The 83,454-nt window shown below is 47.3% G+C and carries 64 protein-coding genes and 2 tRNA genes; 33 read left to right on the forward strand and 33 right to left on the reverse strand.

Annotation, left to right across the window (positions count from 1 at the left end):
- A partial coding sequence (locus RDN79_RS10560; protein WP_308573218.1) for a hypothetical protein occupies positions 1–244 on the forward strand: 244 nt, incomplete at its 5' end.
- Positions 245–358: 114 nt separating this feature from the next.
- Here RDN79_RS10560 and RDN79_RS10565 read toward each other — a convergent pair.
- The 4 genes from RDN79_RS10565 to RDN79_RS10580 are packed head-to-tail and all read right to left on the reverse strand — an operon-like array spanning position 359 to position 3,357.
- On the reverse strand, positions 359–1,042 hold the full coding sequence (locus RDN79_RS10565; RefSeq protein ID WP_298546935.1) for an RluA family pseudouridine synthase: 684 nt from the start codon (positions 1,040–1,042) through the stop codon (positions 359–361).
- Between the two features lie 3 nt (positions 1,043–1,045).
- Complete coding sequence (gene fabG / locus RDN79_RS10570) at positions 1,046–1,792, reverse strand: 3-oxoacyl-[acyl-carrier-protein] reductase (protein WP_298546937.1); 747 nt, start codon at positions 1,790–1,792, stop codon at positions 1,046–1,048.
- A gap of 18 nt (positions 1,793–1,810) precedes the next feature.
- Positions 1,811–2,755 (reverse strand): 3-oxoacyl-ACP synthase III family protein, encoded by a 945-nt coding sequence (locus RDN79_RS10575; RefSeq protein WP_298546940.1) that lies wholly within the window; start codon positions 2,753–2,755, stop codon positions 1,811–1,813.
- 14 nt (positions 2,756–2,769) lie between these two features.
- Positions 2,770–3,357 (reverse strand): TetR/AcrR family transcriptional regulator, encoded by a 588-nt coding sequence (locus RDN79_RS10580; protein ID WP_308573220.1) that lies wholly within the window; start codon positions 3,355–3,357, stop codon positions 2,770–2,772.
- A 271-nt stretch (positions 3,358–3,628) separates the two neighbouring features.
- On the opposite strand from RDN79_RS10580, the gene RDN79_RS10585 reads away from it, so the two are divergent.
- The 4 genes from RDN79_RS10585 to RDN79_RS10600 all read left to right on the forward strand — a co-directional run bounded on the left by RDN79_RS10585 (position 3,629) and on the right by RDN79_RS10600 (position 5,310).
- Positions 3,629–3,700, forward strand: a tRNA-Met gene (locus RDN79_RS10585).
- Between the two features lie 165 nt (positions 3,701–3,865).
- Positions 3,866–4,771, forward strand: coding sequence for a J domain-containing protein (locus tag RDN79_RS10590; protein ID WP_298546944.1), 906 nt, complete (start codon positions 3,866–3,868; stop codon positions 4,769–4,771).
- A 14-nt stretch (positions 4,772–4,785) separates the two neighbouring features.
- The gene (locus RDN79_RS10595) at positions 4,786–5,103 is read left to right on the forward strand and encodes a chaperone modulator CbpM (RefSeq protein ID WP_298546946.1); all 318 of its coding nucleotides are present in this window, start codon (positions 4,786–4,788) and stop codon (positions 5,101–5,103) included.
- Between the two features lie 135 nt (positions 5,104–5,238).
- Positions 5,239–5,310, forward strand: a tRNA-Met gene (locus tag RDN79_RS10600).
- Between the two features lie 111 nt (positions 5,311–5,421).
- Here the strand turns inward: RDN79_RS10600 and RDN79_RS10605 are convergent.
- Both RDN79_RS10605 and RDN79_RS10610 read right to left on the reverse strand, forming a co-directional pair.
- Entirely contained in the window at positions 5,422–5,835 is a 414-nt protein-coding gene (locus RDN79_RS10605; protein WP_008150565.1) for a PaaI family thioesterase, read from the reverse strand.
- Positions 5,836–5,909: 74 nt separating this feature from the next.
- The gene (locus tag RDN79_RS10610) at positions 5,910–7,778 is read right to left on the reverse strand and encodes an endonuclease/exonuclease/phosphatase family protein (protein WP_374044509.1); all 1,869 of its coding nucleotides are present in this window, start codon (positions 7,776–7,778) and stop codon (positions 5,910–5,912) included.
- A 484-nt stretch (positions 7,779–8,262) separates the two neighbouring features.
- On the opposite strand from RDN79_RS10610, the gene RDN79_RS10615 reads away from it, so the two are divergent.
- Positions 8,263–8,436, forward strand: coding sequence for a hypothetical protein (locus RDN79_RS10615; protein ID WP_298546950.1), 174 nt, complete (start codon positions 8,263–8,265; stop codon positions 8,434–8,436).
- 19 nt (positions 8,437–8,455) lie between these two features.
- On the opposite strand, the gene RDN79_RS10620 is transcribed toward RDN79_RS10615, so the two are convergent.
- A complete protein-coding gene (locus RDN79_RS10620) occupies positions 8,456–9,502 on the reverse strand; it encodes a low specificity L-threonine aldolase (RefSeq protein ID WP_298546952.1) in 1,047 nt (348 codons plus the stop codon).
- A 99-nt stretch (positions 9,503–9,601) separates the two neighbouring features.
- The gene (locus RDN79_RS10625) at positions 9,602–10,111 is read right to left on the reverse strand and encodes an RNA polymerase sigma factor (RefSeq protein ID WP_298546954.1); all 510 of its coding nucleotides are present in this window, start codon (positions 10,109–10,111) and stop codon (positions 9,602–9,604) included.
- Positions 10,112–10,373: 262 nt separating this feature from the next.
- On the opposite strand from RDN79_RS10625, the gene RDN79_RS10630 reads away from it, so the two are divergent.
- On the forward strand, positions 10,374–11,756 hold the full coding sequence (locus tag RDN79_RS10630; RefSeq protein ID WP_298546956.1) for a nodulation protein NfeD: 1,383 nt from the start codon (positions 10,374–10,376) through the stop codon (positions 11,754–11,756).
- Positions 11,757–11,782: 26 nt separating this feature from the next.
- Here the strand turns inward: RDN79_RS10630 and RDN79_RS10635 are convergent, their stop codons facing one another.
- Positions 11,783–12,421, reverse strand: coding sequence for a helix-turn-helix domain-containing protein (locus RDN79_RS10635; protein WP_298546958.1), 639 nt, complete (start codon positions 12,419–12,421; stop codon positions 11,783–11,785).
- A 70-nt stretch (positions 12,422–12,491) separates the two neighbouring features.
- Here RDN79_RS10635 and RDN79_RS10640 point away from each other — a divergent pair, with 70 nt between their 5' ends.
- Positions 12,492–14,765, forward strand: coding sequence for a cation:proton antiporter (locus RDN79_RS10640; protein WP_298546960.1), 2,274 nt, complete (start codon positions 12,492–12,494; stop codon positions 14,763–14,765).
- A gap of 41 nt (positions 14,766–14,806) precedes the next feature.
- Complete coding sequence (gene kdsB / locus RDN79_RS10645) at positions 14,807–15,571, forward strand: 3-deoxy-manno-octulosonate cytidylyltransferase (protein ID WP_298546962.1); 765 nt, start codon at positions 14,807–14,809, stop codon at positions 15,569–15,571.
- Here the strand turns inward: kdsB and RDN79_RS10650 are convergent.
- From RDN79_RS10650 to RDN79_RS10660, 3 genes are all read right to left on the reverse strand, one after another.
- Entirely contained in the window at positions 15,546–16,373 is an 828-nt protein-coding gene (locus tag RDN79_RS10650; protein ID WP_298546964.1) for a DUF6057 family protein, read from the reverse strand. The two genes, kdsB and RDN79_RS10650, sit on opposite strands and share 26 nt — an antisense overlap.
- Before the next feature lie 266 nt (positions 16,374–16,639).
- Positions 16,640–18,547, reverse strand: coding sequence for a membrane protein insertase YidC (gene yidC / locus RDN79_RS10655; protein WP_298546966.1), 1,908 nt, complete (start codon positions 18,545–18,547; stop codon positions 16,640–16,642).
- A gap of 9 nt (positions 18,548–18,556) precedes the next feature.
- Positions 18,557–20,164 (reverse strand): CTP synthase, encoded by a 1,608-nt coding sequence (locus RDN79_RS10660; RefSeq protein WP_298546968.1) that lies wholly within the window; start codon positions 20,162–20,164, stop codon positions 18,557–18,559.
- A 348-nt stretch (positions 20,165–20,512) separates the two neighbouring features.
- Here RDN79_RS10660 and RDN79_RS10665 point away from each other — a divergent pair, with 348 nt between their 5' ends.
- Positions 20,513–21,031, forward strand: coding sequence for an HdeD family acid-resistance protein (locus tag RDN79_RS10665; protein WP_298546970.1), 519 nt, complete (start codon positions 20,513–20,515; stop codon positions 21,029–21,031).
- 23 nt (positions 21,032–21,054) lie between these two features.
- Here the strand turns inward: RDN79_RS10665 and RDN79_RS10670 are convergent, their stop codons facing one another.
- On the reverse strand, positions 21,055–21,963 hold the full coding sequence (locus tag RDN79_RS10670; protein ID WP_298546972.1) for an AraC family transcriptional regulator: 909 nt from the start codon (positions 21,961–21,963) through the stop codon (positions 21,055–21,057).
- A 220-nt stretch (positions 21,964–22,183) separates the two neighbouring features.
- Between RDN79_RS10670 and RDN79_RS10675 the strand changes: the two genes are divergently transcribed.
- The 12 genes from RDN79_RS10675 to RDN79_RS10730 all read left to right on the forward strand — a co-directional run bounded on the left by RDN79_RS10675 (position 22,184) and on the right by RDN79_RS10730 (position 34,246).
- Positions 22,184–22,795, forward strand: a complete 612-nt coding sequence (locus RDN79_RS10675; protein WP_298546974.1) for a TetR/AcrR family transcriptional regulator — start codon at positions 22,184–22,186, stop codon at positions 22,793–22,795.
- A gap of 67 nt (positions 22,796–22,862) precedes the next feature.
- On the forward strand, positions 22,863–24,218 hold the full coding sequence (locus RDN79_RS10680) for a TolC family protein (protein WP_374044510.1): 1,356 nt from the start codon (positions 22,863–22,865) through the stop codon (positions 24,216–24,218).
- 37 nt (positions 24,219–24,255) lie between these two features.
- Positions 24,256–25,281, forward strand: coding sequence for an efflux RND transporter periplasmic adaptor subunit (locus RDN79_RS10685; protein ID WP_298546978.1), 1,026 nt, complete (start codon positions 24,256–24,258; stop codon positions 25,279–25,281).
- Positions 25,282–25,293: 12 nt separating this feature from the next.
- On the forward strand, positions 25,294–28,422 hold the full coding sequence (locus RDN79_RS10690; RefSeq protein WP_298546980.1) for an efflux RND transporter permease subunit: 3,129 nt from the start codon (positions 25,294–25,296) through the stop codon (positions 28,420–28,422).
- 23 nt (positions 28,423–28,445) lie between these two features.
- The gene (locus RDN79_RS10695) at positions 28,446–28,739 is read left to right on the forward strand and encodes a PG0541 family transporter-associated protein (protein WP_298546982.1); all 294 of its coding nucleotides are present in this window, start codon (positions 28,446–28,448) and stop codon (positions 28,737–28,739) included.
- A gap of 7 nt (positions 28,740–28,746) precedes the next feature.
- Positions 28,747–29,448, forward strand: a complete 702-nt coding sequence (locus RDN79_RS10700) for a response regulator transcription factor (protein ID WP_298546984.1) — start codon at positions 28,747–28,749, stop codon at positions 29,446–29,448.
- Complete coding sequence (locus RDN79_RS10705; RefSeq protein ID WP_298546986.1) at positions 29,438–30,199, forward strand: DUF1295 domain-containing protein; 762 nt, start codon at positions 29,438–29,440, stop codon at positions 30,197–30,199. The genes RDN79_RS10700 and RDN79_RS10705 overlap by 11 nt, the downstream gene beginning before the upstream one ends.
- A 19-nt stretch (positions 30,200–30,218) precedes the next feature.
- On the forward strand, positions 30,219–31,445 hold the full coding sequence (locus RDN79_RS10710) for an NADH:flavin oxidoreductase (RefSeq protein WP_298546988.1): 1,227 nt from the start codon (positions 30,219–30,221) through the stop codon (positions 31,443–31,445).
- Positions 31,445–32,296, forward strand: a complete 852-nt coding sequence (locus RDN79_RS10715) for an SDR family oxidoreductase (protein WP_298546989.1) — start codon at positions 31,445–31,447, stop codon at positions 32,294–32,296. Before RDN79_RS10710 ends, RDN79_RS10715 begins: the two co-directional genes overlap by 1 nt.
- Before the next feature lie 215 nt (positions 32,297–32,511).
- Positions 32,512–33,096 (forward strand): 50S ribosomal protein L25/general stress protein Ctc, encoded by a 585-nt coding sequence (locus tag RDN79_RS10720; RefSeq protein ID WP_298546991.1) that lies wholly within the window; start codon positions 32,512–32,514, stop codon positions 33,094–33,096.
- An 85-nt stretch (positions 33,097–33,181) separates the two neighbouring features.
- Positions 33,182–33,745: an aminoacyl-tRNA hydrolase gene (gene pth / locus RDN79_RS10725; protein WP_298546993.1), complete on the forward strand. Its 564-nt coding sequence runs from the start codon at positions 33,182–33,184 to the stop codon at positions 33,743–33,745.
- A gap of 66 nt (positions 33,746–33,811) precedes the next feature.
- On the forward strand, positions 33,812–34,246 hold the full coding sequence (locus tag RDN79_RS10730) for an RNA-binding S4 domain-containing protein (protein WP_298546995.1): 435 nt from the start codon (positions 33,812–33,814) through the stop codon (positions 34,244–34,246).
- Between the two features lie 163 nt (positions 34,247–34,409).
- On the opposite strand, the gene RDN79_RS10735 is transcribed toward RDN79_RS10730, so the two are convergent.
- The 7 genes from RDN79_RS10735 to RDN79_RS10765 form a co-directional block, all read right to left on the reverse strand.
- Positions 34,410–35,024 (reverse strand): hypothetical protein, encoded by a 615-nt coding sequence (locus tag RDN79_RS10735; RefSeq protein WP_298546998.1) that lies wholly within the window; start codon positions 35,022–35,024, stop codon positions 34,410–34,412.
- Positions 35,025–35,027: 3 nt separating this feature from the next.
- Positions 35,028–36,011: a TlpA disulfide reductase family protein gene (locus RDN79_RS10740; RefSeq protein ID WP_298547000.1), complete on the reverse strand. Its 984-nt coding sequence runs from the start codon at positions 36,009–36,011 to the stop codon at positions 35,028–35,030.
- Positions 36,012–36,030: 19 nt separating this feature from the next.
- On the reverse strand, positions 36,031–36,804 hold the full coding sequence (locus RDN79_RS10745; RefSeq protein WP_298547002.1) for an EFR1 family ferrodoxin: 774 nt from the start codon (positions 36,802–36,804) through the stop codon (positions 36,031–36,033).
- Between the two features lie 93 nt (positions 36,805–36,897).
- Positions 36,898–38,154, reverse strand: a complete 1,257-nt coding sequence (locus RDN79_RS10750; RefSeq protein ID WP_298547004.1) for a TolC family protein — start codon at positions 38,152–38,154, stop codon at positions 36,898–36,900.
- A 29-nt stretch (positions 38,155–38,183) separates the two neighbouring features.
- Positions 38,184–41,309 carry an efflux RND transporter permease subunit gene (locus RDN79_RS10755; RefSeq protein ID WP_298547006.1) on the reverse strand — a complete coding sequence of 1,042 codons (3,126 nt, stop codon included), beginning with the start codon at positions 41,307–41,309 and terminating at the stop codon, positions 38,184–38,186.
- A 5-nt stretch (positions 41,310–41,314) separates the two neighbouring features.
- A complete protein-coding gene (locus tag RDN79_RS10760) occupies positions 41,315–42,424 on the reverse strand; it encodes an efflux RND transporter periplasmic adaptor subunit (protein ID WP_298547007.1) in 1,110 nt (369 codons plus the stop codon).
- Positions 42,425–42,689: 265 nt separating this feature from the next.
- Complete coding sequence (locus tag RDN79_RS10765) at positions 42,690–43,040, reverse strand: hypothetical protein (RefSeq protein WP_298547009.1); 351 nt, start codon at positions 43,038–43,040, stop codon at positions 42,690–42,692.
- Between the two features lie 145 nt (positions 43,041–43,185).
- On the opposite strand from RDN79_RS10765, the gene RDN79_RS10770 reads away from it, so the two are divergent.
- The 4 genes from RDN79_RS10770 (at position 43,186) to RDN79_RS10785 (ending at position 49,727) form a co-directional block, all read left to right on the forward strand.
- Positions 43,186–44,730, forward strand: coding sequence for a M28 family metallopeptidase (locus tag RDN79_RS10770; RefSeq protein WP_298547011.1), 1,545 nt, complete (start codon positions 43,186–43,188; stop codon positions 44,728–44,730).
- Positions 44,731–44,811: 81 nt separating this feature from the next.
- On the forward strand, positions 44,812–46,425 hold the full coding sequence (locus RDN79_RS10775) for an ABC-F family ATP-binding cassette domain-containing protein (RefSeq protein ID WP_298547013.1): 1,614 nt from the start codon (positions 44,812–44,814) through the stop codon (positions 46,423–46,425).
- A 74-nt stretch (positions 46,426–46,499) separates the two neighbouring features.
- The gene (locus tag RDN79_RS10780; protein ID WP_298547015.1) at positions 46,500–48,359 is read left to right on the forward strand and encodes an LTA synthase family protein; all 1,860 of its coding nucleotides are present in this window, start codon (positions 46,500–46,502) and stop codon (positions 48,357–48,359) included.
- Between the two features lie 120 nt (positions 48,360–48,479).
- Positions 48,480–49,727: a DUF3843 family protein gene (locus RDN79_RS10785; RefSeq protein WP_298547017.1), complete on the forward strand. Its 1,248-nt coding sequence runs from the start codon at positions 48,480–48,482 to the stop codon at positions 49,725–49,727.
- Between the two features lie 42 nt (positions 49,728–49,769).
- On the opposite strand, the gene RDN79_RS10790 is transcribed toward RDN79_RS10785, so the two are convergent.
- Together RDN79_RS10790 and RDN79_RS10795 are read right to left on the reverse strand one after the other, a co-directional pair.
- Positions 49,770–50,810: a Gfo/Idh/MocA family protein gene (locus RDN79_RS10790; RefSeq protein WP_298547018.1), complete on the reverse strand. Its 1,041-nt coding sequence runs from the start codon at positions 50,808–50,810 to the stop codon at positions 49,770–49,772.
- 6 nt (positions 50,811–50,816) lie between these two features.
- Positions 50,817–51,530 (reverse strand): 2-phosphosulfolactate phosphatase, encoded by a 714-nt coding sequence (locus tag RDN79_RS10795; RefSeq protein ID WP_298547020.1) that lies wholly within the window; start codon positions 51,528–51,530, stop codon positions 50,817–50,819.
- Between the two features lie 105 nt (positions 51,531–51,635).
- On the opposite strand from RDN79_RS10795, the gene RDN79_RS10800 reads away from it, so the two are divergent.
- A complete protein-coding gene (locus tag RDN79_RS10800; protein ID WP_298547022.1) occupies positions 51,636–52,229 on the forward strand; it encodes a DUF4251 domain-containing protein in 594 nt (197 codons plus the stop codon).
- A gap of 83 nt (positions 52,230–52,312) precedes the next feature.
- Here RDN79_RS10800 and RDN79_RS10805 read toward each other — a convergent pair whose 3' ends face one another.
- From RDN79_RS10805 to RDN79_RS10840, 8 genes are all read right to left on the reverse strand, one after another.
- Positions 52,313–54,298, reverse strand: coding sequence for a glucosamine-6-phosphate deaminase (locus RDN79_RS10805; protein WP_298547024.1), 1,986 nt, complete (start codon positions 54,296–54,298; stop codon positions 52,313–52,315).
- 236 nt (positions 54,299–54,534) lie between these two features.
- Positions 54,535–55,695 (reverse strand): N-acetylglucosamine-6-phosphate deacetylase, encoded by a 1,161-nt coding sequence (nagA, locus tag RDN79_RS10810; RefSeq protein WP_298547026.1) that lies wholly within the window; start codon positions 55,693–55,695, stop codon positions 54,535–54,537.
- 3 nt (positions 55,696–55,698) lie between these two features.
- The gene (gene nagA / locus RDN79_RS10815) at positions 55,699–56,865 is read right to left on the reverse strand and encodes an N-acetylglucosamine-6-phosphate deacetylase (RefSeq protein ID WP_186928131.1); all 1,167 of its coding nucleotides are present in this window, start codon (positions 56,863–56,865) and stop codon (positions 55,699–55,701) included.
- A 281-nt stretch (positions 56,866–57,146) separates the two neighbouring features.
- Positions 57,147–59,090, reverse strand: coding sequence for an ABC-F family ATP-binding cassette domain-containing protein (locus RDN79_RS10820; RefSeq protein ID WP_298547028.1), 1,944 nt, complete (start codon positions 59,088–59,090; stop codon positions 57,147–57,149).
- A gap of 58 nt (positions 59,091–59,148) precedes the next feature.
- Positions 59,149–60,189, reverse strand: a complete 1,041-nt coding sequence (locus tag RDN79_RS10825; RefSeq protein WP_298547030.1) for a hypothetical protein — start codon at positions 60,187–60,189, stop codon at positions 59,149–59,151.
- Between the two features lie 33 nt (positions 60,190–60,222).
- Positions 60,223–63,135 carry a glycoside hydrolase family 2 TIM barrel-domain containing protein gene (locus RDN79_RS10830; RefSeq protein WP_298547032.1) on the reverse strand — a complete coding sequence of 971 codons (2,913 nt, stop codon included), beginning with the start codon at positions 63,133–63,135 and terminating at the stop codon, positions 60,223–60,225.
- Positions 63,136–63,230: 95 nt separating this feature from the next.
- On the reverse strand, positions 63,231–64,835 hold the full coding sequence (locus tag RDN79_RS10835) for a RagB/SusD family nutrient uptake outer membrane protein (RefSeq protein ID WP_298547034.1): 1,605 nt from the start codon (positions 64,833–64,835) through the stop codon (positions 63,231–63,233).
- A 39-nt stretch (positions 64,836–64,874) separates the two neighbouring features.
- A complete protein-coding gene (locus tag RDN79_RS10840) occupies positions 64,875–67,991 on the reverse strand; it encodes a TonB-dependent receptor (RefSeq protein ID WP_298547036.1) in 3,117 nt (1,038 codons plus the stop codon).
- Positions 67,992–68,839: 848 nt separating this feature from the next.
- Here RDN79_RS10840 and RDN79_RS10845 point away from each other — a divergent pair.
- The 6 genes from RDN79_RS10845 to RDN79_RS10870 all read left to right on the forward strand — a co-directional run bounded on the left by RDN79_RS10845 (position 68,840) and on the right by RDN79_RS10870 (position 80,528).
- Positions 68,840–71,902, forward strand: a complete 3,063-nt coding sequence (locus tag RDN79_RS10845) for a TonB-dependent receptor (RefSeq protein ID WP_298547038.1) — start codon at positions 68,840–68,842, stop codon at positions 71,900–71,902.
- 23 nt (positions 71,903–71,925) lie between these two features.
- Positions 71,926–73,581, forward strand: a complete 1,656-nt coding sequence (locus tag RDN79_RS10850) for a RagB/SusD family nutrient uptake outer membrane protein (protein ID WP_298547040.1) — start codon at positions 71,926–71,928, stop codon at positions 73,579–73,581.
- A gap of 61 nt (positions 73,582–73,642) precedes the next feature.
- The gene (locus tag RDN79_RS10855) at positions 73,643–75,022 is read left to right on the forward strand and encodes a DUF6057 family protein (RefSeq protein ID WP_298547042.1); all 1,380 of its coding nucleotides are present in this window, start codon (positions 73,643–73,645) and stop codon (positions 75,020–75,022) included.
- A gap of 6 nt (positions 75,023–75,028) precedes the next feature.
- The gene (locus tag RDN79_RS10860) at positions 75,029–76,483 is read left to right on the forward strand and encodes a cytochrome C biosynthesis protein (RefSeq protein WP_298547044.1); all 1,455 of its coding nucleotides are present in this window, start codon (positions 75,029–75,031) and stop codon (positions 76,481–76,483) included.
- 19 nt (positions 76,484–76,502) lie between these two features.
- Positions 76,503–77,057, forward strand: a complete 555-nt coding sequence (locus RDN79_RS10865; RefSeq protein ID WP_298547046.1) for a DUF3332 domain-containing protein — start codon at positions 76,503–76,505, stop codon at positions 77,055–77,057.
- Positions 77,058–77,150: 93 nt separating this feature from the next.
- On the forward strand, positions 77,151–80,528 hold the full coding sequence (locus tag RDN79_RS10870; RefSeq protein ID WP_298547048.1) for a glycoside hydrolase family 2 TIM barrel-domain containing protein: 3,378 nt from the start codon (positions 77,151–77,153) through the stop codon (positions 80,526–80,528).
- Positions 80,529–81,087: 559 nt separating this feature from the next.
- Here RDN79_RS10870 and rny read toward each other — a convergent pair.
- The 3 genes from rny to RDN79_RS10885 form a co-directional block, all read right to left on the reverse strand.
- Entirely contained in the window at positions 81,088–82,623 is a 1,536-nt protein-coding gene (gene rny / locus RDN79_RS10875; protein ID WP_298547050.1) for a ribonuclease Y, read from the reverse strand.
- Between the two features lie 108 nt (positions 82,624–82,731).
- Positions 82,732–83,022, reverse strand: a complete 291-nt coding sequence (locus RDN79_RS10880) for a cell division protein ZapA (RefSeq protein WP_298547052.1) — start codon at positions 83,020–83,022, stop codon at positions 82,732–82,734.
- Between the two features lie 5 nt (positions 83,023–83,027).
- Positions 83,028–83,321, reverse strand: coding sequence for a hypothetical protein (locus RDN79_RS10885; RefSeq protein WP_298547054.1), 294 nt, complete (start codon positions 83,319–83,321; stop codon positions 83,028–83,030).
- Between the last annotated feature and the right edge of the window lie 133 nt (positions 83,322–83,454).

The following is an 83,454-nucleotide window of genomic DNA, read 5'->3' on the forward strand; positions in this document are numbered from 1 at the left end:
CCGGAGCGTCTGCTGTTTGAGCGAAGCGAGTTTCAGACGCGACAGCGAACGAAGGGAACGGAGTAGCGAGGCAGGTTCGGCCTTGATCTTTTGGTTACTTTTGGATCAAGCCAAAAGTAACAGACAAATAGTCCGTGAAACGTCTTTTATTTTATCCGAAAACAGAACGGAAGAACGCCAAAAACAAATACAACATAATAGTTATCAACAAATTACCGCAATAGCATCCAAATATGTCTCCTAAAAAGAGGCCCCGGCAGTTTCGGCAGATTCGGCAGTTTTCCTACTTTTGTGCCCAACAAAAGCAAACAGGTGAAAGTTGTTTGCCCCTTAACTTTCATCTTTCATCTTTTAATTTTCACTTTTCAATTTTCAACTCCATAAGCGCTTTCCAAAGGGAATCGGCAGGCACGGGAGCGACAATGCTGACCGGTTGTTTCGATACGGGATGGATAAATTCGGCACTGCGGGAATGCAGGCTGATGCCGCCGTCCGGATTGGAACGGGGAAAACCGTATTTCAAGTCGCCTTTGATAGGACATCCCATCTTGGCAAGCTGGCAACGGATTTGATGATGGCGGCCTGTTTTCAGGTCTATAGCCAACAGATAATAGTTGTCCGAGCGGGCAATCACCTTATAATGCAGGATCGCTTTCTTGGCATTCGGCCGTTCCGTGTCGTAAGCATAACTCTTGTTCTGCTTCTCGTTGCGGACCAGCCAGTTCACCAGCTCTCCCTCTTCTGCCGGCGGACAGTTCTTCACGATCGCCCAATAGGTCTTCTTCACCTCGCCGACCCGGAACATCTCGTTGAGGCGGGCGAGCGCCTTGCTCGTTTTGGCAAACAACACGACACCGCTGACCGGGCGGTCCAGACGATGCGTAACGCCGACAAAGACATTTCCGGGTTTACAATACTTCTCTTTCAGCCATGCCTTCAGCATGTCCGAAAGAGGAGTATCACCGGTTTTATCTCCTTGTACAATCTCACGGCAAGTCTTGTTCACCGCAATGATATGATTGTCTTCGTAGATAACTTCCATATATTACATGTTCATGCCGCCATCCACCTGGATCACCTGGCCGGATACATAAGAAGACATGTCGGAAGCCAGGAAAGTAGCGATGTTGGCCACATCTTCAGGCGTACCGCCACGGCGCAGAGGGATCTTCTTTGCCCATTCGGCCTTCACTTCTTCCGGCAGTCCGGCGGTCATATCGGTAATGATGAAGCCCGGAGCGATTGCGTTGGCGCGGATGCCGCGTGAACCCAGTTCCTGCGCGATAGACTTGGCCAGGCCGATCATACCGGCCTTGGATGCCGAATAGTTGCTCTGGCCGGCATTGCCGTGCACACCTACGACGGAAGCCATATTGATGATGCTGCCCGAACGCTGTTTCATCATCACCGGAGTACAAGCGTGGATGAAGTTGAAAGCCGATTTCAGGTTGACGCCGATGACAGCATCCCACTGGCCTTCGCTCATACGCATCATCAGACCGTCTTTCGTGATACCTGCATTGTTCACGAGGATATCCACACGACCGAAATCCTTTACGATTTCAGCTACGACATTGTGCGTTTCTTCGAAATTGGCAGCGTTGGAAGCATAACCTTTTGCTTGAACGCCCAATGCTTCGATTTCCTTCTGGGTAGCCAGACCGTTTTCGTCGATCACCAAGTCCGTGAATGCGATGTTTGCACCTTCTGAGGCGAACTTCAATGCGATCGCCTTGCCAATACCACGTGCGGCACCGGTAACGATTGCCACTTTTCCTTCTAATAATTTCATATCAATTCCTTTTTAAATTCAACACTTGATCAAGCAAGCACCCGTAGAATAGCCACCGCCGAACACGGTAATGGCAACCAGGTCGCCGTTCTTGAAACTATGATCATTCTGGGCGTACACCAGCGCAGAGCTTACCGAACCGGTATTTCCCAATTCTTCAATATTGTGCAGGAACTTCTCTTCCGGCAGGTTGAGTTGCCTGGCGATGTTGGACATGATGCGCATATTGGCCTGGTGGCCGATGAAATACGTCAGGTTGTCCAGCGTATAGCCATTCTTTTCCAGCAGATAGAGCACGTTCTTCGGCATGTAGGTGCATGCCTGGATAAACACGTCACGGCCTTCCGGCATCATGATGCCGCCGTCGTACGGACGAAGATGCACCGCACCCGGAGCCTTGCCTAAATAACCGAGTCCTTGTGTATATACTTCGACGATTTCCGGATCTTTTTCCGAAACGCGCTCCTTCGAGATGAAGAAGGCCGTTGCCGCATCGCCCCAGAGGTGGCCGGCTTTCGGGTCCGTCTCGTTATAGTAGGCCGAGTTCTTGTCGGCAGACAGAACCAGGGCTTTTGTCGCTTTTCCCATGGCAAAATATCCTTCCACGACTTCCAGCGCATTCAGGAATGAGGAGCAGGCGGAAGAAAGATAGAGCGCTTTTGCATTTTCGATATTGAATTCATGCTGGGCAAGATGAGCCGCAGTCGCCACCGTATCGTACGGAGAGTAAGAAGCGGAAATAATCAGATCCACATCCGTAATATCATACGGCAATTTAGGTAGGGCGTTACGGACAGCTTCCATACTCATCGTATTGATATTTTCCTCGGCTTTTGCCTTAGACCGGGAACGAATCCCCGTGCGCTGTTCAATCCACTCGCTGGTTAGCCCGTTTAACTCTAAAAAATGTTGGTTATCGACCCGTTCTTCAGGTACATAAAACCCTGTTGCATTAATAAACATTCCTCAGTATTGTGTTACTTTATCTTTATACCATTGAATATCAAATTCATTACATTATCTCTCCGTTTAATCCGCTGGCTGATATTATCCCCCATGATTCCACGTATATACGGAACTTCCAACCCCTTCAGGGCATGATGAAGAACGACCGCCGTGATCTCGGTATCGGGCATCGCGAAGATGCCTTCCTTTACTCCGGCTTCCAGAATTCCTTGTATCAATTCCGTCTCGCGGATATCGAAGTTCTTCCTGATCTTCTCCACCCGCCAGATATCGCGAAAGAAGTTCGCACGCAACGTCCCATTACGAAAAACCAACGATTTAATTGCATCCAGTCTGGCATACAGGAATGTGATCAACTTCTCATCTGCAGGCAAGTCTTTCGCGGCTACATCCTGCAGCATCTTGTACAGCTGGTCCAACTCGGATTCGACGACTGCCAGATAAATCTCGTTCTTGCTTTTAAAGTACGTGTAAAGCGTACGCCTCCCTTTCTTGGATGCCTGTGCAATATCGTTCATTGTCGTATTATCCACCCCCATGCGGGCAAACAATTGTCTGGCCACATCCACCAACATCTCACGTGTTTTAGAAACTGTCATCGGCATTTGTATTGCACATTTTGATTAAAACTGTGCGCAAAAGTACCGGAAAAAATAATAACTACCAAAAACATACTTACATTTTATCCAAACGGACCTTTATAATAGAGATATGAACCAATCGTTATCCTAAAAGAGCGGAGCTTATTCCCGGAAAGCCATACCGAATATTTCTTTTAGCCGAAAGACAAAGAAAACCGTCGAAAAATTTGTTTTATCGGAAAGAAGCAGTATCTTTGCACTCGCAATCACAAAATGATCGCAGCCATATCGCGGAGTGGAGCAGTGGTAGCTCGTTGGGCTCATAACCCAAAGGTCGTAAGTTCGAGTCTTGCCTCCGCAACTCAGTAAGCCTTCGGTTCATCAGGACCGGAGACTTTTCTTTTTCACTTCCCCTAAAATTTATTAGTTCTATTTAAACCCGGCATGAACTCTCCGGCACATTTGTTGTTATTTTATATATGTATTAAAATCAGAAGAAGAAGTAGACTTAATAACATATATAAATATGGCCTATATAGATTATTACAAAATTTTGGGAGTAGACAAAAGCGCTTCGCAGGACGACGTCAAAAAGGCGTACAAGAAGCTTGCGCGGAAATACCATCCCGACTTGAACCCGAATGATCCGGACGCCCACCGCAGGTTTCAGGAAATAAATGAAGCCAACGAGGTGCTCAGCGACCCGGAGAAACGGAAGAAATATGACCAGTATGGAGAAAACTGGAAACACGCCGACGAATTCGAAGCCCAGCGACAACAATATCGCCAATACCAGAACGGACAAGGCGGAGGAACCTACTGGAGCACCTCCGGCGACGGCAGCGAATTTTCCGACTTCTTCGAACAGATGTTCGGAGGCATGGGCGGCAGAGGCGGACGCGGCGGCAGAAGCAGCCACGGTTTCCGCGGACAGGACTACACGACAGAGTTGCAGGTCTCTTTGGCAGACGCCGCCAAGACACACAAGCAGATCATCACCGTAAACGGCAAGAACCTGCGTATCACTATCCCGGCCGGCATCGCCGACGGACAAACCATCAAACTGAGAGGCCAGGGCGGACCGGGCGTGAACGGCGGGCCGGCGGGCGACCTGTACATCACCTTCCATATCCCGGAAGACAGCCGGTTCAAACGGGTGGGCGACGATTTGTACGTCACCGCTCCTTTAAACCTGTACACGGCCATCCTCGGCGGGGAACAGATTGTCGAGACAATGGACAGCAAAGTCAAGCTCAAGATCAAACCGGGAACCCAAAACAACACGAAGGTGCGGTTAAAAGGAAAAGGATTCCCCGTTTATAAGGAAGAAGGGAAGTTCGGAGACATGATAGTGACCTACTCTATCGACATCCCGACCAACCTGACGGACAAACAAAAAGAATTGTTCCGCGAAATACAAAGTCTTAATTAAAAAACGAGATTGTTATGCAAACAGATTTAATCATAGTCAGTGAATACTGCCGGATATGCCATATCGAACCTTCGTTTCTTTACCTGCTGCAAAAAGGCGGCCTGATAGAGATAGATACGGTAGAAGGGGAAAGCTACCTGCCTGCCTCCCAGTTGTATGACGTAGAACGATATACGCGTATGTATTACGACCTGTCCATCAACGTAGAGGGGATCGATGCCATCCATCATCTGCTGGGACGGGTGAAATCTCTGCAACAGGAGGTGCAACGGTTGAGAAATAAACTGAGGTTATACGAAACAGAAAATCATGATTCGATAGAAGATTTATAAACTGTCAAAATGCTGTTTCTTAAGGCCCGGGAAGCGGGGTACAAGAATATTTCGCAAACTATTTGTAAATATATTTGGATTGTAAGAATATTTTTGTACCTTTGCACTCGCAATCAGGAATGATCGTAACTATATCGCGGAGTGGAGCAGTGGTAGCTCGTTGGGCTCATAACCCAAAGGTCGTAAGTTCGAGTCTTGCCTCCGCAACCGGTAAAAGAGAATCAAGTAATTGGTTCTCTTTTTTTTATTCACCTTTGCCGCCCAATAAAAAAGGGATAGATCACCTGTTATGCAAAGCCGGCTCCCCGGCAACCGGCTTTATATCTGGGGATGGACGACGCAGAAGGTACCCGATGATTTGCTGACAAGCTTGTCATCGCAATAAATCTCGCATTCGCAAAAATGGAGATGGCTTCCCGGCTTCACGACATAGCCTTTAGCGATCAATTCCTTTCCCCATGCCGCCCGCAAGAAGGATATTTTAAGCTCGGCGGTCAGTACGTCGCGGTCCAAAGGCAGCATCGTGTAGGCGGCAAAACCGGCAATCGTGTCGGCAAGGGCCGCCAGGACGCCTCCGTGAATAACGCCGCTATACTGCCGCTGTTCATCATGCAAGGGCATGCGGGCTTCCACCCTTCCCTCTTCCACCACCGTAAAGTCAATACCCAAGTGATTGACATACGGGTTTGTATTCACACGGCTTATCAGCCGTTCCTTTACTTCCTGATCCATATTATCGATTCTTTAAAACAGCAAATGTTGCAAATAGACGAACAGGGCCTCCTTAAAAAGAGGACGTCCGTCTATTATAAATTCAATTCTTTTAATGTTTTCCCTTCCGCATTCAGCACACGAAGAGTCATCTCCTTTCCCTTCTTCTGCAAAACCATCACAGTAGCGCCATCCATCCGATAGCCGCCACCCACTACGACAGGATAATTGTTGCCGTCAGAACCTTCGGGGATATAAGCGAAACGATGAGTGTGGGCATTGATGCTGACGGCGAACGGCGCTTTCTCAAGGATCGTCCCCCACTCGTCGCGGCAAGGATTATACGAATCATAGCCCTCTCCTTTCCCAAAGATGGGAACATGATGGATCAATACCCGCTTGGAGGCTTTCCTGAAGGCTTTGGACGCCAGTTCTTCCCTAAGGAAACCGGCCTGTGCCTTACGCAGATCCGAAAAATCGTTCAACCCGTAATAGACCCAATGTGTATCCGGTTTGTCTTCACCGCAATCCAGCATGACGATACGCGTATCCCCCCAGTTGAAGGCGCCGTAAGTCTTATCGCCCACATAGTCGAAAAGACGGCGCAGGCCGATCGAATATGCGTTGCGTATCTCATGGTTTCCACGGATATAGAATACAGGCACCCGGTCGGCTCCAACCGTTTCGTTCAGTTCGCCAAGGAAGCGAGTCGCCTCGTCATGGTTGGCCGGATCGTCGATGCAGTCGCCATTGAAAACGACAAAATCATATTTCAAATCCTTCACCTGCTTATACAGCGCCTGCAAAGTCTCGGAATGTTTATGCAGGTCGTTGAATATAATGGCCGTAAAATCGGTATCCGTCGCAGCAGGCAAGGTGAAAGTATGGAAATCGGAAACGGCCGTTTCGCCGAATATTTTCTTATAAGCCTGATAAAGCATGATTTCCCGGGAACACACCCGGTAATAATAGGTTTTTCCCGGTTCCAAGCCTTCCAGTCTGATTTTATTTTGCAGATCGTTGCAGATCACTTGCCCGTCCACGATCGTACGGGCTTTTTGCAGGTGCTCCTTATCGGTCCCGTATTCCACATAGCTGTAAGCCGGGACGGTGGTCTGCCACATGACCGTAATTCCGTTTCCTACGGGATTTTGCAGATAGGGTTCCGTACGGAATATTTTGGCCGCGGGCTGGTTGAAGATAATATCCGTAAGCACCGGGCGATGGTCGGAAGCGGCCGGCTCGTCCCATACACGGGATGAGATACGGGTGAAGGCAGCCGTGTCTTTTGCATAGGCGGCGATGTAATCAATCGTTTCTCTGGGGGTATCAGCCGGGAAAGTCGGCTTTTTCATATCCGTCAGGATCACAAAATCCTTCTGCAACTGCCGGATAAACTCCGAATCGGGATGCGCATTCATATCGCCGGCAATAAAGAAAGGTTTGTTTGCCGAAGCCGCCACCTGCCTGATGACGGGCAGGGAAAGCATCCGGTCTTCCTCCGTCAACGAAAGATGCGTACAGCAGTAAATATACTTTTCAAATTCCACGACAAGCAACGCACGTGCCTCCTCCCTTCCCGGCAAGGGAAGGTAACGATAGCCGAGAGGCTTCTCCTTGCTCAACATGCCGATACCGTATTTTCCGCCGTCGTAATCGATTGCCGGGGCATACATATGATGCATCAGGGTAAGTCCGGCTATTTCCCGCAAAACGTCTTTTCCTCCGCTACGGCCTGTCACGCTGTCGATCTCCTGCACGGCCACGACATCGGGACAAACTTTAAGAATCACTTCCGCCGTGCGCCGGAAATCGGACACATCGTCCATCCCTCTCCCGTTACGGATGTTATAACTCATAATACGCAACGTATTATTCTCGCGTTCGCTTCTCTCCTTCGAGTAGACTTTCCCCAGTGGCAACAACAACATCAATGCCGTCACCAGCCAAACCGCCTGTTTCATTTTATCGCCGGATTATAGATTAGGGCACAAATGTAACAACTTTCGATGAGTCCGTCAAGATAAAACCTTGTCGGGCATCCCAACTCCGATATTTTATTTTATGATCGTTCCGAGAGGCAACAAGTGGACCGCAAATCGTATTATGAATGTAAAACCATTCCCTTCACATTATTAAATTTGACAATAACCCCCAATTGTGGTATTTTTCTATTTCATCTGAAATTCCAGTTCATTTAAAACTTACGTTTTGTTCGGATAAGGCGTATTCCGGCTGGAAAGAGAGTTCACGAGGCCGGCACCTCATCCCGATACCGGATTCGTTTTGTCGGTCCGGCCGCAAACAATAGAACAATATGCTAATCCCCAACTCCCGGAGAATCGAATATTTGCAAACCGGGACAAGCCTACATCCTCTTACGTCAAAAGTTTTTTCCTGCCTTTCCGCCATGAGGTGCGCAGAACTTTTCCATGACGACCGTCTTCGTTGCCGGGAGTTGCCGGGACCATAGGCAATGACGACCGTCTTCATGGCGGCGAAGTCAATTTTCACGGCCATGAAGACGGTCGTCATCGCGGAAAGCCGGCAAAGAAACGAAAAAAGAACCGTTCTGCCCTCAAAATGCAAGCAACCGGACCGTTCCTGCATCAGGCTCCCTAAATGCCAAATAAACCGTTTTTTACAATAAGGAGGAGGAAGGGGTTTCTTTAAATACGAAATCCAACGTCCGTATCATATCGTCAATATCCTCATCCGTCGTGTCCCACGAAGTGACAAAACGCGCTTCGTTGGCTTCTTCATTCCACATATAAAAGAAATATTTTTCTTGCAGCTTCTTTAGCGGTTCCGTGGGGATGGTAAAGAAAAGCTGGTTGGATTCTATCTTCTGGGTAAACCGTATCTGCGGATATTTTTTCAAGGCTTCCGCCAGGCGATAAGCGCTATTGTTTGCTTTCCGCGCGTTTTCCAACCACAGGTCATTTTCCAGATAAGGGATAAACTGGCAGGAAAGATAACGCAGCTTGGAAGCCAATTGAGCAGATTGCTTTCTGAAATACTGCAAATTCCCGGTTATCTCCGGACGGAAAGAGACGACAGCCTCTCCCATCATCATCCCGTTCTTGGTTCCCCCGAAACTGAGGATATCCACCCCGGCATCGACGGTCACCTCCCGCATCGAACAATTCAGATACGCACAGGCATTCGCCAGGCGTGCCCCGTCCATATGCAAATACATATCATACGAATGCAACAGGTCGGCAATCGCCTTGACCTCTTCGATCGTATAAATCGTCCCCAACTCGGAAACTTGTGAAATATAAACAGCTTTCGGCTGCGAATGATGGCAGACGCCGAAATTATGCAGACGGGGCTTGATCAATTCCGGTGTCAGTTTTCCGTCCGGAGTCGGAATCGTCACGACCGCGCAGCCGGTCATACGGGCAGGAGCGCCGCACTCGTCCACATTGATATGAGCTGTTTCAGCACACAAAATACTATTGAACGGACGTGTCACGGCCTGCAAAGCCACAGAGTTCGCCCCTGTTCCGTTAAAAACAAAAAAAGGCGATGCCATTTCGCCAAACACTTCTTTTATTTTCGCAGTAGCCGCTACGGTCCAGGGATCGTCGCCATATCCTACTGCATGGTTATCATTCGCCTTTATCACGGCATCCATTACCAAAGGATGTACGCCCGAATTGTTATCACTTGCAAAACTTCTCATTCCCATTTAAAATTTTGCGCCAAAAGTAATAAAAATAAACGGGAGCACCTCTCGGATGCCCCCGTTTATTTTTTTTACATATTTATTTTAAACTTCACCTTAACTTCGATGAAAATCTTTCAAGACTTTTTGCAATTCCTGACGGGCGAAGAAGATACGACTCTTAACCGTACCCAAAGGAACGCATAGTCTTTCGGCTATCTCATTGTACTTATAGCCACTCAAAAACATGGAGAACGGAACTTTTAGCTCATCGTTCAGGCTGTTTATCGCTTTTGTAATTTCTTTAATTTGATAAGCGCCATCCGGGGAATCAAAACCTGAGTCATTCACAACATCTAAATTATATAAGTCCACCCCCTGATCGACGACGGTCTGGGTACGAACGATTTTATGGTAATTATTTATGAAAATATTGCGCATTACGGTCAAGACCCATCCTTTGAAATTGATATTGTCTACAAACTTTTCCTGATTGTCTAAAACCTTCAGCGTTGTATCCTGCATCAAATCCTGGGCGTCATCACGATTAGCAGTGAGCATTAATGCAAAATTCATCATATTTTCTTGCATACTCAATAATTTTTTTTGAAATTGCAACGCGTTCATATTGCTTACTTTTTTATAAGGTTTAATACCGGTTTAGTATTATCCTTCAGCATTGAAGGACATTACAAATGTAGAAATAATATTTTAATTACAATGCGGTTTGATGATTATTAATATTAAAAATCGTAACTTAATACATTTATAACAAACAGCCCTGTAAATGAGCAGGATTTACAAGTTATGAAACAACAAAAATGCAAAATTCACAACATGTATATTACAAATTCGTATGACATGTAAAAGAGATGGAGAATAGTATAAAATGAAGAAAAAATTAGGACTTTTTTTAGCTGTCATATTGGTCCAGATAGCCCCTTTCATATCGGCGGCAGATGCTTCGCACCCGTTAGTCTATAAAATCGATATAAAAAAAGAGATCAGCAACACCACACGCCTGTATCTTAGCAACGGTTTAGCGGAAGCCAACGCTTTGGGTGCAGATGCCGTCCTGATCCACATGAACACATACGGCGGGCAGGTGGATGCGGCCGACTCGATGCGTACGGCTGTTTTATACAGCCCCATCCCTGTCTATGTCTTCATCGACAACAATGCAGCTTCGGCCGGAGCGCTCATTTCGATCGCATGCAAGAAAATTTATATGCGGAAAGGCGCCAACATCGGGGCAGCCACCGTCGTGAACCAAACAGGGGAGGCAATGCCGGACAAATACCAGTCTTATATGCGCTCCATGATGCGTTCGACGGCCGAGGCGCACGGACAGGATACTATTATACAGAAAAACGACACTCTATACAAATGGAAACGGGATCCGCTGATCGCCGAAGCGATGGTAGACGAACGGGTTGTCATTCCGAACCTGATAGACACCGGAAAAGTCCTTACTTTTACAGCGCAAGAAGCTCAAAAGTGGGGGTATTGCGACGGCATAGCGGAAAATGCAGATGAAGTAATCACACAATATTTAGGATATAAAGAATACGAAATGAAAAGTTATACCCCCAGTTGGCAGGATGACTTAAAAGGATTTTTGATGAACCCTATTTTTCAGTCTATCCTGATCATTATTATCATCGGAGGGATTTACTTTGAAATGCAAACACCGGGACTGGGCTTCCCCTCTGCGGCGGCACTACTGGCGGCCATCCTCTACTTTGCGCCGCTCTATATAGACGGGCTGGCGGCAAACTGGGAAATTCTGACCTTCATCATCGGCATTCTATTGCTCGCAGTGGAAATCTTTATCATTCCCGGATTCGGAGTTGCCGGAATAAGCGGTATCGTATTGGTGATCGGCGGCCTGGTCATGGGCTTGCTGAATAATGATCATTTCGATTTCGAAGGGGTCAGCGGAAAAGAGATCGGTGAAGCGACATTGACGGTCCTGGTCGGATTAGTGGCCGGCTTCGGCCTGATGATCTGGCTGTCCAATAAGATAGGACACCGGGGAATGTTCCGGAAAGTCGCGCTGAATACGGATTTGAAAGATGCGATATCCTCCCCTGACTTATCTTCGCTGGTCGGGAAAGAGGGAATAGCCGCTACCGTATTGCGTCCTTCCGGAAAAGTATCGGTCGACGGAGAATATTATGACGGGGTTTCCGAATCCGGCTTTATAGAGAAAGGATGCAAGGTCAAGGTTGTCCGCTTCGAGAATGCGCAGGTGTATGTAGAAAACCTCTGACACGCGGCCGACCGCAAAGGCCGGCCCTACGCAGGGACGCGCCGATACAAGATATGCTTGTCGATCACGACATATTGCAGGGCGTTCATGGCCAGGAGATCGCTCAGGATATTCTTTGCGGTGTAATAATTGATCCGCCCGATACGGCAAAACTGGCTGATATTGATATGGGGACGATTATCCAGATACGCAAACAAACGTTCTACGGGTTTACTTATCTTCAATAAAGTCCCGTCCGGTTTATGCTTTTTCTGCCAGGCGAGCACCAGTACTTCGTTTGCCAATATATTTTCATCGGCGACCCTTATATAGGCTTTAAACTTATCATCCTTATCGGGAGCAGTGTGCGGTTTATCCGGACTCGGGGCGATGTAGACCTCCAGAACCGTCTTGCCGTTCACCTCCCAACGTGTCGCTTCAAAAGGGACTTCCGGGCGGGTGTACATCCTGGAAGCTGCCTCAATCATATAATATTCTTCTTCGCTTCTGACACCGGAGATATTCCCGTTATCTTTCACACCGATCAAAAGGCGTCCGCCGTCAGTATTGGCGAAAGCACTCAGCGTACGCGCGATCTTCTTGCTGTCGCTCACTTCGAACTTAAAATCGAGTTGTTGGTGTTCCCCCTGCTCTATCAACGCTTCTATCGGATGTATCTTCTTCATTTTGGCAATTTTTTAGAACGGCAAAATTAAAATAAATACATAACTTTGCCAACGGAAAAACAACGAAAGCATGTCTCAAATACCATCTCTTATATCGGATCTTGCTGTCATACTGATTTCAGCGGGATTGGTTACCTTGCTTTTCAAAAGGTTAAAGCAACCGGTCGTACTCGGATATATCGTAGCCGGAATCCTGGCCGGTCCGTCTATCACACTAATACCGACTGTCACGGATGTAGAAAGCATCCGTATCTGGGCGGATATAGGCGTGATCTTCCTTCTGTTCGCTTTAGGGCTCGACTTTAGTTTCAAAAAGCTGATGAAAGTCGGCGGGACAGCTGTGATCGGGGCTATTACCATCGTGATCGGCATGATGACCCTCGGCTATACAGCCGGATTGTCTTTAGGTTGGGGACATATGAACAGCCTGTTCCTCGGAGGAATGCTTTCCATGTCGTCTACAACGATTATTTTCAAAGCGTTCGATGACATGGGACTTCGCAACCAGCGATTTGCCGGAGTGGTCTTCGGAATCCTTGTGGTCGAAGACCTGTTTGCCGTTTTACTGATGGTTTTGCTGTCGACATTGGCAGTCAGCAAACACGTGGAGGGAATGGAACTGCTCAACAGCGTGGTCAAACTGGGAATCTTTTTGCTGTTCTGCTTCGTCATAGGCATCTATCTGATCCCCTCTTTTCTGAAAAAAGCCAGGACTTTCCTGAATGACGAGACTTTGTTGATCGTCAGCCTGGGACTATGTCTGGGGATGGTTATCATTGCCACAAAAGCCGGTTTTTCTTCCGCTTTGGGAGCTTTCGTCATGGGATCTATCCTGGCTGAAACCATTGATGCGGAACATATAGAACATATCATCAAACCTGTAAAAGACCTTTTCGGAGCCATATTCTTCGTCTCTGTCGGGATGTTAATCGATCCGGCATTGCTGTGGGAATACAAAATTCCGATCCTGATCCTTACATTGGTCGTAATGGTCGGACAAATATTATTTGCCGGCTTCGGGGTATTGCTTTCCGGTCAGCCGGTCAAGATAGCCATACAATCCGGTTTCTCTCTCGCTCAAATAGGCGAATTCGCCTTTATTATCGCATCGCTGGGGCTGACATTAGGGGTAACCGACAATTTTCTCTATCCTATCGTCGTGGCGGTCTCGGTCGTTACGACTTTCTTTACGCCTTACATGATTCGCATGGCAGAGCCAGCATGCCGGGTTGCCGACCGGGTGATACCGAAGTCATGGATGAAATTTCTCGAACGCTATTCTTCCGGTTCCAATACCATACGCCAGAAAAGCGCCTGGAATAAGTTGTTGAAGGCACTGGTTCGTATAGTCGGCACCTATACGGCCGTTACCCTTGTCCTGATCTTTATCTGGCTTCAGTTCGTGGCTCCTTTTATAATGAAGGAACTCCCCGGCATACGGGGGGCAGGCATCTCACTCGTTTTGATCCTGCTATTAATAGCTCCCATGTTGCGTGCGATCATGATGAAGAAGAACCATTCGGCCGAATTCCAACAACTATGGCTGGACAACAAGTACAATCGGGGTCCATTGGTTTCACTGATCATTTTACGTATTATATTATGTATCGGGCTGGTCATGTTGCCCGTCGCCCGTTTACTGAACGCCGCAGTCGGTATCGTCTTGGCGATTGCTGCAACCGTCATAGTTATTGTCATTTTATCCAAACAGCTGAAAAGACAATCGATCCTGATGGAACGGCACTTTTTCAGCAACCTGTCCGCACGCGAATTGGAAAACGAACGGAAAGCTCCGATCAACCAGCGGTTTGCCAACCACCTGTTGGAACGCGACCTCCACTTAGCTGATTTCGAAGTGAAACAAAACTCTCCCAGCATGGGAAAGACCTTGAAGGAACTCAACTTCCGTCAGAAGTGCAATGTCAACATCGTGACAATTATCCGGGGAGAACGGCGGATTAATATTCCCGGAGGAGAGGAACGCCTCTATCCATTTGACAAATTGGTCGTAGTCGGTGCGGATGATGATCTCGAACATTTCCGCCAATATCTGGTCGAACGATATAAAAAGGCCCAAAACAATAAGGAGCAGACAGTGCATGAAGTCAATATGGAGCAATTCATCATTGCCGAAGGTTCGCACCTGATCGGACGTACAATCCTGGAATCCGGCATACGGGACAAGTCTGCCTGCTTGGTCATCGGCATCGAACGAGGCGCTTCTTCCATCAAAAACCCCTCTCCTTCAACCGTTTTCGAAGAGGGAGATATTGTATGGATTGTCGGAGAGCATGAAAAGGTACTCCGGTTGAGCGAAGGAAAAACGGTGGCAATCGATAACTGACAATACACAATTTCATAAATCATAAATTATAATTCAAAAACATGAAGTTTATAGGAATAATCCCCGCGCGTTATGCCTCTACCCGCTTCCCAGGGAAGCCACTTGCCGATATGGCAGGCAAACCGATGATCCAACGGGTTTACGAGCAAGTCCAAAATGTGCTTGATGCCGTCTGCGTAGCTACGGACGACAGCCGTATAGAAGCGGCAGTCCGGGCTTTCGGCGGCAATGTCGTCATGACCTCCGACCAACACAAAAGCGGTACGGACCGTTGCTATGAAGCATATTGTAAAATAGGAGACGGATATGACGTGGTTGTCAACATACAAGGTGACGAACCTTTCATCCAACCGGAACAGATCGAAATACTAAAAGCATGTTTCATCGATGGCAACACCCAAATCGCCACCTTGGTAAAACCATTTCGACCGGATGACGATTTCGAAACGACCTTATTCAACCCCAATTCACCGAAAGTTGTCTTGAACAAGAATAACGAAGCCCTGTATTTCAGCCGCTCGATCATCCCATACATGAGAGGCAGGAAATATACCGAATGGTTGCCGAACCATACCTATTATAAGCATATCGGACTATATGCTTACCGTGCCGACACACTAAAAGAGATCACCCGTTTACCTCAGTCTCCTCTGGAGCTGGCTGAAAGCCTGGAACAACTGCGCTGGCTGGAAAACGGCTACAAGATTAAAGTCGGAATTACCCGGCAGGAAACAATCGGCATCGACACGCCGGAGGATATGGAAAAAGCATTGGCTTTCCTTAGAAATCAGCAATCAGGAAAATAAAAGATCCCAACAATGCCGACAATATACCAACCATAACAATAACAGATAAGGCGCTAATCGGCATATCCCGGAACTTTTTTATCTGCAAAAACAGAAGACTGAAGCAAAACAGAAGAGGCGGAAAAAAAGAGGGCATACCGTGATGCGGATATAAATAAGCCTGCTCTTGTGTCAGCGAATAAAAATGTCCCAGCCAAATCGGCATAAAAATGCCTGTCACTAAGAGCAGACTCCAATACAGCCAGCGCTTGGGCTCTTTCCCTGTCTCATAAAAAAGGACTAACAGCACAAAGAAATTAAGCCGGTTACCCGCAAGAAAATAGATCACAGGCAATGCCAACAATCCCGCCAATATGCTCAACCATTTATTATTGATGTAAGTATATCCTAAAAAGAGGAGAAGAGAAACGACCGTTGCCAAAATAGAAGGCAACAGATAAGTCGGATAGCAATAACCGCCCCATTCCAACATAATCGGAAGAAAAGCATACAACGATGCCATCTCGCCAACATCAAAACGTTTCAAGACCAAAGTCAGAAACCACCATTCCAAAATTAAAATCAAAGTGATCAAGAATGGAGCGCCGGATGATCCGCCAAAAGACATCAGCACATTTCCACTATAACAAACCAACCATGCCGGTTTAGCCAGATAAGAGGCAAAAGCCCCCAACATGAATAGACCATCAGTCTGTTCTTTCAGAAAAAAAGCAACCGGACATACAAATTTGAAAAAAGCAAAGCAGGTCACGCCGAATACAACGACAGCAATACTTTGCAAAAGAACTTCTTTCTTTGCCATACGTGAATAATTTATACCCTATAACAATCTAAACACTTCACAATGAAATGATCTATATATAAGTTCTCATCATCTATTGATTCGTCAACTCGCCGCTTACTTTAGATAAGCGCAAATGTACAAACATTCTGTAATAAATAATCCCGTAAATCTGTTTTTTTAAATCCAAGACGGCTAAAATCAAAATTTGCACAAAAAAACAGGCAAGGAAGTAAAACTTGTTCCTTGCCTGTTATATTTATGCCGAACTTCTTCGAAAAGCAATATTATCTGTTCTTTCTCTGTTGTTTCTGCTTTTCCAATTGAGCTTGTTGGGCTTTCTGGGCTTCTTCCAGCCGCTTCATAAAGCCTGACTTCTTCATCGGCTTCTTTTTATTTTCTTCCAACTTGGCCAACAGTTTATCTTCGTTAATCGTATAACGGAAGATGACAGTCTGCAAGATCGTGATCAAAGTGGAGATGAAGTAATAGTAAGTCAGACCGGATGCATACTGGTTAAAGAAAACCAACATCATCAGCGGCATCATATACATCATCGCCTTCATGCCCGGCATCTGCTGCTGCCCGGTGTTGGTCTGCTCCATATTGAACTTCGTGTATATGATGTTCGTTACGGTCATCAACAGACAGAACAAACTGATATGGTTGCCGAAGTACGGTGTAATAATAGGAATATATGTATTCCAACTTACAATCGCATCATAAGTAGACAAATCGTGTGCCCAAAGGAAACTCTGGTGACGCAATTCGATTGCCGACGGGAAGAACATGAACAAGGCGACCAAGATCGGCATCTGCAACAACATCGGAACACATCCCGACATCGGGCTCGCTCCGGCACGGCTATACAGTTCCATTGTAGCACGCTGACGCTCTACAGCCTTATCCTGTCCCGGATATTTAGCATTGAGCTCTTCCACCTGCGGACGCAATACACGCATCTTGGCCGATGACATATAAGACTTGTACGTCAACGGGAACAGGATCAATTTAACGATAACCGTCAGCAGGAAGATCAACAAACCGTAGCTATGGATAAACTGCCCAAGGAAGTTAAACAACGGAATGACGAAATACTGGTTCACCCAACGGAAAATACCCCATCCCAGCGGCACGATCTTTTCCAGATCCAGTTGGTCGGCCTTTTCCACATTATCGTCAAATGACTTCAACAGTGAAAACTGGTTCGGACCGAAATAAAAACGCAGATCGGTCGACTCGTTTCCTTTCAAATCAAAAGGAACGGAGGTCGTTGTTTTATATTCCTTCAGGAAAGGGCCGCCTTCGGGCAACATCTTCGAATCGATAGTCGTCGACTCGAATCCTTCGTTTCCGGCGATCAGGATAGAAGAAAAATACATATCTTTATAAGCGACCCATTTCAACCGGTTAGACAATTGCTTACTATCGTTCTTGGTTTCGCTCAGGTATTCCACGTCGTCAGCCATAAATTTATAATACACCGTTGCATAACGGTCTTCAAACTTACGCCCTTTTTCCTGCTGGGTTATTTTTTGCTGCCACAACAGGTCCAATGCGGTCGTACCCGGCGACAGTACACCATTCAAACCGGTTCCCTTAATAGAGAACTGCAACATATAATCGTCAGGTTTCAAGGAATACATAAAATCCAGATGGCTGCCTTCGCCTGTATTCAGGCGCATGGTGATACTGTTCGGGTCATTCCCTTTTACAGGAGTAAAATACAAATCGCCGGTATTTACCACACGATTATCAGCCGTTACCAAAGTAAAATCGAACTTCGAATCCTTCTCATCAAAAAGCACCAGAGGTTCGCCTTTATAATTATCGTACTTTTTCAGGCGGACATATCCGATACGTCCTCCCTTATTATCCAAACGGACTTCAATCAGCTCGTTTTCCAAAACAGTGGAACCATCCTCTCCTACCATTGCATCAGCAAAAACGCCAAACGTGTTTTGTAAACGGGCAAGCCGTACGGAATCGGGCAAGCCGGCCAGTTCTTCGTCCGCTTTAGCTTCCTTATTCAATTCTTTCTGCTGTTCCAGCTGCTTTGCATATTCTATCTGGGCGATCGAATCCTGCATCCGGCGCTGTGCTTCCATCTGCTCCGGCGTAGGTTTGTTCAACCACGTAAATACAATTAAGACAACTCCAATAAGCAGGAAACCTATTATCGTGTTTTTATCCATCTATAATTCTTATTTTTTATTTTCAACTGCAGCTTTCACAAAGCTAACGAAAAGTGGGTTAGGGTTAACCACCGTACTGTTATATTCCGGATGGAACTGAACCCCCACAAACCATTTCAAAGCTGGGATCTCAACGACTTCAACCAAGTTCGATTCCGGATTTTCGCCGACGCACATCATACCGGCGGCTTCAAACTTATCGCGATATTCACTGTTGAATTCAAAACGATGACGATGGCGTTCCTGGATATGTGTCTGTCCGTATGCTTCATAAGCCTTGGAGCCTTTCTTCAACACACAGTCGTATGCACCCAGGCGCATAGAGCCACCCATATTGGTCACGTTTTTCTGCTCTTCCATCAGGTCGATCACCTTATACGGAGTATTGGGTTCCATTTCGGTCGAGTTCGCTTCCGTCAGCCCCATTACGTCGCGGGCAAATTCGATCACCATGCACTGCATGCCCAAACAGATCCCCAGGCAAGGAACATCGTTTTCACGAGCATACTTCAATGCGGCAAACTTTCCTTCAATACCACGTTGCCCGAATCCCGGAGCAATCAAGATTCCGTCCATATCCTTCAATAATTCGGCTGCATTGCCGTCATTCAGTTTTTCGGAATGGAACAAATGCAAATCGAGCTTACGATCATTATAAATAGCTGCCTGCAACAGAGATTCGTCGATCGACTTATAAGCGTCCTGCAGCTCAACATATTTACCGACCAAGCCGATCTTTACAGTTTCGGTAGCGTCTACCTTACGTTGTAAGAACTGATGCCAAGGCTTCATTTCCGGTGTCGGTCCGACTTCCAGTCCGACTTTACGCAGGATCACTTCGTCCATTTTCTGACGCTGCAATACCAACGGTACTTCGTAGATCGTCGGAACATCGATCGACTGTATAACCGCATCCTGTGCAACATTACAGAAAAGAGCGACTTTACTTAATATATTGGCACTTAACTCATGTTCGGTGCGCAACACCAGGACATCCGGCTGGATACCCAACTCTTGCAGCTGTTTTACGGAATGCTGTGTCGGTTTGGTTTTGTATTCTTTTGCAGCCGCGATATAAGGCACATAGGTAAGATGTACGCATATACAATTCTTTCCCAGTTCCCATTTCAGCTGACGTACGCTTTCGATAAACGGAAGAGATTCGATATCGCCTACCGTACCGCCGATCTCAGTAATCACGAAATCAAATTTGTATTTATTTCCCAGCAATTTCACATTGCGCTTGATCTCGTCCGTGATATGAGGCACCACCTGGACAGTCTTTCCCAGGTAATCCCCTTTACGTTCTTTGCTGATAACGCTCTGATAGATGCGTCCTGTAGTGATGTTATTTGCGCGGGTTGTCTGAACATTCAGGAAACGTTCGTAGTGTCCGAGGTCCAAATCCGCTTCATGTCCGTCTACGGTAACATAGCATTCCCCATGTTCATACGGGTTCAACGTACCCGGATCGATATTAATATAGGGGTCAAATTTCTGAATGGTAACCTTGTAACCTCTTGCCTGAAGTAGTTTACCCAATGATGCGGCAATAATTCCCTTACCTAAAGAAGAGACCACGCCGCCCGTAACGAAGATGTACTTTGTATCTGCCACGATAGTAATATTTTAATTATCTTTTAATTGCACACTCGCATTTCAAAATTGCAAAGTTACATATTTTCATCCATATGGCAAGGGGTAAGAATATATTTGACGGAGCGACCGCATCAAAAGATTGTTTATACGCCTAATGTTTCTTATCGCCTCGGCTACAATTCTGTAATCGTCGGTGATTTTATAATCAGTGCCGTCGATTACAGAATAGTAGGGCAACCGAAATAGAATAACAGGGAAAGAAAATAGGTTAAGAGAGGCATTGCGTCCTTTTTTCTTTCTTTTTCAATAGAAAATAGCGTATCTTCGTTGTTACATAAGAAATGACATTCTAAATTAGAAGAAAGCATGAAAGGTTTAAATGGTTCAGTCCTACGTTGCATATTCGCAATCGTGCTGGGACTTGTATTGGTTCTTTGGCCGGAAGCGGCTGTAACTTATCTGGTGATAACGATCGGGATCTGTTTCATCATACCCGGATTATTCTCGCTCTTGAATTACTTCACCCGCGAGAAAGTGGAAGGCGAGCCGAGTCCGATGTTTCCGATCGACGGGGCGGGCAGCATCCTGTTCGGGGCATGGCTGGTGATCATGCCGCAATTTTTCGTCAGTATATTAATGTATATTTTAGGGGCTTTGCTGGTTCTTGCCGGAGCACAACAATTGATATCACTGGTTTCCGCCCGCAAATGGCGCACAGTTCCATACGGATTTTACATCCTGCCGTCCCTCATCCTGATAACAGGGGTCATGATCCTTGCCTACCCGTTCGGAGCGGCAGCCAACACATTCGTGATTTTCGGAGTCGCTTGCCTGGTCTACGGCATATCCGAATTGATCAACTGGTATAAGTTCAGTAAAAGATAAGAGAAACCGGAGTACCGCCCGTTTCAGGACTTACGGTACTCCATCGGGGAAATCCCCATGTGTTTCTTAAAAAATTTCCCGAAAGTCGACTGGTCGGAAAAGTGAAGTATATCCGCCACCTGCTGAACAGTTGCCTGCGGGGCTTTCAAGAGGATTTTCGCCTCGACGATCAAAGCATCGTCTATCCACTTATTTGCGGACTTGCCCGTCAGTTCCTTCAAGATCAACGACAGATATTGCGGCGTGATAAATAACTTTTCGGCATAAAAAGTAACCACATGCTGCTCCTTGCAATGTTCAAACAACAATTGCAGGAACTGTTCGAACAGTTCTTCCTTACGGGAAAGGGTCGGCCGGATCAAACGGTCTTTCTTGCCCAACAATATATTTCCCAGTTCCAACAGAAAGCCTATAAAGGCATTCTGCACCAGTTCCTTCTGATAAAAATGAGTGCGCTCCCTCATTTTCTCCCGTATGACCTGCATACAACCGGCCAGTTTTACCGCTTCTTCCGGTTCCAGTTCCGTACAAGGATTCTTGCGGACCTCCATATAGTTCGCAATCGCCTGAGTCCTGTTACCTCCACCCGGATTACAATCGTTCAGAAACTCCTTGGCCGCAATCAGCAAGCGGCCTTTAAAATCTTTACTGATCTTGTCAAGCTGGAGCGCATGCGTAGGCATGATCGTTATAAAACTATTCGGCTTGACAGTGTAAGAAACATAATCCAGATGAATTTCAAGCGTTCCTTCGAAAGTCAACACCATTAAAAGCGCATTCAACCGCATCGGAGCAAAACGTTCGGGCGAGTCGGGATCTCCGATATCCATACTACCGTCCAGATCTGCAATCGAAAAAATATCCTGAAAACTATCACGGAAAATAATGCTTTTATTCAGCTCCGCCAATTCTATTAAAGGAAGTTTTTCCATCTTTACCTATTTACTAATCGTGTACTTGCAAAGGTAAACATTTTTTCAATAAACAGAAAGATGTTTCATTTTTTACCAATGAATAACGGTTTTTTAGGAATAAGAGAACCTTCACTTATTCGTTTTCGACTAATTCCGTAACAGAATAAACCTTTTTAGTTTTCCAAATTAGACAGACCTTTGCAACGTCAGATGGTATAAAAAGTAATCATTAAAATCGATGATCATAAAAGAACAAACAATGTTAACGGCATTCGACTTATTTTCTGAACACGGGATTAAGAACGTCAGTATGGATGATATCGCTCATAACGCGAGTATATCCAAACGGACCCTTTACGAGCTTTTTGAGGATAAGGAAACGCTGCTGACAGAATGTATCAACCTGAGTTACAACCAAATGAAGCTATCCATGAAGCGACTTGAATCCGAGCCGATAACAGCACTCGAAGTCGCGTTGCTTTTCTATGAAGAGCTCATGAAAAGGCCTCGTTGGTTTAACCCGAAATTCTATGATGATCTGAAACGCTATCCGAAAGCATTACAGAAAATGGAAGAAGAGAAATCCCGTTTTCTGAAAAAATGCATAAAACTACTGTCCCGAGGAGCAAAAGAAGGTGTTTTTCAACCGAATATCAACTTCGAGATTGTAGCTTTGCTGGCCAAAGAGCAGGCGAAGATGGTCCGTCCGCCCAAAGCCCTCTCCAAGCATTCCGTGGCTGAAGTGTTCAATACGATTCTTTACACTTTCCTTCGAGGAATCTCTACAGAAAAAGGTATTGCCATTTTAGACCGGTATTTATTGAAATATATACAGAAGCAATTAGATTGAACGAACGATTTTATTAAAAAATCAAATTTACTTATTTTAAATGAGACAAATCTTAATTACAAAAAAGATGATGTGGGTAGTGATGATGTTACTGCCCTCCCTGGCCTTCTCCTCCGCTAAAGCCCAGGACACGCTGATCCTCGACATCGGGAAAGCCCTGGAGATTGCGCTGAGCGAAAACCCCACTGTAAAAGTGGCCAATAAGGAAATCCAGAAGAAAAAATATGCACAGAAAGGTTCCTATGCCGCTCTATTTCCCCAAGTAAGTTTTGCAGCCGACTACAACCGGACCTTGAAAAAACAGGTGATGTATATGGACGGTTTCGACATGGGGAGCTCCGAAATACCCGGTATGGAAGACATGCCGAGTATGGATGAAGGGATCGAAGTGGGGCGTGATAATAACTGGAGCCTCGGCTTCAACGCCTCGATGCCGATTGTCAATGCCGCTCTTTGGAAAAGCCTGAGTATCTCGGCTGTAGATGTGGAATTGGCTATCGAGCAGGCGCGTTCCTCTAAAATCGCGATGGTCAACCAAGTGAAGAAAGGGTATTACGGCGTGCTTCTTGCCAACGATTCATATCGCGTATTCAAGGAAAGCTATGACAACGCAATGGAAAATTACTTGGATATCAAGCGAAAGTTCGAACAGGGAACCGTTGCCGAATACGACCTGATACGCGCCGATGTTACCGTCAAGAACAGCGAACCCAATATGTTGCAAGCCGAAAACGCATTGGTCCTTGCCAAATGGCAACTGAAAGCATTGTTGGGCATGGATCTGGACCTAAATATCGAATGTAAAGGACAATTGACCGATTTTGAAAAGGATCTTTTCGGCGATTTCCTTTCGACAGACACGACGCTGGCCGACAATACAGACCTGAAACAGATGGATTTACAGGCAAAGCAGTTGGAAAAGACTCTGACCATGCAAAAATTCGATTATTTGCCGACACTGTCGCTTACCGGTTTGTATCAATGGACAGCCATGAACAACAACTTCAAGTTCAAGGACTATATGTGGAATCCCTACTCGATGGTCGGCGTCTCGCTTTCCATCCCCATCTTCTCCGGCGGCAGTAAGTTCTATAAGATCAAACAGACAAGAAATTCGATCGAACAGTTGAGCCTGCAAAGAGAGGATACGCAACGGAACCTACAACTGGCGATCAAGCAATATATAGATAACATGAATACCTGCGTCAAACGGTTCGACGCTTCACAGAAAGGAGTGGAACAAGCCGAACGGGGGTATATGATCTCACAGAAACGCTATGATACAGGTGCCGGGACTCTGCTCGAAATGAACGATTCGGAATTGGCGCTGACACAAGCCAAACTGAATTTCAACCAAGCGATTTACGATTATATGGTAGCGAAGGCCGACCTGGAAAAGGTGTTAGGCCAGCAAGAGTTTTAAAGAACAGAAAATAGACATAGAATAAAAATATCACAAAATGGAAACAAATAGAAAACAACACTTCATATCACTCCTCATTTTACCTTTATTGCTGTCCTGTTCGTCAGAAAAGAAAGATCCGGCACAAACGGAGACCGCCAGCAATAAAGCCATTGTGAGAGTAGAAACCGTTTCAGCACAAGACGTAGAGCAGATCAGTGAATTTACAGCGACGGTCGAAGCTAACATTTCCAACAACATCGCCCCGCAAACCCCGGTGCGCATAGAGAAGTTGTTCGCGGAAGTCGGCGATCACGTAAAAGCGGGCCAACTCCTGGTCAAGATGGATGAGACAAACCTCAAACAGACCAAAATACAATTGGACAACCAGGAACTGGAGTTCAAACGCATCGATGAACTGTACAAAGTAGGCGGCGCCTCCAAATCAGCCTGGGATGCACAGAAAACGCAGTTGGACGTAAGCCGTGCGGCCTACAAGAACTTACAGGAAAACACACAGTTGCTGAGTCCGATCACCGGCATCGTAACCGCCCGCAATTATGATAGCGGAGATATGTATAGCGGAGGCTCGCCGATCTTCACCGTAGAGCAGGTCCGTCCGGTCAAACTGCTGGTAAACGTATCCGAAAGCCTCTTCACGAAAGTGAAAAAGGGAAAAGATGTCGACATCCGGTTGGATGTGTACGGAGACGAAGTATTCAAAGGGAAAGTCAGCTTGGTTTACCCGACCATCGACCCGAATACACGCACATTCCCCGTCGAGATCAAAATCGACAATAGCGACGAACGCGTCCGCCCCGGAATGTTTGCCCGCGTGACGATCGGTTTCGGCACGCAAAACCATGTGGTGGCTCCGGACCTCGCGATCGTAAAACAGTCCGGTGCAGGCGATCGATATATATATGTATATAAAGACGGTAAAGTTTCCTACGAAAAAGTAGAACTGGGACGTCGTATGGGAAACAAATATGAAGTCATTTCGGGTGTGAACAATGGCGACCAGGTCGTAGTATCCGGTCAAAGCCGCCTGAACAACGGAATGGAAGTAGAAATCGAAAAGTAAGAGACAAACACTATGAGTTTATATGCAACAGCAGTAAAAAAGCCGGTTACGACAGCCCTTGTCTTTGTGGCGATCGTGATCTTCGGTCTTTTTTCATTAACAAGATTATCTGTGGACTTGCTGCCGGAGATCGAGACAAACACGATCATGGTTATGACCTCCTATGCCGGCGCCAGCGCTGCGGATATCGAAATGAACGTCTCCAAACCATTGGAGAACGTGCTGAACAGTGTCAGCGACCTAAAGCACATCACGTCACAATCGCGTGAAAACATCTCGATCATCACACTCGAATTCGACTATGGCACGGATATCGACGTGGCGACCAATGACGTGCGCGACAAACTGGACGTTGCCGAGCCGATGCTGCCGGATGATGTGGACAATCCCATTATCTTCAAATTCGGAACGAACGATATTCCGATCATCATCCTGTCGGTTACGGCGGAAGAGAGCACGAACGCCTTGTACAAGATTTTGGACGATAAGGTATCGAACCCGCTTGCACGTATCAGCGGTGTGGGAGCGGTTTCTATTTCCGGCACGCCGACACGCGAAATACAGGTCTATTGCGATCCGTACAAACTGGAAGCATACGGCGTTTCGATCGAAGGAATATCCGCTATCATCGCACAGGAGAACCGGAACACTCCGGGCGGCAGCGTGGATATCGGTTCCAATGCCTATGCGCTCCGCGTACAAGGTGAATTTACGGATGCGCACCAGATGGACAATCTTGTGATCGGTCATAAGGACAATAAGACTATCTACCTGCGTGATGTCGCCCGTATCGAAGACAGCATCGAGGAACGCGCCCAGGAGACTTACAATAACGGCAAGAAAGGCGGGATGATCGTTATCCAGAAGCAATCGGGAGCCAACTCGGTGAATATCGCCAAGAAAGTTCACCAGAAACTGCCGGAAATCCAGGAAAGCCTTCCTTCGGATGTCAAGTTAGGAGTAATCCTGGATACCTCCACCAATATTCTGAATACGATCGACAGCCTGAAAGAGACCATCTTCATCACCTTCATTATCGTTATGCTGGTAGTGTTCGTGTTCCTCGGACGATGGAGAGCGACGTTTATCATTATCCTGACCATTCCGATCTCGTTGATAGCCTCGTTCGCTTACTTGCTTGCATCCGGTAACACACTGAATATTATCTCGCTGAGTTCACTCTCCATTGCTATCGGTATGGTTGTGGATGATGCGATCGTGGTGTTGGAAAACATTACGACCCATATCGAAAGAGGCAGTGCGCCGAAACAGGCAGCCGTGCATGCGACAAACGAAGTGGCTATTTCCGTAATCGCCTCGACCCTGACCATGCTGGCCGTGTTCCTGCCTCTGACAATGGTAACGGGTATGGCAGGCATTCTGTTCAAACAGTTGGGGTGGATCGTCAGTATCATCATGATCGTTTCGACGGTCGGGGCTTTGACACTGACTCCGATGTTGAGTTCGCAACTACTCAAGCAGAATCCTAAAAAAGGCCGCTTGTACACCTTGTTCTTCACACCGATCGAAAAGGCATTGGATGCGCTGGACCGTGGCTATTCCCGTTTCCTCTACTGGGCGGTACGTCACCGGAAAACGGTCATATTCGGAGCTACTCTGATCTTTGCGGGAAGTATGTTATTGGTTCCGACCATCAAGACAGAATTCTTCCCGACCCAGGATAATGCGCAGATCAGCGTCCACATCGAATTGCCGGTCGGAACCCGCCAGGATATCACCCGTAAACTGGCATTGGAAATCGACGAACTTTTCCGGCAGAAATATCCGGAAATAAAGACCAGCAACTTCACCGAAGGACAGGCCGACTCTGATAATACTTGGGCTCAATTGAGTAATAACGGGACACATATTATCGACTATTACATCAATATGCTGAGCGTCGGCGATCGTGAACGCGGCATGGTTGAAATCTGCGAAGAGATGCGTAAGGACCTGGCTAAATATCCGGAGATCAAGACCTTCAAGGTTATCGAAGGCGGGCAGGAAGAAGGCATGGGCGGACAGAATGCGGTCGACATCGAGATCTATGGCTTCGACTTCGGCCGGACCGATGCCGTAGCCGCCGAACTGGCCGAAAGGATGCGTAAGGTGAAAGGTTGTTCACAGGTCAACATCAGCCGCGAGGACTACATACCCGAATACCAGGTTGATTTCGACCGGGAAAAGCTGGCGATCAACGGATTGAATATCACAACGGCTGCTATGGCTTTGCGCAACCGCATCAACGGCTCTACCGCTTCCAAATATCGTGAAGACGGTGACGAGTATGATATAAAAGTACGCTACGCTCCCGAATTCCGCCAGTCGGTTGAAGATATCGAAAATATCCTGGTCTATAACAGTGCCGGTCAAGGCATCCGTATCCGCGACCTGGGTAAAGTAGTAGAACGGATGACACCTCCGACCATTGAACGTAAAGACCGCGAACGTGTCATTACCGTATCGGCGGTAGTCGGAAAAGGAGCCGCCATGAGCGATATCGTAACAGCCGCCCGGAACCAGCTGAAGGAAATGGATATACCTTCGGATGTCAGCTGGCAGTTAGGAGGAACGTACGAAGACCAGATGGACACCTTCTTCGACCTGACAATCCTGATGATCCTGATCATCATTTTGGTATTTATCGTAATGGCCGCTCAGTTCGAATCGCTGACAGACCCGTTCGTAATCATGTTCTCCATCCCCTTCGCCTTCACCGGTATAATCCTGGGGCTGGCAGTGACGCAGACTCCATTGGGCGTCATGGCGCTGATCGGTCTGATTATGTTGATGGGTATCGTTGTCAAAAACGGTATCGTGCTGATCGACTACACGATCCTCTGCCGGGAAAGAGGAATGGGAATCCTGACCGCAGTAGTGACTGCCGGAAAATCCCGTCTCCGCCCGGTATTGATGACCACCCTGACCACCGTATTGGGTATGATCCCGATGGCAGTCGGAACAGGCGAAGGCTCTGAAATGTGGCGTTCGATGGGTATGACGGTAGCATGGGGACTTTCGGTATCAACGTTGATCACCCTGGTAATCGTACCGGTCGTTTACAGTGTGTTTGCCGGAAACGGAGTCCGGCGCAGACGCCGTAAGATGGCAAGAAATAGCATATCTTCTAAAAAAGAATAAATAATAATTAGGAATAAGTTAATATGAAAGCTATATTTGTATCATTTAATCAAGCATATTACGAAATGATCCTGAATGCGATGGACCGGAACAACATCCGGGGCTTCACATACTGGGATGAAGTACAGGGACGTGGAAGCAAGACCGGCGAGCCGCATTATGGGAGTCACGCCTGGCCGACACTGAACTCGGCAATCCTGGCAATGGTCGATGACGATAAAGTCGACCATTTCCTGGAGATACTTCATCAGATGGATCAGAAGACGGAAGCGCAAGGATTACGCGCTTTTGTCTGGAACATCGAAAAAACAATTTAATAACATAATGAACGATCTTTTTAACATTCTCATTTTCAGCAAAGACTATAATCATGGAGCGATCATCCAGGACTATATAAAAGCTATCGGATACAGTTCACAAGTATTCGACAAGGAAGAGGAGGCATATAAAAGTTTCCTTTCCAACAATTTCACATTCTGTATTATCGACCACGATATGGACGCGAAAGAAACACGGACATTGGCAGCCATGATCAAAAGTTCAGAGAACATCATTCCTGTCATTTTCCTATGTGAACATCCGACGAGAGAAGAGATAGCATTGCTGTTTTCATTCCATGCGGACGATGTGATACGCATACCTCTTGACACTGACATCTTACAGGCCCGGATCAAGGCGATACAAAGCCGTTACCAGCCTCTAAACAAGAAAGAGGTCAGGACCTATTTTTTCGGGAAATTCAAATTCGACGTGCACAAACAGCTCTTGTCCATAGAAGACAAAACGACCAAGCTGACGACCAAAGAAGCCGATTTGCTTACGTTGTTGTGCCAACATGCAAACGAAATTGTAGACAGGATGTACACCCTGAAAGTCATATGGAGAAGCGATAACTACTTCAGTGCCCGAAGCATGGATGTTTATATCACCAAATTGCGCAAATTATTGCGAGATGATCCTACCATCAGAATCATAAACATTCACGGGAAAGGTTATAAATTATCAACACGCGAAGATGACAATTGAACATTTCACCTTATTTCTAATCGTAATGGCAGCGATCGCCGCCATTGTCTTCATAGCCCTTTACTTCGTTGAAGCCGGTTATGGTATGTTGTTCGATAAAAAATGGGGATTTCCGATACCGAACAAGATCGCTTGGGTTTGTATGGAAGCGCCGGTTTTTATCGTCATGTTTTTGTTATGGAACGGATCGGAACGACAGTTCGAGACAGTACCGCTCCTGATATTCCTGTTCTTCGAACTGCATTATTTCCAACGGTCTTTTATTTTTCCTTTGCTGATAAAAGGCAAAAGTAAAATGCCGGCAGGCATCATGCTTATGGGAATCACCTTCAATCTCCTGAACGGTTATATGCAGGGAGAATGGATTTTCCACCTGGCGCCGCAGGATATGTACACGGAAAGCTGGTTGTACAGCCCTCAATTTATCATCGGGACGATCTTGTTTTTCTCCGGTATGGCAATCAATATCCAGTCGGACCATATTGTACGCCATCTGAGAAAGCCTGGCGACACGAACCATTATCTGCCTCAAAAAGGCCTGTTCAAATATGTGACATCGGCCAACTACTTCGGGGAGATCGTGGAATGGTGCGGGTTTGCAATCCTGACCTGGAGTGCAAGCGGGGCTGTTTTCGCGTGGTGGACATTTGCAAACCTCGTACCTCGCGCAAACACCATCTACCATAAATACAAAGCGATGTTTGGCAACGAGCTGGGAAACCGGAAACGGGTGATCCCTTTTATATATTGAATGACTAACTCATATAGATATGGAAAAAGAATCTGTACTGTTCACTCCCGGTAAAATCGGGCCGTTGACCCTGAGAAACCGGACGATACGGGCGGCTGCATTTGAAAGCATGTGCCCCGGAAACGCCCCTTCCGACATGTTGTACGACTACCATAAATCGGTGGCCGCCGGCGGGATCGGCATGACAACTCTGGCCTATGCGGCTGTTACGCAAAGCGGACTTTCCTTCGAACGTCAGCTCTGGATGCGCCCGGAGATCATCCCCGGAATAAAACGCATCACCGACGCCATCCACAAAGAAGGGGCGGCCGCCTCCGTACAACTCGGACATTGCGGAAACATGTCCCATAAAAACATCTGCGGATGCAGGCCCATCTCCGCATCCGGCGGTTTCAATATCTATTCCCCCACCCTTGTCAGGGGAATGAGACCTTCCGAAATCACGGCTATGGCAAAAGCATTCGGGCAAGCGGTTCATCTGGCTCGCGAAGCCGGAATGGATGCAGTGGAAATACATGCCGGCCACGGTTATCTGATCAGCCAGTTCCTTTCTCCCTATACCAACCACAGGAAAGACGAATATGGCGGCAGCTTGCAAAACCGGATGCGCTTTATGAAAATGTGCATGGACGAAGTGATGAAAGCAGCCGGACAGGATATGGCAGTGCTGGTAAAGATGAATATGCGCGACGGCTTCAAAGGAGGAATGGAGCTGGATGAGACGCTCGAAGTGGCCCGTACCCTGCAGGACGAATGCGGAGCACATGCCTTGATACTTAGCGGTGGCTTCGTCAGCCGCGCCCCGATGTACGTGATGCGGGGTTCCATGCCGATTCATACGATGACGCATTATATGCCTTTCGGCTGGTTACCGCTCGGAGTCAAAATGGCCGGACGGTTCATGATCCCGTCCGAACCGTTCAAAGAGGCTTACTTCCTGGAAGATGCCCTGAAGTTCAGGGCGGCGTTGAAAATGCCGCTTGTCTATGTCGGCGGTCTGATTTCACGCGAGAAGATAGACGAGGTCTTGAACGACGGTTTCGAATTCGTGAGCATGGCACGCGCCTTGCTGAACGACCCGTCATTCGTAAACAAGATGAAGGAAGACGATCATGCCCGTTGCGACTGCGGACATAGCAACTATTGCATCGCCCGCATGTATTCCATCGAAATGGCATGCCACAAACATATTCAGGACTTGCCCAAAAGCATTGTCAAAGAAATAGAGAAATTAGAATATAAGTAATGGAAAAAGGATTAGCCATCATAACCGGTGCCGACGGAGGCATGGGACAAGTAATCACGGCAGCCCTCGCAAAAGAGGGCTATCCGGTGATTATGGCTTGCCTCGATCCGGAAAAAGCCGCCCCCATATGCGCCCGGATCCGGCAAGAGACCGGAAACACGCAGATTGAAGTCCGGAAAATCAATCTCGCCTCCCTCTCATCCGTCAACAATTTCACCGGCCAATTACTAAAAGAAGGACGTCCCGTCAGCCGCCTGATGAACAATGCCGGCATCCTGACGACTCCGGTACGCAAAACCGAAGACGGGTTGGAGACAATCGTAAGCGTCAATTATGTGGCTCCCTACATGCTCACCCGCCAGTTATTGCCCTTGATGCAACCGGGATGCCGCATTGTAAACACAGTGTCCTGCACGTATGCTATCGGCCGGATCCAACCGGACTTCTTTGAAAAAGGGAAGAACGGACGCTTTTTCCGCATCCCGGTCTATAGCAATACCAAACTGGCGCTGTTATTGTTCACCCAAGAGTTTGCCGAACGGCTGCAAGACAAGGACATCACCATAAATGCCTCGGACCCGGGAATCGTCAGTACGAACATGATCACGATGCAAGCTTGGTTCGACCCGCTAACCGACATCCTGTTCCGCCCCTTTATCAAAACACCGGCCCAAGGCGCGGCGACTGCCATCCACCTGGCTCTTTCGGATGAGGCAAAAGATAGAAACGGTTGTTGCTATGCCAATTGCAAAAAGAGGAATGTGTCGGAACGCATCCGACATCATGCACAGCAAAAACAACTTTGGGACGATACGGAAACCTTGCTCCGACAAAAAGGAATCCGGTTCTGAACCGGCATGCACTTTTAGTTCCATGCCGATGAAACATCTGTTCCATGCCGAGAGAATTATAGTTTCATGCCTATGGAACTAAAAATTCATGCAGACAAGATTTTGCAGATATAAATATAAATCGTACCTTTGCACCGCTTTTAACCCCCGTACGTGTGATGGGAAATTAGAAAGCATAAATATCTAATTTTGAGTAACACAAAAATTAAAACAAAATGAAGACATTTCAATTAGAAGGAAAGTCAAGAGAAGTAGCCGCTACTTCTGCAGACCAGAAGAGAGCATTGAAGGCTATGCGTAAAAACAACGAAATTCCTGCTGTACTGTACGGCGGTGAAAAAGTATCTCATTTCACTATCACGAAAGACAGTGTCCGTAACTTGGTTTACAGCCCTGAAATCTTTGTCGTAGAACTGGCTATCGACGGCAAGAAGACAATGGCTATCGTTAAAGATATCCAGTTCCAGCCTGTAACCGACGCTATCTTGCACATGGACTTCCTGGAAGTATCAGAAAACAAACCGGTAGTAATGGAAGTTCCGGTTGTTCTGGAAGGTCATGCTGAAGGTGTCAAAGCCGGTGGTAAACTGAACTTACAGATGAGAAAGCTGAAAGTAAAAGCCCTTTACACAGCAATTCCTGAGAAATTACATATCAATGTCGACCACCTGGGATTAGGCAAGACTATGCAGGTTGGCGCATTGCACTTCGAAGGCCTTGAACTGATGAACGCTAAGAACGCTGTCGTTTGCGCCGTTCAGTTGACTCGTGCCGCTCGTGGTGCTCAGGCTAAGGCATAATAAGATTATTATTCCTAAATAATGTAAGGGGAGGATATTCAGCAGAGTATTCTTCCCTTTGTCATATACTAAAAACTACATAACAATGAAATATCTGATAACAGGACTTGGAAACATCGGCTCCGAATATTTAGGGACGCGCCATAACATCGGATTCCGCGTTGTAAACGCATTGGCTGAAGATGCCGGAGTTTCTTTCACGGAAGAACGTTATGGTGCAATCGCCCGGATGCGTGTCAAGAACTGTGAGCTGATCGTACTGAAGCCTAACACGTTCATGAACCTGAGCGGCAATGCCGTCCGCTACTGGTTGCAGAAAGAAAACATTCCGGTAGAGAATCTGTTAGTTATAGTGGACGACCTGGCACTTCCGTTCGGTACACTCCGCCTGAAGCCGAAAGGCAGCGATGCCGGACACAACGGATTGAAAAACATCCAACAGTTGTTAGGCACACAAGAATACAGCCGCCTCCGTTTCGGTATCGGCAGCGATTTCCCGCGCGGAGGGCAAATCAACTATGTGCTCGGCAAGTTTCCGCCGGAAGAACTCCAGGAAATGCCGGAAAAGATGAAACGGGCAGTAGAAATCATCAAAAGTTTCTGCCTGGCCGGCATACAGAACACAATGAACTTATACAACAATAAATAGTTAACAAGCGGCAGCCGGCTGTTCCATGCCACAGTCACCAAGCAGTCCCTGCCAACCCATAATAAGATGAACGAAGTCCGTATAGACAAATGGATGTGGGCTACCCGCATATTCAAAACACGTACGATAGCCGCTGAAGCCTGCAAGAAAGGCAGGATCATGATAAACGGCGTTACGATAAAGCCTTCCCGTATGATCAAAGTCGGGGAAGTGATCCAGGTACGCAAACCGCCTATCACCTTTTCCTTTAAGGTACTGGATTTGACAGAGCGACGTATGGGAGCCAAGCTGGTCCCTGGCTATCTGGAAAACGTAACGACACCCGACCAATACGAAATCCTGGAAATGAACCGCATATCCGGATTCGTAGACCGGGCACGCGGAATGGGCCGTCCGACTAAGAAAGACCGTCGAGAGTTGGAACAGTTCACCGATCCCGGTTTATCAGACGACGGTTTCGATTTCGAATTTGACTTCGAAGACCCGGACGACGAGGAATAATAGAGCCTAAAGGATAAAAAAATAACCTTTAGGCTATCCAACTACAGGATATAGGGTAGCGGCAAAAAAGCTATAGCTTTTACTGAAATAGGTAGGCATCTTTTTGACAAAGGATACCTACCTATTTTAAGAAAGATGCCTGTTTCTTTTTGATGAAATCCGGCTACTTCAGCAAAGGCTTCAATTCCTTCTCAAATATATCTTTGCTGACAATACGATAATGAGGCGAATAGGAATCTTCAAACACTTTGCTGTGATGCCCGACAAACTCTCCCCTATCCAACCGCTCTTCTATCTCTTTGCGGTCAGCCTCATATCCGGGCAAAGCCAAATCCATTAGACGAATGATCGCCTCGATCCGAAGCCACTCTTTTTTCCATTCGTCAACCGTAACAGGCCGGATGCCGTTTACACTGCGGACAAAAGCATCGAAAAAAGTGGCATACGGAATCTGTCCGTTCTTGATAACCGATAGATTTACCCGTAGGAAATTGCCTTCCCAACCGGTCGGCTCGGCAACATCGCCGGTACATTCCGTATAGGAAGCAAGTTCATGACGCAGATAATTACCGGCTGATGTTGTATCGCCGATGATATGCCCCGGACCGAATTTATCCTGAAAGAAATTCTTATAGAGATCCTTCAATGTCGATTTGGGGTACTTCTGCATCTGCCGGGAAACGGCAACATGCACGGCTTTTTCAAAGTCCTTCTTTTCTGTCGCTGAAAGGCAGAGACAGAAAAGAAAGAATAAAGTCAGAAAACCATATCTCCGCATCGTTTATTTTATTACTTCTTCCAATGTCTTGTGCAAATCCTCACCCGTTATATTCTTGGCAATAATCACCCCGTCCGGTCCCAACAGGACATTGGCCGGAATACCACGAACACCGTAAAGAGCCGGTATTTCCGAATCCCAATACTTCAGGTCGGAAAGATGCGTCCAGGCCAGATTGTCGTCGGCAATCGCTTTCAGCCATTTGCTTTTATTATTGTCCAGGGAAATCCCTACAATCGTAAAGTTTTTATCCTTATAGTCATTGAAAGCCTTCACCACATTCGGATTCTCGCGGCGGCAGGGAGGACACCAGGAAGCCCAGAAGTCCAGCAACACATATTTGCCTCTGAAATCCGAAAGCGACACAGATACACCTGCCGTATCAGGCAACGAAAATTCAGGAGCCACCTTACCTATCTGCACATTCTCCAATTGCTTGATAATTCCGTCCAAATCTTTCACATAGGGGCAATCAGCCAGTTCGGGGGAAATCTTGGCACGGGTCGCTTTCAGTTCATCCAGCGGCAACTGGTAAGTGAAGTAACGATACAGATAAAAAGCGGCGGCAGGCGAAGCCGGGTGCTTGGTGATCAGGCTGTCAATGTCATACCCTTCTTCGAAGACCTTTCCGGCATTCTCCTGAAAGATCGTATTGACAGGAGAGTTCCGGACCGTAATCGTCTCGCCGTCATTACTTATCCGCACATCCATATTTGTATTTTCGACAAAGAACTGAACCGGATAATTCATGTCTTCTGTTGCCAGACCAAACAATAAAGGCTGATCCACTTCTCCTTTAAAAGTAAACTTCCCATCTTTTACCTCTGCCGTATCGACATCAAAAAACATCTTATTCCGGAAGGACTTGAGATAAACCTTCCCATCCGTCCTGCCGGTCACTTCTCCATTTATCACATAACCTTTCGGTGCTTCCTGGCAACTTGCCAACGTCAGGGCCACTAAGGCTGTCACTACTAATCGTTTCATTTTCTATCTGTTTTGTTTATTATTTAATCTCAGGGTGATGATATCGCCCTTTTTTCAGCGTTCCCTTTCCATATTCGATCGCACGGACCGGACAGCGGTGAATGCAAGCGACACACTGCACACAGGTATCCGTCCAAACAGGCTTCCCTGCCTGCATGCTGATCGTTCCGGTCGGACAAATCCGTTCACATAACCCACAGGAAATACAAGCATCCGTCACCCGGAAAGAATTACTTCCGATGGCCAGATGTGTAAAAAGAGGATAAATCCAGTAGCTTTTCAAACCGGGCATACTTCCTGTCTGATACAAAGTGTCCTGCCGATGCTCCCGGATCGCTTCGATAATCCCGGCCACACGCGCCGGAGCATCCTGCAATTTCCGTTCCTCCACCTCTTTGCTGTCTACATTGAAACCAGGCAACAAGATATAATTGTTCGGCATGATGACAGAGTATGCAGCCGTAAGCGATATCGCTCTTTTTCCCAATGCTTTCCCGATCAGCCGGTCCGTATGCCCGCATTCATCTCCACAGGTAGAAACGGAATAGACCGGCTGTCCGTCGTATCCGTTTAAAGCCAGACGGGAGATAAAACGGGTCACAGGCACCGCCGGTCCCCAGGAATGCACGGGATAGACGAACAAAATCTTTTCATCCGGTCCAACCTGATAAACCAAGTCTTCCTCTTCCTTACGCAGTTCATCCGCAATTGAAATCAACGGTTCTCCAAACGCCTCACTCAGAGCCTTTGCCACCCAAAGAGAGTTTCCTGTTCCGGTAAAGTAAAATATCATATTCTTATTTCTGTTTGAAGTACAAAAATAGGTATAATTCAAGAATATATCTTACCTTTACCTTATTAAGAAACCTAAATAACAACGTTACGACTACAATTCCACATCCCAGATTCCGGCGCTCTTTTCCAATTCCACTAAAGCCGTGCTGTAATTAAACAAAGTTTCGATGTACCGGGCTTGCACTTCATCATAAGTTCGTTGTGCGTCGAGAACTTCCAACAAAGAGACTTCCCCCCGGTTATAGCTGTAAATCTTGCCATCTATCACTTCACGCGCCTGGCTGAGCATACCGTTTTCATAACGTTCCACCTGCTTGGAGAAAGATCGATAACTGCGGTATGCCTGCATGACTTCTGTCTGAACCTGTAGCAAAGCCTGCTGATATTGTGCTTCAGCCTGGTGTTCACGGAAACGGGCGGCACGGACAGCGCCCTTGTTGAAGTTGGAGAACTTCAAAGGGACGGCAATGCCGGCTGTCACTCCCGTAAAAGGAGGAGCGGGTGCTTCTTCGTTGTACACGCGTGCATTACGACTGACAGCAATAGACAAGTCCACATCCGTATTCCTTTCACGCCGAGCCACCTTCAAGGCACGGGAAGCGACCTCCTTATTCTTGAGGGCGGCCACCAGGTCGGCACGATTCTCCACGGCATTAGAAAGCAGATCCGCCATTACGAAATCGCGGGACGACATACGCAAGTCGGCTTGCGGCTGAAAAAGAGTGTCATGCGCAAGCGTACCGGTCAGCAAGTTCAGATGGGAGAAAGCATTCTGCAACTCGGCACCGGCCTGCAACAGTTCGTTATGCAGTATTCCGGCTTCCAGACGACTCTGCGTAGCATCGATCTCCATGATTTTACCTAAAGAATGGCGGACACTGTCGCTTTCCGCCAACTGCCGGATATTTTCGTAAGCATTCTCCTTTACCTTATATAACTCGTATTGCTTCAATGCTTCCAGATAGGAAACGGTAGCTTCCGAACGAAGATTACGGAAATAATCGGCAAGCAATGCTTTCGTCAGCTCGTTTTCACTGCGGGCAAGTGCTATGCCGGCACTGCGCTTACCAAAAGTAAACGTCTTGCTTAACTCGACTTCCACTCCTTCCCCCATTTGAAGGCTGTTATTCTCATTATTAAAATAGGAAACGGACAAATTCGGATCATTGAACACCTTGGCTGCCGTCACTTCAGCCTCCGACACATTCACATTCAGACGCTCTGCAGCGTATTCCAAGTTGCCTTCCACAACCTTTTCCATATATTGACGATAAGAAAGAGGAACGATTTGCTGGGCGGAAAGCGACAAGGCACCACATAAACCGATTATAGACAAGTATAATTTCATTGCGATTCTATCTTATTTGATTATTCAATTTATAACAACGACTCACCGCTCCCGATACTTTTATCCACTTCCCGAAGCGGCTCTTTGTCGAGGTAACGCTTCTCCACCATATAATATAGGGCAGGAAGCACATACAAGGTGATAACGGTTGCGAACAGCAAGCCATATACGATGACGGTTGCCAGCGGCCGCTGCACATCCGACCCGATGCCGGTACTAAGGGATGCCGGCAGCAAACCGAGAACCGCAACCGTGGCAGTCATGAGGATCGGACGGAAACGGTGCTTGGTCCCGGTAATAACCGATTCCTTGAAATCGCGTCCACGCGTACGGAGGTTGTTGATATGCGAAATCATAATGACACCATTCTGGATGGCGACACCGATCAGGGCGATAAAACCGACCGCAGACGACACGTTCAACGTCATCCCCCGCACATTCAACGCCAACATACCACCGAACAGGGCCAACGGAACGACACACATCATCAGGGCTGCCTGCCGGAACTTACCGCAAGCGGCGAACAAAAGCAACAGCATAATCCCCAATGCCAACGGCACGACTGCCGCCAAACGGCTGTAGGCACGATGCTGGTTTTCGAACTGTCCGGCCCATTTAAGATGCACCCGGTCGTGATCGTACTTCACCTCCCGGTCGATAATCTTATCCGCCTTATTCAGAAAGGCAGTCAGGTCGACTCCACGCAAGTTCACACGAACCGTCAGATGACGCTTGTTCATCTCGCGGGTAATCGTGCTGGCGCCGGTCGTCATCCTGATATCGGCAACCTGCGAAAGCGGTATCTTCGTACCGGCATCCGTCGTCAGCAACAGATTTCCGATCCGTTCGGGCGAGTTGCGGCTGGCATCGTCGAAACGGCAGATCACATCATAGCTCTTGCTGCCGACAAAGATCTGGGAGATAGCCTTTCCCCCGATTGCCAACTCGATCAGGTCCGCCACATCCGATACATTCAAACCGTACTGTGCAATACGGTCGCGGTTGGCGATAATCTGAAGCTGGGGAAGAGGCGGCTCCTGGTCAACGGCGACATCGGCCGCTCCCGAAATCGTCTTCAAGACATTGGCCACCTTCTCGGCGATATGGCGTGTTTCGGTAATATCGTCTCCATAGATTTTCAAGGCCAAGTCGCTATGAGCACCGGCAATCTGGTCCATCACCATGTCGATGATCGGCTGGGAGAAACCGACGGAGTAGCCCGGCATGGTAGAGAGCTTCTCAGACATTTCCTCAATCAGATCGGCCTTCGTCTTTCCATATTCCCAAGTGCTGTAGGGCTTAAGGCCGACACCGCATTCGATATGAGACAGAGAAAACGCCTCCGCCCCCTCGTCGTCACGGCCTACCTGCGTCATGACATACGACACCTCATCGAACTGCTTCAACGTCTTACGCAACTCGGCTCCCATTTCTTTCGACTTCTCGATGGAAATCCCCGGAGGCAGCTGCACCTGTATCCAGATCGCCCCTTCATCCAAAGGCGGCAGGAAATCCTTGCCGACGGTATAACTCAGCACACCCGCACCGACCAAGATAAAAGCCAACGGCATGAGAACCCGCTTCGGCTTTTCCAGCAGATTCGTTATCTGCCTGTTATAACCTTCCGAAAGTTTTTCGAGCCAACGGTTATGATAGAGTTTACGCGGCTTGCGGTAAGCAAAGAAGGCCAGTCCCGGAATCAGCAACAACGCCACGCACAAAGCCCCGGCCAAAGCATATCCCACCGTATAGGCCATCGGCGTAAACAGTTTCTTCTCGATATGCTCGAAAGCGAAGAGCGGAAGATAAGCCGTAATAATAATCAGGGTGGAAAAGAAGATCGGCCGCGCCACTTCGGTCGTACGGCGTAGTATGGACTCTTCCGTCAAGATCTCGTCCGAATGCCGTTCGCGCTTCTTCAACACCGTTTCCATCATCACGATCGCCCCGTCCACCAAGATACCGAAGTCGATCGCCCCCAACGACAGCAGGTTGGCCGGAATATCGGTAATGTGCATCAGGATAAAGGCGATCAACAAGGACAACGGAATCGTCAAAGCCACCAGCAACGCGCCCCGCCAACTTCCCAGAAACAGGATCAGCACCAGCACGACCAGCACCATCCCTTCGAAAAGCGTGTGCGACACCGTATGCAAGGTCGTGTTCACCAGATCGGTTCGGTCCATAAACACATGGATGCGGGTTCCTTCCGGCAAGGTCTCGTTGTTCAGTTCCTCAACGGCTTCATGCACCCCCTTCAGGACCTGCGAAGGATTCTCTCCGCGCAACATCTGCACGATCCCTTCCACACCGTCCGATATATCGCGTACACCGTCCGTAAAGCCCAACACGCCTTTGCGCTCCAGATTTCCGTATTTCAGACGCCCGATGTCGTTCAAGTAGATCGGAACGCCATTCTCCGTCTTGATCACGATCCGTCCCAGGTCTTCCAGATCCTTCACCAGCCCGATCCCGCGGATCACATAGCTCAGGTCGCCCCGGCTCAACATGCTGCCTCCGGCGTTCACATTATTCTTTTCGATCTTCTCGGTGATATCGCCCAGCGTCACGTCATATTGATCCAGCTTATGCGGGTCCACCTCGATCTGGTACTGGGTCGTGATCCCGCCATAGTTACTGACGTCGGCAACACCGGTCACCTGTTTCAGGCGCGGAATAACCACCCATTTATGCAGGTCTGTCAGTTCGCGGCGGTCCAGACGGTCGCTTTCCAGCACATAGCGGAAGATTTCCCCGGTCGGCGAAGTCAACGGGTTCAGCCCCGGAACCGCATCATACGGCAGCTCCACATCGACAAGCCGTTCCTGTACACGCTGGCGTGCCCAGTAATCCTCTATGCCATCATCGAAAACGAGTACGACGGTGGAAAGCCCGAACGTGTTCTTACTACGCATCACGTTCAGTCCCGGCATCCCGTTCATCGCCCTTTCGATCGGGATACTGATCTGCTGCTCTATCTCTTCGGCCGCCAGCCCCGGCACCTGGGTAACGATCTGGACGGTCGTATCGGCAATGTCAGGATAAGCATCGATCGCCAGCTTTGTCCACGAATAATAGCCGACAACCGCTAAAAACAGGAACAGGACGAACATCAGTCCTCGCCGATGTATCGCCAGATAAATAATCCTTTTCATAGCGTTTACCGTACATCAATTAAGTAAAAAGCTCCGGCGACGACGATCTCCTCTCCGGGGACCAAGCCCGACAGCACAACGGTTTTCTTCCCATCGCTGACACCCGTCGAGACCTTCTGTTTCCGGTAATTATTATCGCCCAAAGCAACGAGCACATAGCTGTCGTCTTCTTCCTGCAAGATCGCGGATGTCGGGATACGGATCACCTCGGCGGCCTTATCGCTCAACTTTACCGTGCCGTACATGGCAGGTTTCATCAGCCGGTCACGGTTGTCGCATTCGATCAGCACCTCCACCGAGCGCGTATCTTCGTCCAGCATTTCGCCGATATGGTAAATCTTTCCCGTAAACGGCTGTTCCGGCAAGGCGACCAGACGGATCTCCACGTCGTCAAGCGCCTGCACCAGACCCATATCCTTCTCCTTCACATGAGCCGCCACCCAGACTTTGTTCAGGTCGGCAATCACCGCAACCGGATCGGCATCTTCCTTCATATACTGGCCGATCACAATATGATCCTTTACGACCTCTCCCGCTATCGGGGAACGGACGACAAGCGGCTGTCCCAGTACCAGATCGTCCGGGTTGATCTGGAACACCTTCAAGGCAGCCTCGGCATTCTCATAGTCTTTCTTCTTCAATTCATAATTCACCTCGGCCTCTTCCAGTTCCTTCTGAACGCCGACCTTGTTGCGGATCAAGTCTTTCTCGCGCTTCAGGCTCTTCAAGGCCAGCTCCATCTCCTGTTTAGCTTGGTAGTAAGCCTTTCCCGTCTCGAAGAACGAAGGGGAACTGATCTCGAAAACCGGGCTGCCCGGCACCACTCTCTGTCCGAGACGGACGAACGACTTGCTGATACGTCCGGCAAACGGAGAAGCGATCTCCGCATAGTTAGCCGGGATCGCCTTTACGACGCCGGATGTGCTGAACTCCATGCAATAGGGTTCACGCACGACTTTCTCCGTTTTCAGACGGGACAGGATCGGCGAGCCAGCACCGATCTGTATGGTATCTCCTTTTAAAGTGACAGCGACAGACGCCTCATCGTCCTGCTTGTCGGAATGGCAGGCGCTCAATACTATTGCAGGAAGCAACAGTAACAATATTCGTTTCATAATAATAAGAAATTATTGCGTTTGGAAATTTCTCCCTGCCACTTTCGGGAAAGGGACAGGGAGCGATTGTTATATTCCCCGTCTCTCCTAAATAGTTTCATAAGTATGAAACAAAAGTTTCATCGGCATGGAACAAAAGTTTCACTACTATGAAACAAGAGTTCCAATACTATGAAACAAAAGTTCCACTACCATGAAACATCGAGTTCTACCGGTAGAACATTCAGAGACGAGGAGGGACGTCAAGAAACACGTCCGTATATTTTTATCCAATGAATACGGGAGGGGCACGTTGACTCCTGCTGCGGATGACCCGAAGGACAGATACAGACTCAAGTTGCAACAGGAAAGTAGCAAGCAGCACCCAAGCGATCCCCACGACAAAACCCGGAGTCTCTTCCAAGACCAGATCGTTCAGCAGATGGATGGTCTCGAAAGCCTCGGTAGTATGGCTGTGCTGGGGTTGCCCGTCCTGTCCGGGCAGATAGGGATGCGAGTGGATAATCGTGTAGGTCGGAAAATGGTGGACATGGGTAAAGGCAACACCTCCCGCGTAGTAGCTGATAAAGAGCACTACCAACAGAAACTTCAATATGGAATTGCGAAACACGCCCACTTGCCCAGGTTTTTGCCTGCAAAGATATTTATTTCTTCCGTTATCTGGATACGAATCTGTCACGTTTATCAGACATTTACCTGAAATTCATTTGGAACACGAACTTTTTATATCTTAATTTGCATCACCATAAAACACACACAATATGAAAAGAGCTATACTTATCTGGGCGGCGATGGCTTGCATGGCTGCTCAATCGGTCCCGGCACAGGATGCTGCCGTAAACAAAATTATCGAAATCGGTCAAACGGACAACCAGGTGATGGATCATTTAGATGTGCTCACCAACCGCATCGGCGGCCGCGTGATCGGTTCGAATGCCTATGACAATGCGGTCGACTGGGTGTCCTCCAAGTTCAAGGAATGGGGGCTGGAAGTCGAATTGCAGGAAGCCGGTACGTTACCGGTCGGCTTCAACCGCGGACCGTGGTTCGGCAAGCTGTTAGGCGAGAACGGGATGGAACTGCACTTCGTCACTCCCTCCTACACCGCCGGAACAAAAGGAGTACAACGTGGACATGTCTTGCAGGAACCGCTTACCCAAAGCGAATTCGACCGTATAAAAGGACAACTGAAAGGAGCTTGGGTGCTGATTAACGGAAAGAATGTCGGCTGGCCGGTCGACCGTTCCGCCAAAGGCGACTCCATCCGTGCCGCCATCATTGCCGAAAACAATGAAACGGCCAAGAAGAATTACCAGATCATGGAGGATAACTGGCGCAACAATACCGACAACCCGCTGTTGCCGTTGAAAGAGGATGTCCCGGCCTTGTTTTACAAACAGATGTGCGAAGCCGGCGTATTGGGCTTTATCCAGTCGGCCAGCGTCCCTTTGCGGGCTCTCTATGACAAGGCGGTCATGCACGATCCGACTTTCACGTTCGACAACCTGCCGGACGTTTGCGACATCAAGTTGGACGAACACCAGTATGCGACCATCAAGCAGATGGTAAAGGAACGCCGCACCTTCTTCCTGGAATTCGATATCCGCAACCATTTCCGGATGGGGCCGGTGAAATACTATAATGTGATCGGCAAGATCAAAGGCTCCAAATACCCGGACGAATATGTGATGGCGAGCGGTCATCTGGATGCGTTCGACGTGGCGACGGGCGGCGTGGACTGCGGTTCCGGCGTTACTCCGGTGATGGAAGCGGCCCGCATGATCATGAAATCCGGCGCAAAGCCCAAACGGACGATGTTGTTCTGTGCTTTCGCCGGCGAAGAATTCGGATTGTTAGGTTCAACAGCCTGGGTCAAGGCCAACAAGAACAAATTGGATAAGATCTCCAACCTGTTCAACCGCGACGGCGGCCCGACACCTCCCGTCGGACTCGACGTACCGAAAGCGATGTACCGGGATTTCGTGAAGATATGCGAACCGATCAAGAAAATCCGGCCCGACTACCCGTTCGAAGTGAAAGAAGCCGGCCCGTTCACCAAGCCGTCGCAACCGGGCGGCACAGACGCTTCGGTCTTTGCCGTCGAAGCTGTCCCGGCTATCGACTTCAACGAAAAGGACATCAAAGGCTATAACTTCAGCTACGGCGAAATCTGGCACACCGAACGCGATACTTACAGCAAAAGCATCCCGGAATACCAGGAACATGCCGCTACGGTGATGGCGATCGTGACGTTAGGAGTGGCGAACCTGGATCATTTGCTGTCGAGGGAAGGCTTGTATAAATAGTTACTTTCGGCTTGGCCCGAAAGTAACCGATATTTTTACTACCTTTGCACACTCAATAGCAAATTAATAGGTATATAAGATATGATAACGGTTAACAATCTGGACGTACAGTTCGGAAAACGTATCCTGTTCCAGGATGTCAATATGAAGTTTACACCGGGCAACTGCTACGGTATCATCGGGGCTAACGGCGCCGGTAAATCAACATTCCTCCGTGTTATCAGCAAGCAGCTGGACCCGACACGCGGAACCGTGTCTTTAGGACCGGGCGAACGCCTTTCCGTATTGAGCCAGGATCACTTCGCATTCGACGAATATACCGTAATAGACACGGTGTTGATGGGCCACACCACCCTTTGGGAGGTGATGAGCGAGAAAAACGCCCTGTATGCAAAACCCGATTTCAGCGATGCCGACGGTATCCGCGTATCGGAACTGGAAGAGAAGTTCGCCGAAATGGAAGGCTGGAATGCCGAAAGCGATGCCGCCGCCCTGCTGAGCGGCCTGGGTATCTCGGAAGAATTCCATTACACACTGATGAAGGACATGAGCGGTAAGCAGAAAGTACGTGTCCTGCTGGCACGCGCCCTTTTCGGACAACCCGATAACCTGTTGCTGGACGAGCCGACCAACGACCTCGACCTCGAAACTGTCATGTGGCTTGAAAACTACCTGGCAAACTTCGAACACACCGTGTTGGTTGTCAGCCACGACCGTCACTTCCTCGACTCCGTTTGCACGCATACGGTAGATATCGACTTCGGCAAGCTGCAGATGTTCGCCGGAAACTACAGTTTCTGGTACGAATCCAGCCAGTTAGCACTCCGCCAGCAGCAGAACCAGAATAAGAAAGCGGAAGAAAAGAAGAAAGAATTGGAAGAGTTCATCCGCCGCTTCAGCGCCAACGTGGCGAAGTCCAAACAGACGACCAGCCGAAAGAAGATGTTGGAGAAACTGAACATCGAAGAGATCAAGCCGTCTTCACGACGTTATCCGGGTATTCTGTTCACACCGAACCGCGAACCCGGCAACCAGATATTGGAAGTAAAGGGGCTGACAAAGTCCATCGACGGAAAAGTCCTGTTCCGGGATCTGAACTTCAATGTAGAGAAAGACGACAAGATTGTATTCATCAGTCACGACCCGCGTGCGATGACCGCCCTTTTCCAGATCATCAACGGAGAAGAAAAGGCAGATGCCGGAACCTATCAGTGGGGACAAACCATCACGACGACCTATCTGCCGCTCGACAACTCCAACTATTTCAACTCGGATTACAACCTGATCGACTGGTTGAGCCAGTTCTCGCCCGACACGAACGAAGTCTTCCTGAAAGGCTTCCTCGGTCGTATGCTGTTTTCCGGCGAAGAGCTGTTGAAGAAAGTGAGCGTACTTTCCGGAGGTGAAAAGATGCGTTGTATGATCTCCCGCATGATGTTGACGGATGCCAACTGCATCATCCTCGACACGCCGACCAACCATCTGGACCTGGAATCCATCCAGGCTTTCAACAACACCTTGCAGTCATTCAAAGGAAACATCCTGTTCTCCAGCCATGACCACGAGTTCATCCAGACGGTTGCCAACCGCATCATCGAGCTGACTCCGAACGGCATTATCGACCGTATGATGGAATACGACGACTATATTACCGATCCGATGGTCGCCGAGCTGAGAGAAAAGCTTTATAAATAAACAAGCATTGATAACTTTCCAGAAGAAGAACCAGGTACGCGTACCTGGTTCTTTCTCCGATACCTTCCCTGTATATGAAGAAAAGAATCCTCTTCCTCCTCGCCCTATTTTTGATCTGGTTACCACTCTTGGCAGTCCAAAAGCCGGTGTTCATGCTGTACCACCATGCCTTAGCGAGCGGATGCCTGCTAATCGATTACCTTAAGGTAATTACACACGGGTTGCTGTTGGACTGTACGATAGCCGGCTATCTGACGGCGTTACCTTTACTGATGACATTAGTTTCGGTATGGTTGCCGGGGACTTTTTACAGGAGACTGCTGAAAGGATATTTCGGGATCATGGCGGTATTGATCGCAGCGATCTTCTCCATAGATGTGGCTTTATACAGCTATTGGGGATTCAGGTTGGATGCAACGCTTTTCTTCTATCTCCAATCACCCGGTGATGCGATGGCAAGCGTACCGCCGGGACAATTCGTTGCCCAGTTGCTGATGTTCGCCGTATATGCTTTCGGGATATATTGGGTATTGAAAAGGTTTATCGTTCCGCTCTTCCCTGCAACACAGGTACGGAAACGGTTGAGCGGAAGCCTTATCATTATCCTGTCGGGAGGAATACTCTTCATTCCGATACGGGGAGGAGTAACGACTTCGACGGCGAACGTGGGGATGGTATATTTCAGCCAAAACCAGTTCCTTAACCATTCGGCAATCAATCCTTGTTTCAGCCTGGTCGCCTCGCTCAGCAAGCAGCAGGATTTTGCGGCACAGTTCAATTTCTTTCCGGAAGAGGAAAGGAAGGAGATAATGAGTACCTTGTCCCAGCGCTCCCGCATCAAGTGCGGGAACGAGGAAGACGCCACGATGCCGCAAGCCCTTCTCAATACCTCTCGGCCGAATATATTGATTATCCTGATGGAAAGTTTCTCGGCGAACGCGATCGGGGCGGTCGGCGGAGATTCGGTCATTACGCCCAACCTAAACCGGTTGAGTAAGGAAGGTGTGCTTTTCACCAACATGTATGCCAATTCGTTCCGGACAGACAGAGGTATCGTTTCGGTGCTGAACGGGTATCTGGCGCAGCCGACCACTTCCATCATGAAGTATCCGGCAAAAAGCCAAACGCTCCCCTCCATTGCCAAAAGACTGACTAACGAAGGATATGTCGCCGACATGCTGTATGGCGGAGACATCAACTTCACCAATATGCAGAGTTATTTCTTCAGTTCCGGTTATGGCCGGATCACGGCAGACCGTGATTTTCCGCTCACCAGCCGCCTGAGCAAATGGGGAGCGAACGACGATGTGACGTTCCGACACCTGTACGAAGACATCAAAAGCAGGGACAGCCAGGCACCCTGGCTCAGCACGTTCCTGACGTTAAGCAGCCATGAGCCTTTTGAAGTACCCTATCACCGATTGGACGAAATGGGACTGTATCCGAACTCGGTTGCTTTCACGGACAGTTGCATCGGCGACTTCATCGATAAGCTGAAAGAGCTGCCGGCATGGAAGAACACGCTGGTTATTTTCGTTTCCGACCACGGATATCCTTATCCGAAAGAGGTAACGGGCTATGAACCCCGCCGCTACCATATCCCGATGCTCTGGATCGGCGGTGCGGTGAAAGAACCTGTCGTGATCGACAAATATGCCAACCAGACGGATCTTGCCGCCACCTTGTTGAACCAATTAGGGATCGATCACGACGCTTTCACTTTCAGCCGGAACATCCTAAGCCCCGATTACCCGGAATATGCTTTCTACACTTATTCCAACGGGTTCGGGTTTATCGACAGTACCGGTATCTCCGTCTATGACAACGAAGGAAACAAGCCTCTGATCGAAACTCCCCGCGAAGGCAGCGACCTGCGACTTCGCAAAGGAAAGGCATTGCTGCAAACTCTTTATGACGATTTAGGAAACAGGTAAACATGCAAGATGGGAAGTGTTTGTTATATTTATCCGTCGGTAGAAGTAAAAGGATCAACCAAATATTTCACTACATTTGTACCCACGAATCATTAATATAGACACGAATTATTTTAATATATGAAGGACATTAAAATCTATCCGAAAGATTGGTTGCAGTTGCACCCTTATAAGCAGTCAGATCCGACAGATCTCTATTATACTAATATCGCAAACCGCATTTACGGCATGCTGGAAGAAACACACCTCGCCTATTCTTTTGAGAAGGACGAGGTGAAACAGATCTGTATACGCATGGCTGCCTATTTTGAGGACGTCATTTCCGGTCTGAATATCTGGCGCTCGTTCATCACGGAGCACAAAGCCTTATACGGTAAATTCCTCCCGTTTTATACACCTGACGATCATTATTATGATGACGAGGTCAACTATGAAGACATCCGGTTCTTGCTCTGGCATTACACACAGCAGTATCACGGGCATCGCAATGGCACATTCGTCAGTCCCGACAATGCGGCAAATGGTGATACTGCCAGCCTGATCTACCAGATGTTTTGCGACGAATGGACGACAGCACCGGAGAACGAACGGCTGCAACAGCTCTTTGCTCCGGAAACCCGCTATGAGGATGTCGACAAATACAATGAATTGCTCCACTGGTTCCACTACCGATGTTACCTGTTTACCGATTCATTACAGGAACTGACGGATACAGTCAAGGAATATTGGAAACAGGTGAAAGATAAAGACGAGCAGTTCATCATAGTTGCCCACAATACATTGGCACATATTTCCAAAAGAATGTTCTTGGCTTACACCTCCCCAAAATGGCTTTCGTTGATTCTTCCGGCAGACCATCCGGATCACAGCCTGTTCGTTGAAGAAGGTGAAAAAGCACAGACATTCAAAGAACCGGAGTCCGAAGAGAGTGAGAAAGAGCTGGCCGAGCACTTCGAGAAATTCACGGCAGCGGCAGAAGGTAAAGCACTTCTTTATTTCCAAAACAAACAGGAATTCCTCGATTTCCTGACGAAGATCGGTATCAAAACGGAAGGAGCGATAGGCGATACAATCCCCCGGAAATTTGCCGTTTATGCCACCCCTTCAGAAGGTCTGCAAATCCTGACTGACGGCGTTGAGTATATCAAAGACGAAAACAATCCCTTCTACGATCAGAAGAAAGCGGAAGAGCAAGGTCTGTCCTTCTTCATGATCCGGAAATGCAGCCCGTATCTGCTGAGAATATTGGAAGAAAAAGACATGTTGTCAGATGCGCAGGCAAAGAGCCTGATCGGTGAGGAACGCAGCAAGGCAATCGTTCACGAGAACTGGGAGTTCCTGATGAGATATTTCCTTCGGGAATATTGATTTATCTGTTACTTTGGGCTTGATCCAAAAGTAACGGATAAATCAGTTTTTATCCGCCGGATACCGAATTCCCAATTGCCTGCGCACTTCATCGATGATTTCCAACGTGATCAGGGAATGTTCGTGGCTGTTGATCACGGATTGTCGTTTACCCGACAAAACCAGATCGATAAACTCCGCCACCTCATAATAATATTCATCCTTATCCGTCACCGCACTTATATCTTGAGGTTGGGCAGAGAGACCTTTACCGGAAGCGGCCGCCAGGCGAGGCGTATATTTCACCTCACCGATTATATTGATCCGGTCGAGCGTTATGTTGCCATCTTCCCCCTGTATCTCTGTAGGCAGGGAAGAATTGGCTATTTTGGAATAGAGAACGGTCGCACTCATTCCTTCGTATTCGAAATTGACGGCTCCCTGTCCATCCGCTCCAGACGAAAGGACAATCCCGGAAGCATCCATCTTTTTCGGGCGTCCGAACAAAACGACCATCGGATAAACGGTATAAATCCCGATATCCATCATCGCCCCATTCGACAGTTCGGGCCTGAATGCATTCAGCACGACTCCTTCCTTGAATTTATCATATCGGGAAGAATACTGGCAATAGCAGGAAAAATAGCGTCGTATCGTTCCCAAGCGTCCCAAGTTTTCCCGTACCGACCGGAAATTCGGGGTAAGAGTCGGCTTCATTGCCTCCATCAGCGTAACGTCATACTCCGCTGAGGCAGCGATCATCTCCCTCACCTCCCGTGCATTCGAAGCGAAAGGTTTCTCACAGAGCACGTGCTTTCCATACTTCATGCACAAGATACTCTGTTCCGCATGAAGGAAATTAGGCGATGCGATATACACTGCATCGATCAACGGACTTTTCGCCATCTCTTCCAGAGAAGTAAAAGTATAAGGTATCTGATGTTTGGCGGCAAAGGCATCCGCCGTCTCCTGTTTGCGGGAATAAACGGCAACCAATTCAAAACGGTCGTCCTGCCGTGCCCCGGCAATCACCCAGTCGGTTATAAAATTAGTCCCTACTACTCCAAAACGTACTTTTCCGGTATGTTTTTCCATATATTCCATTTCTTGTCAGCGTAATATTAATGTATTTTCCTCTATCGAAAGTTCGGGAACCTTGTCCGTACTACTCAATGTCAGGCAATAGGGAACAGCATCTTCGAGACGGTTCGCTTTCAGACGTCCCATATGGTCCGTCGTGTCCAAATAAGCAAGCAGGTCCTCCTTGTTGCTCGTCCACATATCACGGGCAATCACGGCTGCATCGCTGCCCGCTTCATACAGGCCGGTATTCAGCAACGTATCTGTCAAAGCTCCGCCAAAAAGCGTATCTTCTATATTCACCTTATCCTGCCATCCGGAACAGAGCACGACTACATCCCGCTTATGGCGGGCACAGTAATCGGCCACAGCCTGCAGATTGATGAAAGCTCCCGTTATCACCCGGAAAGCAGATTGGGCGATCGTGATCGCACGCGTACCGTTAGTTGTGGTGAACACAATATCTTTTCCGGAAACCTTTTCCGGCGTATAGTCGAACGGGGAATTCCCGAAATCGGCAAACCCACAACGCTTCACATTCCGCTCCGCTCCGACCAGCCAGCCTTTTGCCTTATATGCCTCGGCCTCTTCGACAGTAGCGACCGGACGGATGCTACGAACACCATTACTAAAAGCAGCGGCCATCGTCGTCGTTGCACGGAACACATCCACGACCACCACGATAGCTTCGGGATTATGATAGACCGGATATAATGCCGGTGAAAAACAAACATCTATTTTCATATCAAACGATTATTATCCCTACAAAAATACGGGAGATTTTAAACATTTCCCACATCCGCTTGTTCTTTTAGTACATTTTTGAATAAACGTTTTAAACTAAGTCGTATGAAAAGAATTGTATCTATGATGGTGATCTTCACCCTAATGTTGGGTGGTATGACACATGTGCAGGCTCAGACAAGTAAAGCCGCAGAAAAAGCTGAAAAAAAGCAGGAAAGAAAAGAGAAAAAAGAAGAAAGGTTAGCTAAGGACGCCGTCATGGGCGAAGAAGCATTCAACAATGCCATGCAGGCTATCACAAACCAGTCGTTCGTACTCGAAGCCAACTCCGTACAACCGTTGAACGGACGTGTTTACTATGTCAACTCAAACACAAACTTCGTTTCGTTGAACGACGGACAGGCTATGGTTCAGATTGCATCCAACTCTCCTTACCCCGGTCCTAACGGTTTAGGCGGTATCACCGTACAAGGCTCAGCATCCAACGTACAGGTCAAACAGGAAAACAACGGAAACGTATATCTGACCATGAGCGTACAGGGTATCTTTATCTCTGCAACCGTCAACTTGGTATTATACAGCGGAACCAACAATGCGATGGTTACTGTAGACCCGAACTTCTCAGGAAACGACCTGACAATGAACGGAACATTGCTTCCTTATTCAGACTCTAACGTTTTCCAAGGAACTACTTACTAATTCATATATATATATTAAACAACAATGAGAGGGCGGCCCGATAATCGAGCCGCCCTCATTTTTTTTATGACAGTCCGGTTTACTTATCGACCCGGAACATATTGTACGAATGCTTCCATCGCTTCATAAGAGGCAAGGCCCAACTGATGATAGAGTTCGGCAGTAGCCCGATTGCGGTCTTCGGCACGTTGCCAGAACAAGCGTTCGTCGTCACCAAGGAACGGTGCGCTTTCAGCCTGCGACTGGTGCTTCAGGATTGCATTTCTCTTGTGACGCAACTCTTCGGGAGAGATAGGAACGGCCATTTCCACATGGTCCATTTCCCATTCGGCCCAAGCCCCGCGATACATCCAGATGCGGCAGTTCTTCAACCATTCTTCATCCTTCAGTTCATCGATAGCCGCCAGAACGGCATTCAGGCATACACGATGAGTTCCATGCGGGTCGGCAAGGTCGCCGGCAACGAACATCTCATCGGGTTTCACATCCGTCAGCAACTTCTTCACGATGGCAATATCCGCTTCACTCAGGTCATTCTTCTTCACCAAACCCGTTTCGTAGAAAGGCAAGTCGAGAAAATGGATATGATCGTCATTCTTGATTCCGCTGTAACGGGCACCTGCACGGGCTTCTTCCCGGCGGATCGTGCCTTTCATAAAGAGGACATCGCGTCTTTCAGCTTCACCTTCCACCTTTTCATAACGGAGGAAATGAATGATTTCTTCGGCTTTCTTCTTAACCGTTTCGTCTTTTGTGTACTTATCGCAAACGTCACGCAGATATTCACAGTAACGGATTACCTCTTCATCCCCTACGGCAATATTGCCGGAAGTTTCGTAAGCGACATGCACATCGTGATGCTGTTCACACAAACGATGGAATGTACCACCCATCGAAATCACATCATCATCCGGATGCGGACTGAAGATAATCACCTTCTTCGGATACGGAGTCGCACGTTCGGGACGGTTTGAATCGTCGGCATTCGGCTTGCCGCCCGGCCATCCGGTAATCGTGTGCTGGATATCGTTGAATACCTTGATATTCACATTATAGGCCGAACCGTACAGGGCAAGCAGTTCACCCAGGCCGTTTTCGCTATAATCCTTGTTTGTCAGTTTCAAGATCGGTTTGCCCGTCAACTGGCACAACCAAACGATTGCGCGACGGATCAGTTTGTTGTCCCACTCGCAATTGGTAACCAGCCAGGGATGACTGATACGTGTCAGATCATAAGCAGCCGACAAATCGACTACGACTTTCGCATTCGTATGGTTCTGCAGGTAAGAAGAGGGAACAGCGTCACTCACTTTGCCTTCCACCGTTTTTGCGATGATCTTCGCCTTGTCTTCACCCCATGCCATCAGGATCACATTACGGGCTTTCATCATGGTAGCGATCCCCATCGTGATGACTCCCGCAGGCACATTGTCCAGTGACGGGAACGTACGGGATGCTTCTTTACGGGCAGCCCCTTCCAGCAGAACCAGACGGGTACGCGAACTCAAAGTCGCACCTACGCCGTTGAACATAATGTTGCTCGCATGTCCCACGCCCAACAGGATATAATCCAAACCGCCTGCCTTCTGGATGTTTTCTTCGTACATCCGGCAAAAGTCGATGATGGCATCCTTCGGCATACATCCGTCAGGCGCATAAATATTTTCAGGAGCGATATCGATATGGTCCAGCAAAGCCTCTTTCAACTGCGCCACATTGCCGGCGGAAGGAGAGACAAGCGGAAAGAATTCATATTCGACAAAGACAACCACGTTGCGGAAGCTCAGTCGTTCTTCCTTATGCATACGGATCAATTCTTTATATACGCTCAGCGGAGAACGGCCTCCGGGAACAGCCATCACAAAGTTTTCACCGATTTCCTGTTTCTTGCGAATCTGATCCGCTATCTCCTTAGCGATAGCAAACGAACCTTCATCGGCCGATTTATAGATGTTTGTCGGAATCTTTTCCAGACGGGTTAAAACTGAATGCTCGAAAGCATTCTCCGGGCGATAATACCGCTGCGGTATTCGCGTCAGGGTAATCTGCGAACTAAGGTCTGTTTTCATGTTTAATTCTTGATTTAGTATATTATCGTAACTTGAATCACAAATATAACAATTAATAAATGATTATAGCTTTACAGACCATTTAAAAAATCAATACGATTATAGGAAATATAGATATTACGGATTTTGGCAGAGATGAATCAAATGTATCATTTAAGAACCAGGTTCGCGGACGACACGGATCGGACGGATCATCTGCGAGCCTGGTTCTTCATTCTTTATCAGTTCTAATCTTCTTAAAACAACGTATTGGCGGCCGGAACCAGGTTCCCCATCGACCAAACGGCACGGACAGCCAGATTACGGTCCATGATGATGATATCGGCATCTTTTCCGCGCTGCAACGTGCCCGTACGGTCGGATACCCCCATCAGGCGTGCCGGAGTTTCGGAAGCCATGCGAACGGCATCGGCCAACGGGATATTGGCTTTCTGGACCATCGTACGGACCAGCACGTCCATCGTAGCGATACTTCCGGCAAGCGAAGAATGGTCGGCCAACTTGCAAACACCGTCTTCAATGATAATACGTGAACCTTCGGCCGGTTTCACATCGCTCGCGGCATAAGACAACGCATCGGTTACAAGGCACGTTCGTTCCACCCCTTTCAGCTTATACACCAGACGAAGGATCGTAGAAGGCAAATGTTTACCGTCGGCAATCACTTCCACCGTCATATCGTCCATCAGGAAAACGCTTTCCACCGTTCCTTCGTATTTATATTCACGACGCTTGTGGAAACCGGGCATTGCATTGTAGAACTGGGCCGCATGGGTAAAACCCGCTGCATAGGCCCCTTTGATATCCCCGAATTCGGCTTCCGTATGCGTAATGGCAGCCAAGATACCTTTCGATCTGAGATAACGGGCGAAATCATGCGCACCCGGCAATTCAGGACTGGCATCCCAACGCTTAATACAGTTCGTGCTTTCCAGGATAGACCTATATTCTTCCTTATCCGGATCTTTCACATCGTATAAGCTACCGGCCATCTTGGCATTCAGGTAAGGCCCCTCCACATGAAGTCCCAACACAGGCCCGTCTTTTTCCGCCATAAGCTTCTCACAGACAGAGACAGCTTTGCATATCGATTCTTTCGAAGAAGACGACAACGTGGGGAAAAGAGTCGTCGCACCATGTTTCATATGCGCGGCAATCGCGCTATGAAAGGCTTCTTCCGTACATTCCTTAAAGTCGTGGCCGCCACCGCCATGCACGTTCATGGCTACGAAACCGGGAATGATATACATACCCTTGGCATCTACCACTTTGGCGCCGATAACAGCCAGGTCACTGTTTGTCACCTCCAAAATCTTCCCGTCGCTAATCAATACGGAGCCATCCTTCAACCATCCCTGCGGGGTGAGGATCTGGCCATTTATTATTTGTGTCAGCATAAATCAAAACAGTTTATTCGTTCCTTCCACTAATTTACCCATCGCCCAAACAGCACGGACGTTCAAGTCCTTATCCAGAATCTGGATATCCGCATCCTTACCTCGTTGCAAAGAACCTTTACGGTCGTAAACGCCCATGATGCGTGCCGGAGTTTCGGAAGCCATGCGAACGGCATCTTCCAACGGAATCTCGGCTTTCTGGACGACCGTACGGATCAGACGGTCCATAGTCGCAACACTACCGGCAAGCGCAGAGCGGTCCGCCAACTTGCAAACGCCGTCTTCGATGATCACACGCGGATCGAAAGCCGTCTGGCTGTCACTTGCGGCACAAGCCAGCGCATCGGTAATCAGGCAAGTGCGTTCCACGCCTTTGATCTTATAAACCAAGCGGAGGATTGTCGGAGGCACATGGATACCATCGGCAACCACTTCGACCGTCATGTCGTCGATCAGATAAATACTCTCGACCGTACCTTCATATTTATATTCACGGCGTTTGTGGAAACCGGGCATTGCGTTGTAGAAATGCGTGGCATGAGTATATCCGGCTTCGTAGGCAGTCTGAATATCCTCGTACTCGGCTTGCGTATGGCCGACAGAAGCCAGTACGCCTTTCGACGTGATGTATTTGCCGAACTGCATGGCTCCCGGCAATTCGGGAGCGGCATCCCAACGTTTGATGCAATGTGTCTCTTCCAACAGGGGAATGTATTCTTCCGGATCCGGATTCTTGATATTTTCCGGCAACTGGCCGCCGGCCATCTTCATGTTGAAGTAATGTCCTTCCAGATGAAGCCCCAGGACAGGACTGTCTTTTTCCGCCATCAACTTTTCAGTCGTTGCGGCCGCCTCACGGATCATCGGGATGGTCGAAGAAGACAATGTAGGAAAAATACTGGTCGTACCATGTTGCATATGAGCGGCTACTGCTGCCCGGAATGCATCTTCGGTACCTTCCATAAAGTCACGGCCTCCACCGCCGTGAACATGGATTTCTACTCCGCCCGGCACGATATACATGCCTTTAGCGTCTATCAAAGTGGCTCCTACCACTGCCAGATCGCAGTTAGTCACTTCCAGAATCTTGTTATCACTTATCAGAACAGAACCGTCTTTCAACCAGCCCTGTGGGGTAAGGATCTTGCCATTTATAATCTGAGTTAACATAGCGCAAGAATTAAGTTTGTGTTTTTTAGTTTTAAGTAGACAAAGGTAGAAAGATTTTCTAAAGAGAGTTAAAGACCAAGCGTTAATATTTACTTTTTCAAAACAGAGAGAGTAAGTCGGTCCAGGAAGGTTTTATTTAAGTGACAATAGCCATGCTTCTATTGTCAAACAGCCCAATCATTGACCTTTGGCCTTTGGCCGAAGATCTTTCCGCCCTTGGTCAAAAACCCTTTCGACACATGTCAAAAACCTTTTCGACAGTTGTCAAAAGTCTTTTCGACCTAACTATTGGCCGCATTCAGTTCTTCCAGTTCGAGGGTCTGTTCCGTCCAGAGATCCATCGTGTCGGAAAGTTTCTTCTTCAATTCGGAATATTCGGTATATAAGGAAACATCCGCCGCCCCTTCGGGAGTGGCGAGCTTGACCTCGATAGCAGCAATGGAGTTTTCGAGTTCCGTTATTTTCTTTTCGGATTCGGCTATCGCTTTTTCAACTTTCTTGATTGCCTTGCTTTGTTCCTTGCGGGCTTCATAAGAGAGCTTGTTTCGGGTCGGCTCCGAAGCGGTTCCATCCATAGAGGTTGTCGCTTGGGTGGAACGTTCCAATTCGCGCAAGCTATCCATCTTCTTATGTTCCAGGAAATCATAAATACCTCCCAAATGTTCGATCACCCGTTTATTTCCGAATTCATAAACCTTGTCTACCAGTCCATCCAGGAATTCACGGTCGTGCGAGACGACGATAACCGTACCGTCGAACTCTTTCAAAGCATCTTTCAGCACATCTTTCGAACGCATGTCCAAATGATTGGTCGGTTCGTCGAGGATCAACAGGTTCACCGGTTCCAACAACAGCCGGATCATGGCCAGACGGGTCTTTTCTCCACCGGACAGTACCTTCACTTTCTTGTCCGATGCTTCTCCACCGAACATGAAAGCCCCCAGTATGTCCCGTATCTTCAGGCGGATATCCCCCTGCGCAACATAATCGATCGTATCGAAAACGGTCATATTCTCGTCCAACAGCTGTGCCTGGTTCTGTGCAAAATAGCCGATCTTCACATTATGCCCCAACTGAAGCTTTCCGGTAAAGTCGATCTCTCCCATTATACATTTAACCAACGTGGACTTGCCTTCGCCGTTCTTGCCGACAAAAGCGACTTTGTCTCCGCGGTTAATGGTAAAAGTGGCATGCTCGAAAATCAGATGGTCGCCATAGCGCTTGGCTACATCTTCCGCAATCACCGGATAGGAACCGGAACGGGGAGCCGGAGGGAATTTCAGGCTCAACATAGCCGTATCCACTTCGTCCACTTCGATGCGTTCAACCTTTTCCAATTGTTTGATACGGGATTGCACCTGCACGGACTTGGTCGCTTTATAACGGAAACGCTCGATGAAAGCCTCCGTATCGGCCAATTTCTTCTGCTGGTTTTCAAAGGCACGAAGCTGTTGTTCGCGGCGCTCCTTACGCAATTCCACATATTCGGAATATTTTACCTTATAATCATAGATCTTACCAAGTTCTATCTCTATCGTCCGGAAAGTCGTGTTATCGATAAACGCCCGGTCATGTGAAACCAGGATAACCGCATTGGCACGTGTCGCGATGAAGTTTTCAAGCCATTGGATGGACTCGATGTCCAAATGGTTGGTCGGCTCGTCCAGCAACAAGATATCCGGCTTGCGGAGCAGGAGCTTGGCAAGTTCGATACGCATGCGCCATCCCCCGCTGAACTCGGAGGTCGGCCGGTCGAAATCCTCACGGCTGAATCCCAGACCGATCAACGTCCGTTCCAACTCGGCATGGTAATTATTTCCGCCCATCATCTGAAAATGTTCCGTCAGATGCGTGACACGGTCTATGAGGTTCTGATACGATTCCGTTTCATAATCGGTCCGCTCGGCCAGTTGCTGATTCAGCCGTTCTATCTCCTTCTCCATCTCATGGATATGCTCGAAGGCCTGTTCCGCCTCTTCGCGCACCGTCTGTGTATCCGCCAGCTTCATCTGCTGGGGAAGATAACCTATCGTCGTCTCCTTCGGTACGCTGACCGATCCGGATGTGGGCGATTGCAATCCGGCAAATATTTTCAGCATCGTCGATTTTCCCGCACCGTTCTTTCCCACCAGTGCGATACGATCCTTCTTATTTACCACGAACGAGACATCATCAAAAAGCGTAAACCCGCCAAACTCAACTGTAAGTCCTTCAACAGAAATCATATTTTTTCTCTTTTAGCAGATGCAAAGGTATATAAAATTTTTATTGGAGCGCCGTCCTTTAATTCTTCTTCCGCTCGATAGGTGACGGAACTTTCTTTGCATATTTATCCCGGTCGCAGACAATCTTCCCATCCACATATTCCAACTCAGCAATCTGGATGGAGGCACGGTGATAGTTCCAACTGTTTTCTTCCACTTCGATACCGTCCATTTTGTACGTTCGTCCCGGATGGGTAAAATAGAAAATAAAAGCACGGTCACCAATCACGACGACATCGCAATGCCTTCCCTGGTCAAAATCGTCCGGACGGAGGCCCGGCTTGTTCAGGATCGTCGAATTATAGGTCCAGTTTGTCGCATCGTCCGATTCGTAACAATGCAAGCCGACATATCCCAGATTGCATTCATCGATGATGTTCCAGTATTTATTCTTCCAATAAAAGACAATCGGTCCTTCATGCGGGACATCGTCGATCTCGCATTTACCAGTTATCTCCCAGGTCGTCAGATCCTTGCTCACACCCGTATTTGTTTTGGAGTCGGGAGTCTTGTACCACATCTTCCACGTCCCATCCGGCATCTGAAACGCCGAAGCGTCGATACAACCATGCGTACCCTCTATTTCCTCCACCAGATCCCAGTTCAGCAGATCCTTGCTCTTGTAAAAGACAAGCCGGGCATCACCTCCCCAGAAAGGATGAATGCCGGGGATAAAGGTCACGATCATGTAATAAGCGTCCTTATGCTTGAACACATCGGGAGCCCAGAAAGTGCTCTGTCCCTGCATAGGTTCCGGCAGGTTCGCCGTCCCGACATAATACCAGTTTTTACCGTTGTCCTTGGTGGCCGCGATCCCGACCTTACTGCCATAGACACAGGCCACTTCCTGCAAGTTAGGGACATTGGCGCGACGTTGGGTGTAGAACATCCACCATTCCTGCCGCTTCTCATTCCATTCGAGCGTCGGGTCGGTCGGACCGTCATGGATTGGACAACGGTACAAAGGGGCCGGCGCATGTTCGATGTCGAACGGCTTGTCCTGTGCAAAAAGGCTTGCCCCGTAGAACAGGACTGCCAACATAAATAAGATTTTCTTCATGCTATTCAGATTAAACGTATTATACATTATATATTAATAGAGTGAGATTTCCCCCAGGCCGGCACGTCCTTCGGAGACATTCTCGATTGTCAAGCGGACATATTTCACTTCCCGGTCAACCGTCATCGGCTTAAACTCCCACCCCGTACATTCGCGTTCATAGAGGAGTTCCCACCGTTCGCCATCCTCGGAAGTCTCCACCTTATGCTTATAGGAAGAGCTGTCTTTCTGGAAAAGGATACGGCTGGCAACCACATATGTCGGACGGTCCAGCACCAAAGTGACCACTTGCGGCAAGCGATCTTCCCCGGCGATCCACCAGGTATGATCGTCATTGTCGATTATATTGGAGGCCGGATACCCGTTTTGGCTGCTTCCGACCTGGACCGACGCTATTTTCAGGCGCGGTCTTTCCAAGACGCGCTTCTGCCAGGAAGAAGGTTTTACCACAACATTGTCTTCTTCTTTCCCGGTAAACAGGGCATGTTTCCCATCGGGCAGAGACTTTCCTTCAAACGGCTTCGTGCTGATTTCAGCTTCACCGGAGGACAAACCCTCTGCTGTCGCTTTCACCGTAATCTTACCGGCTTTCTTCGTCGTGCGGACAAATGCGAACCCAACACCTCCTTCCACCTTCTGAGGATTGATACCGATACGGCTGATCGTGTCTCCGACCAGCATCCCTTCACCGGAGACCTGAATACGGATTTCCTGTCCGGAGTTGTAGACCAAAGAGCCGTTCTTGTCACAGACCTTAATGTAGACGGGAATCATATCCGAGCCGTCAGCAACAGGAACAATGCCATCCGTCTTGATATCCACAACCAGACGATCGGCTTTTTCCGGAGTGCTCACACTATGGGTCGCCACAACCTTTCCGCCAACCAGCGCTTCCGCCTTTAAAGTCCCGGCTTCATATTCCCCGGCATTAAAGACGAATACCGGACTCCCCCCCTTCTCGACAACCGCACGATACAGCGGAGTCCGTTCTTCCCTCGTCTGAGTCCCGACCAGCTTCTCATTACGATAAAGACGGACTTCGTCGCAGTTGGAAAAAACCGTTATATCCGTCGTCGACGAGGCGAAATCTCCCGAAGCATTATAAGAAGCGATAAAGACCATCGGCCCTTCATATAATCCCGGTTGTGAAATTGTCTTGTCCCGCATACTTTGCAACATGAAGTAGCTGAATTTCGGATACCGGTTGATATCCACCACACCGCTATACATCGTTTCATCCTGGCTACCTCGCGCATAGTCATTGTAGCTCCAAACGAAATGGCCGCCCATATGAGGATTGGCATCCAGCATGCACCAGTCAAAATAGCCTTTGCCGTTCAACTGTTCGATACGGCTACGGCACTGGCGCATTTGTTCTTCCTCGCTTTCTTTCAAGCTGACACGCGGTTTTTCGCCCACGCCATCTCCCCATTCACGGGTAAACAACGGCTTGACCGCTATAAAATCTTCCGGATAATTACTCATCACATCCCCGTCTTTCGGGAACTTGGAAACCTGCTTATAAAAGACATCATAATAAGGTTCCATTTCCGCATGTCCGAAGTAATCGCCTGCAGTGTACATCTGATCGCCCGGATATTCGGCATGAGACAGTTCGAAAATCTCCTTTGCCAAAGAGACCGGATAACGGGATTCGTTCAAAGCCGTTTCCCAAAGAACGACGGAAGGGTGGTTCCGGTCACGGCGGATCATCTGGCGTCCGATCTCATACAAACGTTTGATGAAAGTGGAATCCGGATTATAGAACTGCCAACCGGGAATACACTCCACCACTAACAGCCCATATCGGTCACATGCCTCCAGGAAAGCCGGATCGTTCGGATAATGAGCGGCGCGAACCGCATTATAGCCACCTCGTTTCAGGTCGATCACCTCCCTCACCTGCATGGAGTTGGAGGCCGCATCCCCGACGTTGGCAAACGCCTGGTGGCGGTTGGCTCCGCGCATATACAGCTTTTCCCCATTGATAAAGAACCCGTCCTCGGCCGTGTAGCGGATCGTACGGATACCGATTTTCCGGATGGTTTCATCGAGGACTTTATCATCCGACAGCAACTGTGTACGCAAGGTATAAAGGTGAGGCGTATAAGGATGCCATAAGGCAGGTTGATCGACAATGAGGTTCTGCTCCACCGTCCCGTCCGATTGCTTTTGCAAGGTCACCGATGTTTCTGCCTCTGCAACGATACGGCCTGCCGAATCGACCAGTTGCGAGAAAACGGAAAGGGCTTCATCATTATCTGTCAAATTCCGGACATGTGTGGCAATATGCGTTCTTGCTTTCTCCTTTGTCACTTCGGGGAAAGTCACGAACTGGCCACCGCCGGCAACTATGTTTTCCTGTAAAGGATCTGTTATATAAATCTTGTCCGTAATCACCATCCAGACATCCCGGTAAATCCCACTATAATAGTAAAAGTCCATTTTATCCTGCGGCTTTCCCGGAGGTGTAAGCGGGTCCTGTTCGGCAGACACACGGACAGCCAGCACATTATTGCCATCCCAATCGATACGGTCCGTAAGGTCTGCAACAAATCCCATATAACCACCGTGATGATCCGTAATCTCTTGACCGTTCAGATAAACATCGCAATTCACCATCACACCTTCAAAAGAAACGACGATCCGTTTATCCTTATATTTTGCAGGTAGTTTGAAATAACGGCGATACCAACCGATCCCGTCATAAATGGAGTTTCCGCCGCAATGTTTCGTTTCCAATTGCATGATATGAGGCAGGGCGACAGGCATCCATCCGGAATCATCCAGATCCGTCCGGCTCCCTTCCGTCACATCCCCCCGGTAAAAAGCCCAGTCGGTATTCATGTCCAGCACTTCCCGACCGGAAGCAGAAGGAGCGTTGCAACCATATCCCAACGCAACGCAAATAAAAAATAAGAAATAAGAGATTGTTTTATGCTTCATGCCATTTTAAGTGTTTTTCAATACAAAGGAAAGGGATATATTGGAAATGATCCAATATATCCCTCCTTAAAACATGATAAAAATATCAGTTCTTATTAATAACCGTCATTCTGTTTCAATTGATCATTCTTTCGTATATAGTCCTGCTTGATCGGCAGATAACGGTGGAACGGTTTGAACACACGTTCTTCAACCAGCTCGCTACCTGTAATGACAGCACGCTTGGTCGGCTCTTTTTCTTTATAGTCGATTGTACCGGTGATCACTCTCAATTCGCCGTTCAGCACCGTTTCAGCCACCATCTTTCCACTGGCGTCTTTCCAACGGATAATATCCTGACGGCGAAGACCTTCACCGGCTAATTCAACAGCACGTTCACGACGAATCAATTCGCGTAACTTATCTTTCGAACCATATTTGTTCCGGTCTACCTTCGGCATACCAACACGTTCACGGATCTGGTCCAACATACCGTAAATTTCAGCAGACGGCCCGTTCAACTCATTTTCCGCTTCCGCATAGCTCAACAAGACTTCCGCATAACGGAAAATAATCGGCTGGCAATTGGTAGCCCAAACATCATTGTACTGATCCATCGGAGCTAAATATTTCGCCCAAGTCAGACGAGTCTTGGAACAGTTATTCGCCCCATTGTTATTGGGATTTGCCTTTCCATCGATTTCTTTGTCCAATGTATTCAATACTTTACCGTTCCAATCCATACCCGGATAGAGGACAGTCATAGCCATACGCGGGTCACGGTTGGCAAACGGATGTTTTGCATCGTAACTACTACCAGCCTCTTCTTTTGTCAAACCGTTGCTCATTTCATACGTATCAATCAGATTCTGTGTCGGAACCATAGAAGACCAACCACCATCGCCATTGTTATACATCGTTGCAATCATCCAGTTTGAATACAAATTTTCATCGTGCTGGACAGCCGCAATGATTTCCTTCGAATTTTGTCCGGACACCATAAAAAGGTTCTCAAAACTTGGATCCAATTCATATTGTCCCAAATCTATAATAGCCTTGGCAGCATCTTTTGCCAACTGAAAATCCGAATAGAACAGGGCTGTACGCATTTTCAGCGCCAATGCCGTACCTTTGGCAATATATCCGCTGGCTTTCGGCGCATCATTCAGCATCGGGATAGCAGCATCCAGTTCGTCATAGATGAATTTCTTCACCTCTTCTTCTGTATTGCGTGGAACCTTGGCCTCTTCGGCAGTTTCATACGAATCGATGATGGGTACACCACCATACAACCAGTTCATTGTGAAATATTGATAAGCCCGGATGGTCTTGACTTGTCCGATCATATCGTTTTTCTTGTTCGCATCCGCAAACTCGACACTCTCGATATTCTTGATGAAATCATTACAACGGCGGATCATTCCAAATGAATAGTAATTGGCAACATTACCTGTCGGTGTCATTGTGCCTGCACCTATCTCTCTCCATCCTTCATGGGCATGGAAATTGAATCCGAAATCGGAAGCACAGTCCCAATACAAAATACCGGTTTCATCGGCCCAACCGTCATAACATCCGATCAGAAACTTTTCGGCATCTGTTTCCGTTTTCCAAGTCGTTGCCGGAGACAGAGCATCCAACGGAGCCGTATCCAAAAAATCGGAACAGGAAGTAGCCCAAATTGCCATTCCTGACAACATATATACTAATAATCGTTTCATATTTATATCTTTCTTTTAAATCTTAATTTTTCACATTTATCAGAATGTCACATTCACACCAAAGGCATGTGTCTGCGTCAACGGGAAACTGGAACCACGTTCATCTCCGATTTCAGGATCAACGCTTACAAGCATATTATGGATCGTAAACAAATTTTCTACTGAATAGTAGAAACGAACATTCTCAATTCCGACAGACTTCAACACATTTTTCGGAAGCGAATATCCGAATTGCAGATTCTTCATACGTAAGTAGCTGGAATTCTGCACCCAGAATGTAGAAGTCGTATAGTTGTTAGAACTTTCATCATAAGCAACACGCGGCATCGTGGCATCTTTGTTGTCCTGTGTCCAGGCATCCAGCCAAACAGTTGCCGGGTGAGAGTCGTCACCAGCGAAATAACCGGTCACTTCCTTGTTGATCAAACGGCTTACACCAGCTGCCCCTGTAAAAGTCATTGACAAATCGAAATTCTTATAAGCAGCATTCAAATTCAAACCAAAAGTAAATTTCGGGTCGGTCGATCCTGCTAAAACACGGTCAGAGTCATCGATTTTTCCGTCATTATTTGTATCCTTGTAAATCAGGTCACCGGCTTTGAACTTTTTGGAGAACGGATATCCGTCCTTTCCAGCATATTTATCCATATAAGCCTGTGCCGCTTCGTCTGATTCGAAGAAACCGTCTGATTCATAAACCAAGTAGGTATTCAATGCTTCACCGATCCGACGGATCTTATTGCCGTTGTTCGGATCTTGCATCTCCTTAGAACTGCCAGACAATCCCAAGTCCTGCAAAATATTCTTATTGTACGCGAAGTTGCCGGTTGCACCGAACGACCAGTCACCCCACTTGTTATTATAGCTCAAGATTACTTCGACACCTCGGTTGGACATTTCACCCACATTGTCCTTGTATGCACCCAAACCGAACTCCTGCGGAACAGGTACATCCATAATGATACCCGTCGTCTTGCGGTCATAGTAATCGAACGTCACGTTGATCTTGTTGTTTAGTGTCGCATCAAAACCAAGTCCCCATGTACGGGATTTTTCCCATGAGATGGAAGCCAACTTATAACTATCCTGATAATAACCAGACTGCAAAGCGCCACCCAATGGGTAACTTGCACCTAAAGCATACGTGTTCATCCAGGGATAGTAATCACTCAATGCATCCTGATTACCCAATAATCCCCATGAACCACGAATCTTCAAATTGTTCAACCAGTCCTTCGTATTTTCCATAAAGCCTTCTTCACTGATACGCCATGCAGCAGAGAAAGAGGGGAAATAGCCCCAACGATTACCATCGGCAAAACGTGAAGATGCATCCGCACGGATATTGCCTTCCAACAGATACTTGCCGGCATAATCATAGTTGATACGTCCGAACCATGAAATCATTGCCAATTCACGAGTAAATCCAAAACTTTTCTGAGATGCAGGATCACCCGCATTCATATCGGTCAAATCGTTAGTCGGGAAGTTCTTACGGAACTGATGGTTAAAAGAATAGTCATACTTTTCCGTATGCCAACCTGCCATCGCTTTCAAGCCATGTTCACCGAATTGCTTGTCGTAGTTCAACAAAGCATCGAATGTAGCACGATGCCAACCGATAAAACGCTCTTCCGCACGATTCTGCTCCGTTTCTTTATTCGGGTTATACTTAATATACTTCTGAAAAGCAATATAATGCTGCTGATTATTGACATAAGAACCTGTTACCGTCGCAACCAACCCATCAATAATCTTATAATCAGCTGCCAGCGTACCCGAAAAGTTCTGGTTTTTACGTTTAACCGTCTGATCTACATCCAACCAAGCAAGCGGATTTCCATCGGAAATCGTACCATAGGTACCATCTTCTGCACGACCGACAATCCACGGTGAAATACGATTCAACTGACGGATAATCTGGTCGGAACTGGCAGCATAACGAGAATCTCCATCATCCCTTATACCGGAGTAATAAGAAGAAATCGGGTCTGCATAATCATTTTTAATATAAGCCAAATTCAAACGTACTGTCAATTTAGAATTCAACTTCAAATCCAAGTTAGTACGTGCATTGAACTGCTGCCTTTCTGCATTCGGAAGAATACCTGTCTGTCCCAAATAACCGACAGATCCCATATATTTTGCATTTTCCGTACCACCGCTCACACTGACATTGTGTGAATGCTGCACACCGGTTTGGTAAGCCTCGTCATACCAATCCGTATTCGGGTGCGTATCAGGAGAAGAACCATCTTTGAATTTCTGAAGATCCGTTTCATTAAAACGAGGATTCAAACCTTCCGCCACCATAGACTGGCTATACAACCGCGCATAGTCATATGAACTGATACGGTCGATCATTTCCGTCGGTTTCTGGAAACCGACATATCCATTATAGGAAATACGCGGTTTACCTGTCTTACCTCGTTTTGTCGTAATCAAGATTACACCGTTGGAAGCCTTCGAACCGTAAATAGCAGCAGAAGCGGCATCCTTCAATACGGAAATGCTTTCAATATCGTTCGGGTCGACCGAGTTCATCGTACCGGTTTCGATACCGTCCACCAAAATATAAGGGTCAGCCGTGTTCAACGTACCGACACCACGTACGCGGATCGTACCACCATCCTGTCCGGGACGGCCACCGCCAGAAGTTACCTGAACACCAGGCATCGTACCTTGTAACGCTGTAGAAATGTTCTGTACAGGACGGTTTTCCAACGCTTTGCTATCGATCTGTGCAACAGCACCGGTCATATTCACTTTCTTCTGCGTACCGTAACCGACGACAACGACTTCTTCCAACTTCTGAGTGTCTTCCACCAGATTCACAGCCAAAGTAGCTTGTCCGGTGTACTTGATTTCCTGTGTTACATAACCGATGAAAGAGATTTGAAGCACATCACCGTTATTCACTTCCAGAACAAAGTTACCGTCCATGTCGGTAACTGTACCGTTTGTCGTACCTTTTACGACTACTGAAGCACCGGCTACGGGGCCCAGTACATCATTAACTGTTCCTTTCAAACTTTTCTGTTGCTGAGAAATACCAACTTTGGTAGTTGCTGTCTCATTAGCCGCAAGCACTGTTCCTGAGGAACATAAAGCAGCAGACAACAGCAAAAAGCTGACTGGTCTTACGATTTTCAACATACTAATTGTTTTTTGTTTAATAATAATAGTCACTATATGAATAAGATCCAAGGAGGTGGTAAACACCTTACTTATAGACTCTTTACATTCATGGTATGATTTCTAACATATATCATAAATTTGTCATATAAATGAAGACTTAGTTCTTGTAGGACTACGACTTGTTTTAAGAAATATAAAAGAGAATGTACTAATAGGAAGGCTTGCTGTATGGAGTTCTTGTAGGACTACGTCCTTTGACGCGGCAAATGTAACACATTTATTTATTATCATGCATGTTTTTTTAGAAAAAATTAGCATGAACGTTCTTGAATGTATTTTTAATACCGTTTTATACAACGGGACAAATATATTAAAATATTTTACTAACACAAACAATATTAATTGTTATTTTTTCTTATAAGTGCTATCTATAGCTCTAAATCTTTTGAAAATCCGACAATATTGTAGCTTTACGTGAAATACATGAATCAGTGTCTTGTTTCATACATGTCCCCTATTTCTGAAGTATTTTAACCAAGCATACATCTCGAAATGTTAATTAACAATTAAGCATATCGAAATTCATTTGCCTCCATGTTTCTAACAAAACACCTCTTATTGCATAGATAAATATTACATAACCAGACTGTTATGATTCCATGATGTTTTATATAGACAGGGATGATATTAGATCTTTCGTCATAAACTCGCAAAACTTAATCTTAGTCCTACAAGAACTACGCATGTGAAAGCATAAACTTTGGCCCTAATTACTAAAAAATAAGCAAATAAGTGTGAGCTGTAGAAGAAACAGGTCCTCTTAAAGCCTATTATATCTAACTATTATTAAACAAAAAACAATTAGTATGTTGAAAATCGCAAGACCAGTCAGCCTAATGTTGATGTCTGCTGCATTGTTCACAACAGGAACAGTGTTCGCATCTAATGAGACAGCGACTCCTAAAGTTGGCATCTCTCAGCAACAAACGAGTTTGAAAGGTGTCGTTGAAGACGAATTCGGCCCTGTAGCGGGAGCCTCCGTAGTTGTAAAAGGTACAACAAACGGTACTGTTACCGACATGAACGGAAATTTCGTTCTGGAAGTAAAAAAAGGGGATGTAATCGTGATATCCTTTATCGGTTATTTAACCCAAGAAATCAAGTACAATGGAGAACAATCCATCCATGTAGACCTGAAGGAAGACACTCAAAAACTGGATGAAGTTGTCGTGGTCGGTTATGGCGTACAGAAAAAAGTAAACTTAACAGGATCCGTATCTTCTATTAAAGCAGAGACTCTGGAATCAAGGCCAGTATCAAGTGTATCCGCAGCATTAGCCGGACAGATGCCGGGTGTTACGGCTATTCAAAGTTCCGGACGTCCGGGTAGCCAGACAGGAACAATTACTGTTCGCGGTAAAAACTCCGTCAACGCGGCAAGTCCGTTAGTTATCGTAGACGGTGTTCCGGGTAGTATGAACACAATCGACCCTGCCGATATCGAAAGTCTTACAGTATTGAAAGACGCATCTTCTGCTGCCATCTACGGTGTTCAGGCTGCTAACGGAGTTATTTTGATCACAACCAAGAAAGGTAAAAAAGTAGACCGTGCACGTGTTAACTATTCAGGTAATGTAGGTTGGTCAACCCCAACTATGCGTCCTAAATTCTTAGGAGCTGCAGATTATGCGATATTATATAATGAAGCAACTCTTAATGACAACCCGAACAATCCACTTCGTTTTACAGACGAAGACATTGAATTATATCGTAATGGCACGGATCCTTATGGTCATCCCAATACCGATTGGTATAAAGAGACCATGAACCAAAACGCGATTGAAACAATGCACCACCTTTCCATCAGCGGTGGTTCAGAAAAAACAAGTTATAGCGCATCAGTCGGTTATACGCAACAAAACGGTTTGATCGATGCCAATAACTACAAACGTTTTAATGCACGTACCAGCGTTGATTCACAAATCAATAAATGGTTCTCTGCCGGTTTGAATGTTTCAGGCTACAGAGGAACCTTAATGGACGGATGGAATAGCGTTGCCGGTATGACTCAATTCACGAACCGTGCAACCCCTGTTGAAGGCGTACGAAATGAAGATGGTAAATTCATCTATAACGGTAAAGACAATCCTGTCGCTCTATTAGGACGTGACGGTTTCAGAAGAACAATGGACCAACAGGTAAACGGGACATTATATGGACAAGTAAACATTCTGCCCAATTTGACAGCTAAAGCTTTATTTTCAGTACGTAATGATGAAAAAAGCGAAGATGGTTTCAAAACACAGATTGTCTACGGTGCTAAAGACGAAGCGACGACCGGCCTTCGAGAAGGGTATGAAAAACAGACTTGGTGGAACTGGTACACCACCCAGGTATTGATCAACTATAACGAAACATGGGGTAAACACGATTTAGGTTTATTGGGCGGTTTTGAACAGATCGATTACCGCTACAAACATTTAGAGGCGACCCGTAAAGGCGGAGGCAACAATGAACTGCAAGAATCTTTGAGCACATTGGATGCATCTTCACAAACGAACAAAGAGTCAAGATACGAAGTCGCTCATCGTTCATATTTCGGACGTGCCCAATATAGCTTTGCTGACAAATATCTGTTAGAAGCAAATGTCCGTATAGACGGATCATCCCGTTTTGCCTCCGGCAACCGTTGGGGTACTTTCCCTGCCTTCTCAGCAGGTTGGAGAATCACCGAAGAAGAATTCATGAAAAATGCGGGGCTTGATTGGCTCAGTAATTTGAAATTACGTGCAGGCTGGGGACAAACAGGTAACGAAGAGTTGAAGGACGAAGAAGCTTATCTGACCGTTCCTTCATACGCGTACGATAAATATATGTTTGGAAATACGCTTTATTCAACCATCAAAGAAAGCCGTTACGCAAACCAGGAACTCAAATGGGCTACCGTAACAAGTATCGAAGGTGCGATCGAAGCATCTTTCCTCAACAATAAAATAGGATTTGAATTAGCCGGATACAAGAAAACAACCAACGACATGTTGTTGCTCCTTCCCGTACAGGGCATATTCGGTATGGACGCACCCAGACAAAATGCAGGCCAGGTACAGAATACCGGGTTCGATTTAAGCATTTTCCACAACAACTCTATCAGCAAAGATTTCCGTTATGACATAAACTTCAATATCGCTTATGTTCACAATGAATTGACAGATCTGAAAGGGACAGAAGGAAAAGAACCCGGAGACGGACGTGGCAATTTCTGGTTCCTGGAAGGTTATCCTATCGGTTCATATTACGGATATGAAGCAGACGGTTTATTTAATTCAGCAGAAGAAGTCGCAAAAGGACCGACGCGCACCGGGACGGAACAACCGGGTGATATCCGTTACAAAGACTTGAACGGCGATGGAAAAATCGATGCCGCCAACGATCGCAAAGTGATCGGAAAAGAGTTTCCAAGTTGGACTGCCGGTTTAGGAGCCAATCTATATTACAAAGATTTTGATTTGTCATTCTTCTTCCAAGGTGCATTCGATGTAGATGCCTACGTTAATGGTGAAGCAGCCTATGCATTCTTCAACGGCGGTAAGGTCCTGGAACGCCATTTGGACCGTTGGACACCGACCAACCACGATGCGTCATATCCGCGTATCACAATGGCTGACCAAATCAACTATCAGTTCTCATCTTATTGGTTGCAAGACGCTTCTTATGTCCGGTTGAAAAACCTGACGATCGGTTACAACATTCCGAAAGCATTACTAAGCAAAATCAATTTGGATCGCGTAAAAATATTCCTGACCGGTGAAAACCTGTTTACGATAACCGGTATGGATTCACTTGACCCGGAATCAGCTCCATCCAATGCCCGTGGAGGTTTATACTCGAACGTAAGAAAAATATCAATCGGTCTTAAAGTAGGTTTTTAAACAACTAATTATAATTTAGAAATATGAAAAAGAATTATATATATATAGCCCTTCTGGCTATCACACTATTCGGTTTCAGTTCATGTAGCGATTTTTTGGATCGCATACCGGATGATGAACTATCAGACGGTAGCTTCTGGAAAACTCCCAATGACGCAAAAATGTTTATTGCAGACGTATATCGCCAGGTATTACCCGGAGGTGATAACGGAGATATCGACTCGGATATCGATTCGGATAATGCAGTACATGGTATCAAATGGGCTGCCGGAGATGTATCCAGAGGTATCTATGATCCCGCCGCGATGAGTTGGAGCGGAGACTATAAAGCAATCCGCGCTTGTAACATCTTGCTGTCTAAAATAGACAATATATCTGATTACAGCCAAGCTGATAAAGAAGCAGTGATGGGAGAAGCTCGTTTTTTACGAGGTTATACCTATTTCGGACTTATCCAAACATTTGGCGGAGTTCCCTATGTCGACCAACCGGTAGACTTGAGAGAAATGGGAAATATTACACGTACGCCGGTCGAAGAAGTCTACGCAAAAGTAATGGAAGACTTTGATTATGCAATAGCCCATTTACCCGCCCAATGGGGAAGTAGCGATTATGGTCGTGCAACAAAAGGCGCAGCCAATGCCATGAAAGCGCGTGCAGCATTATATTTCAAGAACTACGACACAGCAGCCGATGCCGCGAAAGCCGTTATCGAATCAGGAGAATATGAGTTGTTCGATGCAAATAACACAGGCAAGTATGCCCATCTATTCTGGGAAGAACAAGAAGCTTGCAAAGAGGCTATTTTAGTAAGGCAGTTCAATGCGCCGGAATTGACAAATTACATCATCGGTTGGGGATGTTTTCCAACAAAAGGCTGGGGAGGCATCAATCCGACTCAGAGCTTAGTCGATGCTTTCGAGTGTATTGACGGATCTCCGATTGATAAATCCACAACTTACGATCCCGCAAATCCATTTAAAGATCGCGACCCGCGTTTAGAAGTTTGTGTATTGCACGACGGAGAAGAAATGTATGGCGTAACCATCAAAACAGCCCCACTGAAATCAAGCGGTTCTACCGGCGTTGCCCAACATAACGATGCTACAGCTACAGGATATTACGATCAAAAATGGCTGGACCCGTCAATCGACCCACAATCAACAGGTTGGGACATGGGTAAAGACTGGCATGTTATTCGGTATGCAGAAGTATTGCTGACCTACGCAGAAGCTAAAAATGAGATTTCACCATTAGATGCTTCAGCTTTTGATGCAGTCAACCAGGTACGTCGTCGTGTAGGCATGCCGGAGTTACAAAATACGGATGCAAGCAAACCGACCTATTGCGGCACACAAGATGCCCTCCGTCAACGTATCCGTAACGAATGGCGAGTGGAATTTGCAATGGAAGGCAGCAAGCGCAAATGGGACATCCGCCGTTGGGGCATAGCTAAAGATGTGTTGAACGCTCCGTTCCTGGGAATGAAATACAAGATGGTTGATGATCCTAACGCTCCGGAAGGAGACAACGGAAAGAAATGTATCCTGTATCAAGGTGAAAACATCAAACTGACAGGTAGCAAATATGAAGATCATAACTACCTGTTCCCAATTCCGCAGGAAGAAATCGACCTGAATCCGGCTTTGACCCAGAATCCGGGATACTCAAAAAAATAAGCGATATCAATATTTACAGCAAACACGGGAGGACAGATGTTCTCTCGTGTTTCATTATTTTATGAAGCATATTCACTGGTTACTTTTTGCCCTTCTCTTCGGTTTGCTCCTGTTCATGTTTATGGACAGCCTGGCTTATCTTTTCCCTTACCATGAGCAACAGCAACTTTTCCTGTTTACCAATTCCTATCTGGAGAGTTATTTATCAGAGCCGGGAAAGACTGGTGAATATTTTGCAAACTTTGTCATCCAATTCTTCTATCTGCCTTATACGGGAAAAATAGTATTGGCATTTATCTTATCCTGCCTATATCTGCTACCGACATTAACCATTCGGAGGCTAACCGGGAAACACGATCCGTTACAGATAGCATTACTTCCATCCCTTTATTTATTCATACAATTCGAATCTTCTGATTTCGAGATCAGCAGGATTACAAGCCTTTTCTGTATTTTCCTTATAACATGCTTACTGTCCTTACTTCACAGAAAAACTTTTTGTTATGCCTCGATTCCCTGTTTCCTGCTGACAGGATTCGCATTGGGCTGGATCTATCCAGTGATTGTCTTCATAATCCTTTTGCTAACCGCACTTTCAGCCTGCATACTGCCCCGTCTCATAAACAACCCCAAAACACAGAAAAGTTGTACAATCCTATGCCTGATTGTGTATGCCTCATGCACATTCTATTCATTTGTCCGTACTTACAATATGCGCGAACGGTTACTGATCGAAACAGAGTTTCATGTAAAGAAACAAGAATGGGACCAGGTTCTTACCCATGCAAAAAAATATAGAGGAGAAAGCCAGCTAATGGATTATTTCTGCAATATGGCTCTTTACCATACCGGACGTATGCCTTACGACCTGTTGAATTACCCGCAGAGCTATGGAATCAATTCTCTTTTCCTGCCCTGGGTCAGCGATCCACGACAAAGCAGGTATGGACATTATCTGTATGAACAATTGGGCTATATCAACGAAGCTCAACGCTGGGCGTCCGAAGCGTTGGTAGTCTACGGAGAAACAGCTCCTACTCTCCTGAACCTGGTTCGTTACAACATTGTAAACGGACGTCAGGAAGTCGCGATGCGTTTTATCAGGATCTTAAAGCAATCCTTGTTCTACAGCAAGCAAGCTGAAGAATATGAAAGGCTGGTCCCTACCGGTGAAGTTCCGGGCTTGGCGCCTGTTCCCCAACAAAAAGAGAAGAAAGCACGCTTTGCCAATATTCAGAATTTAGGCCCGGAGCTTATATTTATCTGTGAGCAGGATTCTACCAATCGTATGGCGTTCGAATACCTGATGAGTTACCTGATACTTAGCAAAAAGACCCGACTATTCGTGGAGTACCTGCCACGAATAAAACAATTCTCTTATCCGGGAATGCCGCCTCTTTACCAAAATATACTCGACAACTATAAACAGACACAACAATAACAGCTTATGAAACCGTTTATCATCCTTCTATATATAATATTGATGACTGCCTGTAGCCAGGAAAAGATCACACCGGATGCTTACATAGATAAACCTCCCACCCTGTTCCCCGACTACACAGCAGTCACATTTCCGGTCAACATCGCACCTCCCAACTTTCAGATAGAAGAGGATGGCGAGGAATTTTATGTAGAAATAGGATTCGAAGACAAAGTTGTCTTTACCCGGAAAAATAAAAAGGGAGAAATAATTATTCCTTTGAAGCAGTGGCACAAATTGGCCTCGGCAGCAGCCGGAAATGAGTTTTATATCCGTATTTCCATCCGGCAAAAAGGGAAATGGACACAATACAAAGAGATCCGAAACTCCATTTCCGCAGAGCCGATAGATCCATACTTGGCATACCGCCTTTTATATCCGGGCTACGAGCTATGGAATCAAATGGGTATTTACCAGCGTGACCTCACCTCCTACGAAGAAATCCCCATTATCGAAAACAGATCGGACAGATCGACCTGTATGAATTGCCACACCTTCTTCCAAAACAATCCGGAGACGATGATGATCCATATACGGGGGAATAACGGGGGAACCATTATCTCCCGTAACGGGAATATCGGGAAAGTCGACGTTAAAAAACCGGGAATGAGCAATGGAGGGACATACGCAGCCTGGCATCCGGGCGGGAGATATATTGCTTACTCCGTCAATGAGATACAGCAGTTTTTCCATTCTACCGGAAAAAAGCCGATAGAGGTATCGGACCGGGAATCCGACCTGATCGTATGGGATTGCGAAACAAACCGGCTTATCACCGACTCGCTTATTTATGGGCCGGAATGGATGGAGACATTTCCTACCTGGAGCCCGGACGGAAAAACATTGTATTTCTGCCGAAGCAAGGCCATCACTCCCCGAACCTCTTTGGACAGTATCTATTATGACTTGTACAAAATACCATTCGATGCCCGAAGACAAACATTCGGTAAACCCGAATGCGTATACGAAGCATCGGCTTTCCATAAAAGCATTTCCTTTCCGAGAATCTCTCCGGACGGAAACTACCTGATGTTCACTTGCTCCGATTATGGCAACTTTTCCATATGGCATCCTGAAAGCGAACTTTATCTTTTAAATCTGCAAAATGGAAATATCCGAAATATGCAGGAAGTAAACAGCGATAATGTAGAGAGTTTTCACACTTGGTCTTCTTCAGGAAAATGGTTTGTTTTCAGTAGTAAACGTGTAGACGGACTATGGGCGCATCCGTTCATTGCTTATTTTAATCCGGAAACAGGGCTCGCCGGCAAGCCGTTTATGGTTCCTCAGAAAAATCCCGAATACTATAAAACCTTTATCAAGACATTTAATTTGCCGGAACTCATAACCGTCCCGATAACAGAAAACAAACAGGGTCTTAAGCAAATCCGAAATAAATTGTTATCTTCGCCCCCAAATTAACTACAAATATTAAATATTCATGAAGAAAAAAAGTGTAACTTTATTGGTAGCGGCAACGCTTGCCAGCAGTGTATTATTCTCATCATGTATTGGATCATTTGGGTTATCCAATAAGCTGTTGGATTGGAACAGAAACATTGACAGCAAGTTTGTAAACGAACTGGTTTTCATCGCCTTCTGGATTGTTCCGGTTTATGAAATCTCAGCATTAGCCGATGTATTAGTATTAAACTCTATCGAGTTCTGGAGCGGAAACAACCCTGTTGCAGATGCCGGTACGGTAAAAACAATCGAAACGAAAGACGGCACGTATGCCATCGAAACCAAGAAAGACGGCTACCACATCCAGAAAGAAGGAGAAGAGAAAGCGGTCGACCTGGTCTTCAATGAAGCAGACAAGAGTTGGAGCGTAGAAGCAGACGGCGAAGCTACCAAGTTATTGAAGTTCAATAGTAACGACGAAGTTGTCATGTACCTTCCCGACGGCAAAGAAATGAATGTGGAACTGAACCAGGCCGGCGTACTTGCTTTCAGACAAGTTGCCGAAGGTTATTCCTTCTACGCAGCAAGATAATTGAGAATTGAGAATTGAAAATTGAGAAATGTTTGTTTACTCATGATTTTCAATTCTCAATTTCTAAAGTGCTAATCTAAATTAAAAATGCATATGAAACACAAGATCAAACAAACGATGCTCACAGGAGCATTGAGTTGCTTCCTTCTGGGCACCGCATTGGCTGACAATACGACGAACCGGCCTGCGAAGCCTTACTGGCAGGACATCCAGGTCGTTGCCGTAAACAAAGAGGCACCCCGCTCCTCTTTCATGAGTTATGGAGACCGTGCCACAGCTCTCTCTTCCCGATATGAAAAAAGTCCTTTCTATTCGTTGCTGAACGGCACATGGAAATTCTATTTCGTAGATTCGTACAAAGACCTTCCCGCCAACATCACAGATCCTTCTGCCAGCACTTCCGATTGGGACGACATCACCGTTCCGGGAAACTGGGAAGTCCAAGGACATGGTACCGCCATCTATACGAACCACGGATATGAGTTCAAGCCGCGTAACCCTCAACCTCCGCTATTGCCGGAAGCGAATCCGGTAGGTGTTTACCGCCGCGACTTCGAGATTCCCGCCGGTTGGGACGGACGTGACGTATATCTGCACATCGCCGGAGCCAAATCGGGCTTATATGTGTATGTAAACGGCAAGGAAGTCGGCTATAGCGAAGATTCCAAGAATCCGGCCGAATTCCTGATCAACAAATACCTGCAACCGGGCAAGAACGTACTGACACTGAAAATCTTCCGCTGGAGTACAGGCTCCTATCTGGAATGCCAGGACTTCTGGCGTCTGAGCGGTATCGAACGCGACGTCTATCTATGGTCACAGCCCAAGATCGCCGTCAATGATTACCGTATTGTCTCCACGCTCGACGACACCTACAAGAACGGTATCTTCAGTCTGGCAATGGATATCAAGAACCATTCCGACAAGGTCAAGAACATCGACGTCACATACGAATTATTAGACACAAAAGGCAATGTGGCTGCAACGGCCGAAAACAAGCTGTGGGTAAGCCCGAACACGATTACAACGACTTCGTTCGAAAAGACATTGGACAACGTGGAAAGCTGGAACGCAGAACATCCGAACCTCTACAAGCTGTTGATGACGATCAAGGAAGACGGCAAGGTGACGGAGGTGATCCCGCAGAACGTCGGTTTCCGCCGCATCGAAATCAAAGAGATCGACCGGATCGCCGGGAACGGCAAACCGTACACCGTCTTGCTGTTCAACGGACAGCCGATCAAGTTCAAAGGCGTAAACATCCACGAACATAATCCGCTGACCGGACATTACGTGCCGGAAGAACTGATGCGCAAGGATTTCGAACTGATGAAACAGAACAACCTGAACTCCGTCCGTCTGTGCCATTATCCGCAAGACCGCAAGTTCTACGAGCTTTGCGACGAATACGGATTGTATGTTTACGACGAAGCCAACATCGAATCGCACGGCATGTACTACAACCTGCGTAAAGGCGGTACGTTAGGCAACAACCCGGAATGGTTGAAACCGCACATGGACCGCACGGTCAACATGTACGAACGCAACAAAAACCATCCGTCCGTCACAATCTGGTCATTAGGTAACGAAGCCGGAAACGGTTACAACTTCTACCAGACTTATTTATACCTGAAAGATAAGGAAAAGACCATGATGGGCCGTCCGGTCAACTACGAACGTGCCCTTTGGGAATGGAATAGCGATATGTATGTACCGCAATATCCAAGCGCCGGATGGCTGGAAGAGATCGGCGCACAAGGCAGCGACCGTCCCGTTGCACCGTCCGAATATGCCCACGCGATGGGTAACTCGACCGGTAACCTGTGGGGACAATGGCAAGCCATCTACAAATATCCGAACCTGCAAGGCGGTTGGATCTGGGACTGGGTAGACCAGGGTATCCTTACCAAAGATGAAAACGGAAAAGAGTTTTACGCTTACGGCGGTGACTTCGGCAAAGATATGCCGAGCGACGGCAACTTCCTTTGCAACGGTCTGGTCAATCCGGATCGCACACCACATCCGGGAATGGCAGAAGTGAAGTTCGCGCATCAGAACGTCGGCTTCGAAGCAGTAGATGCGGCAAACGGCGTGTTCAAGATCACCAACCGCTTCTACTTCACGAACCTGAAGGACTATATGTTTACTTATACCATAAAAGCGAACAACAAGATCATCAAAAGCAACAAGATGTCACTCGACCTGGCTCCGCAGGCCTCACAGGAAATCACGGTCCCCGTAGCCGGCCTGAAACCGCAGGCAGGTGTGGACTATTTAGTTGACTTCGCCGTTACGACCATAAAGGAAGAAGGTCTTGTTCCTGCCGGCCATGATATCGCACTGGGCCAGTTCCGTCTGCCTGTCGAAGCCGACAAGATGGCTTATAAGGCCGGTGGTCCTAAACTGACTGTATCGGAAGAAGGAGACAACGTGAAGGTGACTTCCTCGAAAGTAAACTTCGTATTCGATAAGAAAGCCGGCGTCGTCACCTCTTACAAGGTGGGCAACACGGAATACTTCAACGAAGGTTTCGGTATCCGCCCTAATTTCTGGCGTGCCCCGAACGACAACGACTACGGAAGCGGCGACCCGCAGCGTCTGGAAATCTGGGAAATCGCAAGTCGTAATTTCAACGTGACAAACGCTTCCGCTGAAATCGCAGATGGTAATGCAATCGTGAAAGTCGACTACAAATTGCCGGCCGGCAACCAGTTCGTCATCACTTATAAAATCTATCCCGATGGCACCATGAACGTGGCTACACTTTTCACTCCGGCTCATTTGGATGGAAAGAAGATCGAGATATCGGAAGCGACTGCAACCGCCACATTCTCTCCGGGCCGCGAGAACATGAGCGAACGCGACAAGATGGTCGTTCCGCGTATCGGCATACGTTTCCGCCTGCCGGCAACAATGGATCAACTGGAATACTTCGGTCGCGGTCCGCTGGAAAACTATTGGGACCGCAAGGCAGGTTACATGATCGGACAGTACAAGAGCACCGCAGGAGAACAGTATTTCCCTTATGTCCGCCCGCAGGAAAACGGCCACCATTGCGATACACGCTGGATTTCATTAGGCGGTAAAGGCAAGAACCTGTTAATCGTTGCTGACGACGAGATGGAATTCAACGCACTACGTAACTCCGTCGAAGATTTCGATGCCGGCAAGGCGACCGACCGTCCGTACCAGTGGAACAATTTCACACCGGAAGACATCGCCAACCGTCCGGAAATCGGACCGTACGACAAACCTCGCCAGACGCATATCAACGACATCGCACCGCGTAACTTCGTCGAAGTATGCGTAGACCTGAAACAGCAGGGATTGGCCGGCTACGACAGTTGGTATTCACGTCCGGAACCGGAATACACTTTACCTGCAGACCGGGAATACAAGTGGGGCTTCACATTGATCCCCGGAGCCAATGCCAATAGCGCACAGAAGAAAACGGGTTACAGCTACAAATAAATAATCCGGTTTTACATAACAATTAAAAAAGCGGTTGCCCCATTCCGGGCAACCGCTTTTTTGCATCGGTAATATTCTTATCCGCGCTATTCGCTTCCTGAAAAGGTAGGCATCGGCTGTCGAATAGGTGCCTACCTTTTTACTGCTACCCTATAGGCTTTTCACGAAAAGGATATAGGCTGTATTTTTTAGCCTATACCCTATATTTTATGAGACAGGAACCCCTCCGATCCTCTCTATATGATAAAACTAAAAACAGGGTTCACAGGAAGCAAACACCTAATGATCAATGATTTGTTGTGAAACCTGTGAAACAGGTTTACGATCCGCCCATCCTATCGATTCATCCCGCCTCTTTTATCCTGCATTCACAGGGTTCACAGCAACATACTGATCTCCAAAAGCTTCCAAGCTGTGTGAACCCTAATACATAAAACAACCGATGGGCATTTAGAGGATAATCCAAGAATATTTGAACCATTAAATGAAGGTTTTATAAAAAACGGGCCGGACTTCATTCAGCCCGGCCCTCCATAAACTTATTCAGTGATTATCGATTCTACTTGGCGTAGCTTACCGCACGAGTCTCACGGATTACCGTGATCTTCACCTGACCCGGATAAGTCATTTCATCCTGGATCTTCTTTGCGATTTCGTTTGACAGGTTTTCAGTATCCTTATCGTCGATCTTATCGGCCCCGACAATTACGCGGAGTTCACGACCGGCCTGGATAGCATACGTCTTCACTACCCCCGGATAAGAAAGAGCCAACTGTTCCAAATCATTCAGACGCTTGATATAAGCCTCGACGATCTCACGACGGGCTCCCGGACGTGCACCCGAAATAGCATCACAAACCTGTACGATCGGAGCAAGCAGCGTCTGCATTTCCACTTCATCGTGGTGAGCGCCTACAGCGTTGCAGATATCCGGTTTCTCTTTATATTTCTCACAAAGCTTCATGCCTAAGATTGCGTGCGGCAATTCCGGCTCGTCATCGGGCACCTTACCTATATCGTGCAACAGTCCGGCACGTTTCGCCTTTTTCGGGTTCAAGCCCAACTCGGATGCCATCACAGCACATAAGTTTGCTGTTTCGCGTGCGTGCTGCAACAGGTTCTGGCCGTATGAAGAACGATATTTCATCTTACCGATCATACGGATCAGTTCAGGATGCAAGCCATGAACACCGAGGTCGATAACGGTACGTTTACCTGTTTCCACCACTTCGTCTTCCACCTGTTTTTTCACTTTCGTCACCACCTCCTCGATACGTGCCGGATGGATACGTCCGTCCTGTACCAACTGGTGCAAAGCCAGACGGGCGATTTCACGACGGACCGGATCAAAGCCGGACAGCACAATTGCTTCGGGCGTATCGTCTACCACGATCTCGATACCGGTTGCGGCTTCCAACGCCCGGATGTTACGGCCTTCGCGACCGATGATGCGGCCTTTGATTTCGTCAGATTCGATATGGAAGACAGTAATCGAATTCTCGATTGCCGTTTCGGTAGCCACACGTTGAATAGACTGGATAACGATTTTCTTCGCCTCCTTGTTGGCCGTCATCTTCGCTTCTTCCATGATTTCGTTGATATAGGAAGTGGCTTCGGACTTGGCCTCGTCTTTCAGGGATTCGATCAGACGCTCTTTCGCTTCTTCGGCAGAAAGCCCGGAAAGGGTTTCCAGATGTTCGACTTCACGCTGGTGAAGTTTATCCAGATCCTGCTTCTTCTTATCTACCATTTCCAGTTGGGCAGCCAGGTTCTCCTTTACGGCATCCACTTCGCTATTCTTGCGTTGCAGATCTTCCTGACGTTGGTTCAAACTCAACTCACGTTGTTTCAACTTAGCCTCTACAGACTGTATCTTCGAATTACGGGCGGACACCTGTTTCTCCAAGTCCGCTTTCAAATGAAGGAACTTCTCTTTTACTTCGAGCAGCTTCTTCTGCTTCATTACTTCCGACTCCTTTTCAGCCTCGCGTATCACGGCGTCATACCTTGACTTCATAAGGACTCTCATCACAAACCACACGAGCAAACCTCCGACAATGAAGGTCACAAGTGCTATGATTATAGTCATACCCATTTTACTTATAGTTTAAATTCAGTTATATTATTATACAAAAAAAGCACTGCCTTACACGGATACACCCATGCAAAGTAGTGCGGAAACGCATCTTCTTTATTCTTACAACTATTTATCCTTCAGGTAACTTTCCAGTTTATCGGTCAGTTCCTGTATCTTTTCAGTAAAGGGACTTGTGTCATTCTTATCCTCCAACTTCAAGTTTTCCACCGATAGCTGAAAGGTCACCATGGCTAACAAATCTTTTACATCCACTTCGGAATATTTCTTCCGGTACTGGTCCATTTTCTTCCTGATTTGCCTGACAGCCTCACGGGCTACCTGCTCCTCGCTCCGGTCGATCCTGACACCATAACTTTTACCGGCTATCTCTACATGTATAAGAAATTTATCGTCCATCGCCTCTATTCGTTTAATAGTGCAATGCACTTGTCTACTTCCCGCACTAACTTGGATAACCTCATCCTGGCACTTTTCATTTCTCCCTCGTTGACAGAAACGACCCGTGCAGTCAGCATGTTATCACATTTGGCATTCAACTCTTCGATCATCTTCATTGCTTGTCGAAGTTCTCCTTCTTTCTGTACCAAAAAACCTTCAAGCTCGTTGATTTTCTGTCTCTGCCTATCGCAAAGTTCCATCAAATCACGAACCCTAACATCAAATACAGCTAACAATCTTTTATGATCTTCGGTCATTTCACACCAAATTCTACACAAAAGTAAAGGATAGAATTGAATAAAACAACGAATCGGTTTGTTTTTTTGACAGAAAACCACGGCTCTTTCATTTAAAAAATAGACGAATATTGAAAATAAGGCTTATTTTATC

Source organism: uncultured Parabacteroides sp. (assembly GCF_902493135.1).
Classification (GTDB): domain Bacteria; phylum Bacteroidota; class Bacteroidia; order Bacteroidales; family Tannerellaceae; genus Parabacteroides.

Excerpts from the sequence above, each read along its gene's own strand:
- RDN79_RS10685 (WP_298546978.1), top strand. The coding sequence starts at position 24,256 with ATGGAAACAAATAGAAAACAACACTTCATATCACTCCTCATTTTACCT.
- RDN79_RS10610 (WP_374044509.1), bottom strand. The coding sequence starts at position 7,778 with ATGAAACAGGCGGTTTGGCTGGTGACGGCATTGATGTTGTTGTTGCCA.
- RDN79_RS10860 (WP_298547044.1), top strand. The coding sequence starts at position 75,029 with ATGAAACCGTTTATCATCCTTCTATATATAATATTGATGACTGCCTGT.
- RDN79_RS10800 (WP_298547022.1), top strand. The coding sequence starts at position 51,636 with ATGAAAAGAATTGTATCTATGATGGTGATCTTCACCCTAATGTTGGGT.
- fabG (WP_298546937.1), bottom strand. The coding sequence starts at position 1,792 with ATGAAATTATTAGAAGGAAAAGTGGCAATCGTTACCGGTGCCGCACGT.
- RDN79_RS10710 (WP_298546988.1), top strand. The coding sequence starts at position 30,219 with ATGGAAAAAGAATCTGTACTGTTCACTCCCGGTAAAATCGGGCCGTTG.
- RDN79_RS10715 (WP_298546989.1), top strand. The coding sequence starts at position 31,445 with ATGGAAAAAGGATTAGCCATCATAACCGGTGCCGACGGAGGCATGGGA.
- RDN79_RS10605 (WP_008150565.1), bottom strand. The coding sequence starts at position 5,835 with ATGGATCAGGAAGTAAAGGAACGGCTGATAAGCCGTGTGAATACAAAC.
- RDN79_RS10850 (WP_298547040.1), top strand. The coding sequence starts at position 71,926 with ATGAAAAAGAATTATATATATATAGCCCTTCTGGCTATCACACTATTC.
- RDN79_RS10790 (WP_298547018.1), bottom strand. The coding sequence starts at position 50,810 with ATGGAATATATGGAAAAACATACCGGAAAAGTACGTTTTGGAGTAGTA.
- RDN79_RS10695 (WP_298546982.1), top strand. The coding sequence starts at position 28,446 with ATGAAAGCTATATTTGTATCATTTAATCAAGCATATTACGAAATGATC.
- RDN79_RS10785 (WP_298547017.1), top strand. The coding sequence starts at position 48,480 with ATGAAGGACATTAAAATCTATCCGAAAGATTGGTTGCAGTTGCACCCT.
- RDN79_RS10635 (WP_298546958.1), bottom strand. The coding sequence starts at position 12,421 with ATGAAGAAGATACATCCGATAGAAGCGTTGATAGAGCAGGGGGAACAC.
- RDN79_RS10880 (WP_298547052.1), bottom strand. The coding sequence starts at position 83,022 with ATGGACGATAAATTTCTTATACATGTAGAGATAGCCGGTAAAAGTTAT.
- nagA (WP_186928131.1), bottom strand. The coding sequence starts at position 56,865 with ATGTTAACTCAGATTATAAATGGCAAGATCCTTACCCCACAGGGCTGG.
- RDN79_RS10835 (WP_298547034.1), bottom strand. The coding sequence starts at position 64,835 with ATGAAACGATTATTAGTATATATGTTGTCAGGAATGGCAATTTGGGCT.
- RDN79_RS10750 (WP_298547004.1), bottom strand. The coding sequence starts at position 38,154 with ATGAAATTATACTTGTCTATAATCGGTTTATGTGGTGCCTTGTCGCTT.
- RDN79_RS10840 (WP_298547036.1), bottom strand. The coding sequence starts at position 67,991 with ATGTTGAAAATCGTAAGACCAGTCAGCTTTTTGCTGTTGTCTGCTGCT.
- pth (WP_298546993.1), top strand. The coding sequence starts at position 33,182 with ATGAAATATCTGATAACAGGACTTGGAAACATCGGCTCCGAATATTTA.
- RDN79_RS10775 (WP_298547013.1), top strand. The coding sequence starts at position 44,812 with ATGATAACGGTTAACAATCTGGACGTACAGTTCGGAAAACGTATCCTG.
- RDN79_RS10640 (WP_298546960.1), top strand. The coding sequence starts at position 12,492 with ATGTCTCAAATACCATCTCTTATATCGGATCTTGCTGTCATACTGATT.
- RDN79_RS10675 (WP_298546974.1), top strand. The coding sequence starts at position 22,184 with ATGATCATAAAAGAACAAACAATGTTAACGGCATTCGACTTATTTTCT.
- RDN79_RS10885 (WP_298547054.1), bottom strand. The coding sequence starts at position 83,321 with ATGACCGAAGATCATAAAAGATTGTTAGCTGTATTTGATGTTAGGGTT.
- RDN79_RS10700 (WP_298546984.1), top strand. The coding sequence starts at position 28,747 with ATGAACGATCTTTTTAACATTCTCATTTTCAGCAAAGACTATAATCAT.
- rny (WP_298547050.1), bottom strand. The coding sequence starts at position 82,623 with ATGGGTATGACTATAATCATAGCACTTGTGACCTTCATTGTCGGAGGT.
- RDN79_RS10580 (WP_308573220.1), bottom strand. The coding sequence starts at position 3,357 with ATGACAGTTTCTAAAACACGTGAGATGTTGGTGGATGTGGCCAGACAA.
- RDN79_RS10680 (WP_374044510.1), top strand. The coding sequence starts at position 22,863 with ATGATGTGGGTAGTGATGATGTTACTGCCCTCCCTGGCCTTCTCCTCC.
- RDN79_RS10755 (WP_298547006.1), bottom strand. The coding sequence starts at position 41,309 with ATGAAAAGGATTATTTATCTGGCGATACATCGGCGAGGACTGATGTTC.
- RDN79_RS10690 (WP_298546980.1), top strand. The coding sequence starts at position 25,294 with ATGAGTTTATATGCAACAGCAGTAAAAAAGCCGGTTACGACAGCCCTT.
- RDN79_RS10845 (WP_298547038.1), top strand. The coding sequence starts at position 68,840 with ATGTTGAAAATCGCAAGACCAGTCAGCCTAATGTTGATGTCTGCTGCA.
- nagA (WP_298547026.1), bottom strand. The coding sequence starts at position 55,695 with ATGCTGACACAAATAATAAATGGCCAGATCCTCACCCCGCAGGGATGG.
- RDN79_RS10830 (WP_298547032.1), bottom strand. The coding sequence starts at position 63,135 with ATGAAGCATAAAACAATCTCTTATTTCTTATTTTTTATTTGCGTTGCG.
- RDN79_RS10870 (WP_298547048.1), top strand. The coding sequence starts at position 77,151 with ATGAAACACAAGATCAAACAAACGATGCTCACAGGAGCATTGAGTTGC.
- RDN79_RS10855 (WP_298547042.1), top strand. The coding sequence starts at position 73,643 with ATGAAGCATATTCACTGGTTACTTTTTGCCCTTCTCTTCGGTTTGCTC.
- RDN79_RS10820 (WP_298547028.1), bottom strand. The coding sequence starts at position 59,090 with ATGATTTCTGTTGAAGGACTTACAGTTGAGTTTGGCGGGTTTACGCTT.
- RDN79_RS10620 (WP_298546952.1), bottom strand. The coding sequence starts at position 9,502 with ATGAGAAGTTTTGCAAGTGATAACAATTCGGGCGTACATCCTTTGGTA.
- RDN79_RS10825 (WP_298547030.1), bottom strand. The coding sequence starts at position 60,189 with ATGAAGAAAATCTTATTTATGTTGGCAGTCCTGTTCTACGGGGCAAGC.
- RDN79_RS10670 (WP_298546972.1), bottom strand. The coding sequence starts at position 21,963 with ATGGAAAAACTTCCTTTAATAGAATTGGCGGAGCTGAATAAAAGCATT.
- RDN79_RS10805 (WP_298547024.1), bottom strand. The coding sequence starts at position 54,298 with ATGAAAACAGACCTTAGTTCGCAGATTACCCTGACGCGAATACCGCAG.
- yidC (WP_298546966.1), bottom strand. The coding sequence starts at position 18,547 with ATGGATAAAAACACGATAATAGGTTTCCTGCTTATTGGAGTTGTCTTA.
- RDN79_RS10730 (WP_298546995.1), top strand. The coding sequence starts at position 33,812 with ATGAACGAAGTCCGTATAGACAAATGGATGTGGGCTACCCGCATATTC.
- RDN79_RS10780 (WP_298547015.1), top strand. The coding sequence starts at position 46,500 with ATGAAGAAAAGAATCCTCTTCCTCCTCGCCCTATTTTTGATCTGGTTA.
- RDN79_RS10735 (WP_298546998.1), bottom strand. The coding sequence starts at position 35,024 with ATGCGGAGATATGGTTTTCTGACTTTATTCTTTCTTTTCTGTCTCTGC.
- RDN79_RS10565 (WP_298546935.1), bottom strand. The coding sequence starts at position 1,042 with ATGGAAGTTATCTACGAAGACAATCATATCATTGCGGTGAACAAGACT.
- RDN79_RS10760 (WP_298547007.1), bottom strand. The coding sequence starts at position 42,424 with ATGAAACGAATATTGTTACTGTTGCTTCCTGCAATAGTATTGAGCGCC.
- RDN79_RS10630 (WP_298546956.1), top strand. The coding sequence starts at position 10,374 with ATGAAGAAAAAATTAGGACTTTTTTTAGCTGTCATATTGGTCCAGATA.
- RDN79_RS10625 (WP_298546954.1), bottom strand. The coding sequence starts at position 10,111 with ATGAACGCGTTGCAATTTCAAAAAAAATTATTGAGTATGCAAGAAAAT.
- RDN79_RS10575 (WP_298546940.1), bottom strand. The coding sequence starts at position 2,755 with ATGTTTATTAATGCAACAGGGTTTTATGTACCTGAAGAACGGGTCGAT.
- RDN79_RS10865 (WP_298547046.1), top strand. The coding sequence starts at position 76,503 with ATGAAGAAAAAAAGTGTAACTTTATTGGTAGCGGCAACGCTTGCCAGC.
- RDN79_RS10595 (WP_298546946.1), top strand. The coding sequence starts at position 4,786 with ATGCAAACAGATTTAATCATAGTCAGTGAATACTGCCGGATATGCCAT.
- RDN79_RS10770 (WP_298547011.1), top strand. The coding sequence starts at position 43,186 with ATGAAAAGAGCTATACTTATCTGGGCGGCGATGGCTTGCATGGCTGCT.
- RDN79_RS10705 (WP_298546986.1), top strand. The coding sequence starts at position 29,438 with ATGACAATTGAACATTTCACCTTATTTCTAATCGTAATGGCAGCGATC.
- RDN79_RS10590 (WP_298546944.1), top strand. The coding sequence starts at position 3,866 with ATGGCCTATATAGATTATTACAAAATTTTGGGAGTAGACAAAAGCGCT.
- RDN79_RS10665 (WP_298546970.1), top strand. The coding sequence starts at position 20,513 with ATGAAAGGTTTAAATGGTTCAGTCCTACGTTGCATATTCGCAATCGTG.
- RDN79_RS10650 (WP_298546964.1), bottom strand. The coding sequence starts at position 16,373 with ATGGCAAAGAAAGAAGTTCTTTTGCAAAGTATTGCTGTCGTTGTATTC.
- RDN79_RS10795 (WP_298547020.1), bottom strand. The coding sequence starts at position 51,530 with ATGAAAATAGATGTTTGTTTTTCACCGGCATTATATCCGGTCTATCAT.
- kdsB (WP_298546962.1), top strand. The coding sequence starts at position 14,807 with ATGAAGTTTATAGGAATAATCCCCGCGCGTTATGCCTCTACCCGCTTC.
- RDN79_RS10720 (WP_298546991.1), top strand. The coding sequence starts at position 32,512 with ATGAAGACATTTCAATTAGAAGGAAAGTCAAGAGAAGTAGCCGCTACT.
- RDN79_RS10740 (WP_298547000.1), bottom strand. The coding sequence starts at position 36,011 with ATGAAACGATTAGTAGTGACAGCCTTAGTGGCCCTGACGTTGGCAAGT.
- RDN79_RS10745 (WP_298547002.1), bottom strand. The coding sequence starts at position 36,804 with ATGATATTTTACTTTACCGGAACAGGAAACTCTCTTTGGGTGGCAAAG.